114 protein-coding genes (2 of these 114 cut by a window edge) are annotated in these 111,989 nt (G+C 62.7%); 63 read left to right on the top strand and 51 right to left on the bottom strand.

The features are described from left to right. The 4 genes in view from G9U53_RS17370 to G9U53_RS17355 are tightly spaced (at most 58 nt apart) and all read left to right on the top strand, a layout consistent with a single transcriptional unit that may run on beyond the window. A protein-coding gene (locus G9U53_RS17370; RefSeq protein ID WP_162114553.1) for a (Fe-S)-binding protein crosses the window boundary here: on the top strand, positions 1-447 show its 3' portion. The gene continues 303 nt to the left of window position 1, outside the view; the window shows 447 of its 750 coding nt (coding positions 304-750); its start codon lies beyond the left edge, outside the window; it ends in the stop codon at positions 445-447. Further along, positions 444-1,964, top strand: coding sequence for a LutB/LldF family L-lactate oxidation iron-sulfur protein (locus tag G9U53_RS17365; RefSeq protein ID WP_047272064.1), 1,521 nt, complete (start codon positions 444-446; stop codon positions 1,962-1,964). Before G9U53_RS17370 ends, G9U53_RS17365 begins: the two co-directional genes overlap by 4 nt. Then, positions 1,961-2,587: an LUD domain-containing protein gene (locus G9U53_RS17360; RefSeq protein ID WP_075834469.1), complete on the top strand. Its 627-nt coding sequence runs from the start codon at positions 1,961-1,963 to the stop codon at positions 2,585-2,587. Before G9U53_RS17365 ends, G9U53_RS17360 begins: the two co-directional genes overlap by 4 nt. 58 nt (positions 2,588-2,645) lie before the next feature. Beyond that, positions 2,646-3,461 carry a mycofactocin-coupled SDR family oxidoreductase gene (locus tag G9U53_RS17355; RefSeq protein ID WP_165638955.1) on the top strand — a complete coding sequence of 272 codons (816 nt, stop codon included), beginning with the start codon at positions 2,646-2,648 and terminating at the stop codon, positions 3,459-3,461. A gap of 6 nt (positions 3,462-3,467) precedes the next feature. Here the strand turns inward: G9U53_RS17355 and G9U53_RS17350 are convergent, their stop codons facing one another. Then, positions 3,468-4,106: an LON peptidase substrate-binding domain-containing protein gene (locus tag G9U53_RS17350; RefSeq protein ID WP_003940076.1), complete on the bottom strand. Its 639-nt coding sequence runs from the start codon at positions 4,104-4,106 to the stop codon at positions 3,468-3,470. Continuing rightward, on the bottom strand, positions 4,106-4,582 hold the full coding sequence (locus tag G9U53_RS17345; RefSeq protein ID WP_003940372.1) for a DUF309 domain-containing protein: 477 nt from the start codon (positions 4,580-4,582) through the stop codon (positions 4,106-4,108). Before G9U53_RS17345 ends, G9U53_RS17350 begins: the two co-directional genes overlap by 1 nt. Positions 4,583-4,722: 140 nt before the next feature. On the opposite strand from G9U53_RS17345, the gene G9U53_RS17340 reads away from it, so the two are divergent. After that, the gene (locus G9U53_RS17340) at positions 4,723-5,067 is read left to right on the top strand and encodes a YciI family protein (RefSeq protein WP_007730031.1); all 345 of its coding nucleotides are present in this window, start codon (positions 4,723-4,725) and stop codon (positions 5,065-5,067) included. Positions 5,068-5,073: 6 nt separating this feature from the next. After that, positions 5,074-6,315: an RNA polymerase sigma factor gene (locus tag G9U53_RS17335; RefSeq protein WP_118606953.1), complete on the top strand. Its 1,242-nt coding sequence runs from the start codon at positions 5,074-5,076 to the stop codon at positions 6,313-6,315. Between the two features lie 7 nt (positions 6,316-6,322). On the opposite strand, the gene G9U53_RS17330 is transcribed toward G9U53_RS17335, so the two are convergent. Further along, positions 6,323-6,901, bottom strand: coding sequence for a hypothetical protein (locus G9U53_RS17330; protein ID WP_081558465.1), 579 nt, complete (start codon positions 6,899-6,901; stop codon positions 6,323-6,325). A 26-nt stretch (positions 6,902-6,927) separates the two neighbouring features. Beyond that, a complete protein-coding gene (locus G9U53_RS17325; protein ID WP_030536572.1) occupies positions 6,928-7,536 on the bottom strand; it encodes a TetR/AcrR family transcriptional regulator in 609 nt (202 codons plus the stop codon). A gap of 140 nt (positions 7,537-7,676) precedes the next feature. Here G9U53_RS17325 and G9U53_RS17320 point away from each other — a divergent pair, with 140 nt between their 5' ends. The 3 genes from G9U53_RS17320 to G9U53_RS17310 all read left to right on the top strand — a co-directional run bounded on the left by G9U53_RS17320 (position 7,677) and on the right by G9U53_RS17310 (position 10,402). Continuing rightward, positions 7,677-8,822, top strand: a complete 1,146-nt coding sequence (locus G9U53_RS17320; RefSeq protein WP_007730036.1) for an acyl-CoA dehydrogenase family protein — start codon at positions 7,677-7,679, stop codon at positions 8,820-8,822. Positions 8,823-8,895: 73 nt separating this feature from the next. Continuing rightward, positions 8,896-9,657 carry an SDR family oxidoreductase gene (locus G9U53_RS17315; RefSeq protein ID WP_003939707.1) on the top strand — a complete coding sequence of 254 codons (762 nt, stop codon included), beginning with the start codon at positions 8,896-8,898 and terminating at the stop codon, positions 9,655-9,657. 97 nt (positions 9,658-9,754) lie between these two features. After that, the gene (locus G9U53_RS17310; RefSeq protein WP_007730038.1) at positions 9,755-10,402 is read left to right on the top strand and encodes a TetR/AcrR family transcriptional regulator; all 648 of its coding nucleotides are present in this window, start codon (positions 9,755-9,757) and stop codon (positions 10,400-10,402) included. A 2-nt stretch (positions 10,403-10,404) separates the two neighbouring features. On the opposite strand, the gene G9U53_RS17305 is transcribed toward G9U53_RS17310, so the two are convergent. Continuing rightward, positions 10,405-10,866 carry an SRPBCC family protein gene (locus G9U53_RS17305; protein ID WP_003940411.1) on the bottom strand — a complete coding sequence of 154 codons (462 nt, stop codon included), beginning with the start codon at positions 10,864-10,866 and terminating at the stop codon, positions 10,405-10,407. An 89-nt stretch (positions 10,867-10,955) separates the two neighbouring features. Between G9U53_RS17305 and G9U53_RS17300 the strand changes: the two genes are divergently transcribed. Further along, complete coding sequence (locus G9U53_RS17300; RefSeq protein WP_030536574.1) at positions 10,956-11,582, top strand: TetR/AcrR family transcriptional regulator; 627 nt, start codon at positions 10,956-10,958, stop codon at positions 11,580-11,582. Positions 11,583-11,691: 109 nt separating this feature from the next. Here G9U53_RS17300 and G9U53_RS17295 read toward each other — a convergent pair whose 3' ends face one another. Further along, positions 11,692-12,270 (bottom strand): TetR/AcrR family transcriptional regulator, encoded by a 579-nt coding sequence (locus G9U53_RS17295; RefSeq protein WP_165638954.1) that lies wholly within the window; start codon positions 12,268-12,270, stop codon positions 11,692-11,694. A 34-nt stretch (positions 12,271-12,304) separates the two neighbouring features. Here G9U53_RS17295 and G9U53_RS17290 point away from each other — a divergent pair, with 34 nt between their 5' ends. Then, the gene (locus tag G9U53_RS17290) at positions 12,305-13,282 is read left to right on the top strand and encodes a DMT family transporter (RefSeq protein WP_207624346.1); all 978 of its coding nucleotides are present in this window, start codon (positions 12,305-12,307) and stop codon (positions 13,280-13,282) included. Here G9U53_RS17290 and G9U53_RS17285 read toward each other — a convergent pair. From G9U53_RS17285 to G9U53_RS17260, 6 genes are all read right to left on the bottom strand, one after another. After that, a complete protein-coding gene (locus G9U53_RS17285; protein ID WP_242692582.1) occupies positions 13,269-14,090 on the bottom strand; it encodes a tyrosine-protein phosphatase in 822 nt (273 codons plus the stop codon). The genes G9U53_RS17290 and G9U53_RS17285 overlap by 14 nt on opposite strands. A gap of 38 nt (positions 14,091-14,128) precedes the next feature. Beyond that, positions 14,129-14,542: a phage holin family protein gene (locus G9U53_RS17280; RefSeq protein ID WP_058037615.1), complete on the bottom strand. Its 414-nt coding sequence runs from the start codon at positions 14,540-14,542 to the stop codon at positions 14,129-14,131. Positions 14,543-14,569: 27 nt separating this feature from the next. Then, the gene (locus G9U53_RS17275; RefSeq protein WP_030537231.1) at positions 14,570-15,547 is read right to left on the bottom strand and encodes a DUF1214 domain-containing protein; all 978 of its coding nucleotides are present in this window, start codon (positions 15,545-15,547) and stop codon (positions 14,570-14,572) included. A 66-nt stretch (positions 15,548-15,613) separates the two neighbouring features. Continuing rightward, positions 15,614-15,922 (bottom strand): SHOCT domain-containing protein, encoded by a 309-nt coding sequence (locus tag G9U53_RS17270; protein WP_058037616.1) that lies wholly within the window; start codon positions 15,920-15,922, stop codon positions 15,614-15,616. A gap of 1 nt (position 15,923) precedes the next feature. Further along, positions 15,924-16,361, bottom strand: a complete 438-nt coding sequence (locus G9U53_RS17265; protein WP_058037617.1) for a DUF6325 family protein — start codon at positions 16,359-16,361, stop codon at positions 15,924-15,926. Next, positions 16,358-16,732: a PLDc N-terminal domain-containing protein gene (locus G9U53_RS17260; RefSeq protein ID WP_030537228.1), complete on the bottom strand. Its 375-nt coding sequence runs from the start codon at positions 16,730-16,732 to the stop codon at positions 16,358-16,360. Before G9U53_RS17260 ends, G9U53_RS17265 begins: the two co-directional genes overlap by 4 nt. A gap of 170 nt (positions 16,733-16,902) precedes the next feature. Between G9U53_RS17260 and G9U53_RS17255 the strand changes: the two genes are divergently transcribed. Further along, positions 16,903-18,438, top strand: a complete 1,536-nt coding sequence (locus G9U53_RS17255; RefSeq protein WP_042923949.1) for a LuxR family transcriptional regulator — start codon at positions 16,903-16,905, stop codon at positions 18,436-18,438. On the opposite strand, the gene G9U53_RS17250 is transcribed toward G9U53_RS17255, so the two are convergent. Then, positions 18,373-18,960 (bottom strand): TetR/AcrR family transcriptional regulator, encoded by a 588-nt coding sequence (locus tag G9U53_RS17250; protein ID WP_030537226.1) that lies wholly within the window; start codon positions 18,958-18,960, stop codon positions 18,373-18,375. The two genes, G9U53_RS17255 and G9U53_RS17250, sit on opposite strands and share 66 nt — an antisense overlap. A gap of 95 nt (positions 18,961-19,055) precedes the next feature. Here G9U53_RS17250 and G9U53_RS17245 point away from each other — a divergent pair, with 95 nt between their 5' ends. The 4 genes from G9U53_RS17245 (at position 19,056) to G9U53_RS17230 (ending at position 23,877) form a co-directional block, all read left to right on the top strand. Continuing rightward, a complete protein-coding gene (locus G9U53_RS17245) occupies positions 19,056-20,834 on the top strand; it encodes an ABC transporter ATP-binding protein (protein ID WP_007729612.1) in 1,779 nt (592 codons plus the stop codon). A gap of 75 nt (positions 20,835-20,909) precedes the next feature. Then, positions 20,910-22,121: an acyl-CoA dehydrogenase family protein gene (locus G9U53_RS17240; protein ID WP_003940162.1), complete on the top strand. Its 1,212-nt coding sequence runs from the start codon at positions 20,910-20,912 to the stop codon at positions 22,119-22,121. Beyond that, positions 22,118-23,143: a phosphotransferase family protein gene (locus tag G9U53_RS17235; protein ID WP_021345641.1), complete on the top strand. Its 1,026-nt coding sequence runs from the start codon at positions 22,118-22,120 to the stop codon at positions 23,141-23,143. The genes G9U53_RS17240 and G9U53_RS17235 overlap by 4 nt, the downstream gene beginning before the upstream one ends. Further along, a complete protein-coding gene (locus G9U53_RS17230; RefSeq protein ID WP_030537223.1) occupies positions 23,140-23,877 on the top strand; it encodes an SDR family oxidoreductase in 738 nt (245 codons plus the stop codon). Before G9U53_RS17235 ends, G9U53_RS17230 begins: the two co-directional genes overlap by 4 nt. A 4-nt stretch (positions 23,878-23,881) precedes the next feature. Here G9U53_RS17230 and G9U53_RS17225 read toward each other — a convergent pair whose 3' ends face one another. After that, positions 23,882-24,427 carry a hypothetical protein gene (locus tag G9U53_RS17225; protein ID WP_007729604.1) on the bottom strand — a complete coding sequence of 182 codons (546 nt, stop codon included), beginning with the start codon at positions 24,425-24,427 and terminating at the stop codon, positions 23,882-23,884. 144 nt (positions 24,428-24,571) lie between these two features. Between G9U53_RS17225 and G9U53_RS17220 the strand changes: the two genes are divergently transcribed. The 4 genes from G9U53_RS17220 to G9U53_RS17205 are packed head-to-tail and all read left to right on the top strand — an operon-like array spanning position 24,572 to position 27,051. Continuing rightward, on the top strand, positions 24,572-25,072 hold the full coding sequence (locus G9U53_RS17220; protein WP_003940613.1) for a methylated-DNA--[protein]-cysteine S-methyltransferase: 501 nt from the start codon (positions 24,572-24,574) through the stop codon (positions 25,070-25,072). Continuing rightward, the gene (locus tag G9U53_RS17215) at positions 25,059-25,613 is read left to right on the top strand and encodes a sigma-70 family RNA polymerase sigma factor (RefSeq protein ID WP_165638953.1); all 555 of its coding nucleotides are present in this window, start codon (positions 25,059-25,061) and stop codon (positions 25,611-25,613) included. Before G9U53_RS17220 ends, G9U53_RS17215 begins: the two co-directional genes overlap by 14 nt. Beyond that, positions 25,610-26,209, top strand: coding sequence for a methylated-DNA--[protein]-cysteine S-methyltransferase (locus G9U53_RS17210; RefSeq protein ID WP_003940313.1), 600 nt, complete (start codon positions 25,610-25,612; stop codon positions 26,207-26,209). The genes G9U53_RS17215 and G9U53_RS17210 overlap by 4 nt, the downstream gene beginning before the upstream one ends. Then, positions 26,206-27,051: a DNA-3-methyladenine glycosylase 2 gene (locus G9U53_RS17205; protein WP_165638952.1), complete on the top strand. Its 846-nt coding sequence runs from the start codon at positions 26,206-26,208 to the stop codon at positions 27,049-27,051. Before G9U53_RS17210 ends, G9U53_RS17205 begins: the two co-directional genes overlap by 4 nt. 4 nt (positions 27,052-27,055) lie before the next feature. Here the strand turns inward: G9U53_RS17205 and G9U53_RS17200 are convergent, their stop codons facing one another. From G9U53_RS17200 to G9U53_RS17180, 5 genes are all read right to left on the bottom strand, one after another. After that, complete coding sequence (locus G9U53_RS17200) at positions 27,056-29,281, bottom strand: MMPL family transporter (protein ID WP_165638951.1); 2,226 nt, start codon at positions 29,279-29,281, stop codon at positions 27,056-27,058. Between the two features lie 102 nt (positions 29,282-29,383). Beyond that, positions 29,384-30,934 (bottom strand): bifunctional 3'-5' exonuclease/DNA polymerase, encoded by a 1,551-nt coding sequence (locus G9U53_RS17195; RefSeq protein ID WP_030537218.1) that lies wholly within the window; start codon positions 30,932-30,934, stop codon positions 29,384-29,386. Positions 30,935-30,980: 46 nt separating this feature from the next. After that, positions 30,981-31,844: a biotin-dependent carboxyltransferase family protein gene (locus G9U53_RS17190; RefSeq protein ID WP_058037623.1), complete on the bottom strand. Its 864-nt coding sequence runs from the start codon at positions 31,842-31,844 to the stop codon at positions 30,981-30,983. Beyond that, positions 31,841-32,473, bottom strand: a complete 633-nt coding sequence (locus tag G9U53_RS17185; RefSeq protein ID WP_058037624.1) for an allophanate hydrolase subunit 1 — start codon at positions 32,471-32,473, stop codon at positions 31,841-31,843. The genes G9U53_RS17190 and G9U53_RS17185 overlap by 4 nt, the downstream gene beginning before the upstream one ends. Continuing rightward, entirely contained in the window at positions 32,470-32,949 is a 480-nt protein-coding gene (locus G9U53_RS17180; protein WP_054781681.1) for a MarR family transcriptional regulator, read from the bottom strand. The genes G9U53_RS17185 and G9U53_RS17180 overlap by 4 nt, the downstream gene beginning before the upstream one ends. A 74-nt stretch (positions 32,950-33,023) precedes the next feature. Between G9U53_RS17180 and G9U53_RS17175 the strand changes: the two genes are divergently transcribed. Further along, positions 33,024-33,857 carry an alpha/beta hydrolase gene (locus G9U53_RS17175; RefSeq protein ID WP_058037625.1) on the top strand — a complete coding sequence of 278 codons (834 nt, stop codon included), beginning with the start codon at positions 33,024-33,026 and terminating at the stop codon, positions 33,855-33,857. Between the two features lie 4 nt (positions 33,858-33,861). Here G9U53_RS17175 and G9U53_RS17170 read toward each other — a convergent pair whose 3' ends face one another. Then, positions 33,862-34,305, bottom strand: a complete 444-nt coding sequence (locus G9U53_RS17170) for a hypothetical protein (protein ID WP_030537213.1) — start codon at positions 34,303-34,305, stop codon at positions 33,862-33,864. A gap of 49 nt (positions 34,306-34,354) precedes the next feature. Between G9U53_RS17170 and G9U53_RS17165 the strand changes: the two genes are divergently transcribed. Then, positions 34,355-34,633, top strand: a complete 279-nt coding sequence (locus G9U53_RS17165; RefSeq protein WP_058037626.1) for a hypothetical protein — start codon at positions 34,355-34,357, stop codon at positions 34,631-34,633. Between the two features lie 134 nt (positions 34,634-34,767). On the opposite strand, the gene G9U53_RS17160 is transcribed toward G9U53_RS17165, so the two are convergent. Both G9U53_RS17160 and G9U53_RS17155 read right to left on the bottom strand, forming a co-directional pair. Next, positions 34,768-36,144, bottom strand: coding sequence for an NAD-dependent succinate-semialdehyde dehydrogenase (locus G9U53_RS17160; protein ID WP_039973099.1), 1,377 nt, complete (start codon positions 36,142-36,144; stop codon positions 34,768-34,770). 99 nt (positions 36,145-36,243) lie between these two features. Beyond that, a complete protein-coding gene (locus tag G9U53_RS17155; RefSeq protein ID WP_063315745.1) occupies positions 36,244-37,557 on the bottom strand; it encodes a DUF3533 domain-containing protein in 1,314 nt (437 codons plus the stop codon). Between the two features lie 171 nt (positions 37,558-37,728). Here G9U53_RS17155 and G9U53_RS17150 point away from each other — a divergent pair, with 171 nt between their 5' ends. The 9 genes from G9U53_RS17150 to G9U53_RS17110 all read left to right on the top strand — a co-directional run bounded on the left by G9U53_RS17150 (position 37,729) and on the right by G9U53_RS17110 (position 47,636). Continuing rightward, positions 37,729-38,361: a DUF4178 domain-containing protein gene (locus tag G9U53_RS17150; protein WP_050654601.1), complete on the top strand. Its 633-nt coding sequence runs from the start codon at positions 37,729-37,731 to the stop codon at positions 38,359-38,361. Beyond that, positions 38,358-38,858, top strand: coding sequence for a DUF2617 family protein (locus G9U53_RS17145; protein WP_063315746.1), 501 nt, complete (start codon positions 38,358-38,360; stop codon positions 38,856-38,858). The genes G9U53_RS17150 and G9U53_RS17145 overlap by 4 nt, the downstream gene beginning before the upstream one ends. A 26-nt stretch (positions 38,859-38,884) precedes the next feature. After that, positions 38,885-39,262, top strand: coding sequence for a DUF4247 domain-containing protein (locus G9U53_RS17140; RefSeq protein WP_050793959.1), 378 nt, complete (start codon positions 38,885-38,887; stop codon positions 39,260-39,262). A 29-nt stretch (positions 39,263-39,291) separates the two neighbouring features. Continuing rightward, positions 39,292-39,762, top strand: a complete 471-nt coding sequence (locus tag G9U53_RS17135; RefSeq protein ID WP_003939942.1) for a DUF350 domain-containing protein — start codon at positions 39,292-39,294, stop codon at positions 39,760-39,762. Further along, positions 39,762-41,336: a polyamine aminopropyltransferase gene (locus G9U53_RS17130; protein WP_064687753.1), complete on the top strand. Its 1,575-nt coding sequence runs from the start codon at positions 39,762-39,764 to the stop codon at positions 41,334-41,336. Before G9U53_RS17135 ends, G9U53_RS17130 begins: the two co-directional genes overlap by 1 nt. A 141-nt stretch (positions 41,337-41,477) precedes the next feature. Further along, positions 41,478-43,040, top strand: a complete 1,563-nt coding sequence (locus tag G9U53_RS17125) for an acetolactate synthase large subunit (RefSeq protein ID WP_082931261.1) — start codon at positions 41,478-41,480, stop codon at positions 43,038-43,040. 49 nt (positions 43,041-43,089) lie between these two features. Then, positions 43,090-43,767 (top strand): GAP family protein, encoded by a 678-nt coding sequence (locus G9U53_RS17120; protein ID WP_064443695.1) that lies wholly within the window; start codon positions 43,090-43,092, stop codon positions 43,765-43,767. An 18-nt stretch (positions 43,768-43,785) separates the two neighbouring features. After that, a complete protein-coding gene (locus G9U53_RS17115; RefSeq protein WP_165638950.1) occupies positions 43,786-45,678 on the top strand; it encodes an SEC-C domain-containing protein in 1,893 nt (630 codons plus the stop codon). Positions 45,679-45,713: 35 nt separating this feature from the next. After that, positions 45,714-47,636: an SEC-C metal-binding domain-containing protein gene (locus tag G9U53_RS17110; protein WP_256082579.1), complete on the top strand. Its 1,923-nt coding sequence runs from the start codon at positions 45,714-45,716 to the stop codon at positions 47,634-47,636. Positions 47,637-47,672: 36 nt separating this feature from the next. Here the strand turns inward: G9U53_RS17110 and G9U53_RS17105 are convergent, their stop codons facing one another. Then, complete coding sequence (locus tag G9U53_RS17105) at positions 47,673-49,103, bottom strand: coniferyl aldehyde dehydrogenase (RefSeq protein ID WP_165638949.1); 1,431 nt, start codon at positions 49,101-49,103, stop codon at positions 47,673-47,675. A 109-nt stretch (positions 49,104-49,212) separates the two neighbouring features. Between G9U53_RS17105 and G9U53_RS17100 the strand changes: the two genes are divergently transcribed. From G9U53_RS17100 to G9U53_RS17080, 5 genes are all read left to right on the top strand, one after another. After that, positions 49,213-50,010: an enoyl-CoA hydratase gene (locus G9U53_RS17100; RefSeq protein WP_165638948.1), complete on the top strand. Its 798-nt coding sequence runs from the start codon at positions 49,213-49,215 to the stop codon at positions 50,008-50,010. 45 nt (positions 50,011-50,055) lie between these two features. Then, entirely contained in the window at positions 50,056-51,576 is a 1,521-nt protein-coding gene (locus G9U53_RS17095) for an acyl-CoA synthetase (protein WP_003940405.1), read from the top strand. A 120-nt stretch (positions 51,577-51,696) separates the two neighbouring features. Further along, entirely contained in the window at positions 51,697-52,863 is a 1,167-nt protein-coding gene (locus G9U53_RS17090; RefSeq protein WP_007729538.1) for an acyl-CoA dehydrogenase family protein, read from the top strand. Positions 52,864-52,905: 42 nt separating this feature from the next. Then, positions 52,906-53,646 carry a 3-oxoacyl-ACP reductase FabG gene (fabG, locus tag G9U53_RS17085; protein ID WP_058226592.1) on the top strand — a complete coding sequence of 247 codons (741 nt, stop codon included), beginning with the start codon at positions 52,906-52,908 and terminating at the stop codon, positions 53,644-53,646. Between the two features lie 72 nt (positions 53,647-53,718). Beyond that, positions 53,719-54,915 carry a CaiB/BaiF CoA-transferase family protein gene (locus G9U53_RS17080; RefSeq protein WP_007729534.1) on the top strand — a complete coding sequence of 399 codons (1,197 nt, stop codon included), beginning with the start codon at positions 53,719-53,721 and terminating at the stop codon, positions 54,913-54,915. Between the two features lie 5 nt (positions 54,916-54,920). Here the strand turns inward: G9U53_RS17080 and G9U53_RS17075 are convergent, their stop codons facing one another. Continuing rightward, positions 54,921-56,141: an acetyl-CoA C-acetyltransferase gene (locus G9U53_RS17075; RefSeq protein ID WP_165638947.1), complete on the bottom strand. Its 1,221-nt coding sequence runs from the start codon at positions 56,139-56,141 to the stop codon at positions 54,921-54,923. Between the two features lie 310 nt (positions 56,142-56,451). On the opposite strand from G9U53_RS17075, the gene G9U53_RS17070 reads away from it, so the two are divergent. Next, positions 56,452-57,642, top strand: coding sequence for an acyl-CoA dehydrogenase family protein (locus tag G9U53_RS17070; protein ID WP_007729528.1), 1,191 nt, complete (start codon positions 56,452-56,454; stop codon positions 57,640-57,642). Between the two features lie 50 nt (positions 57,643-57,692). Here G9U53_RS17070 and G9U53_RS17065 read toward each other — a convergent pair whose 3' ends face one another. Next, complete coding sequence (locus G9U53_RS17065; protein ID WP_165638946.1) at positions 57,693-59,363, bottom strand: chitobiase/beta-hexosaminidase C-terminal domain-containing protein; 1,671 nt, start codon at positions 59,361-59,363, stop codon at positions 57,693-57,695. 182 nt (positions 59,364-59,545) lie between these two features. Here G9U53_RS17065 and G9U53_RS17060 point away from each other — a divergent pair, with 182 nt between their 5' ends. Further along, positions 59,546-60,436 carry a LysR family transcriptional regulator gene (locus tag G9U53_RS17060; protein ID WP_165638945.1) on the top strand — a complete coding sequence of 297 codons (891 nt, stop codon included), beginning with the start codon at positions 59,546-59,548 and terminating at the stop codon, positions 60,434-60,436. On the opposite strand, the gene G9U53_RS17055 is transcribed toward G9U53_RS17060, so the two are convergent. Further along, positions 60,370-61,299, bottom strand: coding sequence for a LysR family transcriptional regulator (locus G9U53_RS17055; protein WP_064114215.1), 930 nt, complete (start codon positions 61,297-61,299; stop codon positions 60,370-60,372). The two genes, G9U53_RS17060 and G9U53_RS17055, sit on opposite strands and share 67 nt — an antisense overlap. Before the next feature lie 202 nt (positions 61,300-61,501). On the opposite strand from G9U53_RS17055, the gene G9U53_RS17050 reads away from it, so the two are divergent. The 6 genes from G9U53_RS17050 to G9U53_RS17025 are packed head-to-tail and all read left to right on the top strand — an operon-like array spanning position 61,502 to position 67,545. Continuing rightward, entirely contained in the window at positions 61,502-63,061 is a 1,560-nt protein-coding gene (locus tag G9U53_RS17050) for a long-chain-fatty-acid--CoA ligase (RefSeq protein ID WP_165638944.1), read from the top strand. Continuing rightward, positions 63,058-64,104: an MBL fold metallo-hydrolase gene (locus G9U53_RS17045; protein WP_064114211.1), complete on the top strand. Its 1,047-nt coding sequence runs from the start codon at positions 63,058-63,060 to the stop codon at positions 64,102-64,104. The genes G9U53_RS17050 and G9U53_RS17045 overlap by 4 nt, the downstream gene beginning before the upstream one ends. Before the next feature lie 37 nt (positions 64,105-64,141). Next, positions 64,142-64,903 (top strand): crotonase/enoyl-CoA hydratase family protein, encoded by a 762-nt coding sequence (locus G9U53_RS17040; RefSeq protein WP_065351440.1) that lies wholly within the window; start codon positions 64,142-64,144, stop codon positions 64,901-64,903. Further along, positions 64,900-65,712 (top strand): enoyl-CoA hydratase-related protein, encoded by an 813-nt coding sequence (locus G9U53_RS17035; RefSeq protein WP_030537193.1) that lies wholly within the window; start codon positions 64,900-64,902, stop codon positions 65,710-65,712. The genes G9U53_RS17040 and G9U53_RS17035 overlap by 4 nt, the downstream gene beginning before the upstream one ends. 30 nt (positions 65,713-65,742) lie before the next feature. Continuing rightward, complete coding sequence (locus G9U53_RS17030; RefSeq protein WP_007729501.1) at positions 65,743-66,645, top strand: LysR family transcriptional regulator; 903 nt, start codon at positions 65,743-65,745, stop codon at positions 66,643-66,645. Between the two features lie 3 nt (positions 66,646-66,648). Beyond that, on the top strand, positions 66,649-67,545 hold the full coding sequence (locus tag G9U53_RS17025; RefSeq protein WP_003939949.1) for a LysR family transcriptional regulator: 897 nt from the start codon (positions 66,649-66,651) through the stop codon (positions 67,543-67,545). Here the strand turns inward: G9U53_RS17025 and G9U53_RS17020 are convergent. From G9U53_RS17020 to G9U53_RS17000, 5 genes are all read right to left on the bottom strand, one after another. Next, positions 67,542-68,504 (bottom strand): nitronate monooxygenase family protein, encoded by a 963-nt coding sequence (locus G9U53_RS17020; protein ID WP_042448540.1) that lies wholly within the window; start codon positions 68,502-68,504, stop codon positions 67,542-67,544. The two genes, G9U53_RS17025 and G9U53_RS17020, sit on opposite strands and share 4 nt — an antisense overlap. Continuing rightward, positions 68,501-70,156 carry an AMP-binding protein gene (locus tag G9U53_RS17015; RefSeq protein ID WP_165639020.1) on the bottom strand — a complete coding sequence of 552 codons (1,656 nt, stop codon included), beginning with the start codon at positions 70,154-70,156 and terminating at the stop codon, positions 68,501-68,503. The genes G9U53_RS17020 and G9U53_RS17015 overlap by 4 nt, the downstream gene beginning before the upstream one ends. A gap of 41 nt (positions 70,157-70,197) precedes the next feature. Further along, positions 70,198-70,962: an SDR family NAD(P)-dependent oxidoreductase gene (locus tag G9U53_RS17010; RefSeq protein WP_003939944.1), complete on the bottom strand. Its 765-nt coding sequence runs from the start codon at positions 70,960-70,962 to the stop codon at positions 70,198-70,200. Between the two features lie 54 nt (positions 70,963-71,016). Continuing rightward, complete coding sequence (locus G9U53_RS17005; protein ID WP_165638943.1) at positions 71,017-72,147, bottom strand: thiolase family protein; 1,131 nt, start codon at positions 72,145-72,147, stop codon at positions 71,017-71,019. A 134-nt stretch (positions 72,148-72,281) separates the two neighbouring features. After that, positions 72,282-73,745 (bottom strand): MFS transporter, encoded by a 1,464-nt coding sequence (locus tag G9U53_RS17000; RefSeq protein ID WP_172403434.1) that lies wholly within the window; start codon positions 73,743-73,745, stop codon positions 72,282-72,284. Between the two features lie 195 nt (positions 73,746-73,940). On the opposite strand from G9U53_RS17000, the gene G9U53_RS16995 reads away from it, so the two are divergent. Further along, positions 73,941-75,098 carry an acyl-CoA dehydrogenase family protein gene (locus tag G9U53_RS16995; protein ID WP_003940617.1) on the top strand — a complete coding sequence of 386 codons (1,158 nt, stop codon included), beginning with the start codon at positions 73,941-73,943 and terminating at the stop codon, positions 75,096-75,098. A gap of 66 nt (positions 75,099-75,164) precedes the next feature. Here the strand turns inward: G9U53_RS16995 and G9U53_RS16990 are convergent, their stop codons facing one another. Genes G9U53_RS16990 through G9U53_RS16980 form a run of 3 tightly spaced genes read right to left on the bottom strand, consistent with a single transcriptional unit; the run spans position 75,165 to position 78,287 of the window. Further along, positions 75,165-76,385 (bottom strand): CoA transferase, encoded by a 1,221-nt coding sequence (locus G9U53_RS16990; RefSeq protein WP_058037638.1) that lies wholly within the window; start codon positions 76,383-76,385, stop codon positions 75,165-75,167. A gap of 31 nt (positions 76,386-76,416) precedes the next feature. Beyond that, on the bottom strand, positions 76,417-77,415 hold the full coding sequence (locus tag G9U53_RS16985; RefSeq protein WP_030537188.1) for a MaoC family dehydratase: 999 nt from the start codon (positions 77,413-77,415) through the stop codon (positions 76,417-76,419). Further along, on the bottom strand, positions 77,412-78,287 hold the full coding sequence (locus G9U53_RS16980; protein WP_030537187.1) for a CoA ester lyase: 876 nt from the start codon (positions 78,285-78,287) through the stop codon (positions 77,412-77,414). Before G9U53_RS16980 ends, G9U53_RS16985 begins: the two co-directional genes overlap by 4 nt. Before the next feature lie 200 nt (positions 78,288-78,487). Between G9U53_RS16980 and G9U53_RS16975 the strand changes: the two genes are divergently transcribed. The 5 genes from G9U53_RS16975 (at position 78,488) to G9U53_RS16955 (ending at position 82,624) form a co-directional block, all read left to right on the top strand. After that, entirely contained in the window at positions 78,488-79,639 is a 1,152-nt protein-coding gene (locus tag G9U53_RS16975; protein WP_003940468.1) for an acyl-CoA dehydrogenase family protein, read from the top strand. A 31-nt stretch (positions 79,640-79,670) separates the two neighbouring features. After that, positions 79,671-80,417 carry a GntR family transcriptional regulator gene (locus G9U53_RS16970; protein ID WP_042448526.1) on the top strand — a complete coding sequence of 249 codons (747 nt, stop codon included), beginning with the start codon at positions 79,671-79,673 and terminating at the stop codon, positions 80,415-80,417. Between the two features lie 67 nt (positions 80,418-80,484). Beyond that, positions 80,485-80,937: a MaoC family dehydratase gene (locus tag G9U53_RS16965; protein WP_003940415.1), complete on the top strand. Its 453-nt coding sequence runs from the start codon at positions 80,485-80,487 to the stop codon at positions 80,935-80,937. A 40-nt stretch (positions 80,938-80,977) separates the two neighbouring features. Continuing rightward, a complete protein-coding gene (locus G9U53_RS16960) occupies positions 80,978-82,174 on the top strand; it encodes an acetyl-CoA C-acetyltransferase (protein WP_063315757.1) in 1,197 nt (398 codons plus the stop codon). Between the two features lie 60 nt (positions 82,175-82,234). After that, positions 82,235-82,624 carry a metalloregulator ArsR/SmtB family transcription factor gene (locus G9U53_RS16955; protein WP_165638942.1) on the top strand — a complete coding sequence of 130 codons (390 nt, stop codon included), beginning with the start codon at positions 82,235-82,237 and terminating at the stop codon, positions 82,622-82,624. Positions 82,625-82,631: 7 nt separating this feature from the next. Here the strand turns inward: G9U53_RS16955 and G9U53_RS16950 are convergent, their stop codons facing one another. From G9U53_RS16950 to G9U53_RS16940, 3 genes are all read right to left on the bottom strand, one after another. Next, positions 82,632-83,129, bottom strand: coding sequence for a hypothetical protein (locus G9U53_RS16950; protein ID WP_003940625.1), 498 nt, complete (start codon positions 83,127-83,129; stop codon positions 82,632-82,634). Between the two features lie 111 nt (positions 83,130-83,240). Then, entirely contained in the window at positions 83,241-83,891 is a 651-nt protein-coding gene (locus G9U53_RS16945; protein ID WP_063315758.1) for a pyridoxamine 5'-phosphate oxidase family protein, read from the bottom strand. Between the two features lie 17 nt (positions 83,892-83,908). Further along, complete coding sequence (locus tag G9U53_RS16940) at positions 83,909-84,862, bottom strand: DNA-3-methyladenine glycosylase (protein ID WP_064443706.1); 954 nt, start codon at positions 84,860-84,862, stop codon at positions 83,909-83,911. Between the two features lie 45 nt (positions 84,863-84,907). Between G9U53_RS16940 and G9U53_RS16935 the strand changes: the two genes are divergently transcribed. After that, positions 84,908-85,459, top strand: a complete 552-nt coding sequence (locus G9U53_RS16935; RefSeq protein WP_054188389.1) for a ribonuclease H — start codon at positions 84,908-84,910, stop codon at positions 85,457-85,459. A gap of 5 nt (positions 85,460-85,464) precedes the next feature. Here G9U53_RS16935 and G9U53_RS16930 read toward each other — a convergent pair whose 3' ends face one another. The 3 genes from G9U53_RS16930 to G9U53_RS16920 all read right to left on the bottom strand — a co-directional run bounded on the left by G9U53_RS16930 (position 85,465) and on the right by G9U53_RS16920 (position 88,209). Then, a complete protein-coding gene (locus tag G9U53_RS16930; protein ID WP_165638941.1) occupies positions 85,465-86,463 on the bottom strand; it encodes an MDR family oxidoreductase in 999 nt (332 codons plus the stop codon). A gap of 80 nt (positions 86,464-86,543) precedes the next feature. Next, positions 86,544-87,677, bottom strand: coding sequence for a 12-oxophytodienoate reductase (locus tag G9U53_RS16925; protein ID WP_050654615.1), 1,134 nt, complete (start codon positions 87,675-87,677; stop codon positions 86,544-86,546). A gap of 4 nt (positions 87,678-87,681) precedes the next feature. Then, complete coding sequence (locus G9U53_RS16920) at positions 87,682-88,209, bottom strand: nuclear transport factor 2 family protein (RefSeq protein WP_054188388.1); 528 nt, start codon at positions 88,207-88,209, stop codon at positions 87,682-87,684. A gap of 95 nt (positions 88,210-88,304) precedes the next feature. Here G9U53_RS16920 and G9U53_RS16915 point away from each other — a divergent pair, with 95 nt between their 5' ends. After that, positions 88,305-89,240 carry an amidohydrolase family protein gene (locus tag G9U53_RS16915; RefSeq protein WP_020970853.1) on the top strand — a complete coding sequence of 312 codons (936 nt, stop codon included), beginning with the start codon at positions 88,305-88,307 and terminating at the stop codon, positions 89,238-89,240. Positions 89,241-89,261: 21 nt separating this feature from the next. Here the strand turns inward: G9U53_RS16915 and G9U53_RS16910 are convergent, their stop codons facing one another. Both G9U53_RS16910 and G9U53_RS16905 read right to left on the bottom strand, forming a co-directional pair. Continuing rightward, positions 89,262-90,005: an SDR family oxidoreductase gene (locus G9U53_RS16910; RefSeq protein ID WP_007729453.1), complete on the bottom strand. Its 744-nt coding sequence runs from the start codon at positions 90,003-90,005 to the stop codon at positions 89,262-89,264. Between the two features lie 27 nt (positions 90,006-90,032). Beyond that, positions 90,033-90,971, bottom strand: a complete 939-nt coding sequence (locus tag G9U53_RS16905; protein ID WP_007729451.1) for a 3-oxoacyl-ACP reductase — start codon at positions 90,969-90,971, stop codon at positions 90,033-90,035. A 370-nt stretch (positions 90,972-91,341) separates the two neighbouring features. Here G9U53_RS16905 and G9U53_RS16900 point away from each other — a divergent pair, with 370 nt between their 5' ends. Further along, positions 91,342-92,937, top strand: a complete 1,596-nt coding sequence (locus tag G9U53_RS16900; protein ID WP_165638940.1) for an acyl-CoA synthetase — start codon at positions 91,342-91,344, stop codon at positions 92,935-92,937. 56 nt (positions 92,938-92,993) lie between these two features. Here G9U53_RS16900 and G9U53_RS16895 read toward each other — a convergent pair whose 3' ends face one another. From G9U53_RS16895 to G9U53_RS16885, 3 genes are all read right to left on the bottom strand, one after another. Next, positions 92,994-94,241, bottom strand: a complete 1,248-nt coding sequence (locus G9U53_RS16895; protein WP_007729446.1) for an Nramp family divalent metal transporter — start codon at positions 94,239-94,241, stop codon at positions 92,994-92,996. 129 nt (positions 94,242-94,370) lie between these two features. Beyond that, a complete protein-coding gene (locus tag G9U53_RS16890; protein ID WP_003939809.1) occupies positions 94,371-94,862 on the bottom strand; it encodes a nuclear transport factor 2 family protein in 492 nt (163 codons plus the stop codon). A 32-nt stretch (positions 94,863-94,894) separates the two neighbouring features. After that, entirely contained in the window at positions 94,895-95,770 is an 876-nt protein-coding gene (locus G9U53_RS16885) for a TIGR03619 family F420-dependent LLM class oxidoreductase (RefSeq protein WP_003940045.1), read from the bottom strand. A gap of 138 nt (positions 95,771-95,908) precedes the next feature. On the opposite strand from G9U53_RS16885, the gene G9U53_RS16880 reads away from it, so the two are divergent. The 4 genes from G9U53_RS16880 to bphC all read left to right on the top strand — a co-directional run bounded on the left by G9U53_RS16880 (position 95,909) and on the right by bphC (position 100,069). Beyond that, a complete protein-coding gene (locus tag G9U53_RS16880; protein WP_003940451.1) occupies positions 95,909-96,817 on the top strand; it encodes an IclR family transcriptional regulator in 909 nt (302 codons plus the stop codon). A 76-nt stretch (positions 96,818-96,893) separates the two neighbouring features. Beyond that, positions 96,894-97,763, top strand: a complete 870-nt coding sequence (locus tag G9U53_RS16875) for an alpha/beta fold hydrolase (RefSeq protein WP_019745379.1) — start codon at positions 96,894-96,896, stop codon at positions 97,761-97,763. 171 nt (positions 97,764-97,934) lie between these two features. Then, positions 97,935-99,113, top strand: coding sequence for an acyl-CoA dehydrogenase family protein (locus G9U53_RS16870; protein WP_125052032.1), 1,179 nt, complete (start codon positions 97,935-97,937; stop codon positions 99,111-99,113). A 35-nt stretch (positions 99,114-99,148) separates the two neighbouring features. Then, complete coding sequence (bphC, locus tag G9U53_RS16865; RefSeq protein ID WP_042924009.1) at positions 99,149-100,069, top strand: biphenyl-2,3-diol 1,2-dioxygenase; 921 nt, start codon at positions 99,149-99,151, stop codon at positions 100,067-100,069. Between the two features lie 64 nt (positions 100,070-100,133). Here bphC and G9U53_RS16860 read toward each other — a convergent pair whose 3' ends face one another. From G9U53_RS16860 to G9U53_RS16850, 3 genes are all read right to left on the bottom strand, one after another. Then, a complete protein-coding gene (locus G9U53_RS16860; protein ID WP_003939848.1) occupies positions 100,134-101,447 on the bottom strand; it encodes a bifunctional o-acetylhomoserine/o-acetylserine sulfhydrylase in 1,314 nt (437 codons plus the stop codon). 37 nt (positions 101,448-101,484) lie between these two features. Beyond that, positions 101,485-102,000, bottom strand: a complete 516-nt coding sequence (locus tag G9U53_RS16855) for an OsmC family protein (protein ID WP_007732784.1) — start codon at positions 101,998-102,000, stop codon at positions 101,485-101,487. A 241-nt stretch (positions 102,001-102,241) separates the two neighbouring features. Continuing rightward, on the bottom strand, positions 102,242-103,003 hold the full coding sequence (locus G9U53_RS16850; RefSeq protein ID WP_030536952.1) for an enoyl-CoA hydratase-related protein: 762 nt from the start codon (positions 103,001-103,003) through the stop codon (positions 102,242-102,244). Positions 103,004-103,120: 117 nt separating this feature from the next. Between G9U53_RS16850 and G9U53_RS16845 the strand changes: the two genes are divergently transcribed. Further along, entirely contained in the window at positions 103,121-103,714 is a 594-nt protein-coding gene (locus tag G9U53_RS16845) for a TetR/AcrR family transcriptional regulator (protein WP_003940428.1), read from the top strand. On the opposite strand, the gene G9U53_RS16840 is transcribed toward G9U53_RS16845, so the two are convergent. After that, positions 103,715-104,317, bottom strand: a complete 603-nt coding sequence (locus G9U53_RS16840; RefSeq protein WP_042448650.1) for a TetR/AcrR family transcriptional regulator — start codon at positions 104,315-104,317, stop codon at positions 103,715-103,717. 343 nt (positions 104,318-104,660) lie between these two features. Here G9U53_RS16840 and G9U53_RS16835 point away from each other — a divergent pair, with 343 nt between their 5' ends. The 3 genes from G9U53_RS16835 to G9U53_RS16825 all read left to right on the top strand — a co-directional run bounded on the left by G9U53_RS16835 (position 104,661) and on the right by G9U53_RS16825 (position 108,235). Then, positions 104,661-105,464, top strand: coding sequence for an SDR family oxidoreductase (locus tag G9U53_RS16835; protein WP_007732778.1), 804 nt, complete (start codon positions 104,661-104,663; stop codon positions 105,462-105,464). Positions 105,465-105,519: 55 nt separating this feature from the next. Then, on the top strand, positions 105,520-106,641 hold the full coding sequence (locus G9U53_RS16830; protein ID WP_003940189.1) for a DUF5938 domain-containing protein: 1,122 nt from the start codon (positions 105,520-105,522) through the stop codon (positions 106,639-106,641). A gap of 73 nt (positions 106,642-106,714) precedes the next feature. Then, positions 106,715-108,235 (top strand): AMP-binding protein, encoded by a 1,521-nt coding sequence (locus G9U53_RS16825; protein ID WP_165638939.1) that lies wholly within the window; start codon positions 106,715-106,717, stop codon positions 108,233-108,235. Positions 108,236-108,237: 2 nt separating this feature from the next. On the opposite strand, the gene G9U53_RS16820 is transcribed toward G9U53_RS16825, so the two are convergent. Together G9U53_RS16820 and G9U53_RS16815 are read right to left on the bottom strand one after the other, a co-directional pair. Beyond that, positions 108,238-109,794, bottom strand: a complete 1,557-nt coding sequence (locus tag G9U53_RS16820) for an alpha/beta fold hydrolase (RefSeq protein ID WP_083057061.1) — start codon at positions 109,792-109,794, stop codon at positions 108,238-108,240. A 78-nt stretch (positions 109,795-109,872) separates the two neighbouring features. Continuing rightward, positions 109,873-110,640 (bottom strand): MerR family transcriptional regulator, encoded by a 768-nt coding sequence (locus G9U53_RS16815; protein ID WP_064074269.1) that lies wholly within the window; start codon positions 110,638-110,640, stop codon positions 109,873-109,875. A 175-nt stretch (positions 110,641-110,815) separates the two neighbouring features. Between G9U53_RS16815 and G9U53_RS16810 the strand changes: the two genes are divergently transcribed. Beyond that, positions 110,816-111,766, top strand: a complete 951-nt coding sequence (locus G9U53_RS16810) for a TauD/TfdA family dioxygenase (RefSeq protein WP_165638938.1) — start codon at positions 110,816-110,818, stop codon at positions 111,764-111,766. 142 nt (positions 111,767-111,908) lie between these two features. Further along, positions 111,909-111,989 carry the start of an ABC transporter permease gene (locus G9U53_RS16805; protein WP_064074323.1) on the top strand. It continues 1,050 nt past the right edge of the window, so only the first 81 of its 1,131 coding nucleotides appear in the window; the start codon lies at positions 111,909-111,911; its stop codon lies off the right edge, out of view.

The following is a 111,989-nucleotide window of genomic DNA, read 5'->3' as shown; positions in this document are numbered from 1 at the left end:
TGTGGACAGGTGCAGACCGTGAAGGCAAAGACGTACGAGCTTTCCGAATTCCTCGTGGACGTTCTCGGGGTCACCGATGTGGGCGCGTACTTCCCGCACCGAGTCACCTATCACCCGACCTGTCACTCACTGCGCATGTTGAGGGTGGGGGACAAGCCACTTCAGTTGCTGCGCAACGTCCGCGACATCGATCTGGTCGAACTCCCCGAAGCAGATTCCTGCTGTGGATTCGGCGGCACCTTCGCCATCAAGAATGCGGAGACTTCGACGGCCATGCTGGCGGACAAGATTCGCCACGTTGCGGACACCGGCGCCGAATTCTGCAGCGCCGGAGACTCGTCCTGCCTCATGCACATCGGCGGCGGTATGTCGCGACTGCAGATGGGCGCCAAGACCATTCACCTCGCGGAGATTCTGGCGTCGGTGGAAAGCCGGGTGCACGCATGAGCGCTGTGACGCTGGGTCTGCCCAGCTTCCCGCCGAGGTCGCCCGAGGGTGCAGGGTTCCTGCGAGGTACTGAGAAATTCCCCGTCGCAGCACATCACGAGCTGGCCAACGCGCAACTGCGACGCAATATCGGCAAGGCGACGCACACCATCCGTGCCAAGCGCATCAACGTGACTGGAGAGCTGCCCGATTGGGAAGAGCTGCGTGACGCGGGTTCGGCGATCAAGGCCGACGTCATGGCGCGGTTGCCGGAACTGCTCGAACAGTTCGAGGCTGCAGTCATCGCGCGCGGTGGGCATGTGCATTGGGCGGCGGATGCCAACGAGGCCAACGCCATTGTGACCGAACTTGTCAAAGCCACCGGCTCCGACGAGGTCATCAAGGTCAAGTCGATGGCCACGCAGGAGATCGGTCTCAACGAGCATCTCGAAGCCCACGGAATCACCGCCTACGAGACCGATCTCGCGGAATTGATCGTCCAACTCGGCCACGACAAACCGTCGCACATCCTGGTTCCCGCGATCCATCGCAACAGGTCCGAGATTCGGGAGATATTCCTTCGTGAGATGCCAGATGTCGACCCCAACCTCGGGGAGAACCCGGCCGAACTTGCCGCTGCTGCACGAAAGTTTCTGCGCCACAAGTTCATGACGACGCCGGTCGCCGTCTCCGGCGCCAATTTCGGCATCGCGGACACGGGCACTCTGACCGTCGTGGAGTCGGAGGGCAACGGGCGAATGTGCCTGACGCTGCCGAAAACACTGATCACCGTGATGGGCATCGAGAAGATTCTGCCGACGTATCAGGATCTGGAGGTCTTCCTGCAACTGCTGCCGCGGTCCTCGACGGGGGAGCGGATGAACCCGTACACCTCCATGTGGACCGGCGTCACGCCCGACGACGGTCCACAGGAGTTCCACCTGGTCCTCCTCGACAACGGTCGGACTGCCGCGCTTGCCGACAAGATCGGGAGGGAAGCCCTGAGCTGCATACGGTGCTCGGCGTGTCTGAACGTGTGCCCGGTCTACGAGCGCACCGGCGGTCACGCCTACGGATCGACCTATCCGGGACCGATCGGCGCGGTGCTGACTCCGCAGCTCGCGGGCATGCATGGCAAAGACGATCCCAACTCGACGCTTCCCTTTGCCTCGAGTCTGTGCGGTGCGTGCTTCGACGCCTGCCCGGTCAAGATCGACATACCCTCGCTGCTCGTCGAATTGCGGCACCAGAAGGTCGAGCAATCCGGTGTCACGGCAGAGTCTTTGGCGATGAAAGCCGCCTCTCTGGCGATGTCGACCGAGGGCCGGTGGACGTTGGCTCAGAAAGCTGCCGGGCTCGGACGCGTCGTGGCCGGCAGGAAAGGGAAGATCTCTACGTTGCCACCTCCATTGAACGGTTGGACAGCTGCCAGAGACATTCCCGCACCGCCCAAGCAGACCTTCCGATCCTGGTGGGACTCCGACGAAGGCCGCGCGGCATTGGACGAGGCTCGTCGTGACGGGAAGGCGGACAGATGAATTCACGTGAAGTGGTGCTCGGACGCATTCGTGATGCCATCACCTTGGCGCCCGCCCGCGAAGGCGAGATACCGCGAAACTACCGGACTGGCAGAACCATGTCCGACGAGGAACTCATCGATTTGTTCGTCGACCGTCTGGTGGACTACAAGGCGCACGTTCACCATTGCGCTGCAACAGAAATCGCCGAGGCCGTCGCCGGAATACTGAAAGGGCGCGGACTACACACTCTGGGGATCCCCGCCGGCCTCGACCGATCATGGGTGGCCGGATTCGACGGAACGCTGGTGGTGGACAGCCCGGACGTACCGGCTCCTGAACTCGAGAACCTCGACGCCGTTGTCACCGGCTCGAAGGTAGCGTGCGCCGAAACCGGCACCATCTTCCTCGACGCCGGTCCATCACAGGGACGCCGTGCGTTGACACTGGTACCGGACACACACATCTGCGTCGTGTATCGCAGCAGTGTGGAAGTGGGAGTGCCGGAGGCGATTGCGAAGCTGACACCGGAGCGCCCCACCACCATGATCAGCGGCCCGTCGGCGACCTCCGACATCGAACTCGAGCGCGTCGAAGGTGTCCATGGTCCGAGGAATCTTCACGTCGTCATCGTCGACGGTTGATTCCCGTCGAGCGGGAACTCGGAGGCAGCGGGCCACATCAGCGTCTAACGTCCCGGCCATGACACAACTGTTGGCAGGCAAGGTCGTTTTCATCACCGGTGCAGCGCGGGGTCAGGGACGCAATCACGCGATTCGACTCGCGCAGGAAGGTGCAGACGTCATCGCTGTCGACGTGTGCGCGTCGGTGTCCGAAGACGTGGGTTACGCGGCCGCGACTGAAGCCGACCTCGACGAAACGGCTCGTTTCGTGCGAGCGGAGGGGCGCGAGATCGTCACCGCTGTAGCGGACGTCCGTGACCTCGAGGCGCTGCGGGCGGCGGTGGCGTCGGGCGTCGACAAGTTCGGTCGCCTCGACGTCGTGATTGCCAATGCGGGCATCGCTACGTGGAACCGTTTCTGGGAGATGCCTGAAGAACAGTGGTCGACGCTGGTGGACATCAATCTCAATGGTGTCTGGCGCACGATGACAGCTGCGGTTCCTGCAATGATCGAAGCCGGCAACGGTGGTTCCATCGTGATTGTGAGCAGTGCTGCCGGCGTCGCCGAAGCGCCCGGCTGCGCGCACTACTCGGCGGCCAAGCACGGCCTCGTGGGTTTGGCTCGTACTGCTGCAACGGAATTGGGAAGCTTCGACATTCGAGTCAACAGCATCCACCCTGGCGCGGTGGAGACCGAGATGGGCAACGATCCCAACGTCGGTAAGGTACTCACTACTCATCCGGAGTACATGAACTCGTACAAGTGGCCGCTCACGTCCGTCCCGCGCACCACCGTCGAGGACATCTCCAACGCCGTCGTCTACCTCGCGACGGACCTCTCCCGCGCGGTCACCGGGACGAAGATCGTCATCGACATGGGTCAGACGATGGCGTAGTTGCGCTCAGAGGAGATTGAACTGCGCGACCTCGATGGTGTTCTCGACTGCCTCCGAGAGTGTGCGAATACGTTCGTCGGCGCCTGGCGCGGTCAAAATCGCCAGGCGATCGGCGTCACCCATTGGAATGCTCCTGGCGAGGGCATACAGCCGAGAACCCAGCGGATCCAAGGGATCCGGTGGGACGGGCATTCGCGGAGTCTGTTCGCCGGCCCGAAGTGCGAGCTTTCCCAGCATTCCGTACATGAACTCGATGCGCTCGAGGAGCGAGTCGTATTCGTAAGCAGTGACTGGTGTTCCGTTGTTCTCGTCCGGCCACAATTCGACCTCGGCAAGTGGGTAGGGATCGTCTGGCAGCCATCGATTGACCCGGATGCGGTCTTCGGTCCGGCAATACAACTGATACCGCCCGGCACCCATGGCGACATGAGACTCGATCCGAGCCAGAGTGCCGACGTCGTGACGTGATTCGCCGCCACCGACCTCGTGGCCACGAGCGATGAGCACTACTCCGAACAGTGGGCCGTCGGCAGCTTCGAGAACGTTCTCGACCAGTGCGCGATACCGAGGTTCGAAGATGTTCAGGGGCAACACCTCACCCGGTAGCAAAGCGGAGCCGAGCGGAAACATGGGGAAGATGGGCATCAGGGGATTCTCAACCTCGGAATCGGAGGGGCGGGGAAATCGCCGGGGCGATCGATTTCGGCGAGCAGGTGCTCGGACCACGTCAGTAGACCGGGGATATCGAGGCCGTGCGGACTCTCGACCTCGTAGTGCCTGATGCGGTCGTGACCCTGGCCGAGGAGTGAGACGGCGCCGGTGTTGTTGCCCCGAAGCAGATGGGTGAGCCCGACCGCCAACTGAGCCAGTCCCTGCCACAGGTCACGTTCCTCGGGCGGCGCGCTTTTCCACGTTCCTTCGAGAATCTCGTGTGCGTGGAAAGGCATGCCGTGGTCGAGGAGGCGCTGCGCCTCGGTGATCGACTCGTCTGGTGGCAGGCGTACATCGTCCGGAATGCGCGGGACACCGCCCGCTGCGTCGCGTGGCAGTGGACGTCCGAGTCCGTCACGGGGCCGCGAATTGAGGGGTTTCCCAGCGGCGTCCCGGTCGCGTTCGGTCATACACTCAGCCTAACGGCAGCGCCTCGGCCGAACTCGCCAAAAGTTTTTTCGAGTCGCCTGTCGATTCCGGGGAGAACCGTTCGTCGTCATGTTGTAGGGCAGGAAAGCCGCAAGAAAAACAACAGACCAAGGAGTCAGTCATGAAGTACATGTTGCTCATCTACACCGCACCCGGCGGAGACACCGAACCCCAGTGCACGTTCGAGGACTGGCAGCAATACGACAAGGAAATGAAGGATGCCGGCATCTGGGTGTCCGGCGATGCCCTCGCCGATCTGACGACTACGACGACGGTTCGGGTCTCGCAGTCCGGAGAAAAGACCGTCACTGACGGACCCTTCGCTGAAACCCGTGAGATCCTCGGCGGCTACGACGTCATCGACGTCCCTGATCTGGATGCGGCGCTGGCCTGGGCCGCGCGGTGCCCCGGCGCGCGCGACGGCGGCAGCGTCGAGGTGCGTCCACTGGCCGGGTTCGGGGACTGATTCGCCGTGGACGAGCAGGCCGAGAACTCCATCGAGTCAGTGTTCCGGGAGGAACGCGGACGACTCTTGGCCTCGCTCGTCCGCCGCTTCGGTGATCTGGATCTTGCCGAGGAAGTCACCTCCGAAGCCGTCGAGTCCGCGTTGGTGCACTGGCCCGTGGACGGTGTGCCCGCCAAACCCGGTGCCTGGCTGCTGACCACGGCGCGTCGCAAAGCTGTCGACAGGCTTCGTCGTGATCAGGCCTATGCGGCGCGCTTGGCGGTGATGCAGGTGGACGCCGATCGTGCCGACCCGGCGCCGCCCACGGTCGACGGAGAACTTCCCGACGAGCGGTTGCAGCTGTTCTTCACCTGCTCGCACCCAGCGCTGGCCGAGGACGACCGAATCGCACTCACCTTGCGTTGCCTCGGCGGGTTGACGACGCCCGAAGTCGCTCGGGCCTTCCTCGTTCCTTCGGCGACGATGGCGCAGCGGATCGTGCGCGCGAAGAAGAAAATCCGTCAGGCTCGGATTCCCTTCCGCACTCCCAGCGCCGAAGAACTCCCGGAACGTTTGCCCGGTGTTCTGCAGGTGATCTACTCGGTGTTCACCGAGGGGTACGCAGCGAGTTCGGGTCCGGATCTGCAACGCGTCGACCTGGCGGTGGAGGCGATCAGGCTGGCGAGGATCTTGCGCGCATTGCTTCCCGATGAGCGCGAGATCGCCGGGTTGCTTGCATTGATGCTTCTCGTCCACGCGCGTCGGGATGCCCGTACCGACGCCGCCGGCGGGATCGTGCTCCTCGAAGACCAGGATCGCGGGTGTTGGGACCAGCCGATGATCGAGGAAGGCAGCGACCTCGTCGTAGTCGCGTTGACCGGGGGAGCGCCGGGGCCGTACGGGGTGCAGGCCGCCATCGCCGCATTGCACGACGAGGCCGCAGATGTGGAGAGCACCGACTGGCCGCAGATCTGCGCGCTCTACGGAGTGCTTCTCACGTTGACGCCTTCGCCCGTCGTCGCAGTCAACAGGGCAGTGGCGCTGGCGATGCGCGACGGCGAGGAGGTTGGGCTGGCAGCTTTGGAAGAACTGGCAGCGGAGCCCAAACTTACCGACTACCACCCGTATCACCTTGCACGCGCCGAACTGCTCGCGCGGTTGGGGCGCACCGACGCAGCGGCATCCGCGTACCGACAAGCTCTGAAACTCGTTGGTACGGAACCGGAGCGGGCCTACCTGGAGCGTCGGTTGGGTGAGATCTCGGACTGATCGGCTCCTATCGCGGGACGTCGAGATCGAAGTACAGGGTCTCGGACCAGTAACCGAGGCCGAGCTCGCGTAGCGGTTCCTCGACGCTCTCCTGAGTCGGCGTGAACAGTCGCTCCCAGAAGCTTGGCTTGACGGGTGCGAGCGTGGCCAGCGCCGCCTCCATCTCGGCGTCGATGTCCGCCAGACCGGTAATCAGGGCCGTGCCCTGTTCGGCGAACGGTTCGTCGTCCATGTCGAAGATCTCGCCGCACTCGAGGACGAAGTAGTGGTCGGGTTCGGTGTGGCTGTGCAGGAAACGCAGCGCATCGCCGGCCATCGTGCCGAGTTCGGGGTGATCGATGCGGCCGAGGAAGTCTTCGAGCCGGGCGATACCAGGACCACAGGGCGCGGTGACCGCGATCAGGTCGGGGGTGTCGTCCCAGATGATCGACTGGCGGGGGAGCGGATTCACGGACACAAGGATCCGGGGGACCAGCGGTATCGCGTACGACCACTCCGAGATTCCTTTGAGTCCACGGGTGCGAGCGGCAGCCGGATTCTCATGCGGGGCAACAGGGGTCGAGTAGAGATAGGTGCGGTTGGCCACTGGCCGAGTCCTTTCTGCGGTCGGCGTCACCTGATTCGGGCGGCGCCCACCATCCTCAATGCCAGGTCTCCGTACAGTTTTCCGATGTCTTCCGGATTCGTGTAGTTGCCGGCCGGGAACCAGCGGCACACGTCGACGCACAGGGACATCAAGGCGAGGGTGACGCCTTCGGCATCAGGGATCGTGAAATCGCCCGACTGCACGCCGGCATCGACAACCTCCCGGACCACCCGCGTCGTGCTGCGGCGAAGCGCGACGACGGTTCGGTAGTGCTCTGGTGTGAGGGCAGTGAGTTCGTACTGGACAACGCGAGCGAGTGAATGGTGCCCGGCCTGCCAACTGGCGAAGGTGCTGATCAGTTCCTGCAAACGAACGGACGGTTCTTCACCAGGTCGGTCGGCGCCCTCGACCACCTTCAACGCTTCGGTGTGGCCTTCGAAGCTGATCGCGAAAAGCAGCTCTTCTTTCGAGCGGTAGTGCGGGTACATGGCGGCGGGACTCATGTCGAGTCGCGCGGCGATGTCACGGGTGGTGGTGCCGCCGTAGCCGGCAGAGGCAAAAGCGTCCACGGCTGCCGCGCGGATACGGGCCGCAGCTTTGGAGGGGCTGATCACCACGTCAGGTGAATCGCTCACGGTTTCCTCCAGGTGTGACGGATTTCGATGTTGACAATATCCCGCTCTCGATTCACTATAAGCAGGTGCTTAGATTCTAAGCGAATGCTTAGGAACATCGTTACGTGTGGCATTGCCACGCCGAAAGGAAGCAACTCGTCATGCGTCGCACTCTGTACGGACCCGATCACGAGGCATTTCGCGAATCTGCTCGCGAATTCGTCAACCGGAACATCCTTCCGGTCGCAGAGAAGCTGATCGACCAGCGCTTCATCGATCGTGAAATCTGGCTCGAAGCGGGACGCAACGGCTTCCTCGGACTCGAGGTTCCGGAGGCGTACGGCGGAAGCGAAGCCGGCGACTACCGCTTCAACGCGGTTCTGGCCGAAGAGCTCTCGCGCGCCAGTGCAGCTGTTGCCTCGAGCTTCGGCATTCACGCCGACGTCGTTGCTCCCTACCTCGTTCAGCTCACCACCGAAGAGCAGAAGCAGCGTTGGCTGCCCAAGTTCTGCACCGGTGAGATGCTGACGGCCATCGGCATGACCGAGCCTTCCGGTGGATCCGACCTCGCCTCGCTCAAGACCACTGCGGTCAAGGACGGCGACGACTGGATCATCAACGGCTCCAAGACCTTCATCACCAACGGCTACAACGCCGACCTCGTGATCGTGGCGGCTCGGACCAGTCCCGAGAAGAAGTCCAAGGGCATCACCCTCTTTGCCGTCGAGACCGGCATGGAAGGCTTCGAGCGCGGACGCAAGCTCGACAAGGTCGGCCAGCACGAGTCCGATACCGCCGAACTGTTCTTCGAGAACGTTCGCGTGCCGTCCACCAACATCATCGGTGAGATCGACCGCGGCTTCATCCACATGATGGAAATGCTGCCGCAGGAGCGCGTCGGCGCTGCGGTGTCCAACATCGCGCACGCCGCTCCGATCCTCGAAGAGACGCTGCAATATGCCAAGGACCGCAAGGCTTTCGGTCAGCCGATCGGCTCGCTGCAGTGGAACAAATTCCTTCTCGCGGATCTCGTCACCCGCATCGAGGTCACCCAGGCCTACGTCGACAACTGCGTCGCGGCACACGCTGCCGGCGAGCTGACCGCCATCGACGCCGCCAAGGCTAAGTGGTGGACCGCGCAGGTGCAGAACGAGGTCCTCGATCACTGCGTTCAGTTGCACGGTGGCTACGGCTTCATGACCGAGTACCGCGCCGCTCGCGCGTGGATGGACGCCCGCGTCACCAAGATCTGGGCCGGATCCAACGAGATCATGAAGGAACTCATCGGCCGCGATCTCGGCCTGTAATTTCGCAACTGCAGTCGATACGTCACTGCAACCGCCACTTCCCGAACCCGACGACACAGGAGCATCACCGCGCATGTCTGTTCTCGACAAGTTCTCTCTGACCGATCGAGTGGTCATCGTGACCGGTGCGTCGTCGGGCCTCGGGGTGGCGTTCGCGAAAGCCGCAGCAGAGGCCGGCGCGGACGTCGTCCTCGCTGCTCGCCGCGTCGACAAGCTCGAAGACACGGCCAAGCTCGTGCGTGACGCAGGCCGCGAAGCATTGTGCGTGGCCACCGACATCGTCGATCCGGCTCAGGCTCAGAACATGGTCGACGCCGCGATGGAGAAGTTCGGCCGCGTGGACGTGCTGGTCAACAATGCCGGCGTCGGAACTGCCGTTCCGGCGACCCGCGAGACCCCGGACCAGTTCCGCGCCGTCATCGACATCAACCTCAATGGGTCCTACTGGGCAGCGCAGGCCTGCGGCCGCGTGATGCTCCCGGGCAGCTCCATCGTCAACATCTCGAGCATTCTCGGATTGACGACCGCCGGACTCCCGCAGGCCGCCTATGCGGCGAGCAAGGCAGGCGTCGTCGGATTGACCCGCGACCTCGCACAGCAGTGGGGAACGCGCAAGGGCATTCGCGTCAACGCGATCGCGCCCGGCTTCTTCAAGTCGGAAATGACAGACCAATACAACGACGGTTACTTGGACGCGATGGCTCCGCGCCTGATCCTCGGCCGCATGGGCGATCCGGAAGAGCTCGCGGCCACCATGGTGTGGCTCGCGTCCGAGGCCGGCGGATACGTCACCGGTCAGACCATCGCCGTCGACGGAGGAATCACCATCACCTGACGCCGATGCCGAGATGTCGCCGGCTTTGCCGTATAAGTAGCTGGTGACCTCTCGCGCCGAACCTCAGGAGAACTGGGAAGACCGTCCGCCACCATCCATGGCTGCGACGGAGCTTCTGCGTGACCTGCCGGTGACTGCCCGCGGCGTCCGGACCAGGGCTTCTCTGGTCGCAGCGGCTCGAACGGTGTTCGAGCGCGCAGGGTATCTCGACGCCCGTCTCACGGACATCACCAAGGAAGCGAACTGCTCCACCGGCACGTTCTACACCTACTTCGACAACAAAGAGCAGATCTTCGCCGCAGTTCTCGACGTCGCGCAGGAAGACATGCTGCACCCAGGCATGGGACGGGTCCGCGACGTCGACAATCCGTATGCGGTCCTCGAATCGAGCAACCGTGCCTACCTGACGGCTTTTCGCCGCAACGCCAAACTGATGGGTCTGCTCGAGCAGGTATCGCACATCGATCCGGCCTTCGCGAAACTGCGTCGGGACAGAGCCGAGACCTTCATTTCTCGTAATGCCCGAGCCATCGAACGCTTGCAAGCAGCTGGCAAGGCAGACGCCTCGTTGGACCCGCTGTTGGCTTCCCGAGCACTGTCGGCGATGGTGAGCCGTCTTGCCTACAGTTCATTCGTCTCCGAGGAACCTGGCGCCGACGGCAACCCCGTCCCGTTCGAGGACGTCGTCAAGACGGCTACTCAGGTGTGGGCCAACGCGCTGGGACTCGAAGGCGACCGCGGGTAGTTTCAGCCTTCGCCGCGGGCCGCGAACTGCTCCTCGAGGCTGTGGCGCAGTGTTTCCTCGCTGTTCTTGACAGCGTTTTCGACGAACGGTCCGATCAATCGGCCGAGTGCCTTGCCGGCAATGCCGCCGGGCAGTTTGTAGGCGAAGTCGACGGAAAGCTCGGTCTTGGAATCGTCGATCGCAGCGAACTCCCACGTGGACGAGTTGGATACACCGCCGAGCGAGGACAGCTTGATGATCCGATTCTTCTCCCACTCGGTGACCTCGAGTTTGGAGCGCAACGTGCTCGGCCCGATCTGCATGGCCGCGTCGAACGTGGCGCCGAGTCCCTGATCGAACTCTCCGAACGGGGTGAACTCGGAAACACCGAACATCCACGTCGGGACATTGCGGTAGTTGTCGATGTAGTCGAAGGCGACATCAACCGGCACGGCAGCAACCGCGGTGTGGCGAACATGGATCATGACTGGTCCCTGTCTTTCGGTGAACACCGACTCTAACCAATGGCTCCGACGTGTTCGGCGGCGGCGCAAGAGCGATCTACGGTATCGGTATGACGAACGAGCTTCCGGTACGCGGGTCCTGGCGCGATTACGAAGACCTGGGACTACCGAAACCGCTCGCTGCGGCGTTGGAGGCGTTCGTCGAGCAGGGCTATCACGGGACTTCGATCCGTGACGTCGCGTCGCGGTCCGGGCTGTCGGTGCCGGGGCTCTACCACCACTACCCGTCCAAGCAGGCTCTGCTGATCGGTCTGGCGACCGTTGTGATGACGGAGTTGTTGGAGCGAAGCCGCGCCGCCGAACTCGATGCCGGGGACGATCCCTCCGATCGCTTCGACGCGGTGATCGAATCTCTGTTGCGGTTCCACATGTTTCGGCGCGAGCAGTCGTTCGTCGCCTCCTCCGAGATCCGCAGCATGGAGCCCGACAGCCGGGCTGGTTACATCGCCCAGCGCGACGAACAGCAGAAGCAGGTGGACCGGATCGTCCTCGACGGCGTCGCCTCGGGCGTGTTCGAAGCCGACCATCCCGAGGACGCCAGCAGAGCCGTGGTGACGATGTGCGTTGCCGTCGCGGTCTGGTACCGACCGGACGGTGAGTTGTCTCCGGACGAGTTGGTGGAGAGGTATTTGGAGATAGCGAGGCGCATGGTGGGGGCGAAGCGGGTGGGGGAGTGACTGTGGGGGCGAAGCGGGTGGGGGAGTGACTGTGGGGGCGAAGCGGGTGGGGGAGTGACTGTGGGGGCGAAACGGGTGGGGGAGTGATCTGTTGACGCAACGGCGCGAATCAGTCTGAATTTTTGAGCAATTCGAGCGCTGCGTTCCGGCCGGCACCGAAGGGGTCGGTGCCGATACCGATCCCGTCTGCGACGAGGGCACCTTCGTGAAGCAGCATGATTGCCTCGACGAGACGTTCGTCGGCTTGCCCGTCCGTCGCCAGAATGCGCCGAAAGACGTCCAACATTTCCTGCTTCTGTTCGGCGATGACAGCGAACACCGGGTGTGACCGATCGCTGAACTCGGCGTGAGCGTTGATCATGCTGCACCCCTTGCCTCCGCTCGCCTTGGACCAGGAGGCGGAAGCGTCGAATACCGCACTCAACTGTTCGGCGCGGCTAGCTCCGGCTGATGCGAGCTTCTCGTCGCGAAAGATTCGCCACCGCCGATCTCGAGCCCTCAGGTATTCCACGACGAGACCGTCTTTCGAGCCGAACCGTTCGTACAAAGTCTTCTTCGTGACCCCGGCGTCCAGTGCGACGGTATCCACGCCTACGGCATGAATCCCCTTTTCGTAGAACAGCTTCGACGCAGACTCCAGAATGCGACGCGCTTTCGGAGTCAATTCGGGTGTGGATTCCTCTGCCATGGACAAAAGTATACCGATCTGTATAGTCGGGCTCATGAGTAAACAGATCGGTATACCTCGGATCGTGACCTCGAGATCTGCCGTGACGGCTACCTTGTCGGTCCTGTTCGTCGCGTGCTGGAGTTCGGGATTCATCGGAGCCAAACTCGGCGCCGGCAGTGCCGAGGTCCCCACACTGCTGATGTGGCGATTTCTCCCGCTCGCGGTGGTACTGCTCCCGATTGTCTGGCTCTCCGCCCGGCGCCGGAACACGATGCCCGCACCGCGGGCTCTCGGCAGGCAGGTGGTGATCGGGATGCTCTCCCAGAGTGGCTACCTGTTGTCGGTGTACTGGGCAGTCGATCTCGGCGTGAACACCGGAACCACAGCGCTGATCGACGGTATTCAGCCGCTGGTGGCTGCCGCACTGCTCGGTCCGGTCCTCGGTGTCGCAGTCCCGCGTATGCAGTGGATCGGGTTGGCCATCGGAATGGGCGGCGTCGTGATGGTCACGGCAGCCGATGCCGGGGCCGGCACATCGGCGCAGTGGTGGGCGTACGCGATTCCGTTCCTGGGGATGCTCAGCCTGGTTGCATCCACCTTCGTCCAGCAACGCGCTCCCACGTCCACACCGCCACTGCAGGCTTTGGTCATCCACTGCTCAACCAGCGCAATAGTTTTCACAACTCTGGCGATCGTCTCGGATGCTGCCGTACCGCCGAGTGTCAGCACATTCTGGATCGCGTTGCTCTGGTTGATCGTGTTGTCCACCTTCGGTGGTTACGGGCTGTACTGGCTGTTGCTCCGCCGCATCGGCATTACGTCCGTCAACACCCTGATGTTCTTGATCGCCCCCGTCACCGCGGTCTGGGGTGCACTGATGTTCGGAGAATCCTTCACTCCGTTCACCGCGCTCGGCTTGGCGGTGGACATCGTCGCCGTCGTCGTGGTCACCCGGGTGGGCAATCGCCCGAAGAAGCAGGACGAGGGCACGGATTCCTGCCCGCCGAGAGCTTCGATCACGTCGCGCTGATGAAGGCCGATCGGGATGTGAACCGCTCGCGGAGCGCGGTGAGTTGCTCTGCGGTGAGCTTCAGTCCGTTGATTGCGTAGTCCTCGACGGTGCCGAAGTGCGTGCGCATTTCGTCGAGAGCTGCGTCGAAATAGCTGTCACGGACTCCGAGGAGGGGTCGTAGCACTTCTGCGTCAACGCCTTTGCTCGCGGCGAAGTCGAGGATCGGTTCTGTCATGGGGGCCAGATCGGTGTTCGTCTCCAGGTAGTCGGCGCGTACATCGGCTTCGTCGGCCCCGAGGAGGAGTAGGAAAGAGGTCGCGGCCCACCCGGTTCGATCCTTGCCGGTGGTGCAGTGGAAAAGTGCTGCCCCGGTGCGTTTTTCGTCGATGAGGTCGAGGTAGAACGTGCGATAGGCGTCGAGAGCGGACGGCAGGCTGACGAAGTTGCGGTTGGCTTCCTCCATCTGTGCGATCCCACGTCCATCGCTGATGGTCTCGGCGTATGCGACCGGGTCCGTCATGAGTAGTCCAGTGGCCGCGGCGTTTTGGGCATTGTCGGCAAGTACGTCGAGCCAGACTGTGCGCGTCGAGTCAGGGAGATTGTCGAGTGCGCCGTCGCGCTCGGCGGCGGTCCTCAGGTCGTATACCGTCCGGACGTCCAAGTCGGCGACCGCGGCAAGGTCGTCGCCGTCGAGTTTCGCCAGAGTCGCCGAACGATAGAGCGCGCCCGCGCGGACGGTGCCGGCCGCAACAGGAATGCCACCGAGGTCCCGGAAGTTCGGAGCGGTCTTCAGGAGAACGCGGCGATCGAGCGGGTGAGTTGGCATGGCTGACTCCTTGTGGGTTCCGTTTCCGAACTGATCATTCATGCCTTCTGCACACTGCGCACGAGCTTTTCGGCATTGCGTCTCTTGATCCACTTGTCGATGACGAGAGCCATGAAGATCCACCCGCCCAATGCCGTGATCACCCACACGATGATCGGGGCGAGGATCCAGGACCCGACGCCGCTGATCTCGATACCGTCGGGGACCAGGGTCGCAACCCAGAGCGCGAGCAGTGTGGCGACCAAGCCGACACCACCCGCGAGCGGAGCCGCGTAGTGCAGTGCCACGCTGAGCACGAATGGGCCGAGGATCATGTGTGCGAGGGTTAATACACCGATAGCGGCCAAGAAGCCGTTCACGCTCAGGCTGACCCCGGGAAGAGCAAAATGCACGACGATCAGCGCGATCGCGCCGAGAACACATTGCGAAACGAGCTGAAATAACAGACGCATGGCTTGTACCTCCGTGATCAGGTCGAGTCACCCGAGAGTGGTGTGTGCGTGGGGAACGCTTTGCTGCAGGGCTTCGGGACGAGGCGCCGTCCAGGTGCCGTCGAGCACGGAGGGACGGGGGCGGTACAGGCGCAGTACGTAGTTCCACCCGGGCATGATGGGCAGTGCGTTCGCGACGCCGTCGAGATGGACCCCGAAGCGAATGGTGGTGCTGCCGTCGGAGTCTGGGGTGGCCGTGAGGCTGTTGATGCTGTTGACGCCCAGAGCGTTCTCTTCGAAGTATCCGGCCGCGTTGTACAGCGAGACCGACCAGAACGCATCCACGGGAACATCGTTCAGGCGGAGACGGTATTCCCCGACCGGGAGACGTTCGTCGAAGTTGACGTAGGTGGCCTCGTACTCGGGAAGGCCACCCCAGCCGGATGCGGTACCGAGCAGGTGCCTGATCGGATCGACTTCCGCAGCGGTACCGAATGAATGGTCGTACGTGGTGATGCCACGCGCGAGTGCGAGGAGTGCGTCGCGGGTCTCGGTCTGCGATTGCTCGTCGTAGTCGGGCAACGGGAACTCTCCCGTTCCGCCGCCGTCGATGTTGAGGGCGTCTTGCAACCGGTTCACCTCGGCGACGTCTTCGGGGCTGTTCGGATCGACGAGGATGCGCACGATCAGTGCGGCGTAGTCGGTCCCGACCAATTCACGCGTGAGCAGGTGCTCTCCCGGGTCGCGCAGGATGACGGGACCGTAATGATCTTGACTGACCACCCACACGGAGATGTAGCGCTTGCCGGTATCGGGCACCGTGATCGTGACGTTCTCGCGCACGTCGATGATCGCGCTGCTGTACAGAGTGTCGCGGTTCTGGCGGATGATCGGCTGGTTGTCGAGTGACCCGAGATCACGAGTGTGGTTCCACGTGCCCAGGCCGACGCCCGCGGCCAGGCGAGCGAACATGAGATCGGATTCTGCCCGATTGAAGTTCAGGACGTTGACGGCGATCGTGGACATAGCGGGTTCCATTCGGTGTCGGGTACGGAAGCGGGCGCGGGAATCCCTCGCCACTGTCGGGGTGAATCAGCCGAGCAGTCGCGCTTTGGCGGCTTGGAACTCGGCCTCACTCAGCAGGCCTTGTGATTTGAGGTCGCCGAGTTTCTGCAACTCGGCGACGAGATCGACCGGGGCCGCGGGTGCGGGTGTGGGCATCGGGAGTGCGGCATGCTGCTGGGCGAATTCGTACTGCGCCTGCTCGTAGTCGGTCTGAGCTCTCCTTTGCCGGCGGGTGGCCATACCGTCGCTGACGGCGGTCGCAGTACCGGTGACGACCGCGGTGCGGGCGGCGAGGCCCAGTAGTCCGGGGCGGCCTCGTCTCGGGATGTACGGCATGTCAGACCTCCAATTTCGGGATGATCGTGTCCATGAGGGCATTGACGACGGGTGCGGGTATCCGCTCGTAACCCAGTAGCACCGCGCCTGACGCAGCGGTGCGGGCGGCGAGTTCGCGCTGATAGACCAGCTCGAGCGCGACCAGCAGCGCTGTGGCACCGGTGGGAATGGCTGCCGCGAGTTCGGTGATGTCCTCATGCCCGAGCAGACCGGACGCGCCGAGCATCTCGACGTTGATCTCGAAGCCGTTCGGCAACTCCTCGACCTCGACGAGGACGAGTTCACCGTCCTCGGACTTGGAGATGACGATCAGGTCGAGTAGTCGTACCAGGCCGGTGTCGGTGAGGTCGGTCAGCGCGGAGAGTGCGGCCGGGTCGAGGCTCTGTCCAGGCAGGCCGAGAAGGTAGAAGTCGACGGGGCCGAAACGCGCGGCACTCACGAGAGGACCTTCAGCTTGAGTGCGGCGAACTCGTCCTCGCTGATCGCTCCGGCTTCGAGCAGTGCTGCGGCTGCGGCGATCTCCTCGCTGGGGCTCTTCCCCGCGACCTCGCGGATATACGATTCGGCGGCCTTCTCGGCGTCGCGTGCGGCCTTGTTGCTGCGTTCCGTCATCCCTTCGCCGCGGGCGACGAGATAGACGAGCGCGGTGAGGATGGGCAGGAAGAGTAGGAAGAACACCCAGACGGCCTTCAACCAACCGCTGAGCTTGTGGTCGCGGAACAGGTCGGCGATGATCGCGAACAGCGCGAAGAGATATCCGATGAAGACGGTTGCCCACAGCATCCAGCCGAGGCTTTCCCAGAAGCTCATGTGTCTTATCCGTTTCGTGTCAGGCCTGCGCACCGGGATTCCGCCGACTAGCGCATTTCGGTTGATTCCGGCAATTCTCACTGGTTTCCGCAGGCTTCGATCGCGGTCTCATCCGAAGCGGATGAGACCGGATTTCCACGGACATCGAACGTCTCGAGTATCTTCGACACATGATCGAAGCCGTGCGTGACGCACTCGCCTCTGGTGAGGCGGAGCAGGCTCGACGAGTCCTGCGGAAAAACTGGCTTCGTTTGATTCTCGAATCTCACACCAGGGAACTCGAGCAGCTCTGCCTTGCTCATCCCGATCCCCACGATCCGCACATCCTGCTGATACGGGCGTGCTGCCGCGATCTCAGCGGTGATCCGTACGGCGCTGAGTTTCTCCGCGGGCAGGGTCTGCGGGTGGCGTCCGACGATTTTGTCGTCTGCTTCACCGACCTGCTGCTCGCTCCGGACACCTCGACCAAGGCCGTCATCGCCGATCGCGCTCGCCACGCGCTCGCCCAGTGTGAGCCCGAGGATGATTACCCGTCCGCGCTCTTCCTCCTCGGGTGGACCGAGATCAGGCTTCGTCGTGACCTTCCTCGTGCCATCGCGCTACTTCGCTCGGCCGGCGACGAGGCGCAGTTGCAGTCGCGTACGGAGACGTTGCGTCTCGCACAATCCAATTTGGCTTTCGCGCTCACCCACGCAGGGATATTCACCGAAGCCGAACAGATCCTCGACGGCCTTCCTGCTCGAGAGGTGGCGTCCGACTGGGAACGCTTCGAAGGCGGTCTCCCACAGTCGAATCGAGGGTGCATCGCCTACTGGCGTGGTGACTTCGAGGAGGCGATCGCTCAGTTCGACTCGATCATCGAGGAGGGCAGTCCCGGAACCAACTTCGAGGCGCTCGCCCGTCTGTACCTGGTAATGAGCCTGATCGCTCTGAACCGGGAAGACCGGTACCACAACGCCGCTCGTCTGCTGCGAGGCGTGAGCACTGCGGACAAGCACGGCATTCCTTGGGATACGCTGCGGCGCGTCACCACGGCCTGGCTCGCCCACGCTCAAGGACAGGACGAGCAAGCTCGCCGCATCGCAATGCCCACGCTGACCAGAACAGGTGCTGCGGTCGCTCACGCGCTTCTCGCGGAGCTCTACCGAGTCATGGGGGATCCGGAACCGTCGGCTCAAGCGCTTCGCTTGGCAACCTCGGCCGCGCTGCCGCGATATGCGCTGGTGAGCACCCTTGTCACGTCTGCCGCCCTGAGCTCCGTCGCCGGGCGTGGACCGCAGGCGCACGAGCAGTTGGATCGTGCGCTGGCGGAAGCAATCCCCGAGCGGATTCTCGCCCCATTTCTGAGCGGCGATCCGGTAATCGTCGATCTGTTGAACGCGCACGCAACACAGGGGTCGAGACACCAGGAGCTCCTACGCACGATTCTGGAAAAACGGGGCCAGCTCTCTGCCAAGCTCGCCGGAGTCCTGACGGAACGTGAGAAAGAGATCCTCACTTTTCTGCGAACTACGATGACTGCAGACGAGATCGCTGCGCACCTCGGCATCGCCTATCCCACTGTGAAGACTCACATTCGCTCGATCTACCGCAAACTAGGCGTGACCAAACGGCGTGCCGCTGTTCAAGCAGCCGACAACCTAGACCGCGGGATCGGGGGCGATTCCGCGGCGGAGGCTGCGAACCGTCAGATCCAAGGCTTGTAGTCGCGTCCCGGAACCGCGGTTCACGTAGTCCATCGACGTGTAGAGCAGCGACCACAGCAGGTTCTGCACCCAGTCCGAACCCATGTCGGGGTCGATGGAACCGTCGGAGTGTCCGCGCTCGATGGCATCGGTGACTGAGTCGTCGTTCGACGCGGACTCGGCAAACGAATCTTCTTGATACACACCGGGAGTGAAGAACAGGACCGTCAAGAGGTCGGCCAGTTCGAAGTATTCATGGCACAGGCGAACCAGTGCTTCGGCTCCGGTACCCTCGCCGAGTCGAGCTGCTGCTGCTGCCTCTCCGACGGCGCGGGTGGCCTCGGCCGCGACTGCGTCGACCAGGTCTGACCGTTCGGGAAAGTAGCGGTGCAAAGTGGTCCGGCCGACCTTTGCGGCCGAAGCGATCTCGCTGAGGGTCGCAGCAGGCTTGGATGCGAACACCGAAACGGCAGCATCGAGGATGGCCTTCCGTGTGCGCTCGCGGGTCGCGCTTTGTTCTGGTGCGCTGTGGATCGTTGTCACGAATCCGAAGCGTAGCCGTGTCCGGTTTCGGTATCCAGTGTTTCCGAATCGGAATTTCTCTTGCCCTTTATGGAACATTCGTGTTCCATAAATTCATGCTTGAATCCGACGCTTCTCAGCCCGCACCGAAATGGAGCAATCTCCGCGTCCTCTCGGAGTTCGCTCGACCGCATCTGCCGTCGCTCCTTCTCGGATTGGTACTGGCGCTGTGCGGCTCCGCGGCGACGCTGGCAACGCCCATGGTCACCAAGTGGGTTCTCGACACCCTCGATACCGGTGCGTCGCTGAAAGGACCTATCCTCACGCTCGTCGTCCTTCTGATCGTCGGTGCCGTGCTCGGTTGTGCTCAGTGGATCGTTCTCGGAACCGCCGCCGAGAAGGTTGTCTTCGACGCCAGGTCGTCGCTGGTGAAGCGATTCCTGGCGGCGACCGTACCTTCGCTGCAATCGCGATCCGTGGGTGAATTGGTCACCCGGGTCACGTCTGACACCTTGCTGCTGCGTGAGGCTGCGTCGTCGGCCGCGGTGAATATTCTGAACGCAGCCGCGTTGACCATCGGAACGATTGTTCTGATGGGCGTACTGGATCTGCCGTTGTTGGGCGTCACCATGGTGGCAATCGTGTTCGCCTCCATACTCTTTGCCGTTCTGATGCCTCGGATTTCCGCAGCCGAAGCGCGAACCCAGGAATCGCTCGGTCAGCTCGGCGGCGTACTCGAGGGTGGCCTGCGTGCGATCCGGACGGTCAAGGTTTCCCTCGCCGAGGATCGCGTCGGGGCTCTGGTGACGAACAATGCGTCCGATGCGAAAAAGCATGCGATCACGGCGGTGCGAGTGTCGGCAACCGCGTGGACTGTCGCGTGGACCGCCATTCAAGGATCGATCATTGCCATCCTGGGCTTCGGTGCCTGGCGAGTCGCCGACGGCGAAATGGCAGTCTCGACGCTCATCGCGTTTCTGCTCTACGCCTTCACCCTGATGGGGCCGGTGTCGGAGCTTGCGCAGAACGTGACCTCCGTTCAGTCGGGAATCGCGGCAGCTATCCGGATTCGCGAGATGCAGTCGTTGCCCACCGAGCAGTACGACGAGGTCGTGGACGTGGTCGCGAAAACCAACGCTGCCGCGCCGCTGATCGAGTTGCGCGACGTCACCGTGAGCTACCACGGATCGAACCAGCCGGCGTTGCGCGATGTCTCGCTGGTCATTCCGACGCGTGGGCACATGGCCATCGTCGGCCCGTCGGGTGCAGGAAAGACGACCTTGCTCTCGACCGTGCTGCGATTTGTCGAACCGCGATCGGGTGAGGTTCTCCTGCATGGAGTCGGTTACGACGCGCTCGATCACCGCGCTGTGCGCGAGAGTCTCGCATACGTGGAGCAGGAGACACCGGTGGTGCCCGGAACGATTCGGGAGAACGTCGTCTTCAGCCATCCCGATGCGACGGACGAAGAAGTCCAGGCCGTTCTGCGCTTGCTCCGGCTCGACGACGCGATCGAGGCCCTGCCCAACGGACTCGACACCGCTCTGACGGCCACTTCGCTGTCGGGCGGCCAACGTCAGCGGATCGCGATGGCGCGCGCAGTTCTGCGGCCGAGTGCTTTGCTTCTGCTCGACGAAGCCACTGCCCAGGTCGACACGCTCACCGAAGCCGCGATTGTCGACGCGATCAACGAACGTGCGCGCACCGGGGCCGTGGTGACTATCGCTCACCGGCTCTCGACGGTGCGTGACGCCGACTGGATCGTGGTCATGGAAGACGGTCGGATCCGCAACATCGGCAACCATGACGAGCTCATGGACAAGGACGATCTGTACCGCGACATGGTGGTTGCCGGCCGGCTCGATCAGGGCGAGGCAATGCTCGAGGATTGTTGACCCGACGCGTCGGCGTGTGCGAGAGTGCTGATACCGAGCGATCGCTCGGTCGGGATGTTCTTTCGGAGGTGGCTGGTGGCAATCGATCTGACGTACGCGCCCGAGGTGGTGGCGCTGATCGAGAAGACGCGCGACTTCACGCGCAACGTAGTGCTCCCCATCGAAGACGAACACGCCGGTGACATCGCTGTAGCGGGTGGCGATGCAATCCGCATCGAGATGCAGTCGGCAGCAAAAGAAGCCGGTGTCTTCGCCCCGCATGCGCCGATCGAGTACGGCGGACACGGACTCAACATGAGTGATCGCGCGCCGGTCTTCGAGGAAGCCGGCTACTCGCTATTCGGGCCGACGGCGCTCAACATCGCGGCGCCGGACGAGGGCAACGTTCACATGCTGGCCCACGTGGCGAACGAAGCACAGAAGCAGCAGTTCCTCGCGCCGCTCGCAAGCGGGGACATGCGGTCGGCATTCGCCATGACCGAACCCGCGCCCGGAGCGGGATCCGATCCCTCGGCTTTGAACACCCGCGCCGAAAAAGTCCCCGGTGGCTGGAAGATCAACGGTAAGAAATGGTTCATCACCGGCGCCGACGGCGCCGGGTTCTTCATCATCATGGCGCGCACGTCCGGCGAGCCCGGGCAGCGCGGCGGAGCGACCATGTTCCTGGCGCCGACGGACACTCCCGGCCTGGTAGTGGGTCGACACATCGACACCCTCGACAAGGCCATGATCGGTGGGCACTGCGAGGTCACGTTCGAGGATCTCTTCGTACCCGACGAGGCTGTTCTCGGTGAGGTCGATCAAGGTTTCGCCTACGCGCAGGTTCGCCTCGGTCCCGCCCGCATGACGCACGTGATGCGCTGGCTCGGTGCAGCGCGCCGCGGCCACGACGTCGCCGTGGCCAGAGTTGCCGAACGAGAAGGCTTCGGCTCGAAACTCGGTGATCTCGGAATGATCCAGAAGATGGTCGCCGACAACGAGATCGACATCGCAGCCAGCCGCGCACTTCTGGTGCAGGCCTGCTTCGAACTCGATCAGGGCGGGCACGCGAGCAACGCGACGTCCATCGCCAAGACCTACGCTGCCGAGGCAATCTTCCGGATCGTGGACCGCTCCATTCAGATGTGTGGCGGAATGGGCGTGTCCGGCGATCTGCCGCTGGCACGCTTGTCCCGCGAAGTGCGTCCCTTCCGCGTCTACGACGGCCCGTCCGAGGTTCATCGCTGGGCAATTGCGAAACGTGTTGTCGGAGCTGCGAAGCGCGCTGCTCGGGAGGAGTCGAAGTGACGGACTTTCCAGGACTCGATCTCGCGGCGCTCCACAAGTATCTGCAAGCCGCAGGCGTCGAGGTGAGCGGTGAGTTGCGAGCCGAACTGATTTCAGGCGGCAAATCCAATCTCACCTACGGAATCTTCGACGACAACTCGAAGTGGATTCTGCGTCGTCCACCCACGGCCGGCCTCACGCCGTCGGCGCATGACGTTGCGCGTGAGTTCCGAATCACCTCGGCGTTGCAGAACACTGCCGTGCCGGTCGCGCCGACCGTCGTGCTGTGCGAGGACGCCTCGGTGATGGGTGCGTCGTTCACGGTGGTCGAGTTCGTCACCGGTCAAGTGATCCGAACCAAAACCGAGTTGGAAGCTGTTCCGGCAGAGCTGGTCACGCAGTGCACCGACGAGTTGGTGCGTGTTCTCGCTGCCCTGCACGACGTCGACTACAACGCAGTGGGTCTCGGCGAACTCGGCCGACCCGACGGTTACGTAGCCCGCCAGGTGAAGTTGTGGGCCGGTCAATGGTCACGCGTCAAGACCGAGGACTCGGCCGATGTGGACAGGTTGGCGTCGAGCCTCGCGGAATTGATTCCGGCGGAATCGGCTTCGTCGATCGTGCACGGCGACTACCGGATCGACAACACGATTCTCGCGGCGAACGACGTCACCAAGGTTGCCGCAGTGGTGGACTGGGAACTGTCGACGCTGGGAGATCCGCTGGCGGACATCGCGATGATGTGCGTCTATCGGCATCCCGCGCTGGATCTGGTTCTGGGTGAGCCTGCTGCGTGGACGAGCCCGTCGCTACCGTCCGTTGTCGATCTGGCGCAACGGTATTCGTCCGTTTCGGGTCGTGAACTGGCGCATTGGAACTTCTACATGGCGCTCGGGTTCTTCAAACTCGCCGTCGTGGCGCAGGGCATCGATCACCGATTCCGGGCAGGAGCCACCGTCGGCGGGGGATTCGACAAGGCTGGATCTTCTGTGCCGGAACTGATCTCGGCCGGACTCAACGCACTGCAAGGGAAATTCGAATGACTCGATCAGCACTGGTCACCGGCGCCTCCAAGGGAATCGGGCTCGGCATCGCAACACGCTTGGCTTCGCAAGGGTACGGGCTGACCATCACGGCGCGTGATACCGAGCGGCTCGCCGTTGTCGCCGAAGAACTTACCCGCGCCGGATCGCCGGACGTCGTCGTCTCGGCCGGCGACATGGCGGACGAGAACTTCGCCGCAGCACTCGTCGCCACACACAATGAGCGATTCGGCTCCATGAGGGCTCTCGTCCTCAACGCCGGAGTGGGAACCAGTGGGCGAGTAGCGGATTACCCGATGCGACGTTTCGACAAGACCGTTGCCGTCAATCTCCGAACACCGTTTGCACTATTGCAAGCGTCGCTGCCGCTCCTGCGTACAGCGGCGGACGCGGACCTTGCCGGCGGAGCGAAGGTGATCGCTCTCGCCTCGATGGCCGGTGTGTATGCCGAGAGCGGCCTGGCCGTCTACGGAGCCACCAAAGCTGCGCTGATTTCGATGGTCGAGGCACTCAACGCCGAGGAATCCGGAAACGGCGTCAGTGCGACGGCCATCGCTCCCGGTTACGTCGACACCGACATGTCGGCATGGACACACGATCGGATCACACCGGACACCATGATCAAGGTCGACGACATCGTGGAGTTGGTGGACGGTCTGCTCAAGCTCTCGTCTCGAGCGGTCGTTCCGAAGGTCGTCATGGCGCGGGCCGGGACCAACGGCTACTCCGCCTGAAATTTCAATCCAGCTTGGCTTCGCCCCGCTTGCGAAAGAAGTGAAAGCCAGGCACCCCGACGATCGCCTGCCGCAGGTCCTTGACCACTCCGAGGAGTTCGTGGATCTCGGGCGAGACGGAGTCCAAGGTTCCGAGGATGGGCAACACCGCGGCCACCCGGTCGGTGAGCTCCGGTAGTTGGTCGATCAGCTTGATCGCGGCGCTGACCTCTGCCTCGGAAAGATCGTCGGCGAACCTGGCGGCCAGCGGCGCGAGCTGTAGGGCGATGGGCTCGTAGATCTCGAGGAGTTGTCCCGCGATGTCCGACGTCTGCTCGACGGCCTCGACCAGTGTCTCAGCGCGAACGGTCACGGCGGCAGCTCCGATGACGACGCGGTCGGCGTTGTCGGCGATCTGGTTGATGCGCGCCACCAACCTCTCGACCGAGAAGAGGAGCGCCTCGAGTCGAGTGGGCAGGGTGACCGCAAAAGCGACCGTGGACAGGGACCAGTGCACCACGTCGCCGACGGAGCGGACGACGGTGGAGCTGCCGGGCAAAACTAGAGCCATCCCTCGATACTGCCTGATGTGACGTCAAAGTACAGGTAAATCTCACATTCACGAGGCCCGCGGCGTCTTCGAGGTGTCGGTGCCGGCGCGGACAATCAATTCACCCGCTGCCTGCCGCACCGCGCAACCTGGAAGGATCGAGACATGACGGCTATCCGTACGCACACTGTGATCGACTCGCCGATCGGAGCGTTGACGCTGGTAGCAGCAGGTGACGACCTCTGCGGTCTGTACATGGCGGAGCATCGCCACAAGCCGGACGAGTCCACGTTCGGTGATCGTTCCTCGGCGGTCTTCGGTGAAGTCGAATCGCAGCTCACCGAGTACTTCGAGGGTGATCGCACGGAGTTCTCCGTGCCGCTGGCGCCCGTGGGTACCGAGTTCCAGAAGCGGGTGTGGGACACCTTGCGAACGATCCCGTACGGCGAAACCTGGACCTACATGGAGCTCGCGCAAACTTTGGGTAACCCGCTTGCGATCCGTGCTGCCGCCGCGGCAAACGGCAAGAATCCGATCAGCATCATCGTTCCCTGTCATCGCGTGGTCGGTAGCGACGGAAGTCTGACCGGTTTCGCCGGCGGCCTCGAACGTAAGCGGTTCCTGCTCGACCGCGAGCACGGCGGCGAATCGGATGTCCTCTTCTGATGCGCTCGGCTCACAATTCGGTGATCGGGAACGTCTACCGGTCGTGACACTCAAACCGTTCGAAGACGTCGTGACCGAATACGGTGCAGTGGTCCTCCGTGTCTGCCGCGCGGTGGTCGGGCCCGTCGACGCCGAGGACGCGTGGTCCGAGACGTTCATCGCGGCGATGCGGGCATACCCGGATCTGAACCCGGACGCGAACATCGAAGCCTGGCTGGTCACCATCGCGCACCGCAAGGCGATCGACATCACCCGAGTGCGTGCCCGCGTGGCGGTGCCGACAGACGACGTTCCGGAGTTGCCGACGCGAATCGGCGTGCCGGGCACGTGGGATCACGAACTCTGGGACTCACTCGAACAACTACCACTCAAACAACGTGCGGCGGTCGCCTATCACTTTCTGGGTGGGCTGCCGTACGCAGAGATCGCGGACATCCTCGGCAACACGCCGGCAGCCGCCAGACGCGCGGGTGCGGACGGTATCGCCACCCTACGAAGAACCTACTTGTCCGCTACCGCTGCGGAAGGGAGTCACTCATGAGTAACGATGTGTTCGAGGCACTTCCAGCCGTTGACGCCGACGCCATGATCCGCCTACGGGCGCGCCTGGCTGCGCAGGCGTCTGAAGCCGAATTGATCGACGTGGCATATCGAACCGTCGATTCGCCGGTCGGAAAGCTGCTGCTGGCGGCAACTGATGTCGGCCTGGTGCGGGTTGCCTTTGCAGTCGAAGGGCACGACCTCGTTCTGGAACGGTTGGCCGACACGGTAAGTCCCCGAGTGCTTCATTATCCGCGCAGGCTTGACGCTGTCGCTCGCGAGTTGGACGAGTACTTTGCCGGTGCGCGTCGAGAATTCGATCTGCGCTTGGACTTCCAACTCGCGAAGGGGTTCCGACGCGAAGTGTTGCGTCATCTTCCCGAGATCGAATACGGCCACACTGCAAGCTATTCGGTGGTCGCGGCAGCATCGGGAAGCCCACGTGCGGTGCGTGCCGTAGGGACCGCATGTGCAAAGAACCCGCTGCCGTTGGTGGTCCCGTGTCACCGGGTGGTGCGCAGCGACGGCAGCCTCGGGCAGTACGCGGGTGGCCCCGAACTGAAAGCGATTCTGCTGGATCTGGAAGCCGGCCGGTGAGCGCAGTGACGCTGCGCTTTCAGGCGCCCTATGCAGTCGAACCGCTCACCGGTGCCCTGCGGGCTCACTGCGTCGCAGGCCTCGAGCGTCACGACGACGGTGTTCACACCAGAGTCGTACCGTTGCCTTCCGGACCCGTTGTCGTGTCGGTGTCGTGGACCGACGACGGTGTCGTCGTGGATTCCGATGTGCCGGTAGCGGATTCCGCAGTGCTGGAGGTGATCGTGCGCCGTTGGCTCGACCTCGACGCCGATCACACTGCTGTCGAAGCAGCGTTCGGTAGTGATGAGTTGTTGGCCCCACTTGTTGCCGCCCGTCCAGGATTGCGTGTGCTCGGTTCGGTGGACGGGTTCGAGACCGCAGTGCTCACCGTTCTGGGACAACAGGTTTCGCTCGGCGCGGCGAGGACGTTCGGTGGTCGTTTTGTCAGCGCATTCGGAGCGCCGGTGCAAGGGGATTTTCTTGCCTTCCCTGATCCGGACATGGTTGCAGCGCAATCAACCGAGGGCATACAGAAAGCCGTCGGATTGACCACAGCGCGCGCAAGAACAGTGCACACGCTGGCAACTGCGGCAGCGAACGGCCTCGACCTCTCCTGGAATGCGGATCCTGTCCAATTTCGGCGAGAGCTGTTGGCGCTAAAGGGAATCGGACCGTGGACCGCTGACTATCTCACCGTCCGGATTCTCGGTGATCGCGACGCATTCGTACCCGATGATCTGGTGTTGAAACGTGCGCTGGGGGTCTCGACGGCCAAAGAAGCCGCAGCGTTGTCCGAGCGCTGGCGACCCTGGCGAGCCTACGCGCTCTTTCATCTGTGGACCAAGGAAGCGTTTCTGTAGTCGGTCAGTCTTTCGCGCGCGCCAGTTCGGACGGCCACCAAATACGTTTCCCGATGTCGTGAGAGAGTGCCGGCACCAGGACGCTGCGCACGATGATCGTATCGAGCAGCACGCCGAAGGCCACGGCAAATCCGATCTCGGCGAGGAAGACCAGTGGCAGGATGCCCAGTACGGCAAATGTTGCGGCCAAGACGATTCCGGCTGAGGTGATCACACCGCCCGTCACCGCAAGACCGCGCAGTACACCTGCACGGGTGCCGAATTCTCCGGTCTCCTCCCGGACTCTGGTCATCAGGAAGATGTTGTAGTCGATACCCAGTGCGACGAGGAAGACGAAGGCGAACAGCGGGAACGATTGATCCGCCCCGGCGAACCCGAATACGTGTGTGAAGAAGAATCCGCTCACACCGAGGGTCGCCGCGAAGGAAAGCACCACGGTGACAATGAGAATCACCGGGATCAGCAGAGCGCGGAGCAAAGCGGCCAGAACCAGGAAGATCACCACCAACACGATCGGGATGATCAGGTTTCTGTCGCGGACCGAGGCCGCCTGGACATCAAGGGTGGTGGCCGTGCTGCCCCCGACGAGCGCGTCGGCGCCGGGCACGTCGTGGACGGCAGTCCGCAGTCGCTTGACAGTTTCGAGTGCCTGCGGCGAATCGTAGGAGTCGGCGAGGGTTGCATTGATCATGGTTCGGCCGTCGATCGGTGCAACGGTGAAAGCCGCAGGGGCGCAACCCGCAGCGGCGGCTTGTGCGACGGCAGCGGGGTTGGTCTTGATCAAATCGCTGACCTTTGCGACGTCCACCTGGGTGCAGACGGCGCCGGGATCCTGCGAGATACCTTCGACGCCGCTGGCTGCTTTGATGACGGCGTCGGCCTGGTCGGCGTTTGCGGTGATCACGGCCGGTGCGCCGGCTCCGGGATCGAACTTCGAGTCGTAGAGTTCTTGTCCGACAACGGCGTCGGGACGATTGGTGAAGCTTTCGGTGGATGTCAGGCCATCGGTTTTGAGACTGCCGATCCCGGCCGCGAACAGGATGATCAACAACACTGTGGCGCCGATCCACAGTGGGCGGTCCTTGCTACCGACGGCCTCGGCGATCTTGCCCCACATCCCGTGCGTCGTAAGGTCTGCGGCGTGATCGACCTTGGGCTTGCGCGGCCAGAAGACCCACCGTCCGGTGGCGGCCAGAGCGACCGGCATGAACGTCATCATCACCAGATAGGTGCAGGCGATCCCGATGGCGGCGACGGGTCCGAGGCTCTTGTTGGAGTTGAGTTGAGAGAACGTCAGGCAAAGCAGACCGAGAATCACGGTGACAGCCGAAGCGGTGATGGCCGGCGCAGACTCGCGCCAGGCCTTGATCATCGCGTCGAAGCGGTTGGGATACGTGTGCAATTCTTCGCGATAGCGAGAGATCAAGAGTAGGGCGTAGTCGGTACCGGCACCGATCACCAACACGAAAAGGATGCCTTGAGACTGTCCGGTCAGAGTGAGTAATTCGGCTTTCGCGAGAAAATAGATCACCATCGACGACAAACCGATGGCGAGGAGCGCGGAGAACAGCGGGAAGAACCACAACACCGGCGATCGGTACACGACAAGCAGGATGAGGATCACGACCAGGAGTGCCGCGCCAAGGAGCGCTCCGTCCAGACCGGCAAAGGCGTCGATGAACGCAACGAGTAGCCCACCTGGCCCGGCTGGGAGTACCTCGACATCACCAGCTGCTTGTTTTGCTGCGTCGATGACGTTCTGCTCGGTGGTCGCCAGGACATCGCCTGCCACGGATGTGTCTCCGTCCTTGGCGACGAGTGGCACGAAGATCGACGCAGTTGTGCCGTCGGCGGAGTACTGAGTGGGCTGCATACCGTCGGCGTCTACCCCGGAGATGCCGGCAATGGCGCCGTAGGCCGAGTTGATTGCAGATTTGTCCGCCTCGGTGAGGGCCGAATCTCGATGGAACAGAACAAATCCAGGGATCGTCTCGACTGCGAGGAAGTTCGCGGATTGGTTGCTGACGATTGTCGATTCGGCGGAACTCGGGAGGTACGAGGCGTTGTCGTTCTTTTGAACCTCGGCGAGTTTGCCCTGGAAAGAACCGCCGAATCCGCCTGTGACGAAGGCGAAGATCGCAAGGGCGATCACGGTGAAGATCGGCACGCGAAGGCGCTTCACGGCTCCGCGCTCGTTCCGTTCTGCGTCAGTTGTGTCCAGCTTGGTCATGGTTCTCCTCGAACGCAGTCGACCAGCACCAACAAAGCAACATTTTCCAGTAGAACACGCAATACGGGCGCGGTGGAACCACTTGGCGTGGAATTGACGACGCTACGAAGTGCCTTTGCCGTATGTCTCGCGGGCTGCGACGTCCATGGGAAAACGGACGACTGTGTCGCCGAACAACAATCGAGTTGCCGAAGCAGCTGCGGCCAGCACGTGCGCGGTACCGGTTTCGGGGTTGCGGGTATGCACGACTACCTCGTCGTGCTGGAAGAAGACCAACTCGCCGTCCGGATCTTCGGCGAGGCGGCGCCTGAGGTCGGCCAGGAGGCACAGCGCCCACTCGGACGCAGTCGCCTGCACGACGAAGTTGCGCGTGAAACGACCGCGGGCGTGAGCGTCGCCGTGGGAGTAGAAGTCGGGAGACGGTGGGGGACAGGCCCGGCCGAGCAGTGACTTCACCACCTCGCCGCGCTCACCTGCCTTGGCAGCTTGCTCGACGTACTCGACGGCGACCGGGAATCGCTTCCGCAACAAGACGAGCAGTGCTTTGGCTTCACCCGCCGTCGCCCCGTACAGGACTCCGAGGATTGCGACCTTGGCTTTTGCGCGATCACCGCCGAAGGCTTCGGCACCGACAAGTGCGTACAGGTCGTCGTCCCCGGCGGCGGCCATCATGCGGCGGTCGCCGGACATGGCGGCCAGAATTCGGGGCTCGAGCTGACCGGCGTCGGCGACGACGAACACGTGGCCCGGATCGGCGACGACGCTCGAGCGCATTGTCTTCGGAATCTGGAGGGCCCCGCCGCCTCGACTCGCCCACCTGCCGGACACGACACCACCGGGAACGTAGATCGGACGGAATCGATCTCCCCGCACCCAACTGTCCATCCACTGCCAACCGTTGGTGCTGTACAGCTTGGCGAGTTCGCGATGACGAAGGAGTAGCGGCACAGCCGGATGATCGATCTCCTGCAGAAACCACTTGCGCGTCGACGGAAGTTCGATGCCCTGACGCCCGAACGCCTCGGTGATCTCCACCGAAGACGAAGGATTGACGGTGCGCCCGAAGACCTCACTGATCTGTGCGGCAAGTTCCTGCATACGAGCGGGGAGGTCGTATCCCGTCGGCCGCGGCCCCAGCCGTTCTTCGAGGAGTTCACGATGCTTCTGCGTCGAGAACGGAAGGCCCGTGTGCGTCATCTCGGCGGCGCTGAGAGCGCCGGCCGATTCTGCTGCGATCAACAAGTCCAGTCGAGCGTCCGCGCCGATGGTTGCGCGCTGCTCGGCGAATTCGGTGACGACGGCGAGGGGATCGAGAACGGGTGCAGTGTCGAAGAGTCCGAGTCGATCGTCGTCGAACTCCTCAGCGGGCGGTGACGGTTTGCCGGCGCGCATTCCGAGTATCGCGCGGGTCAGGGAGATGTCGTGGCACCGCTGAACCCGTACGCCTGCCCGCAGTAGAGGTGGGTACACGGTCGCCGTACTCGGCCACACCCACCGCGGGTGCTCGGCTTCCTCGATGGTGCGTACCGCTGCGATCAAGTCGGGGTATTCGACGGGATCGGCGAGCGGCGTTCCAGCGGGATCGGTCCGTAGGACAGTTGCCGTCACAGCTCCCGTGGACGTCGTACTACCGGGGACCAGGACAACTCGCACGACATCAGTGTGACGGCTGGGTCCGACACGCCATCGCTCGGCGTGCTCAGGCCCTGACGAACCGGATGTGCTGACCCGGGCGGGCTTGGCCGAGTCGGTCGATATCTGCGTCCGCGACCACTCCCACCACCGGATAGCCGCCGGTGATGGGGTGATCGGCGAGGAACACGACAGGTTGGCCGCTGGGTGGGACCTGGATCGATCCGAGTGCCACGCCTTCGGTGGGCAGTTCGGTGTCGTCTGTTCTTCGAAGTAGTTCGTCGGCGCCGACGCGATCGACGCGTGCGCCGATTCGGTCCGAGTCGGTCGAGATCGCCCATCGGCCATGGAGGAGTGTTTCGGGGTTGGTGAATCGATCTGCGCGAGGACCGAACACCACTCGAATGGCGAGAGTCTCGTTTGCCATCGGCGGCACCGGTGCGAGGTCGACGGCTGAGAACGTGGTCGGCGATGGCCCGATCGGGAGAAAAACACCAGGCTCGAGAGGCGCCGGACCGATCCCGGACATCGTGTCGGTGCTGCGCGATCCCAGGATCTCGGGAACCACAATGCCGCCTCGGACGGTCAGATACGTCCGCAGTCCACTCGGTGCGTAGTCCAGGCGGACGGTCTGCCCAGCCCGCAGATCGATCACGCTCGAATGCCCGACCGGAATGCCGTCGCGGTAGGCCTGTGCAGGCGCACCGGTGAACGCGATCGTTGTCGGTTGCTGCGCCCGAAGACTCAGCCCACCCAGGAGGACCTCGACACCGGCTGCGCCCTCGTTGTTGCCGACGAGCCGATTGCCAAGCCTGAGAGATCGCCTGTCCGCCGCACCGGAAACCCCGACACCCGAGCGGAGATGACCTATCCGTCCGAGGTCCTGGATCAGGCTCAGCGGCCCGGTGTCGAGTATCTCGAGGCCGTTCATCGTTGTTCCTCGTTCACGAAGCGCACGCGTCTGCCGGGCTGAACGGTGGCCGGTGGTGTGGCGTTCAGATCCCACATCACGGCATCGGTGCTCCCGATGATCTGCCAGCCACCCGGTGATGCACGCGGGTAGACCGCGCTGTATCCAGCGGCCAGGGCGACGGAACCGGCAGGCACAGCGGTTCGTGATTGCGTTCGACGCGGAACGTCGAGCCGAGTGTCGCCTGAAGTCAGGTAGGCGAAGCCGGGTGCGAATCCGATGAAGGCGCAACGCCACATTGCCCCGGTGTGGGCCGCAACCACCTCGGATCGGCTCATACCAAGTGACTGTGCGACGTCGTCGAGGTCGGGCCCGTCGTACCTGACGGCGATGGTGAGTGCATCCATCTCGAAATGCTCGTCTGTGGTCGCGGCAGAATCGGTCTGCTCGAGATCGTTCAAGCGCTTTCGGACGTACGTGAGATCTGCCGCCGGGGTGCACGTGACCAGGACCGTGCGAGCTGCGGGGAGGAAGTCTTCGACCCCGACCGGGGTGTTACGCGTCAGTGCTTCGGTGAACGCGAGAACGCCAGCTTCGGAATCGAAGTCCACGAGCAATGCGCGTTCTCCCGCGGGAAGTATGCGAGTCACAGGGAGGGCTCCCTATCGACTCGAGTCCGCTCCACGTCCGCTCGCATCGCGGCGATGAAACTCTCGATGGTGGCTCGCTCTGTGGCGGTGTAATTCCCGACGGTGCTCGCAGCGCGTGAAATGAGGGGGCCGAAGAAGCTCTCGCCCAGAGTGACCGCCGATGGTGTGACCTGCAAGAGCACCCGTCGACGGTCTGCTGAGTCCCGCTCCCGAGCTACGTGCCCCGCTTTGACCATCCGGTCGACCAGTGCAGTCACCGACGCCGAGTTGATCCCGAGCTGTGAGCCCAACCAACCTGGCGTCGCCGATGTGTTCGAGCGCTCGGCATCGAGAAGGCAGATCAACGCGCGCACGTCGGTGGAGTGCATTTTGTACTTGTTCGCAAAGCCGGAAACCGCCACGTTCAAGTCGACGGTCAGTGCGCGAAGCGAGTGGACGATCGCCATCGCTTCGTCTTCTGCATCGCCGACGCTCAAGGATGCCTCCAGCCCTGGTGTGTTGTCTCTCGATTGTCTACTATCTCGATAATCGAGAGAAATGGGGGTGGGGGATGGACTTCAATCGCGCATACGACGCTGTACTGACCAAATGGCCGCAGAAACCGCTGGGTGTGGATCTCGCGGGGCGGTTCGGTAACACGCATGTGAACGTCTGTGGGCATGCAGACTCGCGGCCGTTGATCCTTCTGTCCGGGGGAGGTGCCACTTCGACGGTGTGGTTCGACAATGTTGGGGCGCTGTCGAAATCCCGGCGTGTCTTTGCTGTCGACACCATGGGCGATGCCGGGCGGAGCGTTCCGAATGGTGATCCGATGAAGTCCGTCGACGATCTGATCGAGTGGATGGACTCGATAGTCGATTGCACCGGGGCCGGCACCGTTGATGTGATCGGACATTCCTATGGCGCAATGATTGCGTTGGCCTTTGCGCTGCATCGACCGAATCGTGTCGGGAAACTTGTTCTGCTCGATCCTAATTCGAGTTTCTCCGGCATGAAGGCGGGCTACCTTCTGCGTGCGCTTCCGCTGTTGCTCTCCCCGTCGCGAGCGCGCCGACGGCGACTGTTGGATTGGGAGACAGGTGAGTTGAGTATCGACTCCGACTGGCTGTCTCTTGTGGAAGTGGGCACTTCGGATCTACCGCGACCCGATCTCGTAGTGCCTCGACGTCCTTCGAAGGAGGCCTTGAGCGCACTGGATGTCGAGTTGCTGGTGGTCCTCGCACAAGACGGACGGGTGCATGATGCGGAAACCGTGTCGAAGTCAGTGCGGGAGAGGGTTCCCGCAGCGCGTGTCGAGGTGCTGAAAGCTTCTTCGCATCACAGCATTCCGATGGTTCCCGCCGATGAAATCAACCGGGTGCTCGTCGACTTCTTGGAGGGCTAGCGGATCAGGGTGCGACGACGCACCCCGGACCGATCGGTGTCGCCGGATTGACATCGACCGTTGTGACCGGCCCGCCCGCGGACGTCTGGTAGGCCATCAGAGAGTGTTCGCCCGGTGCAGTCGGAGTCCACAGCGTGACGGCGTGGCCGAGTACGACCGGCAAGGTGAAGTAGGGATTGACGGTGTCCCAGATCAGTTCCTGCGGGAACATGGTCGACGCTCGGTTCATGTCGACAATCGAGACGTTCGGCTCGTTCAACGCTGCTGTCCTGGCAACCACCAGATACGTGCAGCCCGCTCCGTACGACGTCGTCGGCCCGCTGCTGAGACCCGGAAGGATCGTGACGTCGACTACGTCCGCGGAAGCTGACGTCGCGGAACAGATGGCTGCACTCGCGCAGAGGGCAGCGGCGACTACGGTAGTTCGAGCGATTCGTGAAAGTGTCATACCAGCAGGTCGGTTTTATCTGGGTGGGTGTTACAGGCAGACTGACCGGATGCGCGCACTTCACGTTCTGCTGGCCGGCTTCGGCTTCCTGCTGGGGTTCCTGATTATTGTTGTCTCCGGCCTGATCGAGTGGGCGTCCTTCGCCTCCCGAACCGATTTCGCCTTCGTCGGTGACTCCGCCGTGTCGGTTGGTGTTTCCAACGAGGCGATCTACACCGCCGTCGCTGCTCCACTGGTGGGTGCACTGTTGGGCTGGGGGTCAGCTGTCATCGCGACGAGGTTCGGGTGGAGCCTCACTCGTGGGGGTGCCACGCCGGCAAGCGAGTGACCAGGCAGCGGACCCGCTTGCTGGTCCGTGGGTTATGAGGAAAGGCCCCGACCTCCATCGAGGTCAGGGCCTTTCTTTGCGCCGAGCTACTTCTGTGTCGAGCTACTTCTGTGTCGAACTACTTCTGTGTCGAACTACTTCTTCGAGACGCGGAGCAGCTTCTTGTTGACGAACTCGTCCATTCCCCACGGACCCAGCTCGCGGCCGACTCCGGAGCGCTTGACTCCGCCGAAGGGCAGACCGGGCAACGTCGTTCCGTGCTCGTTGACGAACGCCATTCCCACGTCGAGATCTGCAGCGACCGACCGGGCGGAATCGAGATCGCTGCTCCAGACGGATCCGCTCAGGCCGTAGACCGACGAATTGGCAAGTTCCACAGCCTCGCTGGCCGACTTGACCTTGTAGACGACTCCGGCAGGTCCGAACAGTTCTTCGCTGTAGGCCCGCATGTCCGGTGTCACGTCTGCGAGCAATGTCGGTTGAACGTAGGCGCCCGGGCCGTCGATCTTCTTTCCACCGGTCAGCAGCGTGGCACCCTTGGACACAGCGTCGTCGATCTGCTCGATCAGAGTATCTGCCGCGCTCTGCGAAGAGAGTGGACCCAACACTGTGGATTCGTCCAACGGGTCACCGGCAGTGACGGATTCGAAGGACGTCGCCAACTTGTTGGTGAAGTCGTCGTAGAAATCTTCGGTGACGATGAAACGCTTGGCCGCGTTGCAGGCCTGGCCGGCATTGGACAGACGTGCCTTGGTTGCGGACTTGACGGTGGCATCCATGTCGTCGGAATCGAGGACGATGAACACGTCTGATCCGCCGAGTTCGAGGACGACCTTCTTGAGATTGCGTCCGGCAGTTTCGGCGACGCTGGTTCCGGCGCGTTCGCTGCCGGTCAGTGACACACCTTGAACTCGGGGATCGGCGATCATGTCCGCGATCTGCTCGTTGGTCGCGAAGACGTTGACGTAGGCGTCGTCCGGCAATCCGGCTTGTCGCAGAATCTCTTCCATCAGCAGCGCCGACTGCGGACAGTTCGATGCGTGCTTGAGAATGATCGTGTTACCGAGCATCAGATTCGGTGCCGCGAAGCGGGCGACTTGGTAGTACGGGAAGTTCCACGGCATGACGCCGATGAGAGCGCCGATCGGTCGCCGGTACACAACCGACTCCTCGGCCCCGGGAACGTCGAGTCGTTCTTCCTCGAGCAGTGCCGGACCGTGGTCTGCATACCACTGATAGATCGCGGCCGAGAGTTGTACTTCGCCCTTGGCCTCGCGGACCGGCTTACCCATCTCCAAGGAGATCATTCGGGCCAGTTCGTCTGCGCGCTCTGTGTACAGTTCGGCGGTCTTGCTCAGGACTGCCGCACGCTGCTGTGGCGCACTGTTGCGCCAGGTCAAGTAGCCGCGATGCGTGTTCGCAAGTGCGGCTTCAACTCCGGCGTCATCCAAAGTATCGAATTCCCTGACGGTTTCACCTGTCGCGGGATTGACTGTTTTGTAATTAGCCATAGTTGTACAACGTGCGGAAGGGGCTCGAAGATTCCCGAAACGCGCAATCACATTGAATCGGCTCAACAGGTTTCGATCAAATCCCGGCTGGGTACCATGTCACGCCACCTTGGGACGATGGGTGCGCTCGTAGCCCTTGCGGTCGTAGAAACGGGTGGTCACGATGCCGAGTACGACGCCGATCAGTAGCCCCACCAACGTCATCCAGACGGCATGCAGCAGGCCTGCCTCACCGCGTGCGCCGAAGAACAGGATCGATCGCGTGCCCATGTAGATCTGGTGCATCGGCTCGAATTGCGCCAGCCAGGCATACAACCTGGGGCTGGCTTCGAGGGGGATGGTGCCACCGGACGAGGGCAGCGCGAGAATGACGAACACGAACAGGTTGATCAACATGCCCAACGAGCCGAACGCGGCCATCACCGACATCGCCGTGATGCCCACCGCTGTGATGACCAGCGCGCCGTACTCCCACAATGCAAGCCCGTGAGTGACCGGCATTCCGAGGGCGCGACTGATCCACTGGAACAACGCGGAGACTATGCCGGACAACACGATCATGAATGCCCATTTGACGAGCAGCGTTCGAAACCTGTTGATACCCACAACGTCGTTCTGAACGAAGAGTGGACCGAATTCGGTAGGCGCGTATCCGAGCATGCCGTCCACCAAGGAATTGACCACGGTTGCTCCGGTGAATCCCGCAAGGACCAACAGCAGCGCGAAATAGAATGCCACCAAACCGAATCCGGTTCCGTCGGGAAGTGGATCGTGGGCAACCGTGAGTACGTTCACCGGGTTTTCGAGCAGCAGGCGGCTCGCTCCGGAGATCTGGGCTCCGGTGCCTCCCGCTTCCAACTGCGCGGTGACAAGGGCGGTGAGTTGCTCGCCCATGTTCTTGTTGACCGAGGCGAGGGCTGTGGTTCCGATCGACTGGACCAGCGATGCCGAGACGGAACCGGCGCGAGGATTGGTGTAGATCGTGATGATCGGTTGCTCTACGTCACCGGCGACGACGCTGGCCTCCGCCAGGATGATCGTCCTCTTCGTGAAATCACTGGGAATCACGATCGCGCCGTACAGCGTGCCGGAGCTCAACCGCGATTGGGCTTCGGCGATACCGATCTGCTGCAGGTCGATCTTCTGGTGGTCGATTCCGCTTTCGAGGCCGGCGACGATGTCGTTTCCGAAGTTCTTGCGGTCGGCGGGGTCGCCACCGGGGAGGGTGTCGCCTTCGTCCTGGTTGACCAGGGCGATCGGGAACTGGTCCAGGTGTTTCTTGGGGTCGAGTATTCCGCCCATGTACAACGCTGCCAGCGCAGACATCAAGAGGGTGACCACTATCAATGGTGTCAACCAGAATCGTGGTGTGTGCATGACGGTGCGGGCAGACGGCTCCGTGTTCTTGCTCATCGTCAGTCGACCGGCTTTCGTTCGCGCGGAGTTCCTCGGGCTGAGCGTAAACGCAAAGGTGCGCCGGGGCAGTCTTTCGATCTGCCCGCGGCGCTGGAGACCTGTCCGGTCGGCGACAGGCCGGATTGCCGGCAGTCTCATCCGAAAAGGCTGAGAACGGATCGGTAGGGTATGGCCCGCGGCAACCCTGCCGAGACGATTTCGGAGAAACCGTTGACCAACGTGCTGATAGTTGTCCTGATACTCGTAGTGATCGCTGCCGTCGTGTTTGTGGTCCTGCGTGGACGCCAGGGCAAGCCGAATGCTCGCGTCGACCCGCTCGCCGACTATCCCGAGGTGTACGACCCCCACAAGATCGGGGTCGGCGACATCATCACGTACGCGGGTATCGACCATGTTGTTCGAGGGACCATCACGCTCGACGAAGAGGGGTACATCTGGCGTGAGCACCTTCTCGACGGTTCGACCGGTCGTCGTTGGTTGACGGTCGAGGACGACGAGGGCGAATTGGAGATGACTCTCTGGATGCGTCGAGAAGGAACCAACCTGGTCCCGAACGGCGACGTCATTCTCGACGACAAGGTTCACCGCAAGATCGAAAGTGGAACGGCGAAGTTCACGGCCGAGGGTACGACGGGTACGGCCCCTTCCGGCTCGATGGAATACGCGGACTATGCGACCGCCGACAAGACCGGCCTGATTGCATTCGAGAAGTGGGCGCGCGGACAGTCGTGGGAGGTTTCCACGGGACGGGCGGTCACTCGCAGCGAACTCACTGTCATCCACTCGGGCCCCCCGGAATGAGCCTGTATCTACTCGACGTGGAGCCGACCGACGTGGATGCCTCGGCACTGGGGTTGGTACTGGGAGCTCCTGCGCCACCGACCCTCGCCGAGTTGGTGATCGGAACTTCCGACGCGACGCTGACCCTCGGAGTGCTGGGGGCTTCGCACGTGGTGACGGCCTGGGCGTCGGGAAAGAAACTGACCGAACAGGTTTCGTGCGATGCTCTTGCAGTCGGCGGTGAACTACTGCCCGCAGTGGAGTCCACGCAAAACTACCGGTTCGAGTCTTCCTCACTGGTGATGGACCGGGTCGAATTCGACTCGGAAGCTGCGTCGTTGAAAGAGTCCGCCGGCCACGACGGTTGGATCTGCGGATCCTTTCCCGGTGACGACACGGCTTTGACCGCTTTGTATGGCGTGCGAGACCGCCAGGGGTGGAGTTGGCAGAGTTGGCATTTGTACCCGGGGGAGGGGACAGGAGTGATCGTGAAGACACGCAGCAGGTGGCAGCCGTGAGGGGGCGGACGTGGTTGGCTCCGGTGATGCTGGCGGCCGCAATTGTCTTGTCGGCGTGCGGTGGTGGAGCCAAAGACTTCATCGCGGACAACTATTCCAAGACGTCCCAGGATGGCGACGTCGTGTTGTACTCGTCGAAAGATCCAGTGGGCACGACCGTCTCACGGATTGTCGACGCGGACGAACCAGCGGCGCGAAGTGCTGACGGCGGCAACGAATACCTGCGCTACGACGACGACATCGTCACTGTCAGTTCGGCTTCGGGCGGTGGCAGCACCATCAAGGTAGAGGACATCGACGGCACGTATCGCAGCGGCGGATACGCGTACCTGGGACCGGGCTTCAACCCGGGATCCCCGGCGGGTGGAAGCAGTGGCAGCGGCGGCTCGGGTAGTGCCAAATGACGGTAATGCTCAATGAGAAGGAGAACGGCGTGACGAACATCTTTGCATCCACTTCCGTCGAGATCGGGACGGTGGATCCGGCATTGCTCGTCGGGGGCGTTCTCGGCACCCTCGCCTACTTCGTCGTCGGTGCAGCGGTTCTGGCGACGGGATTCCTGGTCCTCGACCTCATGACACCCGGAAATCTCCGCCACCAGGTTTACGTCGACAAGAACCCGAACGCTGCGATTCTGTTGGCCTCCAATCATCTTGCGCTGGCGATCATCGTGGTGACGGCAATCCTGACCAGTTCGGACGGCTTTGCTCAGGGACTCGCCGACTCCGCGGTGTACGGACTGTTCGCGATCGTGTTGCAAGCGATCGCGCTGCGATTGATGAACGCATTCCTTCCCGGCAAGTTGGTTGCGCTGGTGCAGGATCCGAAGATGTGTGGCGCCGCGTGGGCTGTGGGTGTGAGCTTGCTGTCCATCGGTTTGGTGAACGCCGCAGCGCTCACCTGATGGTTGCCGCTGATCCCGATGTGACAGTTGACGAGCGTTCGACGATGCTCGGCCCGCGTGCACGCGTCCTTCTCCTTGCGGCTGTTGCGGCGTGCGCTGCGTGTGGCCTGATCTACGAGCTGGCCCTGTTGACACTCAGCGTGAGTCTGACCGGCGGCGGCATCACCCAGACGTCGTTGATCGTCGCGGGATTTGTTGCGGCTCTGGGTATCGGAGCGCTGGCCGCCAAACCTCTGCTGGGACACGCTGCCGTTTCGTTCGTGACGGTCGAGATACTGCTCGGGCTGATCGGCGGATTCAGTGCCGTCACGCTGTACGTGACCTTCACGTTCTTCGGTTCCAGCGCAGCAATTCTGGTGGCGGCGACCGCGCTGATCGGCATCCTCGTCGGTGCCGAAGTGCCTCTGCTGATGACGCTCCTGCAGTCCGGTCGCAGCGACAACGACGCACAGAGCACCGGAAAGGTACTGGCCAACCTCAATGCCGCCGACTACCTCGGCGCATTGATCGGTGGTCTGCTGTGGCCGTTCGTACTGTTGCCGTGGGCGGGAATGATTCGCGGTGCCGCACTCACCGGCATGATCAATCTCGTGGCTGCGGCAGTGGTCGCGCTGATACTCCTTCGGTGGCAGCTCAGCCTGCGCGCACGATCGATCGCCGTCGTCGCAATGCTGTTGGCAGCAAGTTTGATCGGATGGTTGCTGATCGCAGCGTCGGACATCGAGACCACGTCGAGGCAGCGGCTCTACACCGATCCCGTGGTGGCCGCCGAGCGATCGGTGTACCAGGAAATCGTCGTCACCGAGCGGGGGAACGACGTGCGCCTGTTCCTCGACGGAGACCTGCAGTTCTCCAGTGTCGACGAGCATCGGTACACGGAGTCGCTGGTGTATCCGGCCCTGGTGAACGACCCCCGGCGCGTGCTGATTCTGGGCGGCGGTGACGGCCTCGCTGCACGGGAAGTGCTGCGAATGAACAGCGTCGAGCAGATCGTTCAAGTGGAACTCGATCCGGCAGTCATCGAGTTGGCCAACACGCGTCTTCGTGATCTGAACGAGGGAGCGCTCGAGGATCCACGGGTGGACGTCGTACTCGACGACGCGTTTCGGTGGCTGCGAGAGCGTCCGGAACCGGGTTTCGATGCGGTGATCGTCGACCTCCCAGATCCCGACACCCCCGCACTTGGCCGCTTGTATTCGATGGAGTTCTACGGACTTGCCGCTGCCGCGATGAATCCGGGCGGGCTGATGGTCGTCCAATCCGGCAGCCCGTACTCGACGCCGGATGCGTACTGGCGAACGGTGTCGACGGTATCGGCTGTCGGACTGAGTGTCTCGCCCTACCACGTTTTCGTGCCGAGCTTCGGTGACTGGGGATATGTGCTCGCGCAAGCGGGATCCACTCCACCCGACCTTCGTCTGCCCGCTGATGTGCCGGAACTACGGTTCCTCGACGAGCCGACGCTGGCGTCGGCCTCGGTGTTTCCTCGCGATCGCCCGAGGCGGGAGTTGGAGCCCTCGACGCTCGACCGGCCACGCATCGTCGACGATATGCGCAAGGGCTACGAACGCTGAACTCCCGACCGAGTAGCTTGAATCGAGACTCTCGGCCACGACGGAGGTACGGATGACTGTTCGGATCGAGGAGCACGCACCGGGAGTTCGGTTGCTCACGATGAAGCGCAGGAAGCATTCGCAGCTTTTCATGAAGAAGAGGTGATCGAAATGAACGGTGCACAGTCGCTTATCCAAAGCCTGGTCGACTCGGGCGTCGAGGTGTGCTTCGGCAATCCAGGAACGTCCGAGATGCATTTTGTCGCCGCACTCGATTCCGTTCCGCAGATGCGGGCGGTACTCGGCTTGTTCGAGGGCGCCGTGACCGGTGCCGCGGACGGCTACGCACGGATCGCCGGAAAGCCTGCCGCGACGCTGCTCCATCTGGGCCCCGGTATGGCGAACGGACTGGCGAACCTTCACAACGCGCGCCGCGCCCACACACCGATCGTGAACATCGTCGGGGACCACGCGACCTACCACCACGGTTTCGACGCTCCTCTCGAATCGAACATCGATGCGCTGACCGAATGGTTGGAGGGGTGGAGTCGACGTTCCGAATCCACCGCGACCGTCGGTAGCGACGCGGCCGACGCCGTTGCCGCCTCGTTGAATCCGCCCGGACGCATTGCCACACTTGTCCTCCCTGCCGACGTCTCGTGGGGCGAAGGTGGAGTTCTTGCGGGTCCTCGGGACATACCGGGGCGGGCGGAAGTTTCTGCAACACAGATCGACTCGGTGGTGGGCGCGCTCAATGCCGAGGGTCGCGCCACGCTACTGCTGGGCGGCGCAGCCTGTTCCGAAGCTGGGCTGCGCGCCGCTTCCCGAATTGCGGTCGCGACCGGTGCCCAGATTCTGATCGAGACTTTTCCAGCCAGGCTTCAACGAGGTGCGGGGCTACCGTCATTCGAGCGCTTGGGATACTTCGCCGAGCACGCCACCGAACAACTTCGCGGAACAACTCAGCTGGTTCTGGCCGGAGCGGTTTCGCCGGTCTCGTTCTTTGCGTATCCCGGAAAACCGAGCGATCTGGCACCGGAGGGTGCTGCGGTGACAACGCTGGCAAGCGTCGGCGACGATGTTGCCGGTGCACTGGAGGCAGTGGCCGAACTCGTGGCACCGGGAGTCGAACCTGTTTTGCAGGAAGCGAATCGGCCGGCGCTGCCGAGCGGGCCTCTGGACGTTCGAAATTGGGCCGACGTGATCGGCGCCCTGCTGCCAGGCGACGCCATCATCTCCGACGAGGCGGCGACTTCCGGTTGGGCGATCCCGATTGCCCTTGCCGGAGCGCCGCGCCACGACGTGCTCACGCTCACCGGAGGTGCCATCGGCCAGGGCATCCCGGTGGCGACGGGCGCCGCTGTGGCAGCGCCGGAGCGACCGGTGATCAATCTCGAAGCCGACGGAAGCGCGATGTACACCATCACGGCGTTGTGGACGCAGGCGCGAGAGATGTTGAACGTCACGACGATTCTGCTCAACAATCGCGCGTACGCCATCCTGCGTGGCGAACTGCAACGAGTCGGCGCAGAAGGTGGCGGCGTCGTCGCACAGTCGATGCTGGATCTGTCATCTCCGAACATGGACTACGTCAAGATATCCGAGGGGTTGGGAGTGCCCGCGTCGCGGGCGAACACAGCGGAGGAGTTGGCCCAACAGTTTGCCGCAGCGCTGGCGGAACCCGGCCCGCATCTCATCGAGGTCATGCTGCCTCCGACGTCGTGATTTCGACCTCGAATCGATCGTCGATCGTGCATTCAACTGGAGGTTTTCGGTGCTAGCTGCGATCGGTCTGTCTCTTCCGATTGCCCTCGGCCTGCTTTTCGTCTCGATGCCCATGGCGGTGATCGTGCTCGTCATGATCACCGCTGGAGCACATCGAGGGGCGGCATCTTTTCTACTCGGGTGGGTCCTCGGAATCTCGGCAGTCGTCGCGGTGACCATCGTGATCGCGGACTATTCGTTTGCGGAGTCGGAGTCGTCGCGGACTTCCGTGTGGTCGAGCGTCGTACGAATCGTGTTGGGTCTGGTCCTGTTCGGCTTGGCATACAAGCAGTGGCGCGCGCGTCCGCGAAACGGGAGTGAGCCGACAGTTCCGAAGTGGATGAAGAGCGTCGACGGGTTGACTCCGCGGAAGGCGTTCGGGTTGGCGTTCTTGTCCGCGGCGGTCAATCCCAAGAATGCAGCGCTGGCGGTATCCGGTGCGGCCACTATCGCGGTCGCCACGAATGTCGTTGCCCAACAGATTGTTGCCGCGGTGATCTTCACGGTCATCGCGAGCGTCGGCATCGCGTTGCCGATCCTGGTGAAGGTGCTCTCCGGCAAGCGTGCCGACGAGATCCTCGCGTCCGCGAAGGCATGGATGACCGCCAACAACGCGGTGATGATGACGGTCATCCTGACGATCCTCGGTGCGACCGTGCTGGGCGAGGGGCTCAGTGGGCTGCAATAGGTCGCCTACCATTGGCGGGTGACTGATTTCGACGACGACGCTGCCGGTTCCATTGCCTCCGCTGCTTTGGCTGTTCTGCGCGAGCAAGGCCCGCTGAGTCTCGAAGAGTGGGCGACCCATCTCGAGGAGTACGGAACTGCGACCGAGTTGGCCGATGTACTCGAGTACCTGTCCGAACCGATGCTCGGGTACCTGCCCAACGGAAAGTACGTCGCTCTCGACACGGTCCTCGAAGGGCTCGTGTTCACTCACCGGCTCAGCGAAGTCGAAATTGCGTCGGACATCCTTGACGCGAGCCCCGACCTGGAACCGATCTTGGCATTCGGCGACGACGACGGGGCGATCCGGGTGGCCCTGGCGGAAGAAGCAGCCTCCGAACGCGGAGCTGCTCCCTTCCGGAGTCGACGAGTTGTGGTACTTCCGGCCGGAACCCTCGGCGAGTGCGCCGACGGTGATCTCGTCGGCTTGGCTGTCGAAGACGGAACACTTGCGTTTCGTCTGGTCGAGATCGAGGACGAACCCGATCTTGCTCCGGCGCTCGGCGAACTCTTCGAGGAGGACGGAGTCGAGGCCCTGGATTCTGTGTGCTGGCAACTCCTGATCGAGGATCCGTCACTCTTCACGGTTCCTGTTGCGCCGCTGGGTGAGATCTTCGAGGTGGCAGGTTACGAGCACGAGCGTGAGCTACTGGCTCGGCGGGGATTCGACTTCGACGCCTACGACCTGCAGATTCGGACAGCCTTGGTGGCCGGTACCTACGACCTGACCCACGACGAGGCAGTCTCTGCCGTTGCGTTTGTCGATCTGGCGGACCGCGGATACACCGACGCGGTCATCGCCGACTTCGATATCGCGGACTGGGCCTACCGTCATGTGAGCGCTGCTCCGGACTCTTTTGTCTCACTGGCAGATCCGGGTGCTGCAGTGGCCGTGTTCGATCTCGGATTTCGGAATCAGGACCCGGTGACCGACGCAATCCTCGAAGCGCTTGCCTCCGAACTGGCCGAGCGAGGGCCACGGTCGGTCAGGGCGGCGGCTCATTGGCTCGCCGGTAAGGCCGTCGATCGGCTGGGGCGCGTCCTCGAAGCGGAGGCGCACTACGAGAAAGCGCTCCTTGCCGAATCCGGTTGGGGTCCGGCCTTGTTCGAGCTGGCTCAGTTCGCGTCGGACCGCGGCGATGCGACCCGGGCGCTGTCACTGCTCGGGCGGATCGACGGCGGAACCGAAGAGAATCTCTACGCCGTACTGCAGGACTTCGTCCCAGCCGATCACCCGGAACTCGGGCGAAACGACAAGTGTTGGTGCGGTTCCGGCCGCAAATACAAGGTCTGCCACCTCGGAAAGGCCGATGAATCCGTCAAGGCGAACGGTCGGTGGCTGTACAAGAAGGCATGCCTGTTTGCGTTTGCCTCCGAATTCGTCGACATCGTGACCGGGCTCGACGATCTCGAAAACGAAAATCTCTCCGAGGACGAACTGATCGCGGCCACGATCTTCGACGGATCGGCACTGGACGTCGCTCTGTTCGAGGGTGGAATCTTTGCCGAATTCTTGGCCAGACGCAGCGAACTACTTCCGGAGGCGGAAGTTGTGACAGCCGCACAGTGGCTCGGAATCCGGAGGTCGGTGTACGAGGTGATCGAAACGTCCGACACCGGCGTCGTGCTGCTCGATCGTGGGTCCAAGGAGACCGTCACGGTTGCTCACTCGGTCGAAGGCAAGCCAGGTGATGTGATCAGTGCTCGGGTCCTGACGGCCCCCACTGGCGCGTTTGCGGTGGGTGTTGTGGTCATGGCAACGGAATCGCAGGCTGCGAGGGTGCTCGAGGTTCTCGCTTCCGAAGATCTCGAGGCCGAAGAACTGGTGCGCGAGTTGCGTGGAGGCGCCGATCACTCGACCGATGACCGGTGACGATGTATCGAGTCGACCCCGTTAAAGTTGGATAGGTGAACGAACCGATGGATGCCAATGACTTGATCGCCGAAGCCGCGATGGAGTTGTTGCGTGAGCACGGCCCGCAGACAGCGGCGGACTGGGGCACTCTGTTGGCTGACGCCGGCCACGGCACAGCCGAGGACATGACCGAATTCGTCGAGTACGTCGAGGACCCGTTGCTCGGATACTTGAGTGAGGAACGGTACGCCGCCCTCGACACATTGTTCGAGCATCGAGTGTTGACCCATCGGCTCACCGAAGCGGAAATCAGGTCCGGCGTTCTCGACGCGAACCCCGATCTGATGATGCTGCGGGTGTTCCTCGATCGTGACGACGACGAGATTCATGGCATCAGCGTCGTGCACCGCGGGATAGACGACGACCTGTTGGCTGATCGTGGGATCGAAGATCCGGAGTTCCCACACGACGAAGGCTTTCTACTCGACACCGACACCCTTGCCGAGTGCTCGGCAGGTGACTTGATCGGATTGTTCGTCGCTGACCGTGAGCTGACGCTCTGCACCATCCCCGAGGTACTGGATCCCGCACCCGGATTCGGCGAGCACCTGGCGACGGTCCTTGCCGACATCGGTGCTGACACCCTCGATGCCATTGTCTGGCAGTTGATGCTCGACGAGCCGTCGCTGTTCCGTCAGCCGACCGCCCCGCTGGGCGAGATGCTCGAGGCGTCAGGTTACGTCCGCGACGGTGACTACGTTGCGGTCGACGGATTCGATTTCGAGGCATACCACCTGGCGAACCGGGCCCGCATGCTCGAGGTCCGCGAGAATCTGCACCCCGAAGAAGCCGCGTCGGTGATCGCCTTCGTCGATGTGGTCATGGCCGCGAAAGCCGAAGGCGTCGAGGATGTCTCGGACTGGGCGCGCAAGCAGATCAAGGAGGATCCGCAGGCCTTCGCAGGCCTCGCCGAGCCGCCCGCGGCTGCGGCAGCGTTGGAGCTGTTGTCCGAACTCGACGATCATGATTCCGTATTGCATTCTGTTGCAACTGCTCTCGCCGAGAAAGGGTCGCGTCGTGTCAAGCCGGCAGCGCACTGGCTGGCGGGCAAGGCTTCGGATCGTCTCGGCAAGATCCTGGCCGCTGAGGCGTCGTACGAATCAGCGCACGATCTCGATCCCGACTGGACTCCCGCGATCTTCGATCTGGCGCTACTGGCCGCCGATCGAAGCGATGTGACGCGCGCGCTGGCTTTGCTGGGCCGAATCGAGGGGGGCGAGTCCGAGGTTCTGCACGAGGTTCTTCAGCGCTACGCCCCGGCCGAGCACCCCGAACTCGGACGAAATGACAAGTGCTGGTGCGGTTCCGGTCGAAAGTTCAAGGTTTGCCATCTCGGTAAGTCCGAGGTGACGTTCGACGACCGGGCCAGCTGGCTCTACGTCAAGGCTCAGTTGTTCTCGCGCACGCCGGAGTACTTCGACGCCGTGTTCGATCTCGCGCTCATCCGTGCCGAGCAGTTCAACAGCGAAGAAGCACTGACGCTGGCCGTCGAAGGTGGTTTGGCCGTCGACGCTGCCTTGTTCGATGCGGGTATCTTCGCGGCTTTTGTCGAGCGCCGCGGAGAACTGCTGCCTGCCGACGAACGCGAACTGGCCGATCAGTGGTTGTCGATTCCGCGCTCGGTGTACAAGGTCGCCTCGACGGAGCCGGGACAGTTGGTGACCCTCAGCGACGTCCGTAACGGGCATCTGGTGAAGGTCACGGACGAGTGGGGCTCGCTGAACCTCGAGCCAGGCACCCTCGTGTGTGCTCGTGTTCTTCCGGCCGGGTCCACGATGCGCACGTTCGGTGGCATCGAACCGCTTGCGGTAGAAGACAAGAAGGAGTTGATCCAACTGATCGAGTCCGAGGACACCGAGCCGGGTCAGCTGGTGGAGTTCCTCAGCCGCGGCCTTGCCGGTGCGCCTTTCCGGTAGCGCGAACTACCAAAAAGGCGCACGGGGCCGGAGGCCCTAGGGCGTTACCTGAGCCAACATCATCTGCTCGAAACCCTCACCGTACGGCGGGAGCATTCCCCATTCACCGCGTGGGTCATGCTGCGCTGCTTCGAATACCGTTCGGGCGTGACTGAACTCGAGGAAACCCTCGCGGCCGTGGTAGTGCCCGATACCCGAAGCCCCGACGCCGCCGAAGGGTGCGTCGCTCAGCCCGGGGTGAGACATCGCGTCGTTGATGGTGACGCCGCCCGAGACGGTGCGTTCGAGTACGGATTCCTTCTCGTCCAGATCGGTTCCGAAGTAGTACAGCGCCAACGGTTTCGGTCGTGAATTGATGTCGGCGACGACGTTGTCGAGTTGGTCGTACGGCAAGACGACGACGGCCGGCCCGAAGATCTCCTCCTTCATGATCTGCGCGTCGGTCGGAGGGTCGACCACGATTCGCAGTGGGCGACGACGAGTGTCTGCGGAGAGTTCTTCGTCGGGAACGGTGATGATTCGTGCCCCACGTTCTTCGGCGTCCGCGATGTACCCCTCGATGCGTGCGAGGTGACGATCGCTGACTATCGAGACCATGTCTTTGTTGTCGGCGATCGTGGGAAACAGTCCCGTGAACTGGTCGGTGAACGCGTCGATGAATGCTTCCGTGTTCTCGCGCGGAACGTAGATCAGATCGGGAGAGACACAGAGTTGACCGGCGTTGGTGGACTTCGCGATAGCCAAACGCGAAGCAGCAGAGCTGATATCGGCACTGCGGCTCAAGACGCTCGGTGACTTGCCGCCGAGTTCGAGGGTGACCGGCACCAGGTTCTTCGCAGCATTGGCCATGACCAGCTTTCCGACGGTCGTGCTGCCGGTGAAGACGAGGTGGTCGAAAGGCAGCGACGTCAGCCGATCAGCGACTTCCGGGCCGCCGGTCACCACCGCGACCTCCACGGGGTCGAGAGTTCGACGCGCCGCCTCGGCCAGGACGGCCGCAGTATTGGGCACGATCTCCGACGGTTTGAGAACGGCGCGATTTCCTGCTCCGAGGGCGCAGGCGAGCGGGCTCAGGAGAGTGAACAGGGGAGCATTCCAGGTTCCGATGATGCCGATCGAACCCTTCGGCTGGTACGACACGTACGCCGTGGCACCCAACTGGTCCTGCGTCGCTCCGGTAGCTCTCGGTGAGCGAATCATCCACTCTTCGAGCGAATCACGAACGTGCTTGAGTGAAACCATCGACCCGAGAACGTCATTCATCACCGAGTAGGCCGGGATTCGGCCGCCGAAGTCTTCGTTGATCGCCTCGGTCAGATCCTTGTGGTTTGCCACCAGGAGATCGACGACGCGTTGAATGCGCTCGCGTCGTGTCTGCGCGGACGGAAGACCAGCGGCTCGAGTTGCTTCCTGCTGAGCGCGCAGAATCTCTTCGAGATCAGTGGTGACGGCGGCATCGGTGCTCATGGGCACTCCTCGTAGTGGCGAAGTATTGACCGGACCGTATCGACGCGGTGCGAGTGGACGCCCTTTTCGTCTCGTTGACCGGGACGGATTCGATTGGTAGAGAGAACACATGTCGCAGACACAGGTAGAAGACACTGCAGTGAAGATTTCCGTCGAGGAATCGGTGGGACTCGGTTTCCTGACGCTCGATCGGCCGGCGCGGCGCAATCCGCTCTCGGCGGAGACCATGCGTGAGGTGACGGCTGCCCTTGTCGAATTGTCTGTAGACGAGCGCGTGCGGGTCGTGATCGTGCGCGCCGAAGGCCCGGTGTTCTCCGCCGGACACGATCTGACGGAGATGATCGGGAGAACCCTCGAGGACGAGCGGGCGATCTTCGACGGCTGTACCGAGATGATGGAGACCGTACAGCGGATTCCGCAGCCGGTGATTGCCGCAGTACAGGGCCCGGCTATCGCGGCGGGCTGCCAACTGGCCGCGTCGTGTGATCTGGTTGTTGCTGCGTCGAATGCTGTCTTCGGCACGCCGGGCGTCAAGATCGGACTGTTCTGCTCGACGCCCATGGTGGCGCTGAGCAGGGCAGTAGGGCGCAAGCGCTCGATGCAGATGTTGCTCACCGGGCAGACGATCGACGCCGACACCGCTGCGGACTGGGGTCTGGTGAACTTCGTCGTCGCGCCCGAAGACCTGGACCGAGAGGTGCGCGAACTGGCCGCCAAGATCACGACGGCCAGCCCCTTGACGGTGAGGATCGGTAAGCAGGCGTTCTATCGCCAGATCGATCTGCCGCAAGCGCAGGCGTACGAGGCGATGGCGGAAACTATGGCAACCAACGCCGTGACCTGCGACGCTCAGGAAGGTATGCAGGCCTTTGTGGACAAGCGAAAGCCCGAATGGCGCAATAAGTAACGATCGCTCTTCCGATTTAGTTGGACGTCCTATAACCTGAGGCGCATGAGCCTGGATCCACGCACCAACACTGTCGACGGAGTGCTTCGGCGCTCGGCAGCCAAGTACCCCGACCGTGTAGCCGTCGTATTCGAAGATCGCACTCGCACCTACCGCGAACTCGACGACGCGGTGACGCGGGTCGCCGCCTACTTGCTCGGTCTGGGGCTCGAACACGGCGACCGCGTCGCGGCATACGGAACCAACTCCGACGCCTATGCAATCGGATTTCTTGCCTGTGCACGAGCAGGTTTGGTGCATGTTCCGGTCAATTACGCACTGAAGGGGGAGGAACTCCGGTACCTCGTGGCGCAGTCAGGCGCCCGCGCGGTGTTGGTGGATCCGGCATTGGCGCCGACGCTCGACTCGGTACGCTCCGACCTCGATCTCGATCACGTGATCGCACTGCGGGACGCGGAACTGTCCGTCGTCACGATCGGTGAGGCAGGCGAGGTGCCGGTCTTCGAACCGCGTGCGACGTCGACCGATCTGGCGCAACTCCTGTACACCTCGGGCACCACCTCGAAGCCCAAGGGCGCCATGATGTCTCACGGTGCACTGGTTCACGAGTACGTGTCCTCGGTGATCGCGCTCGGCCTCGACAAGAACGACAACCCGCTGATCTGCATGCCGATGTACCACTCCGCGGGCATGCACGTCTTCATGCTGCCGTACCTGTCCGTCGGCGCGACGGTCAGTCTGATGCAGGCGCCGGACATCCCGGAAATCCTGCGCCGCGTCGAAGCCGAAAAGATCGGATCGCTGTTCCTGGCGCCGACCGTGTGGGTACCGCTGGCCAACCATCCGGACCTCGAGACCCGCGATCTGTCTTCGCTGAAGAAGGCGCAGTACGGCGCCTCGATCATGCCGGTCACCGTGCTCAATCGTCTGCGCGAGCGCTACCCGGACATCGGTTTCTACAACTGCTTCGGTCAGTCCGAAATCGGCCCACTGGCAACAGTTCTCCAGCCCAGCGAGCATGCTGATCGCCCGTCTTCCTGTGGTCGCGCGGTGTTCTTCGTCGAAACCCGCGTCGTCGACGCCGACGGAAACGATGTCGCCGACGGTGAGTCCGGCGAGGTTCTCTACCGCTCACCGCAGCTGTGCAACGGCTACTGGGAGAATCCGGAAGCCACCGCCGAGGCCTTCCGTGACGGCTGGTTCCATTCGGGCGATCTGGTCGTGCGGGACGAAGAAGGTTTCATCACGGTCGTCGACCGGATCAAGGACGTCATCAACACCGGCGGCATCCTGGTGGCGTCACGCGAGGTCGAAGATGCGGTCTACACGCACCCCGCCGTGGCAGAAGTTGCCGTGATCGGTACGCCCGACGAGAAGTGGATCGAGGCCGTCACCGCGATCGTCGTGCTAAAGGACGGCAACGACGAGTTGACGCCCGAGGCGTTGATTGCCCACGTCAAGGAGCGAATCGCTCCGTTCAAGGTGCCCAAGCATGTCCGTTTCGTGGCCGAGCTTCCGCGCAACCAGAGTGGCAAGCTACTGAAGCGGGAACTGCGCACCGTCTGAAGCTTGCTATAGGTTCTGCCTTACCTTCGGTTCGTTTTCAGGTCTTTGACTCCGATTGCCTCACGGTATTGACTTCGGGGGACGGCATGGACTTCGGAAACAGCAAGGTGAGTGGTGGGAATGCAGGTCGACGCAGATGACTTCGCAGATATCTTGGCGACTGCGCGGGAGTTCATCCGTAAGGAAGTAGTTCCGCGTGAGCAGGAGATTGCCGACACCGACGCCATTCCTGAGGACATACGCAAGAAGGCCGCAGCTATCGGGCTCTTCGGTTACGCGATCCCTCAGGAATGGGGTGGGCTCGGACTCGACCTCACCCAAGACGTCGAACTGGCAATGGAATTCGGCTACACGTCTCTGGCGCTGCGTTCGATGTTCGGTACCAACAACGGAATTGCCGGGCAGGTGCTGGTCGGCTTCGGTACCGACGAGCAGAAGGCTCAGTGGCTCGAGCGCATCGCCTCCGGTGATGTCGTGGCTTCCTTTGCTCTCACCGAACCGGGCGCGGGCTCCAACCCGGCCGGCCTTCGGACCAAGGCAGTGCTGGACGGATCCGACTGGGTGATCGACGGCAACAAGCGGTTCATCACCAATGCTCCACTGGCGCAGCTGTTCGTGGTGTTCGCGCGCACTCGCCCGGCGGATTCCGATGGTCCGGGAATTGCAGTGTTCCTGGTTCCGGCTGACACGCCAGGTGTCACGGTCGGTCCCAAGGACAAGAAGATGGGTCAGGAAGGTGCTTGGACCTCCGAGGTCACCTTCGACAACGTCCGGGTTCCCGAGTCGGCCCTCGTCGGTGGCGACCAGGACACCGGATACCGCGCAGCGATGACGTCTCTCGCGCGCGGACGAGTCCATATCGCGGCGCTCTCGGTGGGAGCAGCACAGCGAGCGCTCGACGAATCTGTCGCGTTCTCCGTGGTCACGGAACAGGGCGGCACCGCGATCGGCGACTTCCAGCTGGTTCAAGCGATGTTGGCAGACCAGCAAGCCGGTGTGATGGCAGGGCGCGCGATGGTGCGCGAGGTGGCCGCGCGGTACGTCAGCGGTGAGGATCGCCGTCTCGGGCCTTCGGCGGCAAAGCTTTTCTGCACCGAGATGGTGGGCAAGGTCGCAGATCTCGCCGTGCAGATCCACGGGGGCAACGGGTACATGCGCGGTGTTCCGGTCGAACGCATCTACCGTGAAGTTCGCCTGTTGCGCCTGTACGAGGGAACCAGCGAGATCCAGCGTCTGATTCTCGGTGGTGGGCTCGTGGCGCAAGCGAAAAAGCAAAACCAGCGCTGACACATTTTCCAGACGAGCTTTAACCTCACGAACGGAGTGGACATGGGATTGTTGGACGGCAAGGTTGCGGTAGTGACCGGCGGAGCCCAGGGCATCGGGCTCGAAATTGCGCGCACCTTCATCAAGGAAGGCGCGACCGTCGTTCTCGGCGACATCAACGAAACCGTGGGAACGGCTGCGGTCGCCGAACTCGGTGGAGAGTCGGTCGCCCGTTTCGCTTCCTGCGACGTGCGTGACTCCGGACAGGTCGAGGCCATGCTCGATCTGGCCGAAAGCGCTTTCGGTCCAGTCGATGTCATGGTCAACAACGCCGGCATGACGCGCGACGCCACGATGCGGAAGATGACCGAGCAGGACTTCGACGACGTGATCGCCGTTCACCTCAAGGGCGCCTGGAACGGAACACGCGCTGCCGCCGCCCGCATGCGCGGGCGTGAGACGGGCGCGATCGTGAACATCTCGTCGATCTCCGGCAAGGTGGGCATGCTCGGGCAGACCAACTACTCGGCCGCGAAGGCCGGGATCGTCGGTCTGACGAAGGCCGCGGCAAAAGAGGTCGCGTTCAAGAACGTTCGCGTCAACGCCGTTCAGCCCGGACTGGTCCGCACGGCGATGACCGAGGCGATGCCCGAACGGATCTGGAACGAGAAGCTTGCCGAGATTCCGATGGGGCGCGCAGCCGAGCCTTCGGAAGTTGCTTCGGTTGTGCTGTTCCTCGCGAGCGACCTCTCGAGCTACATGACCGGCACGGTTCTCGAGATCACCGGCGGCCGCCACATCTGATCCGTCCTGTTCGAGTGCAAGAATTCAGAGTGTGAGAATTCTGGGTGTAAAACTTCTGGGGTGACTACTGACATGGGACAGCCGAACTCGGATCTTCCGCTCGACGGAATCACCGTAGTTGCACTCGAACAGGCGGTGGCGGCACCGCTCGCCACCAGACATCTCGCGGACATGGGTGCGCGGGTGATCAAGATAGAACGCGTCGGCGAGGGTGACTTCGCGCGTCACTACGACCAGGCGGTTCACGGTCAGGCATCACACTTCGTGTGGCTCAACCGTTCCAAGGAATCGATCGCCGTCGATGTGAAGTCGGAAGCCGGCCGGCAGATCCTTCTCGATCTGGTCGCGCGAGCCGATGTGTTCCTGCAGAACCTGGCTCCCGACGCAGCCGCGAGACTGGGGTTCGGCGCGGAGGAACTGCGCGATAAATACCCACGGCTCATCGTGATCGACATGTCCGGCTACGGCAGTGCCGGCCCGCGGCGTGAGCGCAAGGCCTACGACATGTTGGTCCAAGCCGAGACCGGAATGATCTCCGTGACAGGCACACCGGAGACGGCCACCAAGACCGGCATCCCGGTCTCCGACATCGCGGCAGGAATGTACGCGCTGACTTCGATTCTGAGCGCCCTGTTCCGTAGAGAGCGAACGGGCAAGGGAGCGCTCGTCGAGGTCTCGATGTTCGATTCCACCGTCGAGTGGCTGGGCCATCCGATGTACATGAAAATGTATGCGGACAAGCAGATTCCACGTGTCGGTCTCGGCCATGCCGCGATCGTTCCCTACGATTCGTATCCCACGGCCGACGGCGAAATCCTGATCGGCGTCCAGAACGATCGTGGATGGCGAGCGCTGATGGTGGACGTGTTCGAGCGAGAGGATCTGGTCGATCATCCGCGTTACCGCACCAACATCGTGCGCGTCGAAAACCGTGGCGAGGTAGACGAATTGGTGGGCTCTCTGACGCGTCTGTACTCGACGACAGATCTGGATCAGCGTCTGGCCGCCGCTGGTGTTCCGGCCGCGGCACTCAACGACATGGCCGGTCTGCTGGAACATCCGCAGCTGGAGAAGCGTGCCAGATGGCGGTCCGTGGGCACCGAGAACGGTCCGATCGATGCCGTGCTGCCTCCGATGACGTATTCGGATGTCGAAATGCGCATGGGTGACGTTCCGGCACTCGGCCAGCAGACGGATTCTCTGCTGGCCGAGTTGGGACTTACGGGCGACCGGATCGCGGAACTTCGCCGCGACGGATCGATTGGTTAACGCTTCTAGCGTAGAAGGTTCTCGAACACCGCGGCAATCCCTTGTCCGCCACCGATACACATGGTCTCGATCCCGTACCGTGCCTGGCGCCGGTCGAGTTCGCGCAGCAGATTGGCGAGGATCCGCCCACCGGTAGCGCCGACAGGATGTCCGAGCGAGATTCCGGAACCGTTGACGTTGAAGCGTTCTTCGATGTCCTGCGCGCTCAATCCCCAGGCTTTGGCGCACGCGAGAACCTGGGCGGCGAAGGCCTCGTTGACTTCGATGAGGTCGATGTCGTCCAGCGACAGATCGACACGGGAGAGAGCCTTCGCCACGGCAGGCACCGGTCCGATGCCCATCCGGTTCGGCTCCACACCGGCCACACCCCAGCTGACCAGTTTCGCGAACGGCCGCAGGCCCAGCCGTTCGGCGTTGGCCGCAGTGGTGACGATGGCCGCGGCTCCGGCGTCGTTCTGGCCGCAGGCGTTTCCGGCGGTGACTGTTGCTTCGGGGTCGACGCGACCTCGAATGGGGCGCAGTGCAGCAAGATCGGACAGTTGTATCCCTCGGCGCGGATGCTCGTCTTGGGTGACGACTGTCTGCTCACCACGGCGTCCGGGCACCGAAACGGGAATGGTCTCGTCGTCGAAATACCCGCTGTCCTGGGCGTGAACGGCCCGTTCGTGCGATCGCACCGCGTATCGGTCCTGCTCGTCGCGGGTGATCGAGTACTCCCGGCGCAAGTTCTCGGCGGTCTCGATCATGCCGCCTTCCACCGGAAAGTTGACTCCGCCGGAGTTCGTGCGCGGTTTGGCCAATCGGTCGTGGAACTCGACGGAAGGGCGCATTGTGCCCCAACGCATGTCGGTGGAGTAGAACTCGGTTCCGCTCATGCTTTCGACGCCGCCGGCGATGACCAGATCACTCATTCCGGTCTGTACCTGCATCGCGGCGTAGATGATCGCCTGCAATCCCGAACCGCAACGGCGATCGAGTTGTATTCCGGGAACGGACACGTCCAGACCGGCGTCGAGTGCCGCGATTCGCCCGATGGCCGCGGCCTCTCCGTTGGCGTAACCCTGACCGAAGATGACGTCGTCGACATCGGTGGACGCAATGCCGGTTCGTTCGACGAGGCCACGCACAACAGTGCCGGCGAGAGTGGTGACGGGAACGTCCTTGAAGACTCCGCCGAATCCGCCCACCGGGGTGCGAACGGGTTCACAGATGACTGCGTCGTGCATGGAATGCGCCTGTCTCGAGGAGAGGTGGGGAATGCGTCGCGTGAACGGGCCGATCGAAGGGCCCGTCGCGACCTGGCCACTCGAATATCCAGCACGCGTGGCGCGGTTGTCAACAGCAGGAACGACCTGTTCGGACATAGTTTCCGCCATACGGTTCGTATGCGAAATCGACTTTGACACATATACCCTTCGGGGATTGAATGGATACAGCGTCTCTGCCGCACACACGTCGCGGCGGGATGAAAGTTCCTGGAGTCGAATCAATTTCGTCGACCGGGAGGGCACGAAGTACCGACTGACAGGTGGAACAGTGACTCGTTTGGCGCAGACGGCGGGATTGACCGAAACTCAGACCGATATCGTCGGGGCGGTACGCGAGTTCGTCGATCGTGTGGTCATCCCCGCGGCGCAGGAACTCGAACACTCGGATACGTACCCGACCGACATCGTCAAGCAGATGAAGGACATGGGTCTGTTCGGACTGACCATCGACCCCGAGTACGGGGGTATCGGCGAATCATTGCTCACCTACGCGCTGTGCGTCGAAGAATTGGCCCGTGGATGGATGAGCGTGTCCGGTGTCATCAACACGCATTTCATCGTGGCTCACATGATTTCGGCGCACGGGACGCCGGAACAGAAGGCGAAGTACCTGCCGCGTTTGGCTTCCGGGGAACTCACCGGTGCATTTTCCATGTCGGAGCCTGCCCTCGGTTCCGATGTTGCTGCCATATCGACCAAGGCGAAGCGGACGGACTCCGGCGATTACGTGATCACCGGCCAGAAGATGTGGCTGACCAACGGGGGTTCCTCGACCTTGGTGGCAGTCCTGGTCAAGACGGACGAGGGCGCGGAGAAGCCGCACAACAATCTGACGACGATATTGATCGAGAAACCCGCAGGTTTCGGCGAGGTACTCCCGGGCCTGACCATTCCGGGCAAGCTCGAGAAGATGGGGTACAAGGGAATCGACACCACGGAGATGATCTTCGACGGTTTCGAGATCGGAGCCGAGGAGGTTCTCGGTGGCACCCCTGGCTCGGGATTTCGGCACATGATGGACGGCGTCGAGGTCGGCCGGGTCAACGTCGCCGCGCGTGCCTGCGGAATTGCCCAGCGCGCTTTCGAACTGGCTGTCACCTACGCCAAGCAACGCGAGACTTTCGGCAAGCCGATCGCCGAGCATCAGGCCATCGCGTTCCGGATCGCCGAGATGGGCACCAAAGTCGAAGCGGCACATCTGATGATGGTCAACGCTGCCAGGCTCAAGGACTCGGGTGAGCGCAACGATGTCGCCGCGGGTATGGCGAAGTATCTGGCGAGTGAATTCTGCTCGGAGGTCACCCAGGACAGCTTCCGTATCCACGGCGGATACGGCTATTCCAAGGAATACGAGATCGAGCGGTTGATGCGTGAGGCGCCGTTCCTTCTGATCGGTGAAGGCACCAGCGACATCCAGAAGCAGATCATCAGCAAGGGCCTGCTTCGCACGTACAACTGAGCCGAGAAGCGGCACCGCGAATATGCGCGGTGCCGCTTTGTCGTGTCGGGTCAGCGGGTGAAGGCCAGGGTTGTCACCGGTGACCGGTTGCCGTATGCGTCAACGGCTTCGACGCGGGCTTCGTATGCGGTGCCCGCTGCGGCATCGGGAATCGGAATGTCGAGGCTGTTCGGCCGCGGCATGAAGTAGAAGTCCGAGAGCACCTTCGACGAGACCACCTTCGCTCCGGTGGCTGTGTCCGTGACCTCGACGGCGTAGTGGTGCACCATCTGATCGTCCTTGGCCTGCGCGATCCTCAGTGCGGTCGCACCGTTTTCGCCGGTCGTCACCGAGAGCGGAGTGCTCGAGGTGAACTCCGGCGCGTGCGTGTTCCGTGCGCCCGAGGTGTAGCGGAAGTTGTCCTTGATCTGCTGGTTGGTCGACCCGTCGAGTTCGACCGTCCACCCCGAACCGCTCAGCGTGCCCGCGCTCGAGTACGGCGGCTGCCAGTTGGCTGACCACGCGCCACCGGCGTAGATGTCGTGCTTGTCTGCCGCCATGTTGATTCGGTTGATTTCCGTGCGGTCCTGGTAGACCTCGACGAAGAGCGCTTGGGCAGTGGGTGATTCGAAACGGTTCGCGAGACCGGACTCGGTCACCATCTGGTAGCCGTGATCGATTTCGATGTACGACATCGAGCCGTCGTTGACCGACGTGAAGTCACGCTGATGGATCGACCGGTCGTCGTTGTTGTTCAGATGTGAGTGCCCGGAGAAGAAGATTGCCTGAGGGAAGGCACTCAGGTCTTCGGTCAATCGAGGGTTCGACGCCTGCTGCCCGTCCATGGCTGTGTTGCTTGCCGGCCGGTGTCCCTGGACCAGGATCGGCTTGGTCAGGTTCCCGGACTCCGCGGTGATTTCGGTCAGGCGGGACTTCAGCCAATTGCGTTGCGCTGAATCATTGTTGTAGGTTTCGGTGTTGACCGTGAAGAGATGGACACCATTGACGTCGGATTCGTAGTATCCGCCACCGGAATCCGGGAACCACTCCGCCGGATATCCGGCTCTGATCGCCGCGAGACTTGCATCGTGATTGCCGTTGGAGATCAGGAGTTGTGTGTCGTTCATGCCCTTTCGGGCGAGGTTTGCCTGGAAGATTTCTGCGACGATCTTGTGGTCGGGCCCCTTGCCGTCTCCGTTGTCGTTGATCATGTCCCCGTTGGAGAGGATGGCGTCGGGTTTCGGGAAGATGGAACCGATTGTGTCGAAGAAGCTTTCGTACTTCTTGTCGTTGTTCGCGTGATCGCCGACGTGGACGTCGGACATCACGACGACCTGAGCCAGCGGCTTTTCCGAGGTCTTGATCAGGTAGCCGAACGAGACGGCCGCGCTCGCGTGATCGCCGCGGAAAGCTGCGACAGTGACGTTGGTGTCCTGTGCGATGTGCAGCGGACGTCCCGGCGTGGCAGCTTGGCTGTCGGTGGTGGGTGTCGTTCCGTCCACGGTGTAGCGGACGGTGGCGCCGCGCTCGGCGGTGAAGGTCAGGTCGACGGGGTGCTCGTACCGTCCGCCGGGGACGCTGACGCCGGGCTCTGCGGGCGGCGTGTTGTTCTCGCCCGAAGAGCTGCCCCATTCGAAGGACGAACTGCCCCAGCCGGGTTCGGCGTGGGATTCGGCGGGGGCGATGCCGGGAACGGCGAGAGCCGCGGTCACGGCTGCTATCGCGATGGTCGTACGTCTCACGAGGATTCCTTGTCTTCGACGCGGTGGTTCAGACCTATCCGTAATTGGTCTGGACCAATTACGGTAGGTGGCGCCGGGTAGAAGAAGGTGTGTCCTGAATGTCCGATTAATGAAGCGTGTGTGAACACCCTGCAGTGCTTGGTACCGGTATACCTGTCTGCGTTTATGGCAAAGTCGATGGAGTGGACCTACGTCAGATCGAGTACTTCCTTGCCGTTGCCGGTGGTGAGTCCTTGTCGACGGCTGCGCAGAATCTGTCGGTCACCAAGCCGTCGCTGTCGCAGGGTATTCGTGGCCTCGAGCGTGAACTCGGAGTCGAACTGTTTCACCGCGTCGGTCGCGGTTTGGTGCTGACGGCAGCAGGTCGGGCGTTGGTAGGGCCGGCGAGGCAGATGACTCGCAGCAGCGCGGCCGCGTTCGACGTCGCGATCGGTACGGCCGACGAGCCTCGTGGCCGGCTCGACATCTGCTCCGCGGCACATGGTCTCGAAGGTCCGATCGCACGCATCGTGGCAGACTTTCGTGAGCGGTGGCCTGCTGTGACCGTTCGGGTCGGTGAGTTGCCGCAGGGTGCAACGTCTGAGCAGGTGTTGGCAGACGGCGCGTGCGAGGTGGTCTTCAGTTACTGGCCACCCGACATGTCGGCGCTGTCCACGAAAGTGTTGGGGGTGAACGAGTACTGGCTGGCAGTGCCGTCGGGGGTTCATCCTGACGTCTGGCCGAAAGGTGTGAAACCCGCTGCGGGAGAGCCGGTGTCATTGACGGCATTGCCCGATCTCCCCGTGGTGGGTGTGCTCAAACACTCGCGGGCTCGCCTTGCCATCGAGTCGTCTCTGCAGGCCGCCGGGGCCCGGACTCGGATGTCGACGGAGTTGGCGCAGCGGGAGACCGTCGGCGCGTTCGTCTTTGCTGGTTTGGGCATGGCATTCATGGAGCGTTCGTTGGCCGAGAGATCGGTCGCGTCCGGCGCGGAGATATTTCCGGTGGAGCCGCCGATCTCACTGAATTACGGCGTCGAGTTCGATCCGGAGACGCTCTCGCCGTTGGGCAGGCTGTTCGTGGAGGGCTTGTGACGTGGGGAGATGTTCTCGATGTACGCAGACCCGGCCGGTGAGAGCGGGCCGTCGCGGTAGACCAAGATCGTCTGCCGGGTGATCGGTGGGAAAAGCGAGCGAACCTCAGATGCCGGTGAGTCTTGTTCGGCGATCGATCTGGGCAGCAGCGCGGCGCCTACACCTTGCCCGACCATTTCCCGGACAGCAAGGCGATCTGGCACTTCCACGACGACGTCGGTGAGTTCCAGATCGTCGTCGATCGAGTGCCCGCGCCGAACTGCGGATGCCTCGACCACCATCGGCAGGCGCGCGACCACGGTGCGCGGAACCGGATCGGGGAGGTCTGTGGCCAGGCGAATGGGGATCGACAAGACCGTTTCCTGGGTGCTCACGGCAATTTCTCGAAGCCCGTCGGAGACTTCGGTACCCGGGTGGGTCTCGAGAAACCCGAGTTCACACGTACCTGCTCTGACGAGCGCGCGCACGTCCTGTGCGTTGGCGGAGGCGTTCGTGGAGAACCGAATTCCGGGTGCCGTCAGATGGAGGCGTCCGGCGACCTCTGCAACAGGGTCGATGGCGAGATCGGACTGAACTGCTATGGCGAGTTCCCCGGCGCGCAAAGCGGTTACCGCAGCCACCGCGGCCTCGGCCCGAGCAACGTCGGCGAGCAACGTACGGGCAGAATCGGCAACTGCCAGTCCGACCGTGGTGGGAGCCAGACCGCGAGTGGTGCGCTCGAAGAGTGTGGCTCCGAGAGCTCGTTCGAGGTTGCGCACGGCCTGCGAGAGGGACGGTTGCGAGATACGCAGGACGTCCGCGGCGGCAGTGACGCTGCCGTGATCGACGACCGCGACGAGATACTGCGCGCTGCGTATGTCCATGCCGGGTGCCTGCATCTGACGAATTCTCCCAGATGACGGAGCCTTGGCGGCGGTGACTTGCTGCGACCTGCGGACATAGGTCTGAGCTATGGCTCTGTGCGCCTTCTCGTCTTTGTGGCGCAGGCCATAGCGATGGTCGACTGTTCCAGTACCACCGACCGCGGTTCGTGCTCGGTGAGTACCTGGAACACAGGAGCGTGATGTGAGCGAGCTTCACCTACCCAACCGGATACGCCACTCGGCGTCGACACGGCCGTCCGATCCGGCAATCACGTGCGGCGACCGAATGTTGACTTGGGCTGAGCTGGATGGCGAGACCAGCACCTTGGCGAGTGCGCTGGCAGAAGTGACCACAACGGGTGCTCGTGTCGGTGCGCTACTGCGGATGGGGCTCGAAGGTGCGGAAACCTTCATCGCATGTGCGAAGGCAGGCGCTGTGTTCATACCGTTGAACTGGCGGCTCAACCCACTCGAACTCGTCGACATCGCCGAGGACGCGGAGCTCGACGTCTTGATCGTCGATGACGAGTTCGCCGCGGGGGCGGCGGCGATGTCCGCAGCGTTGCCAGACATCGAGGTCATAACCGTGGGAGCTGCAGGGGGCCTGCCGGATTCGCGAACCTGGGCGGAGTTCGTGGCATCAGGGACCGGTGTCGACCCCGGACACGGGCACGATCCGGACGCAGCAGTTCTGCAGCTGTACACGTCCGGGACAACCGGCCGGCCCAAGGGCGTCGTGGCCACGCACCGGAATCTGTACAACGAGCCCGAGGGGTTCGATGTCTACGAATTCGGTTCGAATGCAGTCGCACTCGATGCACTTCCCCTCTTTCACATCGCCGGTGCCGGCTGGATGAGTACATGCTTGTCGGCCGGAGTGCCTTTGGTGCTGCTCGGAGACATGGCGCCTGCTCGGGTCGCTGATGCCATCGCGACCCACCGCGTCACCCACGCATTTCTGGTGCCTGCAGTCATTCAGACGCTGGTAGATCTGCCGACTCTCGACAGTTTCGATCTGACCAGCCTGGAGGTGGTCGCCTATGGGGCGTCACCGATCACTCCGGCGCTCCTCGCCCACGCGATGACTGTCTTGAACTGCAAATTCGTTCAGCGATACGGGATGACCGAGACGACGGGTTCGGTATCCGTCCTTCGTGCTTACGACCATCATGTGAGCGGGCCGCGTTCGGAGTTGCTTCGCTCTGCGGGCAAGCCGATGATCGGCGTCGAGATCTCGATTCGAGACGTCACCAATGGTGAGGAATTGCCGCCCAATAATTCCGGTGAGATCGTCGCGCGCAGTAGAAACAACACTCGCGGATACTGGCGACGTGACCGTGAGACCGCCGAATTGTTCACCCACGACGGTTTCCTCCGAACGGGGGACGCCGGCCATCTGGACGACGAGGGGTATCTGTTCGTCACCGATCGACTCAAGGACATGATCATCACCGGCGGAGAGAACGTCTATCCGATCGAGGTGGAATCCATTCTGGCCGAGCACCCCTCGGTCGCCGAGGTCGCGGTGGTCGGGGTTCCCGACAAGCGCTGGGGTGAATCCGTGACCGCAGTGGTCAAACTGGTCGACGGTGCCGACGTGCCGAGCGTCGACGAGTTGATCGCTTTCAGCACAGCGAAGTTGGCGTCGTACAAGAAACCTCGCCAGATCCATTTCGTGGACTCCCTACCTCGCAACGCGAGCGGAAAACTGCTCAAGTCGAGCCTGCGGACCATGCTGAACGCGAGCGGAGAAGCATCATGATCGTGACCGAAGACGTCGGTGTCGCACAACGTGAGGCATGGGCGAACAAAGTCCTTCCACCGGTCGAACAGGTGCGGGACGGATTGTGGTCGATCCCTGTTCCCATGCCGGACAACCCTTTGCGCTACGTACTCGTCTACGCACTCGCGCTCGACGACGGACTTGCCCTCATCGACGTCGGTTGGGATCACGAACAGTCCTGGCAGGCTCTCGTCGACGGCATAGCATCGATCGGATACCACGTTTCCGAAGTGCGCTATGCGGCAATCACGCACCTGCATCCCGATCACTTCGGCCTGGCGCCGCGTCTTCGGCAGGTCAGCGGCGCAACGCTTGCGATGCACGTGGCCGACGCGACGCTCCTCGGGTACCACGGGCCCGAACAGACCCGCGACGACATCAGTGGCTGGAACCTGCAGTTGTCCGAACTCGGCGCACCGGCCGAAGTGCTCGACGCGTCTCGGGTCGACCTGGTGCGGTTCGCCGAGCACGAAACCATCGACATTATTCTGGGAGAAGGGGATTCACTCGACCTACCCGGTTGGAATCTCCGCGCCCAATGGACACCGGGGCACACTCCCGGACATCTCTGTTTCGTGGAAGAGGACAGAGGCTTGTTGTTCAGCGGCGATCACATGCTGCCGAGGATCAGCCCGAACATCTCCACGATTCCCGGTGAACTCGAGAACCCACTTCATCGTTATCTTCTCTCGCTCGAGGCGACGACAACACTGGGCGAGTGCGAAGTGCTTCCGGCACATGAATATCGATTCCGTGGGATCGCCGATCGTGCACGTCAATTGATGGGGCACCACGAGGAGCGATTGGCGGAGATCGTGGCTGCGGTGCAGGATGAGCCTGAATCCACGGCCTGGGAACTCTCACGCACGATCTCCTGGTCTCGCCCGTTCGAACAGATGTCGCCGCGACTACTTCGCTTGGCAGTCCGCGAAACCCATGCTCATCTTGTTGTTTTGGCCAAGCGGGAGATCGTGACACCGTCCGGCGGCACACCCGTGCGCTGGAGCATTCGCGCGCAGTGACCTTTCAAGAATCTCATCACGGAAGTAGGAACCGAACATGAGCGTCGTGCTCACCGACTTCGCCGACGGCGTTGCCGTCATCACCCTCAATCGTCCCGAGGCCAAGAACGCGGTCAATCTCGAACTTGCCGAAGCCTTGGCTGCGGCCATCGACGAGTTCGAGGAACGGGCCGATCTCACCATCGGCATTCTGACCGGATCTGGTGGAACCTTCTGCGCCGGTATGGATCTGAAGGGATTTGCGCGCGGAGAGCGGCCATCGCTACCGGGTCGTGGTTTTGCCGGTCTGACCGAGGCACCGCCGTCGAAGCCGCTGATCGCAGCCGTCGAAGGTTGGGCACTCGCCGGCGGTTGCGAACTGGCCTTGGCGGCCGACTTGATCGTGGCGTCCACGGACGCGAAATTCGGCCTGCCCGAAGTGAAGCGGGGACTTGCCGCGGCCGCCGGCGGACTCCTACGTCTGCCGAAAATTCTTCCGTATCAGTTGGCCATGGAAATCGCGATCACGGGGGATCCACTCAGTGCCACCGTGGCGCATCATCACGGCTTGGTCAATCGGCTCGCCGAACCGGGACACGCGCTGACCGTCGCACGCGAGCTTGCGGCCCGAGTAGCGGCTAACGGTCCACTGGCTGTTCGCGCGACCAAGCAGGTACTGGCAATGTCCGCCAAGTACACCGATCCGGATGCCTTTGTCGCGCAACGCGAATTCATCGATCCGGTCTTCACCTCTCGTGATGCCAAGGAGGGCGCCACGGCATTTGCCGAGAAGCGCTCTCCCGTGTGGAGTGGTTCATGAGTGCCGAGACGATCGAGCGTGCGGCCGTAAGCATCGAACGAGACGGTGCTGTCGCGACGATTGTTCTCTGTCGGCCGCACCGCCGCAACGCTCTCGATCTCGACGCCTGGATCGCTCTACGTGAAGCAGTCCTCGAACTTCAAGAGGACGCGCAGATTCGCTCGGTGATCCTGACCGGCGCGGATGGGACCTTCTGCGCGGGCTCCGATCTGGACAAGCGTGGCTCGTCGCACCCGCTCGATCGCATGCGTGTCATCAACGCAACGGCAATCGCACTGAGTGAGTTTCCCAAACCTCTGGTGGCGAAGGTCGACGGGTTTGCCGTCGGAGCCGGATGGAACATGGCGTTGCTCTGCGACTTCGTCGTGGCGGCCAAGGGTGCGAAGTTCAGCCAGATCTTTGCCAAACGGGGGTTGTCTGTCGACTTCGGTGGTTCGTGGATCCTGCCGAGACTGGTCGGCCTCCAACAAGCCAAGCGACTGGTGATGCTTGCCGAGACGATCGACGCACAGGAAGCCTACGAGCTCGGGTTGGTGACTTATCTGGTCGAACCGGCCGAGCTGGACGAACACACGTCAACGCTGGCGCAGCGGCTCGCCGCCGGCCCGCCGGCCGCACTGAGTCAGTCTGCCGCCATGCTCGAACGTCACACCTCCCTCTCGTTGCGGGAGGCCTTGGACAACGAGGCGAGGGCGCAAGCGGTCAATTTTGCGACGGATGCCACCGACGCGGTTCGTGCCTTCGTGGAAAAGCGGGAGCCGATCTTCACCGGAGAGTGGGCCGTACCAGGGGCAACTCGGGTGGAGTGAGCGACGGATCGCTGGTCGTATGATGGATGAGTGGATCTGCACTTCGTCACCTACTTCGTCGCTGTTGTCGACCACGGTGGGATAACGAAGGCCGCTCAGGCTCTCTACATTTCGCAGCCCTCGCTGTCACAGGCAATTCGTACGCTCGAGCGTCGACTCGGCGCCACGCTGTTCGACCGGACGGGCAGGCGGTTGGTTCTTACCGACGCGGGCCGCACGTTCGATCTCGCGGCCAGGAGAATCCTTGCCGACGTCGAGCGCGCGAAGGCGAAAGTGACCGCCGTTCGCGAACTCGAGTTCGGTCGTGTCGACGTCGTCTCGTACTCGGCGTTCTCGATCGATCCGATGGTCGAGTTGGTCCGGCGATTCCGGGCCAACTTCCCGAAGATCGTCGTGCGTGTTCTCGACACGTACGGCCCGGCCGGGGTCGACAATGCGTTGCGGCGAGGGTCGGCCGAGGTCGGCGTCACCGATCTGAGTATCGGGTACGAAGGTTTGGTCACGGCTCCGATTGCCACTCAGGAGTTGGTGCTCGCCACCCATGCGTCGTTGTCCGGCCGACTTGCAACGCCGTTGGCGGATCCGGTTCCGCGAGCGCTCTTGCACAGTTTGCCGCTTGTGGTCGATCTCGGTGATCAATCGAATCAGTTCCGGGGCTTGCTCAGCGAAGGCGCCGAGAACGTAGTCGTGGACTGTGTCCACCCTGTGACCACGTGGGAACTCGTGCGTCGAGGAATCGGCGCCACTGTAGTGCCGAGAAGGGTTGCACAACAGCAGATGACAGACGTCTGCGCCTTCTCCTTCGATCCGCCGCTGACGCGCGACGTCGGTATCGTCTATCGCTCGGGCGAGCAATCCCCGGCGGCCGCTGCATTCATCGCGACGGCTGCGGAAATGGCCACCTCCGCCGTTCCGTCCACGGAAGAGGAGTGAACTGTGGAGTTCCGGCAGATGGAGTACTTCCTCGCAGTGGTCGAGAACAAGGGGATCAACGGCGCCGCAGCGGCTCTCGGCGTTGCTCAGCCGACCGTGTCACAAGCGTTGCGCGGGCTCGAACGTGAACTGGGAGTGAGGCTGTTCCACCGCATCGGGCGCGGCATGGTGCTCAGTGCTGCCGGTCGCAGTCTGGTCGGCCCGAGTCGACAGGTTTTGCGAGACGTAGCTGCGGCGGCTGAACAGTTGACGGCATCCGATGGCGCCATCGTCGGTCGCCTCGACATCATGGCTTTCCCTGCACTGACCTCGGGGACGATCGTCGATCTGATTGCGGAGTTCTGTCGACGGTATCCGCAAGCACGAGTCAGATTCTCGGAACTCGAGCGTGAGGACAATCTGGAAAGTCTCATCCGGGACGGCCACTGCGAATTCGCGGTGGCTCATCTGCCGCTCGAGGCGGGCGAAGGGCTCGAAATCGTCGAATTGGGGGAGCAGGAATACCGCCTGGTCTACCCGGCTGGAACGGAACTACCCGAGGGGCCGGTACGCCTTTCGGAAATGCCGGACATTCCCATGGTATTCGTTCCTCGCGGGGCAGCGATGGGTGACGCGATCGAAGATTCGATCCGAAAGGCCGGTACCAGAACGGAACTCGCGGTGGTGACCGAGCAACGGGAGTCGCGGCTCCCGATGGTCATCGCCGGACTCGGCGGTTCGTTGGTCGAGCGCTCGGTGGCGAAATCGATGCCTGGTCAGGTGGTGGAACGGGCCTGCGAGCCGAGATTCCTGCGTGCGTACGGTCTCGCCTTCGACCCCTCGACGTTGTCGCCGGTGGGACAGGTATTCGTGAACCTGATCCACGAGTACCTGTCCGACGAACGCCGGTCACAGCACTAGAGTCGGCAGATTCGTTCTCGCGCGGCAGAGTACTCGGCGGCGAGACGCTCTACTACTGCATGCGTCGGAAGGACTGCATCGATCGCTCCGATGCCCTGTCCGGCGCCCCAGATGTCACGCCAGGCCTTGGTATCGGTGTCGTTGGTCGCGAAACTCATTGCGGATGGATCGGATTCGGCCAGGTTGTCGGGGTCCAAGCCGGCGGCAACGATGCTGCCCCGCAGGTAGTTTCCGTGTACTCCGGTGAACAGGTTGGAATAGACGATGTCGGAGGCCCCTGAACCCACGATCATCTCCTTGTACGCAGGATCCGCGTTAGCCTCTTCGGTTGCGATGAAAGCTGATCCGACGTATGCCAAATCGGCCCCGGCCGCGAGCGCAGCGAGAATCGAATCACCATGAGCGATGGCACCTGACAACAGCAGTGGACCGGCGAACCACTCACGAATCTCCCGAATCAGGGCAAACGGCGACTGCCTACCGGCATGACCACCGGCCCCGGCAGCTACCGCGATCAGTCCGTCGGCGCCCTTCTCGATCGCCTTGCGTGCAAAGCGATTGTCGATGACGTCATGGAGAACGATTCCGCCGTATGCGTGGACTGCGTCGTTGATGTCGGTGCGAGCGCCGAGGGACGTGATGACGATCGGAACCTCGAACTCGGCGATGGTCGCCAGATCCTCTTCCAGGCGGTTGTTGGACCGGTGGACGATGAGGTTGACGGCAAATGGCGCCGACGGATTCTCCGGGTGCTCACGATCATGTTCCTCACGAGCCACGGTGATCAGTTTGAGCCAATCCCGAAGTGCCGACTGCGGACGAGCATTCAGTGCCGGGAAGGACCCGATGATGCCAGAGGTGCACTGCGCGATGACGAGGTCAGGAGTCGAGATGATGAACATCGGTGAAGCGAGAACCGGGACACGCAGTTGCGACGTCAGGTCTGCGAAGGTCGTCACCTGGAACCGCCTTTCTGATCGACGGATTCGAGAAGTCTCGAGCGGAGGTCGGTCTTGAGGACCTTACCGGCAGCCGATGTCGGAAGGAGTTCTACCTCGACGACTTCGCGAATCTTCTTGTACGGCAGCACCTGCTCGGCGACGAACGCCTTGATCTGCTCGGCGTCGAACTCGGCGCCCGGAATCATCACCACGAAGGCTACGGGCTCCTGGCCGTTGCTCCCCACTTCGCGGCCGACAACCGCAGCAGTCGAGATCGCCGGGTGCGAAACCAGAATCTCTTCGAGTTCCCGCGGATAGACGTTGTACCCCTTGTAGATGAGCATGTCCTTGGCCCGGTCACAGATGAAGAGGTATCCGTCCGAGTCCAGGTACGCGATGTCTCCCGTGTCCAACCAGCCGTCGACGAACTGTTCTGCGGTGGTTTCCGGGTGTCCGAGATAGCCGTCGGTGACCTGAGGCCCACGCACCCACAGTTCGCCGCGTTCGTTCTCGCCCAGAACGGTCTTCCGGTCGAGCTGATCGCGAATCTGGATTTCGGTGTCGAAGATCGGGAGGCCGACGCTGCTCTGCCGATATTCCGAGCCGTTGATCAGCGGAGCGGCCGTGACCACACAGGTGGCCTCGGTCAGCCCGTAGCCTTCGACGACGAGCGCTTTGGGAAATGCCCGGCGGAGTGCGGCGAGCGTGACACTGTCGATCGGGGCAGCACCCGAAGAGACGACGCACACGCTGTCGGTGTTGCGCACCGTGGCGTCGGGATGAACCGACAGTGCGTGCCACATGGCGGGAGACCCGGTGAGATAGGTGGCCTCGTGCTTTTCGATCAGCTCGAGCATCCGGCCGGGTTCGAACCGACCGGCAAACACCTGGGTGAGACCGGAAATCAACAGGAACGACGTGTTGAGCAACGAATGTGCGTGGAAGAGAGGGGAGACAACGATGGTCGCCCCGGTCCCGGGCGTCGGACCGAGCACGTCGAGGCCATCGATGCGTCGAGGAGTGACGAGACCTTCAGGACCTGCATCCAACTCGTGACCGGTTCTCCACCCACACATCTGTGTGATGTTGCCGACGACGTTGCGGTGAAGAACACGAACACCTTTGGAGACTCCGGTGGTTCCGCCGGTGAACGCGATGTGTGCGATGTCGTCGCTACGAACCGAGGCAGGGGTGAATTCGGTGGGTAGATCGGCGATGAAGGAGTCGAACGCGACGACCGACTCCGGTGTGTCGAGCGCGCCCTCGGTGTCCTGGACCATCACGATCGTACGCACGGAGGTTCCTGAAGCGGCCGCGAGCAGTACGTGCAGCTGCGAACTCTGAGTGACTGCAGCAACGGCGGACGTCTCCTCGATCTGCTTGCGCAGGCCGAGCTCTGGCTGCAGTGGGTTGACCAATGTGACTGTCGCCCCGGCCTGTAGGCATCCGTAGTAAGCCTGGAGGAACTCGACGCAGTTCCCGAGGTGCATCAACACCACGTCGCCGACGCCCACCCCGGCTTGCCGCAGTGCGCCGGCGAATTGCGCACTGCGCTGGCCGAGTTCGCGGAAGGTGCACGTACGCTCGCCGTCCACGACGGCGAGGCGGTCACCGTAGAGCGCCGCCATGCTGGGCGCCCAGTACGCCATGGTGGTATCCGGGTATTGCATGTTGTGCCGCAGTTGTGGATTGGCGATCACGCTGGTGCCCGTCACCGGGGAGCCATTCGGATAGCGCCGTCGAGTCTGATGGTCTCGCCGTTGAGGTAGCCGTTCTCGAGCATCGAGACGGCGAGCTGGCCGAACTCGTCCGGACGACCCAGTCGTGAGGGATTGGGAACAGAGGCTTCGAGGGCCGTGCGCACGTCTTCGCGTAGGCGCGCCAGGAGGGGAGTGTCCATGATGCCGGGAGCAATGGTGTTGACGCGGATTCCGCGGCTGGCGAGATCGCGGGCAGCGGTGACCGTCATACCGACGATGCCGGCTTTGGACGCTGTGTAGTTGATCTGACCGATCTGACCTTCGAATGCTGCGACCGACGCCGTCATGACGATGGCACCTCGCTCACCGTCCACGGCGTCGAGTTCCGCCATCCGCTCGGCGCCGAGACGGAGTGCGTTGAACGAACCGACAAGATTCAGCTTGACGACGAACTCGAAATCTTCGACCGATCCGGCTTTTCCGTCCTTGTCGAGAATGCGCATACGACGCCCGGCGCCCGCGCAGTGGACGACGCCGCGGAGGCCGCCGCGCTCGTGCGCCGCGTCGAGTGCTTCGGCGAATTGTTCGCTGTCGGTGACGTCGGCCGGGGCGAATTGTGCGGCAGCACCGAGATCGGCCGCCACCTGCTTACCGTCGGACGAAGGCAGATCGATCAACGTGACCTGCGCTCCGGCGTCGAGCAGCCGTCGAGCGGTTGCCAGGCCGAGGCCTGAAGCGCCGCCGGTGATCGCGGTGGAAAGTCCCTCGAGTTTCATGGATCAATTCTTCTTTCCTGCTGGATGACGTGTCGGCCCGAAAGCGTTGTCGGGTCAGATCAATTCGAGAATGGTCGCATTGGCCATGCCGCCGGCCTCGCACATCGACTGGAGACCGTAGCGAATTCCGTTGTCGCGCATGTGATGTGCCAGGCGAGTCATCAAGATCGCACCTGATCCGCCGAGTGGGTGGCCGACCGCGATAGCGCCGCCGAGCGGATTCACACGATCGATGGCTGCGCCGGTTTCAGACTGCCAGGCAAGCGGGACGGGGGCGAATGCCTCGTTGATCTCGAAGGCGCCGATGTCGTCGATGGACAATCCGGAGCGATCCAATGCCTTTGCGGTGGCGGCAATCGGACCGGTGAGCATGATGACCGGGTCGTCGGCTGCGACCACTGCGGTGTGAATACGAACGAGCGGCTTCCACCCACGTGCCCGGGCGTACTCGCTGGTCGTGACGAGTGTGGCGCCCGCCCCGTCGGAGATCTGAGAAGAGTTGCCGGCGTGGATGGCACCGTCGGCGTCGAAGGCCGGGGGCAACTTCGCGAGCGACTCCACACTTCCGCCTCGCCGAATGCCTTCGTCCTGGGACAAGCCCGCGATCGGAGTGATCTGCCCGGTGAATGCCCCTTCATCGGTGGCACGGGCCGCGAGTTCGTGTGAGCGGAGGGAGTATTCGTCCAGAGCTGTTCGTGTGAGTGCCCATTTCCGGGCCATCATCTCGGCGCCGGTCCCCTGGCTGAAACCGTCCACCCCGTAGCGTTCGAGTACCGAAGCCGGAAAATGCTCACCGTTCTTGCTGGCGGTACCCATCGGTACTCGTGACATCGATTCGACGCCTCCGGCTACGACCACGTCGTTCTGACCGGAGATGACGGTGGCCGCAGCAAAGGAAACTGCCTGCTGGCTCGATCCGCAGGCCCGGGTCAGTGTGACGCCGGGAACGCTGTCGGGCCAGCCGGCAGCGAGTGCCGCTGTGCGGGCGATGCTTCCGGCCTGCTCGCCGACCTGACTGACGCAACCCCAGATCACGTCGTCGACCGTCGCCGCGTCGAGTCCGGTCCGTTCAGCGAGCGCACGCAGTACATGGGCGGACAACTCGGCCGGATGGATCTCCGAGAGGGCGCGGCCGCGACGGCCGATCGGTGTACGTACTGCGTCGACGATGACGGCATCTCGCATGTATCTCTCCTGCTGTTCGTGCCCGGTTCTGCGACTGTGCGGTCGGGGCGTGTCTCGAGTCGATCACGAGCGGGTCGACCCGGCAATGTCTTTCGGTGAATGGCTTTGTTAGCGAATGGCTATACGTGGAGTACTCAGCCTCGGATGAGCTTGCGATCGCGCTCGGGATTGGCGAAGACGAGGACCAGAACCGCGGCGATCACTCCGATGACGCCGATTGCCTGGAAGGACTGGGCGTAGCCGTCGGCCGGGGTTGCAGCGTTGTCCACGATGACTCCGGTTGCGTAAGGAGCAATCAGGCCACCGATCGACATGATGGCGAGGAAGAATCCCATCGTTCCGGCAGTCTGCTGCGGCGGGCACAGCTCCGAGATCGCAGCGTTGATGAGCGGGAAGGTGATTGCCGAGAACCCGTAGCCGATCGAGACCATGGCGACAGCGACGATGGGAGTGGAGATCTGTGGCAGGAACAGGAGAATCGATCCGCAGATCAGAACGCCGACACAGGGAACGATGACGCGAACCGTACGAGAGGTGAAGCCGCGGCCGATCAACTTGTCCGTGACGGAACCGGAGGTGATCATGAGGACGAGACCGACGATCGAGGGCAGCGCGAACATCGAACCGGCCTGCATAGCACTGTATCCGAGGCCGACCTCGAAGTACGACGGCAACCAGGTGAGGACGACGGTGGTCAGCGCGTAGATGGTCGCGATGAGGAAGCAGCAGCTGACGAAGGTGCGGGAGAGCAGGATCTTGCGCCACGGAACGTTGGGCTCGGTGACCGCCTTCGTGGCTGTCCCGGCTGCCTCGGTTGCTTCTGTATCTGCAGTCTTGGTCGCCTTGACGGCCTTGCTCGTGTACGGGCCCTCGGACCAACCGGCCAGCCAGCAACCCATCCACACGAGACCGAGAACGGAGAGCGAGAGAACCGCTGCGCGCCAGCCGTAATGAACGGCGATGAAGGTCAGTACCGGCGCGAGGGCGATCTTTGCGACAGAGGCGGATCCGGCGAGCATTGCGCCGGGAAGGCCGCGCTTGGCCGGCGGGTGCCACGAGTACGCCGCGGTGTGCATCAGCGCCGAACTGGGGCCTTCGGCAAATCCGAGGAGCATGCGCGAGACGATCAACATCGCGAGGCTGGCGCCGAGAACGAGGGGGAGCATGACCACGGACCAGATTGCGGCCAGGATCAACAGCGCCCAACGCAGGGTCAGGTACTTGTTGAGCGGTCCGGCGAGGAATCCACCGATGCAGAACATCAGGAAGAAGAGCGAGCCGACCATGCCGATTTGCGAAGACTTCAGTCCGAGCTCACGAGCGAGGGGCTGAGCGATGATTCCGAGGACTGCCTTGTCCGCGTAGTTGACGATGTAGAGGAAAACGACGAGCCCGGTCATCGTCCACGCACGCTTGCGGGTACCGAAGACGGGAACTGCTGACGAATCTGGCGTTGCTGTTGCTTCGGGCTGGACGTCGTTACGCTGTGGCGCGATGGGGGTCACGTGGCGTCCCTTCGAGACTGGTGGGCGGATGCGATCGTGCTCGAAGCGCGGCCTCGAAGCGATCGATGGTGGTGTGTTTGCCGGCTGACCCATTCAACGTGTTCTGGATCACTTTGAGCAATGTCGCGTCGATGATCGGAACGATAGCGGTTGCCTATGTATCGCAGGTCAGGCCATATTGGTACGCCCTATCGGACGCATAGCCGATGAGTGTTGGATCGAATGCGGAACATTGAGGCAAGGTGAGATCAGGATCACCCTGTCCCCTTGACCGACTGGAGTTCAGACATGCAGCGCACCGTGTTCAACGAGGATCACGAGGCATTCCGGGCAACCGTTCGCGATTTCATCGCGAAGGAAGTAACCCCGGTCCACGAGAAGTGGGAAGAGGACGGTCACCCGCCCCGTGACTTCTACCGACGACTCGGAGAGCTGGGCGTACTCGGAATTCAGGTGCCGGAAGAATACGGCGGAGGCGGCGAGAAGTCGCTCAAGTTCAACGTCGTCGTCGCCGAGGAAGTTGCTGCCGCCGGGGCGTCGTTCGGCTCGCAGTCGGTGCATACGAACCTGATCCTGCCCTACCTGCTCGAGTACGCGAACGAAGAACAGAAGAGCCGCTGGTTGCCGGGCTTCGCTTCCGGAGATCTGATGTTCGCGATTGCGATGACCGAACCGGGAACAGGATCGGATCTGGCGAACATCGCGACCACGGCCAAGCTGTCGGAGGACGGTACGCACTACGTGGTCAATGGTTCCAAGACGTTCATCACCGGTGGAGTACTTGCCGACCGCGTCCTGGTGGTGTGCCGTACCGCGCCCAGCACAGCGGAGAACCGGCGCACGGGGTTGTCGATTCTGGTGATCGATACGTCGTCGCCCGGATACTCGGTGGGGCGCAAGATCAACAAGATCGGGCTCAAGACCTCCGACACTGCGGAGCTTTCGTTTGTCGACGTCAAGGTGCCCGTCGAGGACCGACTCGGAGAAGAGGGCGACGGCTTCAGCTATCTGACCCACAACCTGGCTCAGGAGCGGTTGACCATCGCGTTCGGAGCGGCCGCCACTGCCAGTGCAGCGCTTCGCTTTGCCATCGACTACGTCAAGGACCGCAAGGTGTTCGGCAAGCCGGTCGCGGCCTTCCAGAACACCAAATTCGTTCTGGCCGAATGCGCTACCGAGGTTGATGCCATCCAGCTGGTGTCCGACAACGCACTCGAATGTCATGACCGCGGCACTCTGACGATTCCCGACGCAGCGAAGGCGAAACTGTTCTGCACCGAGGCGGCAGGTCGAGTGATCGACAAGTGCCTCCAATTGCACGGCGGGTACGGCTACATCACCGAGTATCCCATCGCGCGTCTTTACGCAGACACGCGTGTCACACGAATCTACGGTGGCACAAGTGAAGTCATGAAGACCATCATCGCGAAGGATCTTGGTCTCTGACGCACTCTCGACATGTTCTCGGCCTCGGAACAAATGTCCCGAGGCCGAAAACATCTTCCGGGTAGGTCAGTTCGCCGGAACCCCGACGACGCCGTCCGCGATCAGCGTCGAGGCGTGATCGGCGTTGGTTCCGAGGATGTCGGCGAGCACCGCGATCGAATCGCCGCCGACCTCGGAGGCGGGTCCGGTACCCAGGTGTGCGCCGTCGAACGAGGCAGGATTGGCGGCAGCCAGGTAGCTTCCGATTCGAGGTTGATCGAGTGCGGAGAACATCGGGTTGTTCTCCAGTTCGCCAGATTTCACCACTTCCTCGAAACTGCGGTACCTCTCGAACAGAACCGACGATGTGTCCAGCGCTGCAGCGATCTCGGCGCCGCTGTGTTCCCGGAACCAATGTGAGAACAGAGCAGTGAGTACCTCTCGATGACGGTAGCGATCCGCTTCGGTGGAGAAGTCGGCTCCGAGTGCAGCTTCGACAGCGTCGACAGCCGCCGTGGTGCCGGTGACCGACGCAAGGTCGCGGAAATGACGGGTAGTGAGTGCAACGATCATGAACCGGTCGTTGTCGCTGGAGACGAAATCGATTCCGTACGTGCCGTAGACGGCGTTTCCGCCGGACTCGCGACTGCGACCGTTCACTTGTACTTCGGTGAGGTAACCGAGGGTTCCCGCGGTGGCCAATGCGACGTCTTCGAGTGGGAGCGTGATCCGAGATCCATGTCCGGTCGAGTCACGTTGGCGCACTGCGGCAGTGATCGACAGGGCGGCGTAGAGCCCGCATGCGACGTCCCAGGCGGGCAGTGCGTGGTTGACAACTCCGGCGTAGTCGGCGGGGCCGGTGATCTGTGGAAATCCCAAGGCGGCGTTGACCGTGTAGTCGACTCCGGGGCTGCCGTCGCGGCGTCCGAGGATCTCGAGGGTGATGACGTCGCTACGCAACTGGGCCAGGGAGTCGTGGCTCATCCACTTACGGCCGCCGGCGTTGGTGACCAGGATTCCGCCGCCAGGTCCCGGCGCCGTGACCAGTTGGCGTATCAGTTCTTGGCCGCGTTCGGCGCGCATGTCCACTGACAGTGACCGTTTGCCTTTGTTGAGTCCGGTCCAGTAGATGCTCTCGCCCTTGTCTGTGACGGGCCAGCGGTTGTAATCGGAGGCACCTCCGATCGGGTCGATCCGGATCACCTCGGCGCCGAGTTGGGAGAGCGTCAGTCCGCACAGCGGCGCGGCGACAAAGCTCGAGACCTCGACGATGCGAAGCCCGGACAGCGGGCCTGGGCTCTGAGTCATGTGTGGTCCTCCGTGATAGAAGAGTGTGTGCTCATGCCATCAACACGGTGAAACGCCAGTCGAGAACCGGAGTTTGTGTTGCAGAAGCATTGTGGGAGAACACGAGCGAACGCAGTTGCACTGCGGTTCCGTGTTCGAGGGGCGACGAGTTTTCGACGTGCAGTTCGCTCGTGAGGGTATCGCCCTCGTGAACGGGTCCGGTGTGATCGCACGAGTGCCACCCGAGAACCGTCACCACGTTGGGCAGAGCGCGAGTCGCCTGGGCGAGTGCGATCCCGATGGTGTGGCCGCCGTAGACGAGGCGACCGTGGGCGCCGACGCGATCGTCGTGGTGCGTCGCTGCGATGTTCAAGCTCAGCCGGGCAAGTTCGGGTGCGCTGGAGACGACGTCGCCGCTGCTGTGGAAGACGGAGCCCACCAAATCGGAATCGAAGTGCCTGCCGGGTACCCGCTCTCGATACGTGTCGAGGTCCCAACCGTCAGGTGATACGTACGGAGCCGGTTCGGACGGACCGATCGCCCCGAGGTCGTCGGCGTGGCGAGTTCTCGCCTCGATCGGGTCGGGGCTCAGGGGGAGCATGGCGCAGCGGTAGAAGTCGAGGACCGTGTTGCCGTTCTGATCAGCAGACGTCATCCGTAGCGCGGCAAGTCCGGTGGCGCCGCGTCCCGGCTTGGCCGAGTTCTCGCGTAGACCGACAACCTCGGTGCGCGTGTACAGGGTGTCGCCGAGTACCGGGAAACGGTGGAATCGCAGTCCACGGTAGAAGAGGTTCGCCTTGACGTGGTGTGTGACCACGGTTGACTGGCCGATGGCGATGTCGGTGACCAGTCCTGGATTTGCCACTGGTGCACCGGAACCCGTGACGCTCGACGACAAGTGTGCGTCGAGAGGCAAGCGCATGCGGTCACCGAGGATCGCCTGATGGGAGGCGGCGAGTCCACTGGTCAACGTCACCGCGGGGGCTTCGTCGAAGATCTGACCATGGGTGAGCTCGTCGAAGTACGGGCCTCCCACGTAGTGCTCGCTCATACGGTGACTCCTTCGGCTCGGGCAAGCGTACGACGCGCTGCCACGGCCACAGCTTCGTCGAGCATCTGGCCGTCGAGTTGGGCGGCACCCGAACCCAGGGTTTCGGCTTCTTCGAGTGCGGTCAGTACCCGTCGGGCGTCATTGACGGCGTCGTCCGAAGGAGTGAATGCGGTAGTGGCCGAGTCGATCTGCGCCGGGTGGATGACCCATTTGCCGTCGAACCCGAGAGCGCTGGTCCAGTGCGCGGCGCGGCGGAAAGCGTCGTCGTCGGTGATGCCGAGAAAGGGCCCGTCGATGGCTGCGACGCCGGCTGCGCGGCAGGCGATCAGGATTCTGTCCTGGACGGCAAGCCAGTGTTCAGGCAGTGCCGAGCGTGAACGGCCGAGCGCTGCACCGAGATCGGCGTATCCGATGATCGCGGCTTGGAGACGAGGAGTCGCGCGGGCGATGGAGTCGGCATTCTGGACGCCGAGCGGAGTTTCGATCAGGGCTTGCAGGGTGGTGTGGTGCCCACCGGCAGTGAAGAGGATGTGCTCGGCCTCGAGTAGTTCGTCGGCGGACTCGACCTTCGGGACGATCACGCTCGTCAGCGATTCTCCGAGGGCGCCGCAGGCGATCAGGTCGTCGCGGGCCCATGGTGTGGTCAGGCCGTTGATTCGGACCGAGATGGTGCGCGCCCTACCGAACTCGTGCACCAAGGTGCTCACGAGGGTTCGCGCCAGGTCCTTGTTCGCCGAAGTGACGGCATCTTCGAGGTCGAGAATCACCTCGTCTGCGTTCGAGAAGAGTGCTTTGCGTGCCTTGCGCTCGTCTGAACCCGGCGCGACCAGGGACGCGCGACGTCTGGTGGCGCGGTAGTGGTTCTCGTCCATAGTGTGTCGATTACCTCGATCTGGAAATCAAATGTACGGCCAGTTGTGAAGTGGATGAGCTGCCGTGAACGGCGTTGATGTGCACGGAACTGCCTCGATGCTGGCAGTTGCTGCGTATCGATGTCAAGGCGCGGTATTGACATTGCGCGAACAATATCGAAATATGGCCGTACAAACTTATTTCAAGTCGAGGCGGATTCATGCTCAAGCTCAACGACGAAGAGACATTCCTGATCGAAACCGTGCGCCGGTTCGTCGACCGAGAGGTCAAGCCCACGGTCCAGGAGGTGGAGCACGCGAACGAGTATCCCGAGAAGTGGATCGATCAGATGAAGCAGATCGGGATCTACGGGCTCGCGATTCCCGAGGAGTACGGCGGATCGCCGGTGTCCATGCCCTGTTATGCGCAGGTGACGCAAGAACTGTCGCGCGGATGGATGTCCCTGGCGGGAGCGATGGGCGGGCACACTGTGGTCGCCAAGCTCATCTCGCTGTTCGGTACCGAAGAACAGAAGGTGAAGTACCTGCCGCGAATGGCAACCGGCGAGATCCGGGCAACGATGGCCCTCACCGAGCCCGGCGGAGGTTCCGATCTGCAGGCCATGACAACCAACGCCAAGAGCGACGGCACAGATCTGGTCGTCAACGGCGCCAAGACATGGATCACCAATGCCCGCCGATCCGGCGTGATCGCCTTGCTGTGCAAGACCGATCCAAGCGCAAGCCCTCGTCATGCGGGCATCTCGATCGTTCTCGTCGAGCACGGCGAAGGGCTGACCGTCTCCCGCGACCTCCCGAAGCTCGGATACAAGGGCGTCGAGAGTTGTGAACTGTCCTTCGACAATTACCGCATCTCCGAGTCGGCCATTCTGGGCGGTACTCCCGGAAAGGGTTTCGGGCAGATGATGAAGGGGCTCGAGACCGGCCGTATACAGGTGGCTTGCCGCGCACTGGGCGTCGCCACGGCCGCACTCGAGGATTCACTTGCCTACGCGCAGCAGCGCGAGAGCTTCGGCCAGCCGATCTGGAAGCACCAGTCGATCGGCAATTACCTCGCCGACATGGCAACGAAGCTGACGGCCGCACGGCAGCTGACGTGGCACGCGGCGCAGATGTACGACAGCGGCGAGCGGTGCGACATGGAGGCAGGCATGGCCAAGCTGTACGCCTCCGAGGTGGCGATGGAAATCGCTTTGTCCGCCGTCCGCATCCACGGCGGTTACGGCTACTCGACGGAGTACGACGTCGAGCGGTATTTCCGTGATGCACCACTGATGATCGTCGGGGAGGGAACCAACGAAATTCAGCGCAACGTGATCGTTTCGCAGCTGGTTGCCCGCGGCGGTCTGTGACGGACCGGTGAGCAAGTAGGATCATGTCGCTATGAGCGGTAAGGAAAGAGAGACGGAGCCGGCGTACCAACGCCTCTCTCGTGAGCTTCGTCAGCAGATCTCTGCCGGTACCTACCGCGACGGCATTCAACTGCCCACCGAATCCGAACTGGCGCAGCATCACGGCGTGAGTCGGCAGACGGTCCGCCGAGCCTTTCACGATCTGGTTGCCGAGGGCATCGTGTACCGAGTACCCGGGCGCGGAACGTTCGTGACCGAGAACAGCGGCCGCTATCTCCGTCATCTCGGATCCATCGAAGATCTCATGAACCTTTCGCGGGACACGACGATGGAAGTGGTGTCACCGCTGCACCGGCGCGTGGACATCGAGGCGGCCAGTCGGCTTCGGCTCGACACCGACGTCGTGTACACCGTGGTCTTCCGGCGGATACACGAGGGAGTTCCGTTCGTGCAGACGACGGCGCATCTGCCGGAGGCGATCGCGCGGCAGATCATCGACCTGCCCGCCATGGCGGCCGGTGCGGTGAGCGCCAATACGGTGATCGGCTTGCTGGAACCGCTGATCGACAGTCCGATTGTCGAAGCAGCACAATCGATCACGGTGTCCCCGGCCACGGCGGACGTTGCCAGGGACGTCGATTGCGAAATCGGCCACGCCATGTTGCGGGTGGACCGTTTGTACTCCAACGCGCAGGGCGTTGCCAACGAGTTGTCGGTGAGCTATTTCTTGCCGGAGCAGTACACGTATCGGGTCACGCTGCGCCGCGGCGCACATTGACGCTGCGCCGCGGCGCACATTAGCGCTGCACTTTTCTTTGCTGTTCAACACCTTTCAGGAGAGAACTATGCGAATTTTCAACGGAATCGACGAAGTAGAGACGGCTGTCGGTGAGCACTTGGGCTACAGCGCGTGGTTCCCGGTCACACAGGATCGGATCGACAAGTTCGCCGACGCCACCGAGGATCACCAGTGGATTCACGTGGATCCCGAGCGCGCAGCGCAGGGTCCGTACGGCGGCACCATCGCCCACGGCTATCTGACTCTTTCGTTGTTGCCGGTGCTCGGCGCTCAGGTGATGCGTGTCGACGGAATCTCCATGACCGTGAACTACGGAAGCAACAAGGTGCGATTCCCCGAACCGGTCAAGGTCGGTTCTTCGGTGCGGGCAGGTGCGGAGATTCTTTCCTTCGAGCGCACCGCGAAGGGCGCGACGATAGTCGTGCGGTACACGATCGAAATCGAAGGAGCGGGTAAACCTGCGCTGGTAGCGGATACCGTGCGCCTGTTGGTCTCCTGAATCCTTTTCCATTCTTCCAGAACGAGATTCGAGGTCAGTTGTGAAACGAGCAGCATTGGTCGCGCCGGTCAGAACCGCGGTGGGCCGTTTCGGAGGGGCACTTCGTGACGTGCCTGCGGAAAGTCTGGCTGCCACCGTCGTCAAGGAGACCGTGCGTCGTAGCGGAATCGATCCGTCCCGCATCGACGACGTCGCGATGGGGCAGTCGTATGCCAATTCGGAGGCACCGTGCATCGGAAGGTGGGCGGCGCTCGAGGCCGGGTTGCCGATTTCGGTAGCCGGCTTCCAGACGGATCGCCGATGTGGAACGGGTCTGCAGGCCATCGTTTCCGCGGCCATGATGGTCCAGACGGGTGCGGCCGACGTGGTTCTCGCGGGTGGCGTCGAATCGATGAGCGGGATCGAGCACTACACCACCGGAGCGCGGTGGGGCACCAGATCCGGTGGGCTGCAACTGTTCGACCGCCTCGATCGTGGCCGCGAGCGCTCGCAACCCGAGTGGCGATTCGGTCGGATCAGCGGAATGATCGAAACGGCCGAGAACGTCGCGACACGCTGCGGGATCACGCGGGAAGAGTCGGACACCTTCGCCGTCGACAGCCACCGAAAGGCAACACTGGCAAGAGAATCCGGCCGCTTCGATGCCGAAATCGTCGCCGTCGAACTGACGGATCGAAAAGGGAACGTCACACAGTTTCGTGCTGACGAGGGGATTCGTCCGGATACCTCACTCGAAACCCTGGCACGGCTGCGTGCGGTGACCGAGGGAGGCGTCGTGACCGCCGGTAACGCCAGCCAGCAGAACGACGCTGCGGCAGCGATGTTGGTTGTCGCCGAGGATCGTCTGGACGAGCTGGGGCTGGAACCCATCGGGTTCCTCGACAGTTGGGCCGCGGCCGGTTGTGAACCGGCGCTGATGGGCCTCGGGCCGGTTGCCGCCGTCTCGAAACTGTTTGCTCGCACCGGGGCACGCTTTGCCGATTTCGATCTGGTCGAGCTGAACGAGGCGTTTGCGTGCCAGGTTCTCGGCGTCGTGAAGGAATGGGGATTCGAGGACCTCGATCGCCTGAACGTCAACGGTTCCGGCATCTCGCTCGGGCACCCCGTGGGAGCGACGGGTGCGCGTATGGCAACAACCGCGCTTCACGAACTCGGCCGACGCGGCGGCGGAAAAGCGCTGTTGACCATGTGTATCGGCGGTGGCCAGGGTATGGCGGCCGTGGTGGAGTCTGCCTGACGAGGTTCGCTTCTGGGTACACTTGCGGCGGGGGATCGGAAGTTCTACGGAGGCAGTCGGTTGACGAATGCAGGCGCAGCAGACACCAGTGGCGCGCTGAGCGTCGAGGATGTTCGTCGCGCCAGGGCCGCACTCGAGGGTTTGGACGTCACCAGTTGGTCCGGTCGCTTCGAGCTTCTCTCCGACACCAATCGTCTGCGTCTGTTGCTCTGCCTTCATCACGCACCGGGTATCTGCGTCACGGATTTGTCCGTGGCGCTGGGGATGAGCGGCACAGCCGTCTCACATGCGCTGCGGCTACTGCGTAGCCAGGGGTGGGTGAGCGCGACCCGCGACGGCCGATCGATGCGATACCAACTGGCGGACGACACCGTTCACCAGCTGCTGCATTCGATCGGCGCCAGACATTTTCACGACGAGACACCCACCCCCGGGCACACGCACAGCTGAGCGCTACTCAAGGAGTCGCGAAGAACTTCTCGACGGCCGGCGCAGCGTTCGGGTTTCCGTTGGTGATTCCTGCGCCGACTCCGGCAACCGTGCCGATGACTCCACCGACGATGCAGCCGGCGATGAAGTTCGGGAAGATCGACAGGCAGCCGATTCCGACGCCGAGGTTGGCTCCGATCAGGGTCGACTGCAGACCACCGTTGTTCCAGCCGATATTGACCTCGTTGGCCATCGTGTCGAACGCGGCCTGCTTCGGATCGTTACCGGGGAAGAGCATCAACGCCGCCTGGCTGTTCGACTCTGCGGTCGGTGTCAGTAGGGGTTGGGACGGATCGAAGCCCGCATTCGGGGGCGCTGCGACCGCGGTGCCGGCTCCGGCGCCGACTGCGGCGACGACGAGTACGGACATGGTGAGAGTTCGGGACAGTTTCATGGGGACGGCCAATCTGTCTGTGTGGAACCAGTCGTGAATGGTGGCGGTGCAGTTCGTTAACCAGAACTCCACCGTCTGGATCGATCGTGCGGACCTCCTCGGGCACAACGGGACCCGTCGTCTCCGCGCGACGGGCCGTGTTTGGTGGCTACCCGACTCCGAGTGCCCTGAAACCGCCTAGTCTCATTCGTTTTTCGACAACCGCGCACGCAATTCTTCGACCTCGGCACTAAGCCGATCTACCTCGGCTTGCAGGGGTTGGCGTGCCAGAGCGAGGGATTCGTCCATGCGCTCCTTGTCGAAGCGTGGCGTGATGTTTCGACTGCAGTTCCAGTCGAACGCTTCGACGTCGATGACGATGGAACGCTGGGCTTTTGCCGTCATGGTGCCGCCGGGGACTTGCAAGAGCTGTTGCAGTAGTGCAGGGTCCTCGTCCGCTTCGATCACCTGCGCACGCCCGTAGATCTTCAATCTCGTTCGCGTCGGGTAATCGATGACGAACAGCGAGATGCGATTGTTCTCTTCCAGATTGCCGAGCGTCACGAATTGCTGATTGCCGGGGAGATCGGCGAATCCGATTCGATTCGGGCCCAACACATGCAGGAATCCGCGCGGGCCGCCGCGATGTTGGACGTACGGCCAACCGTCGGGCGTCACCGTGGACATGAAGAAGGAATCCACGGATTTCACGAATCCCTGCGCGCGGAAATCGAATTCCATCGGGCCTTCGTCAGGCTGATCGAGTTTCGAACCGTACACGGTGAAACTTCCGGTCGACCGCTGACGCTCCACCGCAGCGGGGGAGAAGGCGATGTGTGCGTATCGGGTCGACATTTTCCAACTCCTGATGCTCAGTGCCAACGGTGGTCGGCAACGGCAGTTCGCGGACCGAACTTGGGTTTGACGGCTTGCCCGCTGACCTGCAGGAGCCTCACGGCGCGGTATCGATGCGGTTGAAGGGGAGCGAGGTACTGCACCATCTGGGCGTCGTCGATCGGTTCACCCAGCAGTGACCACCCGACGACGGCAGAAAGGTGGTAGTCGCCGACCGAGAGTGCATCGGAATCGCCGAATGCACGCTGAGCCACTTCGGCGGCAGTCCAGATCCCGACGCCGGGTACCGCTCGCAACCGTTTGGTCGCCTCGGTCCTGGGGAACGTGGATGCCTGCTCGAGGCGGTCGGCGACGCGAGCGCACTGAACGATCGTCTTGGACCTCGCTGGATCGACGTTCGCGCGATGGAATTCCCATGACGGCATTCGACGCCATTGGTCCGCGGTGAGTGGAACTCGCATTCCGTCGGGCGCGGGGCCGGGTGGGCGCTCCCCGAACTTGGTCAGCAGGCGGCGCCACGCGGCAAATGCGTCGATGCCGTGGACTCGTTGCTCGAGGATCGCGGGAACGAGAGCTTCCATGACGCGGCCGGTGCGGCCGATGCGCAGATGAGGGAAGCGTCGATGAGCTTCGGCGAGCTTGGGATGTTCGGGGGCAAAATCTTCGGCTTCGTCGTCGAGACCGAGCAGCGCTTCGGCGCCGTTCAGGAATTCCGTGGCGCCGGGACCCCAGGCCTGTACCCGGACCGTATGGCGATCCGACTGGGTGATGCGGTAGGTCACAGGACCCGAAAGTTGGCGGGAAACTCGCCAGATCGCTCCGTCGGCTGACCGTCGATGTGCGGGGTCGCCGGGTCCGCGCTGATGCGGGCTGAGCGTCAGCGCGGCATCGAGTGGTCGCTGAGAAGTCACCGTGACTTCGTCGACCGGAGATAGCGGCGTCATCGAGGTCAGCGTATCGCCACCGTCCATCCTCCGTTAAGGCGTGTGTCGGTGGCGCAACGTATTGTCCGATCCATGATCATCGTGAGCACCGACGGATCCTGTCTGCGAAACCCCGGTGGGGCTATCGGCTGGGCGTGGGTCAATCACGAGGGTCCGAGCATGTCCGGCGGAGAAGCGTCCGGCACCAACCAGATTGCAGAGTTGCGTGCTCTGTTCGAGGCCGTCGTCGCCCATCCCGGTGCTGATCCTCTACTCATCGAATCCGACTCGCAGTACGCCATCAAGTGCGCTTCCGAATGGTTGCCCAGTTGGAAGCGCAAGGGCTGGAAGACCGCGAGCGGCGGGGCGGTCAAGAACCTCGAACTGGTGCAGAGTATCGATCGAGCCATCACCGATCGAGTCGGTCCGGTGCGCTTTCGCTGGGTGCGCGGGCACGTCGGCAACCACTACAACGAAATGGCAGACAAGCTGGCCGGCGAAGCCGCACGCGCCATCGTCTCGGGGGACATCGCATCGGTCCCGCTTGCTGCCCCGGTGAAGAAGGAACCGACCGCCGTGAACTCTCCTTACAAGGAGAAGTCCACGACGGTCGAAGAACCGGCAGATCTGTTCACACTTTTCTGAGCGGTTCAGAATCCGTCGGCAACCTGAACCAGCGCCCGGCCGGTGTACTTGCCTTCGCGTACCTGATCGATCACCGAGACGACGTCGCGGACGGCAACGAGGTTCGTGATCTCCTTCAGATGACGTGGGGCCAAGTCGGAGCCCAGCCGGGTCCACAGCGCGCGACGGGGTTCGATCGGCATCAATACCGAGTCCATGCCCAGCAGTGAGACTCCGCGGAGAATGAACGGCAGCACGGTCGTAGGCAGCGCGGCGCCGCCGGTCAATCCGCTGGCAGCGACAACACCGCCGTAGTTGATCGTGCTCAGAACGTGAGCGAGGGTCATTCCACCGACGCAGTCGACGGCCGCCGCCCACTGAGATTTTCCGAGCGGGCGAGGCTTGGCGTCGGGATCCTCGGGGAGCCGGCCGATCACCGAAGACGCACCGAGTGACGTCAGAAGGTCTGCCGCGCCGGGCTTACCGCTGGAGGCGACCACGTCGAAGCCTGCGCTTGCCAGAAGGTCGACGCTGACGGTGCCGACTCCGCCGCTCGCGCCAGTCACCAGGACGGGACTGTCGGCGGGCTTCACTCCGCTGGCCAGAATGGCTTGGACACTCATGGCCGCGGTGAATCCTGCCGTGCCGATCGCGGCAGCGTCGGCGGTGGAAATGCCGTCGAGCTTCACGACCCACTCGGCAGGCAAACGGGCGATCTCGGCGTAGCCGCCGTTGCGGGCGGTCCCGATCTCGTAGCCATGTGCGACGACCTTGTCTCCCGGGGCGAATGCGTCGGACTCGGAGGCAATGACCTCGCCGGCGACGTCGATGCCGGGGACGATCGGGTACTCGCGAACCACCCCGCCTTTCGGCGTGACCGCGAGCGCGTCCTTGTAGTTGACGCTCGAATACTCGACGCGAATGGTGACCTCACCTGCCGGGAGGAAGGATTCGTCGACGGTTTCGGGGGCGAAGTCGATGGTGCCGTCGCTGTCGCGGGCGACCCAGGCGTTGAAAGTAGTCATGGGTCGAACATAAAGGCCTTCGGCCCTGTGCGCCTTTTTGGTAGTGCGAACTACCGGAAAGGCGCACAGGGGCGGAGCCCCTAGATCAAGCTGCCCTCATGCACCGCTCGATCGAACGCCGGTAGCGGGCCACCGGCGCGCAGGGTAGTTGCCAATGCAGGATCGGCGAGATGGAGACGGCCGATCGCGATCAGATCGAACTCTCCGCTGCCGATGCGCTCCTCGAGCTGTGGGATGTTGTCGACTACAGGTGCGACGCCTTCGATGCGGCTGTCCCGCAGCGACTTTCCGATGCCGACGCTGCCGACGGCCATCGTGACGGCGCCGGTCAGCTTCTTCGCCCAACCCGCCAACGAGAGATCGCTGCCTTCGAAGGCCGGCACGTCGAAACGCCTGATGCTGGCGTCGAGAACGTCGACTCCGGCGTCGACCAGCGCGCCCAGGATGACGCCCAACTCTTCGGGGGTTTCCGCGATCTTCGCGGTGAAATCCTGCTGCTTGTGCTGTGAGAAACGGTAGATGATCGGCAGATCCGGTCCGATGGCCGCGCGGATCGCGGCGACGACGGCGGCCGGGAACCTGGTACGACGCTCCAGGTCGCCTCCCCACGCGTCGTCGCGCTGGTTGGTGCCCTCCCAGAAGAAGGAATCGAGGAGGTAACCGTGACCGCCGTGGATCGCGATGCCGTCGAAGCCGAGTTCGACGGCGTGCTTCGCGCTACGGACGTACGCGTCGATGACGTCCTGGATGTCCTGCTCGGTCATCGCTTCGGTGCTCGCCTGTGCGCGTTCGACGTAGGCAGCGGAGTACGAGGTGACGCCGAGCGGGCCCCATTCGCCAGAGGGGCGCATCGGCTTGAGTGAGGGGTCCATCTGCGTCATCGCGCCCCACAGAGGTCCGACGTGCCAGAGTTGAGGCACGATCTTGCCGCCCGCAGCGTGCACATCGTCGACTACCTTCCGCCATCCGGCCTGAGCAGCGGGAGTGTGGAGGTTGGGGACGTTGGCGTGGTCGACAGCAGTCTCGTGATCGATCGCGACGCCTTCGGTGACGATCAGTCCGGTGCCGCCCTCAGCTCGTCGGCGGTAGTACTCGGCGACGTCCCGGCCAGGCACGCCCTCGATGGAGTACGTGCGCGTCATCGGCGACATGACTATGCGGTTGGACAGTTCGAGCGAACGGATGCGGAGCGGTTGGAACAGCGGGTTGGTCACTTCGTCACAGCGCTTTCATGAATCGGAAGAATCCGGGGTCCTGGTCGACACGGAGCCGGGTGAGGGTTCGGTAGCTGATCAGCCACTTGCCGTCTTCTTTGCGGTATTTCTCGTGGTAGTGGCCGTAGCCGTGTAGGTGCAGTTCTTTTTCGCCGTCGTTCCACCACAGCATGTCCTCCATCGCCCAGATGCCGGTTGCGGTGGAGGGCGAGGTCAGCACGATTTCGGGAGTGTGTGCGTGGTGCGCCGTGGTGAGGGGGATGTCGCCGTCGAGCATGTTCCGAATTGCCGCGGTGAGTTTGTCGATGCCCACTACCTGGTTCGAGGTGTCGCCGGTCTTGGGTTGCTTGTCTGTCGGGAGTCCGCCCCACGTCTCGCTGACGACGTCTGCGGTGTGCAGGGTTGGGTAGACGTGCCACTGCTTGGTGTCCATGCAGCGTAGGCGCGCGGCGAACACACGCTTGATTTCCTCGATTGCGAGCAGTTCCTCGACGGCACTGATCGACCCCACTTCGGACTCGGCCTGAGACATTCAACCTCCAACGGTGATCGGCAAGATGGGTTCACATTCGGGTGCTCCGGGCGGGCCGTCAACGACCTGTCCCGGTGAGCGCGACGGCACTCGGTATGGTCGAGCGAACGAAAGGGGTGTCAGACGTGTGTACCGAAGAGGTCCCATCGACTGGACCGGAGGAGATCGCCGAGGTTCGGGCTTTTTGGCGCGAGTTGGGTGTTCCTGGCGTGATCGACGTCCATACCCATTTCATGCCGAAGAGCGTCATGGACAAGGTGTGGGGCTACTTCGATTCGGCGGGACCGATGATCGGTCGACCTTGGCCGATCGCGTACCGACTTGCCGAGGAGGAGCGGGTACACCGTCTCCGCGAGTTCGGTGTCCGGGCTTTCACGTCGATGATCTACCCGCACAAGCACGCGATGGCCGAGTGGCTCAATCAGTGGGCCGTCGAATTTGCCGCGCAAACGCCCGATTGCCTGCACACGGCCACGTTCTATCCCGAGGAGTCGGCGGCGTCGTACGTCGGCAAGGCATTGGAGTCGGGCGCGCGAATCTTCAAGTCCCACATTCAGGTCGGAAACTACGATCCGAACGACCCTCTGCTCGACAAGGTCTGGGGGCAACTCGAGGACTCCGAGACGCCCATCGTGATCCACTGTGGTTCGGGACCGGCGCCGGGGGAGTACACGGGACCTGATCGCATTGCTTCGCTGCTCGCACGGTACCCGCGCCTGTCGTTGATCGTCGCCCACATGGGGATGCCCGAGTACAGCGAATTCCTCGATCTGGCAGAGGCTTACGGCAACGTCCGCCTGGATACGACCATGGCGTTCACCGATTTCACGGAAGAGCAGTGTGCCTTCCCGAAGGCGGACGTTTCACGGCTCGTCGACATGCAGGACCGGATTCTGTTCGGTAGCGACTTCCCGAACATTCCGTACCCGTATCTCACGGCTTTGCAAGCGGTTACGCGTTTCGATCTCGGAGACGAATGGTTGCGAGCCGTCGTGCACGACAACGCTGCGAAACTCTTCTCGGTGAGCTGAGCCCACCGAGAAGTATTTCGCTCAGCGCAATTTGATGCTGCCGCCGTCGGCCATCAACGTCTGTCCGGTCATGTACTTGGAATCCTCGCTCGCCAGGAATACCACGACGGGAGCGATGTCGGTTTCGGGATCACCGATGCGTCCGAGAGGTACCTTGGCAACCGATGCGGCTGCGCGCTCGGGGAAGGCTTCCTGCCACTTGACGACGCCTTCGGTGGCGGCGAACGGGCAGACCACGTTGACCCGAATGCCTTCCGGCGCCCACTCGTTGGCGACGACGCGCGTCAGGCCTCGCACAGCTTCCTTGGCCGCAGCGTAGGACGTCTGGGTGGGCATTCCGTCCAAACCTGAACCCGATGCGAAGTTGACGACCGAACCCTTGGTCTTCGCGAGTTCGTCGTGGCACGCCTGCATGAGGTGGACAACGGGGTAGAAACCGGTGTTGAAGGACAGGTCGAACATGTCCTGCGTGGTTTCGAGCAACGGAGCCTGACGGGACGCGTGAGCGTTGTTCACCAGGATGTCGAGCTTGCCGAAAGCCTCGAGTGCGGCGTCACGGATCTGCTCGGCCGAACCGGCGGCAGCAAGGTCGACGTTCAGGAACTTGCCGGAGCCGGCCAGTTCTTGTTCGAGGGCCTGGCCCTGCTCGTCGTTGATATCGACGAACAGGACCTTCGCGCCTTCACGGGCGAAGACTCGGGTGACAGCGCGACCGATTCCACCGGCGCCGCCGGTGACGATCGCTACCTTGCCGTTCAACCTCATGAAAACGCTCCTCTTCGTAAGTGCTGCTCAAACTGTTGCGGTCTCGTCGACTGCAAGTGCAATCTTTTCGAGGCCGGCGATGCTGTAGGCGGCGTAGGTCTCGTACGGCCCACGGCCGGAGAAGTAAGACGAGAGCTGGCCACCGAGCTCTTCGACGGTGAACGCGGATCCGGCTGCGTCGAAACGGTTCTCGACCTTGGGTGCTTCCATCAACGCCACCATCTTGCCGTAGACGACGAAGACCTGTCCGTTGATCTCGTCGGAATCGGGGGATGCGAGGTAGCTGACCAGGGTCGCGACGCGCTCGGGTGCAAGCGGATCGAGGCCGACGACGCCGGTGTTGTTCTCGCCGAAGGCTTCTGCCGTCATGGCGGTGCGGGCACGGGGGCAGATCGCGTTGGTGCGGACGCCGTAGCGGGAGAGACCTGCTGCGCTCGAGAGCGTCAGCGCGGTGATACCGGCCTTGGCTGCCGAGTAGTTGGGCTGCCCGGCGCTGCCGAAGAGGAAAGCCTCGGAAGAGGTGTTGATGATGCGGCCGTAGACCGGTGCGTCGGCTGCCTTGCTGGCTGCGCGCCAGTGGACTGCGGCTGCGTGCGAGGTGGCCGCGTGGCCCTTGAGGTGCACGCGGATGACGTCGTCCCAATCGGATTCGGTCAGGTTGAAGATCATCTTGTCGCGCAGGATGCCTGCATTGTTGACGAGGATGTCGAAGGATCCGAAGTTCTTGACAGCCTCTTCGATGATGCGCCCGCCGAGCGACCAGTCGGAGACGTCGCCGGTGATGGCGAGTGCCTGTCCACCTGCGGCCTTGATCTCGTCGACCACGTCGTTGGCCGCTGCACCCATGTCGTTGACGATGACGGCTGCACCGGCAGCCGCGAGTCCGAGTGCTTCGGCGCGACCCAGGCCGGCGCCGGCGCCGGTGACGGCGGCAACTTTGCCTTCCAAGCTCAGTGATTGCGTCATGTCGTGCTCCTTCGATCCGGGTGGTCGGGTACGTCTTGCAGAATTAGTATTCATTCTAATTTGAAGTCGAGAGTTCAGTAGTTCGTTCCGAAAAAATCATTCGAGCGAAATCAGAATTAGTTCTAGTTTTGAACAGAAGTTTGGCCGACTGAGGAGGAGTCTCACTCAGCGGGAGCGGTGATCTGGGTCACGAGCGCTGCATGCCACCTTGGGGCGACGCGGCGATCCCACCGCGTACGCGTTTGCGTCACCACCGATCCGCTCAGTTCTCGGCCGCATTCGTCGGCTCCAGGGTCGGATAGTTCTCACCGAAAACGCAGTACGGTCGGCCCCGAATTCACCGGGCCGGACATCAAGGAAGGCACCAGCAGTGTCACTGAATTTGGCAGATCTGTACGAGGGCATCTCGGATCTGATTCCGGACCGCACGGCGCTCGTGTGCGATGGTCGTCGTCGCACCTACGTCGAGCTGGACGAGGGCTCGAATCGCATCGCCCGCCACCTGGCGAGCGTCGGTGTCGGGCCCGGCGATCACGTTGCTCTGCACATGCGCAACAGCATCGAGTTCGTCGAGAGTTTGCTCGGCTGCCTCAAGATTCGTGCGGTCCCGATCAACGTCAACTATCGCTACGTCGACGCCGAACTGACCTATCTGTACAACGATTCGCAGTCGGTGGCACTGATCGTGGACGAGGAGTTCGTTTCCGTCGTGGAGACGGTTCTCCCGGCCGCGCCCGGCATCAAACACGTCGTTGTCGTCGGCAAGTCCGTGGTCCGCGATATCGAAGGTGTCGACGTCGTTGGATACGCCGACGCTGCCGCGGAGCAGCCCGCTACTCGTGACTTCGCGCCCCGCAGCAACGACGACCTCTTCGTCATCTACACCGGCGGCACGACGGGGATGCCCAAGGGCGTCATGTGGCGTCATGAAGACTTCTACTTCGCGGCGCTCACCGGCGGAAATCCGTTCGGTCCGCCGCACACGACCGCCGAGGCTCTGTTCGCCGCGGTGCCGAACGTCCCCGCGATGAACATGCTCAGTACCGCGCCTCTGATGCACGGTGCGGCGTCGTACTCGCTGTTCACCGGATTCTTCATGGGCGCCAACGCAATTCTCATGGCGCGGTTCGACGCGAAGGCGACGCTGCAGCTCGCCGGAAGTGAGAAGGCCGTCTCCATCACCGTCGTCGGAGACGCGATGGCACGTCCGCTCGCAGACGAATTGGCAGCAAACGCAGTAGATTACGACCTCAGCACGGTCGGAATGGTCTCGTCGGGTGGAGCCTTGTTCTCGCTCTCACTGCGGGAGCAGCTCAAGTCGATGCTTCCGAACCTGGTGATCCGCGACGGATTCGGCTCCTCGGAGTCGGGCGTCGACGGCAATCTGGAGATCGGCGAAGACGGCCTGATGCGCATCGCCGCTCGCGACGAGACCCGCGTCGTGGACGAAAGGATGCGGCCGCTGGAGCCGGGATCGCCCGAGACCGGCTACATCGCTCGCAGCGGTCACGTGCCGGTCGGCTACTTCAATGATCCGGTCAAGACCGCGGCTACGTTCCCGGTGATCGACGGGGTGCGGATGTCGGTGCTCGGCGACGTCGGACGCGTGGAAGCCGACGGCTCGATCGTCTTGCTGGGACGTGGTTCTCAGTGCATCAACACCGGCGGGGAGAAGGTGTATCCGGAAGAGGTCGAGCAGGCGCTCAAGAGTCACCCGGCGGTGCTCGACGCTTTGGTCGCGGGAATTCCGGATGCGAAGTTCGGTGAGCGCGTCGCTGCGGTCATCACGACCCGCGAAGGCTTCGACGTCCCGGACGCTGCCGAGATCGGTGAGCATTGCGCGTCGCAGGTCGCTCGGTACAAAGTGCCGCGCACCGTCATGAACGTTCCGTCGATCAGGCGTTCTCCCAGCGGAAAGGCCGACTATCGCTGGGCCAAGGCCACTCTCGCCGAGCAAGTCTCCTAGTCCGGCCGGAGCCGTCCAGCGCGTTTGTGAGGGACGCGTTGGGTGGCTCCGGTGCTCTAGCCTGTCACCGTCAGAACCAGCAGAGCGACGTTGAGTGCAACGATCAAGCCCGCCGCAATCCACGCCGCGACGGTCGTGAGCGGGGCATTGCGCGCGTCGCCCATGAGTTCGGGGTCCGAGGTCATTCGCACCAGCGGGATGATCGCGAAGGGGATGCACAGGCTCAAGACCACTTGGCTGAGCACGAGCGCCAGCGTCGGGTCGACGCCGAGTCCGAGCACGATCAGTGCCGGGACGAGCGTGACGATCCGGCGTGTGATCACCGGAATCCGAATGGCCAGAAGACCATGCATGATCTCGGCGCCGGCCGCGCATCCCACGGAGGTCGACGCGAGTCCGGAGGCGAGGAGGCCGATCGCGAACACCACGGCTACGCCCGGGCCGAGCGAATTCTCGATCGCGGCATGCGCGCCGTCGATGGTGTCGGTGCCGGGTACTCCGCGCAGCGCCGAAGCGGCCAGCAGCAGCATGCCGATGTTCACGCCACCGGCGATGATCAACGCGACAACGACATCCCAACGGGTGACTTTGAGTAATCGCTGCAACCGTGGGCCGGGTTTGATGTGGCCGTGGCGATCACGTGCCAATGCGGAGTGAAGGTAGATCGCGTGCGGCATGACCGTTGCTCCGAGCATGCTGGCGGCGAGCAGTACGGTCTCGGTTCCTTCGAAGCGGGGGACCAGTCCGGCGACCGCTTCGCTGCCGGAGACGTCGGTGAAGGCGAGCCCGGTCAGGAAGCCGATGGTGATGATGGCCAGCAATCCCATCACCACGAACTCGAAAGTGCGCTGTCCGCGCCGACTTTGGATCGTCAGGATCACCATCGACACGCATCCGGTGATCAACCCGCCGAGGAAGAGCGGGATGTTGAAGAGCAGGTTGAGTGCGATGGCGCCGCCGATGACTTCGGCGACGTCGGTCGCGATCGCCATCATCTCGGCCTGGAGCCAGAAGGCGCGGCGGTTGTTCTTACGCAGGCGCTGACCCAGCATTTCGGGCAGGGATCTGCCGGAGACGAGACCGAGTTTCGCGGACAGATACTGCACGAGGACGGCCATCGCGTTGGCGAGTACGAGTACCCAGATGAGGAGGTAGCCGTACTTGGCGCCGGCGGTGAGGTTGGCGGCGACGTTGCCCGGATCGACGTACGCGATTGCCGCGACGAACGCCGGACCGAGCAGGGCGATGGATCTCCCCGTGGGTCGTCGGCGCGGAGTCGTCGGCTCTTGCGTACTGGTGCTCATCGATCTCCTGGTCACACGTACTCGGACCTGTTGGTTCGAATAAGTGAACTATAGAGTTCGGGGAGCCGAACTTTCAACAGCTGTGCGCGGTCAGCGACCGCAGAGGGTCCCTAACCGCGCACAGGCCGGTTAGGCCGTCACGCCGGCAGCCAGGAGAGCGCGAGCCTCGGGTCGGCCGTCGAGGAGGGCGTTGGTACGCAGTTCGACCTTCCACTCGCCGTCCGTCTTGATCAGTTCCCAACGGTTTGCGGTGATGCGGAGGACCTTGAATCCCGTCGGGTTCTCGGGATCTTTGATGACCAACTGCGAATGGCAGGTCGCGACGGCCTTGTTGCCGTCGATGCGGATGTGGGCGGGTGTCATCATGTGAGCCGCGCCGTTCATGATCCAGTTCTGGTGTGAGGCGCTGTGAACCATCGCGCGCAGTTCGCCGCGGCCGTGCATCGCACCGGTATCGACGTCGTAGACGCCGTCCTCGAGCCACAGGTTCGCGACCTCGTCGGCTGATCCGCTGTCGACGGCAGGGCTGTATGTGGTCAGCAGTTCGGTGATCGCGAGCTTGTCCTCGAGCAATTCCACTCGGGCGAGCAGGGATTCGATCAGGGCGGTCGAGTCGGTCATCGGTACGTCCTTTGCATTGAATTGTCGGGGAATCAGGAAGTGGTGAAAGAAAAGCCCTCGGCGAGGGCGATTCGGTGAAGTTCTTCGAGTTGTTCGCAGTAGTGCTCGACGCTTCGAGCGCCGACCGAGCAGCTGGCGATGGTCGCCCCGGCGTCACGGACGCGAGTCAAGGCGCGAAGGGTGGATTCGCGATTGCCGAGAGGATCGAGCGGCGCACCGGCGGGAAGCACCACGTCGAATCCGTCGGGGAGCGTCGTGGCATCGAGCATTTCCTTCAGTTCGGAGAATCGCAGCCCGAACGGCACCCACCCGTCGCCGTGTGTGGTGGCCCGGCGCAGCGATCTCTTGGTCCGGCCGCCGATCCACAGCGGCACCCGTTTCTGGACGGCGTGGGGTTCGACGACAAATCCGGAGTAGTCGTAGAACTCGCCGTGATACTCCGGAGTCGGCGTCGACAGTGATGCCCGAAGTGCGGCCAAGGCATCGTCAGCGCGCGCTCCTCGGTCGGCAAATGGAGCATTTATGAGATCGAATTCTTGTTTCAGAGTCCCCACCCCGAGGCCGAGTATCAGGCGTCCATTGCTGACGCGATCAAGCGTTCCGTAACGCTTGGCGATCTCGAGGGGGTGGTGGTAGCCCAACACCAGCACCTGGGTCGCCAGCAGGATTCGTGATGTACGCGCGGCGAGAAAACCAAGGGTGGCGAGCGGATCCCAGTAGGTTCCGCCGCGCTCGGCGGCAATCTCCTCGGGGACCGCCACGTGTTCACTGCAGGTCAGATGATGGAAACCGAGTCGATCCGCCGTGGCGGCCACTGTGGCGATCTCGCCGATGTCAGCACTTGCCTCCCACTCCGAGCGCGTGCTCGGGTGCTGAATCAGGACCGGCGTGACGATTCCCAGGTGCATCGGGCGTTTATAGCGTCCCCACTCGCCCAGCGGCAGGTGAATTACCGCTGATCGGGATCGAAAAGATCGATTCACTTTCCAGAAACTGTGACCTGGGTTATAGTCGGTAGAATCAATTCCAGTTTTCGGGAGGCGTCCATGACCATTGTTGACATGAACGACACACTGTCCACCGTCCAGACTGCCGGTGGGCAACCCAAGAAGGATCTGCCGCCGTCGATGGTCGAGCGGATGACACTGATTCTCGACGCCTTCGACGGCCGCGCCGCGCGGCTGACGCTGGAAGAGGTCGCGTGCCGTACTCAGTTGCCGCGCTCCACGGTCCACCGCATTCTCGATCAGCTGGTCAAGCTGGACTGGGTCGATCACGCATCGTTCGGCTACTGCCTCGGGCGTCGCGCGCTCGGCCTCGGTGGTGGCGACGGCGGCCACAGCCAGATCCGCGAAGCCGCTGCACCGCTTCTGCACGAACTGCACCTGCAGACCGGCATGGTCGTTCACCTGTCGGTGCTCGACGGACGCGAGAGCGTCTATCTCGACAAGGTCGGCGGACGATTCGCCGCGGCGCTCCCGTCCCGCGTCGGCGGCAGAGTGCTCGCTCATTCGACGGCTGGTGGCAAGGCGATGCTGGCGTGGATCGACCCCGAGCGCGTCGACGCTCTGTTCGGGTCTTCTCTTCCCCGCTGTACCGAGAACACGATCACCGACGTCGCTGTGCTCCACCAGGAACTGAACCGCATCCGTCAGCGTCGGGGACTGGCCTTCGAACGCGGGGAGTCGGCGCGTGGAGTCGCTTGTGTGGCTTCGGCAATTCGCGGACACGAGGGTCCCGTCGGCAGCATCGCGTTGTGTGGTGACATGCGGACCGCTCAGCTCGAGCGAGTTGCTCCGCTGGTCGTCGACGCGGCTCGCGAGGTCTCACGGACGCTGTACCCCGAACTGGGTGCTCCTCGCCGCGGCCGCAAAACGCCTCCCGTTCCGACCAATACGTTCTCGGCGGAGACGATGGATCGCCTGCTGGCAGCGTCGTCCGACCACTGGATCTGACGTATTTTGATCGACTTGTCTCGCTGATCGGGACGAGTCATAGCAGCTCAGCGGTACTGATGGCACCGTTCGGACCATGACGACTGAACTGAGCTACGAGGGAACTCTGAAGGAACTGCAGACCGATCTCGGTGTGCTCCGGTACCACGAAGCCGGCGACGGCCCGCCGCTCCTGCTGCTGCACGGATCGGGCCCCGGCGTCACCGGTTGGCGTAACTACCGCGGCGTTCTCGCGGACTTCGCGGAGCACTTCCACTGCTACGTTCTCGAGTTTCCCGGATTCGGCGTCAGCGATCCCGGCCCCGACCATCCGATGATGATGGCGCAGGCGTCGGTCGGGATGTTCCTCGACGGCCTCGGCCTCGGCCCGGTCCACATGATCGGTAACTCCATGGGCGGCATCGTCGCCACCAAGGTCGCGATCGACGAGCCGCACCGGGTGAGCAAGCTTGTCACCATCGGCGGCATGGGAAAGAACACCTTCTCGCCGGGGCCCGGTGAAGGCATCAAACTCCTCATGGAGTTCACCGACAACCCCACCCGCGAAGCTCTGGTCCGCTGGTTGCATTCGATGGTCTTCGACCGCGCCGTCGTCACCGAGCAGCTCATCGAAGAGCGTTGGGCCCTGGCCACCGAGCCGACGACGCTCGAGATCGCCCGTCGTATGTACAGCAGCAAGGCCATGGCCGCCATGGGCGCGGCTGCCGCTGCGTCGACCGCCGTGCCGTACTGGGCACAGCTGAACAAGATCAAGGCGCCGACGCTGTTGACCTGGGGACGCGATGACCGCGTCAGCCCCGTGGACATGGCGATTCTGCCGATGCGCGACATCCCCAACGGCGAAGTTCACATCTTCCCCAACTGCGGACACTGGACGATGATCGAAGCTCGCGACGCCTGGGTCGCGTCCGTTCTGGCATTTCTGACGCGTCCAGAAGGCAAGTAAGGACGGTGCGCCTTTTTGGTAGCCCCCACTACCAAAAAGGCGCACAGGGGTGCTCCCACTCACCGGGAAGCGTTTCTGCACTTCGGTGGGCTACCTGCCACCGTTTCACCAACAGATTTTCATTCTGCCCAGGCACTCGCCGGGTAGCGAAACCAGAAAGCCGGAAAAATCATGGGTCAGGTTCTGGACAACATCTCACAGTTCGCCGACGAGATCCGCGCTGACGGAGTCGAGGGCGACAAGCTGATGCGCTTGACGGACGGCAGCGCGAAGCGCTTGCGCGACTCCGGCGTCATCCGGATGTTCCAGCCGAAGGAGTTCGGAGGCCTCGAGGCGCATCCGCGTGAATTCGCCGAGACGGCAATGGCTATCGGCGCGATGGACGGTGCCACGGGCTGGGTCAGCGGCATCGTCGGTGTGCATCCGTGGGAGCTTGCGTTCTTCGACCGCAAGGCTCAGGAAGAGGTGTGGGGAACCGATCCTGATACGTGGATGGCGTCGCCGTATGCGCCGATGGGTGTGGCGAGGCCGGTCGAGGGTGGGTACATCCTCAACGGTCGTTGGTCGTTCTCCTCGGGTACCGATCATTGTGACTGGATCATGATCGGCGCGATGGTCGGTGACGAGTCCGGTAAGCCGTTGATGCCGCCGAAGCACCTGCACGTGCTGTTGCCGCGTTCGGATTACGACATCGACCAGGACAGCTGGAATGTCGTGGGCCTGCGCGGAACCGGGTCGAAGGACCTGATCGTCAAGGACGCGTTCCTGCCCACCTACCGCACGATCGACGCCGGAAAGGTGTACGACGGGACGGCGTGGAAGGAAGCGGGTCGTACGGAGACGTTGTACAAGTTCCCGTTCTCGTGCATTTTCCCGTTGGGGATCACTTCGTCGTTGATCGGTATCGCCGAGGGTGCGTTGGCGTGCAACATGGCGGCGCAGCGTGAGCGTGTGACGGTCAGTGGTGTTCCGATCAAGGAAGATCCGTACGTGCTGTTCGCGATCGGTGAGGCGGCGGCCGAGATCGCTGCTTCTCGGGCTGCGATCTTGGAGACGGTGGATCGTTTCTGGGACATGACGGAGAAGGGGCAGGAAGTTTCGTTCGAGCTTCGTGCGATCGGTCGCCGTACGCAGACTGCTGCGGCGTGGCGGGCGGTGCGGGCGGTGGACGAGATCTTTGCTCGTTCCGGTGGTGGGGCTTTGCAGTTGAGCACGCCGATGCAGCGGTTCTGGCGTGACGCTCATGCCGGTTTGGCGCACGCGATCCATGTACCCGGTTCCATCTTCCATGCGTCGACGCTCTCGCAGCTCGGCGGCGAACCGCAGGGTATCCACCGCTCGATGATCTAGTCCCACAAATACTTTCGAAGCAAGGACGGTTAGGCATGACTGAAATTCGGGGCCTGGGGTATCTCAGGATCCAAACGCAGGACGTGGCTCGCTGGCGCGAGCTCGTGGTCGACGGACTCGGCCTCGCGGTCGGTAGTGGCCCGGAAGCCGACGGCCTCTACTTGCGCCTGGACGAGCGTCGTGCGCGACTGATCGTCCTGCCCGGTGAGACGGACAAGGCTCTCGCAGTGGGCTGGGAAGTGCGAGATCAGTTCGCGCTCCAGCGTGTTCGTGAAGCAGTGGAGAAGGCCGGAGTCGAGGTCGAGGTTCTTTCCGAGGTCGACGCCAGCTACCGCGATGCCGAGCAGGTCATCGCATTCGGCGATCCCAACGGCAACCGAGTCGAGGTCTTCTTCGGACCGGTACTCGACCACAGCCCGTTGGTCACCCCGCACGGCGGCCGTTTCGTCACCGGCGATCAGGGCCTCGGCCATGTGGTGCTTCCGGTTACGCGTTTCGACGAGGCATACACCTTCTACACCGAGGTGCTCGGATTCCTCCCGCGCGGTTCCATCCGTCTCGGCGGTATCGATGCGCCGCCGCCGGCTCGCCGCGTTCGCTTCATGGGTGTCAACCAGCGCCACCACAGCCTGGCGTTGTGCCCGGCGCCGCCGGTTGACGAGCCCGGTCTCGTGCACCTGATGATGGAAGCCGAGACTCTCGACGCCGTCGGTCAGGCTCTCGATCGTGTTGCCAAGCTCGGCTTCTCGATCTCCTCGACGTTGGGTCGCCACACGAACGACAAGATGGTGTCGTTCTACGTGCGCGCACCGGGTGGATGGGATCTGGAGTTCGGTTGCGAAGGCATGCTTGTCGACGAAGCCTTCTACACCGCTGAGGAAATCACGGCCGACAGCTACTGGGGCCATGACTGGTCCGAGAGTGAACCGCTGGCCGCGTTCACTCCCAAGAGCTAGCTCTTACGCAACGAAAAAGCTCGGTCCCAATGCATATCGGGGCCGAGCTTTTTCGTGCGATAGATCAGGAAGCTGCTGCGGCCAAACCGGTTTCGAGGTCGGCGAGAATGTCGTCGATCCCTTCGATGCCGACCGCGAGGCGGACGAGCCCCGGCGTGACGCCCGAAGCGAGCTGCTCCTCGGGGGTGAGCTGCGAGTGCGTCGTCGACGCGGGGTGGATGACGAGTGAGCGAACGTCACCGATGTTGGCGACGTGGCTGTGCAACGTCAGAGCGTTGACGAACTTCTTGCCTGCGTCGACTCCACCGGCGAGCTCGAACGCGACGATGGCGCCGGTTCCCTTGGGCGCCAGCTGCTTTCCGCGCTCGTGCCAGGGCGAGGATTCCAGTCCGGCGTACGCGACCGACGTGACCTCGGCGCGGCCCTCGAGGAATTCCGCGACCTTCTGGGCGTTGGACACGTGGCGCTCGATGCGCAGGCTCAGTGTCTCGATACCCTGCGAGATGAGGAAGGCGTTGAACGGTGCGATGGCCGAGCCGAGGTCGCGCAGAAGCTGAACGCGTGCCTTGAGGGCGTAGGCGGGTGCACCGAGATCGGCAAAGGTGACGCCGTGGTAGCTGGGGTCGGGGGTCGTGAAGTTGGTGTGGCGTCCCTGGGTCCAGTCGAAGGTGCCACCGTCGACGATGACGCCGGCGATCGCGGTGCCGTGTCCGCCAAGGTATTTGGTGGCGGAGTGGACGACGATGTCGGCGCCGTGCTTCAGCGGCTGAATGAGGTACGGAGTTGCGACCGTGTTGTCCACGATCAGCGGGATGCCGTGCTCATGGGCGACTGCGCTGATGCCGGGGATGTCGAACACGTCGTTCTTGGGGTTGGAGATGGTTTCGCCGTAGAACGCCTTGGTGTTCGGACGGATTGCCTCACGCCAGTGATCGAGGTTGTCCGGGTCCTCGACGAAGTCGACGGTGATACCGAGCTTGGGCAGCGTGTAGTGGAAGAGGTTGTACGTGCCGCCGTACAGGCGAGGGCTTGAGACGATGTGGTCCCCGGCCTCGGCGAGGTTGAGGATCGCGAAGGATTCGGCGGCCTGACCGGACGCAACCAGCAGAGCCGCGACTCCGCCTTCGAGGGCGGCGATGCGCTGCTCGACGGCGTCCTGCGTCGGGTTCATGATGCGGGTGTAGATGTTGCCCGGCTCGGCGAGGCCGAAGAGCGCCGCCGCATGGTCGGTGTTGTCGAAGACGTAGCTGGTGGTCTGGTAGATCGGAAGCGCCCGAGCGTTGGTGGCGCTGTCCGGGCCCTGTCCGGCGTGGACCTGCTTGGTTTCGAACGACCAATCGGCGGTCGGATCGGTATCGACGGGGGTGTTCTCGCTCATGAATTCATACTCCGTGGTGAAGGTGGGTTGGTGCGGGTCAGGCGGTTTCGACGACTGTATGCACTGGGACGGGATTGCGGGTGAGATCGAGTACGGGGCAGTGTGCGTCGACCGTTTCCTGCAGTTCCAGGTAGCGCTCGCGGGTTTCGGGGCCGGTCAGGGTGACGACCACGCGGACCTCGGAGAATCCCGGACGGACGGCGTCGTCGAAGCCGAAGAATCCACGAACGTCGAGGTCACCTTCGGCTCTGGCCGAGATGTCGTCGAGAGCGATACCGAGTTTGTCCGCCCAGACGCGGTAGGTGACCACCTGGCAGGAGAGCAGGGAAGCAAGGTAGTACTCGACAGGATTGGCTGCGGTGTTCTCGCCGCCGAGGGCCGGCGGCTCGTCGACCTCGACGCTGTACTTACCGAGAGAAATGGTGCTGGCAACGGCGTCGTGCGCCTGGGCGGAAGCCTTGAATACGACGTGCGCTTTGCTGGCGTCTTTGTCGATGGCGTCGGCGTTGGCTGCTACGACCGAACTCAGGTGTGAGATGGAGGCGGTGGTCATGACAGAAATGTCCCCTGATCTGGGTGTACATACGAGTATCGACGTGAGCGGCGCTCACGTCGTAGGTCCGATCAGTAGATCGGACACCCGGATGTACAGACATGCGCAAAGTCGACATGGCGCCGCCGCGTCAGCAGCGTGCCCGTCTCGTATGCGCCGATTCCCGTCACAGGAGAGACTGTAACCGGTTCATACCCTTTCCGACCAGACGTATAGGAAATCTGTCTCGGATTGTGGTCTGTCATGCGGGCGGCAGTCCGCTCCACCGGGGTGTCCGACGATTGGCGAAAGCGTCGAGTCCTTCGGCGATGTCCGGAGAGCGCAACACTGCGTCCTTGGCGTCGTCGGTGACCTTCCATCCGTCGGCGTCGGCGTCGGCGTAGAGAGCCTCGATGGCCTTCAGACTCAGACTCACGGAGGTGGGGGAGGACTCGCAGATCTCCGCTGCCATCACCAGTGCCTCGTCGAGTGCCTTACCAGGGGCAGTGACTGCATTGACGACGCCGAGGTCCTTTGCCCGTTCGGGATCGAGTGTGCGGCCGGTGATCAAGAGTTCACGGGCGACGTTGATCGGAAGCGCGCGAGGAGCCCGAAAGAGTGCGCCGGACGTCGCAACCAGACCGCGTTTGGTTTCGGGAAGGCCGAATTGCGCTGTGGCAGAGGCGACGATCAGATCGCAGGCCAGTGCAATTTCGAAACCGCCACCAAGCGCATAGCCCTCGACTGCAGCGATCAGGGGCTTGTTCCGCCGGCGCCGAATGACGCCGTACTCACCGCCGCGAGGCATGCGAAGGTCGGCCCGCTCTCGGATATCGGTTCCGGCGCAAAAGATGTTGGGGGTTCCGGTGATGATGCCGACCCACAGATCAGGGTCGTCGTCGAGAAGATTCAGCGCGGCTTCGATTCCCTCGGCAGTCTCACGGTTGATCGCGTTACGGCGTTCTTCGCGTTCGATCCTGACGATGAGAACGCGGTCATGGCGTTCGGTGGAAACAGTCGACATAATTGGACTGTAGTCCACCTATCGGAGGCGGAGGTGCGTCACCTGACGGGACGGACATTGGACACATTCCGGACTGTGGCGAAGACTGTGTTCTGAGGCGGAGAAGGGCAGGTCGACGTGATTTCCAAACGAGAACAGAACAAGCGCGACACCAACGACAGGTTGCTCTCGGCTGCTCGAATTCTGTTCTCGGCGCAGGGTTTCGCCAGCACGACCGTCGACGACATCGCCGAGCGAGCCGAGGTGTCGCGAGCCACCTTCTTCAATTACTTCCAGGGCAAGGACTCGGTTCTCGAGGCGTTGCACAGTGATCATCTCGATCAGCTTGCGGCACTGGTGGATCAGCTCATGGAATCGCCGATGCCGACTTCTGATCGGATCTCCCGGATTTTTCAGGACTTTGCGCAGCAAGCGATCATGCACCCGCGCTATCTGCGCATGGTGACTGCAGAACTCGAGCGCGACTTCGCCTCCTCCGGAGCGGGGGCGGCCCACGATCATCGGTTCCACGTGGAACTTCTGCGGATCGTCACTGCCGGTATCGAAGCCGGCGAAGTGAGATCGGACTACCCGCCGCTCTTTCTCGCACAGATGATCGGTGGTACGTACGGAGCGTTGGTCCGCTTCTGGCGGCAAGACGCCGATTACGACGTGGTCGGAGAATTCGATCGCGGAGCCAGGTACGTCGCGGAAGGCATCGCTGCTCGCTGATCAGGGAGTGGGCACTACCAGAGGCAGCATCTGCTGGACGCTCTCCGAAAGATAGTTTGCGGCAGTCTGATCGCCGGACAGATGGCGCAGCAGGCTCTGCTGGAACAGGCCGTCGAAGATTGCGTACATCGCCGCCGAGGTGACCGATGCCTCTACGTCGAGAAGCTCGGCGTAGCGAGAAACAATGCGCCAGATCATGTTTTCGAGACTCTCGTCGATCGCGGCGACGTCGGCTCGGAACGACTCCTCGAACATCGACTGCGCGCGCAGGTCGTACCAGAGGCGGTGCATCGTGGGTTCTTCGATCATGGTCTCGGCGAGCAGTGCGCCGAAACCGGTTTTCAGTTCCTCCGGTGTCTTCGCGGTGGCGACGATGCCGTCGTAGCGGGTGACGCAGCGTGCCTTGTAGTGGCGCACGCAGTGGGTGATGAGATCGACCTTGTCGCTGAAGTAGTAGTGCAGGACGCCGTGGGAGAACTCCGAATTCTGGGCGATTTCGCGCAGGCTCGTGCGTGCGTAGCCCAATTCGGCCAGGGTTTGCAGTGCGGCCTCGGCGAGTTGATCACGTCGCTCGGAGAATTTGTCGACCTGGCGACGCGACACCTTGTCTGCGTTGGACCGCTTGGCGGAGTCGGACCGCTTCGCGGAGTCGGACTGCTGGCCCGGTGAGCTAGGTGCAGCCTTTTTCCCTGCCTCACTAGGCTTCTCGACTGTCGTGGTCACGATGGCACGTCCTGTTCCCTGCGGTTTCCACAGCGGCACGATCACCGCGTCCGAATCAGTGTAACCCCTGGTCTTTGACGAGCGTGTAACAAAATCTTGACAGTCGTCAAGATTTCTCTTGACACTCGTCCAAAGTTGAATACTCTGTGACTCACACCACTTGGCAGCGTCGCTGTGAACGGTGGCATCGCGAGAGTCGTTTCAGTCATGGAGGCAGTCGAAAATGAGCGTGTTTGATCTCGAGGGACGAAAAGCACTGGTCACAGGTGGTGCCAAGGGGCTCGGAGCCGGAATGGCTGAGGCGTTGGCGAAGGCGGGGGCGTCAGTGATGATCGGCGACGTTCTCGAAGACGAGGGTCGTGCCACCGCAGAGGCTGTTGGTTCGGGCGGAGTCAAAACCGGCTTCGTAAAGCTGGACGTCACCGACGACGCCAACTGGGAAGAGGCAGTCGCCGCCACCGCGGAGACTCTCGGCGGCTTCGACATCCTCGTCAACAACGCAGGCATCGAGATTTCCTCGCTGGTGGTCGACCTCGATCCGAACGACATCCGCCGTATGTGTGAGGTCAACATCCTCGGAACAGCGCTCGGAACCAAACACGGACTGCGCAGCATGCGTCCGGGTGGCGTAGCCGGAACCGGCGGTTCCGTCATCAACATCTCTTCAGTGGCCGCAACCATTCCGTTTCCCGGGATCAGTGGATACTCCGCGACCAAGTCCGCGGTCGATCGCTTCACCAGAGTTGCCGCCGCCGAGTCGGGCAAGCTCGGCTACGGAGTCCGCGTCAACTGCATCTACCCGGGTCTTGTCGCCACGGAGATGGGTCTCGGACTCGCGGCGGACATGGAGAAGCTCGGTCTCTGGCCCAGCGCCGAAGCAGCAGTCGGAGACGTCATCGGCCTCACCCCGCTCGGCCGCCTCGGTGAAGTGAACGACATGGCTGACGCCGTTGTGTTCTTGTCCTCCGACGCCGCGCGATTCATCACCGGAATCGGCCTACCGGTCGACGGTGGCATGGGCATGTAACTCGCCCTTCATTCGTACGTACACCCTTCTCACGTCTTCGAAAGGTTCCACGAACATGTCCGAAAAGAAGCCCGTCATCGTTTACGGCGTCTCCGGGTACACCGGCCGTCTGGTGTGTGAATACCTGCGCGAGTTCAACATCCCGTTCATCGCAGCCGGCCGCGACGCCGCTCGCATCCAAGAGGTCCTCGACAAGATCCCCGGTTTGGACACCGTCGATCACGAAGTCGTCGAGGTCGAGCACACGGTCGAGGCTCTCACCGAATTGTTCACCGGTGCACAGGTTGTCAGCAACATGGTCGGGCCGTTCATCAAGCTCGGCGGGACCGTCGTCGAGGCCGCGTTGAATGCCGGTTGCCACTACATGGACACAACCGGTGAGCAGGACTGGGTACTCGACGTCCAGGAGAAGTTCAGCGACAAGTACCAGGAGAAGGGCCTGCTCCTCTCGCCCGGTATCGCGCAGATGTACACCACCGGTGAGATCGCGGCCAATATCGCACTGGAAACACCGGGCCTCGATACGCTCGACATCCTCGTGCTGTGGAAGGGATTTCCCACCTACGCGTCCACTCAGACGATCTTCACCATCCTCAAGGCAAACTGGTACTACCTCGAGCAGAACAAGTACGTGCAGTGGGCGCCCGGCCAGACTTTCGACGTCGTCGTTCCGGGCCAGCACGAAACTGCGCTTGCATTGCCGTGGGGCGGAACATGCCACCCGGTGTGGTTCAAGAACGATCCGCGAGTTTCCAACGTCAAGGCTGCGGGCGGAGTGTTCGACCGCACCGTGATGGAAGGCGTTGTCGCGACGCAGAAGATCGTGGAGGAGCAGATCAAGACCCTGCCCGCCGACGAGCAGGAAGCCGCCTTGGCCGAGATCGCCGGATCGGTTCAGGCCGGTATGCCCCCTCGTGAAAATCCGCGCATCAACACCTCACTCGACTCCGTATACGCGTCGGGCCCGCTGGGTCGCTCGCACGTCGTGATCCACGGAAACTGTAACTACAAGCAGACGGGCCTCCTGCACGCCTATGCAGCGCATTCTCTGCTCCAGCAGGCGCCGAAGCGGACCGGGCTTGCCTCGGCTTGCCAGGCGTTCGGCCATCGCGAACTGCTCGGCGCGCTACGTAGTTTCGGGCTGGCTCTGGAGCCGGAAGTAACCATTAACGCCTAACTCGTCGCCCTCGTCATCATGTTCACGGCTCCCGGCGTGTAGCGCGCCGGGAGCCCCGCCCTGGAGGCTCCCCATGCGTTTGACCGACTATCTCGACAAGGGAGCCTCTCTTGGTTCCACCGCACCGTGTTTGACGATGGGGGAGCGCACTCTCTCCTACGGCGAGGTGCAACAGTTCAGCCGACGCTTCGCAGCTTCGCTCGCGGCTTCGGGCATCGCGCCGGGCGAAAAGGTCGCGATTCTGTCCGGCAACGACCCGATCTCGTTCTCCTGCGTATTCGGTATCAGTAGGGCTGGTGCAGTCTGGTGCCCGATCAACCCTCGCAACGAAGCTGCGGAAAACCGAGACCTGTTGGATTTGTTCGATTGTCGCGCTCTGTTCTTCCAGAAGTCCTATGCGCCGCTAGTCGACCAGATCAAGGATGCGCTTCCCCAGTTGGTGACGCTCGTCTGCATCGACGGCGAATCGGAATCGGCACAATCTCTCGAAAGCTGGCTCGGGGAAGACGAACTCGACGTCGCGGCGCCCGACGACGTCACCATGCTGGTCGGCACCGGTGGTACAACTGGACGGCCAAAGGGAGTGATGTTGACCGGGCACAACATCGAGACGATGACCGCAATCACTTTGATGAGTTATCCGTTCGAGGGGTGCCCGGTGTATCTGGCGCTGGCACCGTTGACTCACGCCGCCGGTGTTCTGTGCTTCCCGATCATGGCCCTCGGCGGCGAAGTGGTGATCATGCCGAAGCCCGATCTCGGGTACTTCCTCGCGAACGTTCAGAAGCACAAGGTGACTCACACCTTCCTGCCGCCGACGCTCATCTACATGCTGCTCGAGCACGAGGCCCTGTCGGCCACGGATCTCAGCTCGCTGCAATGCTTCTGGTACGGAGCGGCGCCGATCTCCCCGACCAGACTCGCGGAGGCGATCGACAAGATCGGCCCGGTCATGGCTCAGCTGTTCGGGCAGAGTGAAGCCCCCATGATGATCTCGACGATGTCACCGAAGGAGCACTTCGGCTCGGACGGCACTGTCGCAACGTCACGACTTTCGTCGGCGGGTCGACCGTCGCCGTTGGTGACAGTGGGGATCATGGACGACAAAGGCGCGCTGCTCGGACATGGCGAGCGTGGTGAGGTGGTGATTCGCAGTTCGTTGGTGATGGCGGGTTATTACAAGAACCCCGACGCAACCGCGGAAGCGTCAGCCCACGGCTGGCATCACACCGGCGATATCGGGTACCTGGACGAGGACAATTTCCTGTTCATCGTCGACCGTGCGAAGGACATGATCATCACCGGCGGTTTCAACGTCTATTCGGTCGAGGTGGAGCAGGCACTCATGGCGTATCCGGGGATTCAGGACTGCGGAGTGATCGGGTTGCCGGACGACAAGTGGGGCGAACGCGTTGTGGCAGTGGTGCAACCGCACCTCGGCGCCGACATCGACGGCGCCGAGGTGATGGCTTTCGTGAAGGCTCGCATCGGAAGTGTGAAGACTCCGAAGCAAGTCATCGTCTGGGACGATCTACCTCGCTCCAAGGTCGGCAAAGTTCTCAAGAACGAGATCAAGAGCGAGCTGACGGGCTGAGGTCACGACTCGCACACCACGTCTTCGGCCGGCAGTGAGCCGTCGAGCAGGTACGAGTTGACGGCGGCGTTCGCGCAAGTATTCGCGTAGCCCGGGAACACCGCATGAGTGCGGCCTGGAACTGTCACGAGCCGTGAGCCTTTCATCGCTTCATGCATGCCGAGGCCTTCGTCGTACGTCGTGCGGGTGTCACCGGTTGCCTGGATCTGCAATGCCGGAACGTTGTTGTCGATGTCGATCCGCGTAGGGGCCTCACTGCGCCAGAACGCGCACGGCATGATCGTGTTGTGTGTGCCGGCAAAGATCGGCTGATCATCACGGTGCTCCTCCAACTTGTTGCGGTACCACTGGGGATCGCTCGGCATCGATACGTCTCCGCAGACGATGGCGATTGTCCCGGCATAGTCAGGACCGGTTCCCAGTTCGGTCTGGAACCATGCCTGCATCAATCTCGTCAGCTGGGGATGGATGTTCTCGACGGTCTTGCCTGCGGCGAGATCGCGCAACTGAACCAATACCTGTGCGAATGCCTCACTTTCCTTCTCGGTGTCGCCGGTTCCGTTGACGTACATCAGGAATGGAAGGACGTGATCGTCGACGGCATGATCACCGATCTGTATCGGAGTGGTGGCCGCGTCCGAGATCAGCTTCTCGATGAGGGCGCGAACTTCGGCGGGCGTCGATCCGAGTGCATAGGTGGAGTTGTGTTCTGCTGCCCACTGCGAGAATCCGTCGATCGCTTTCTCGTTGGCCGGGCCCATGTCCTGGAACATCTCGTATCCGTATTTCTTCGGATCCGGTGCACTGTCGAGAACCACACGGTCGATCCTGTCCGGGAACATTTGAGCATAGGTTGCACCGAGGTATGTGCCGTACGACCACCCGAAGTACGACGCCTTCTCCTGGTCGAGGGCGCCACGAATCACGTCGAGGTCGCGGGCGATGTTTTGAGTATTGATGTGCGGCAGATAGTCCGGGTACTTGTCCCAGCATGTGTCAGCGGCCTCGCGTGCGAGCGCAACACTCTCGTTCCATCCCTCGTCCGTGGTGCCCGGCGACCGCATCCATGTCATCTGTTCGACGCCGCAGTCGATCGGTGTGCTCTTGCCGAGTCCTCGGGTGTCCGTGCCGATGACGTCGTATGCCGCTGCGACTTCCGGTGTCATGCCCGCATTCAGAATCTCGGGCAATCCCAGTCCTCGGCCGCCCGGGCCGCCGGGGTTGGTGAGCAGGATCCCGCGTCGCTGTGCGGGGTCGGTGGATGCGACCCGCGAGATCGCCACTTCGATCGTCTTGCCGTCGGGGGCGGAATAGTCCAAAGGTACTGTGACCATGGCGCATTCACTTGCGGTCGACGTTCCGGTGTCTGTGGCGCATGGCCCCCACTCGAGATCCTGTTCGTAGAACGCGCTGAGATTCGATTGTGGATCTTCCTGCGGAGTAGCAGGATCCGAGCACGCCGCCAATGCAGGTACGGCGAGTGCGGCAGCGGCGATTGTGGTAGCCAGCCACCTTCGTGATCGAGGCATGCGTGATCTGGGCATGGTGAATCCAGTCATTGTCGTGTCCTTGCGTTGAGCCCATTTTCGGGCAGTGTTGGTCACCCCACTTCGAATGTGGGGGCTAATCAGGGTTTTTCAGAGGCGGGATTGACGGGCGGCGAACTCCGCGGCCACAGCCTTCGCGAATCTTTCCTGGGTGACGGTTCGTCGATCCGCTTGGTGTTCGCGCAGTACCGCTACCAGCCGGGTGGGGGAAGCGTCCTCCGGTGCAGCCTGTTCGGGTAGCACGCGCTCGGTGAAGTCGCAGAACTGAATGGCAAGGGCCGCAATCGTGTCCGCGTCAGCCGGTGCGTCGGCGAGGGCATACATACGAGTTATCAATTCGATGGCCTGCTCGCGGTTCGGCTCGGCCAATACCCGGCGATGGGCGGACAGGAGTGAATCGCAGACCTCGGGATCGCCCCCGGAGACCGTGAGTGCGAGGATCAGAAGTTCACGCTCGTTGTCGATCCACGCTGTCGGCGCACCGGCAACGACGTACTGTGCGAGCACTTCCGAAAACGCGTCGGGTAGTTCAGGATCGGCATTGCGGCGTAGCGACTCGATGTGCGCACGCTGAACAGCGATCTGTTCGGCCTTCGTCGCCAATTCCTTGTCGAGGGCATCGAGTGCGGACCGAGTGTCGTGAGCGTCGCCGTCGAGTAGTTCGGCGATCTTGGCAACAGGAATCCCCAGATCGCGCAGGCGGCGGATGCGACTCAGTCGTGCCAGGTCCACCGCCCGGTACATGCGGTAGCCGTTGGGTTGGCGTTGTGGTTCTTCGAGAAGGCCGTTCGAGTGGTAGTAGCGCACGGATCTGACGGTGGTGCCGGCCAATTTGGCCAGCTCGCCGATGGTCATCATCGCCCTGCCCTCCCGTGATCGAATCGGATTCCGTCTGTGAAAACCATTCTCCAACCTTGACGCGGCGTCAGGGTCAAGATTCGCGCCGGAGAACGTGACCGTTGACACTTTAAGGCGGTGAACTTAATCTGACTTTTGTCCTTTACGACATCGTCGATTTCGAGGAAGTGCCCTGATGGCTACCCTTTTTCCTGCGGCAACAATCTTTCCGATCCCCACCGACCCGCTTGCTGCGTACGGTCCACTCGTTGCTCACCGGAATCCCGAGTCGGTAGTTCCGGCACCGTACGAACACTTTGCGGTCAAGGCGGTCGCGCCGACGATCGGAGCGGAAATCTCCGGTATTCGACTCGGTGGGGGTCTGTCTGATGCCGTGATTGCGGAACTCCGCCGAGCTCTCCTCGAATGGAAAGTCCTCTTCTTCCGCGATCAGGACCTCGACCGAGCGGAACATCGAGCTTTTGCCGAGCGTTGGGGCGATCTCGAACAGCATCCGTTCTTCAAGTACACGCAGCCCGGGCAGACGGACGTCGATGTCACGACACTGGCGAAGGATGCGATGGTCGGCGGAGTCGAGAACAACTGGCACAACGACGTTACGTGGCACGAGTTTCCTTCGTTCGCAGCAGTTCTTCGTGCGGTCGAGGTGCCGGAGGTGGGTGGTGACACTTTGTGGGCCGATACTGCAGCTGGCTACGATCTGCTTCCTGAAGACATCAAGAAGCGTATCGACCCGCTTGTTGCAGAACACGATTGGATCAACTCGTTCGGCAGGTCGATGCCGGTGGATGCGGTCGAGATGTTGCGTCCGAAGTTCCCCGCTGTGCAGCATCCGGTGGTTCGGATCATTCCGGAAAGTGGCAGGCGGGTGTTGTTCGTCAACATGACCTTCACGCAACGGATCTTGGGTGTGTCAGAAGAAGAATCGAACGAACTTCTCACGATGCTGTATCGCCACGTCAATCGTCCGGAATTTCAGGACCGTTTGAAGTGGGAGCCGAATACTGTTGCCTTCTGGGACAATCGGACCTGCCAGCACTACGCGGCCAGTGACTACTTCCCGGCTCGTCGTGTGATGGATCGAATCTCGATTGTCGGGGATCGACCGGTGGGCGTCGGGGGCTGATACGACGCTCAGCGCCTCGAGTGTCTACTACGGGAAGTAGTAACGCACCTCACATGGTTTTTCGACGCCTTGTCGATATGATTTCGACAAGGCGTCGATAAAAGTCGGCGTGACTCGTATCGACGACTTTGGAGCTTCCCGAATGTTCCTCGCCCTGCGTGAACTGTGGTTTGCGCGAAATCGATTCCTCTTGATGGGTGCCGTGGTTGCCCTCATCTCGATC

Source organism: Rhodococcus sp. D-46 (genome assembly GCF_011290655.1).
GTDB classification, from domain to species: domain Bacteria; phylum Actinomycetota; class Actinomycetes; order Mycobacteriales; family Mycobacteriaceae; genus Rhodococcus_F; species Rhodococcus_F qingshengii.
The sequence above is the reverse complement of the archived record's forward strand: the minus strand, read 5'-3'. Positions and strand labels throughout refer to the sequence as shown.

Excerpts from the sequence above, each read along its gene's own strand:
- G9U53_RS17165 (WP_058037626.1), top strand. The coding sequence starts at position 34,355 with ATGCGCGCACTTCACGTTCTGCTGGCCGGCTTCGGCTTCCTGCTGGGG.
- G9U53_RS17095 (WP_003940405.1), top strand. The coding sequence starts at position 50,056 with ATGAGCCTGGATCCACGCACCAACACTGTCGACGGAGTGCTTCGGCGC.
- G9U53_RS17010 (WP_003939944.1), bottom strand. The coding sequence starts at position 70,962 with ATGAAACTCGAGGGACTTTCCACCGCGATCACCGGCGGCGCTTCAGGC.
- G9U53_RS16835 (WP_007732778.1), top strand. The coding sequence starts at position 104,661 with ATGAGCGTGTTTGATCTCGAGGGACGAAAAGCACTGGTCACAGGTGGT.
- G9U53_RS17295 (WP_165638954.1), bottom strand. The coding sequence starts at position 12,270 with ATGGCAGAGGAATCCACACCCGAATTGACTCCGAAAGCGCGTCGCATT.
- G9U53_RS17040 (WP_065351440.1), top strand. The coding sequence starts at position 64,142 with ATGAGCGTCGTGCTCACCGACTTCGCCGACGGCGTTGCCGTCATCACC.
- G9U53_RS17055 (WP_064114215.1), bottom strand. The coding sequence starts at position 61,299 with ATGGACATACGCAGCGCGCAGTATCTCGTCGCGGTCGTCGATCACGGC.
- G9U53_RS17360 (WP_075834469.1), top strand. The coding sequence starts at position 1,961 with ATGAATTCACGTGAAGTGGTGCTCGGACGCATTCGTGATGCCATCACC.
- G9U53_RS17320 (WP_007730036.1), top strand. The coding sequence starts at position 7,677 with ATGCGTCGCACTCTGTACGGACCCGATCACGAGGCATTTCGCGAATCT.
- G9U53_RS16855 (WP_007732784.1), bottom strand. The coding sequence starts at position 102,000 with ATGACCACCGCCTCCATCTCACACCTGAGTTCGGTCGTAGCAGCCAAC.
- G9U53_RS17345 (WP_003940372.1), bottom strand. The coding sequence starts at position 4,582 with ATGACCGAACGCGACCGGGACGCCGCTGGGAAACCCCTCAATTCGCGG.
- G9U53_RS17200 (WP_165638951.1), bottom strand. The coding sequence starts at position 29,281 with ATGACCAAGCTGGACACAACTGACGCAGAACGGAACGAGCGCGGAGCC.
- G9U53_RS16915 (WP_020970853.1), top strand. The coding sequence starts at position 88,305 with ATGGTCGAGCGAACGAAAGGGGTGTCAGACGTGTGTACCGAAGAGGTC.
- G9U53_RS16965 (WP_003940415.1), top strand. The coding sequence starts at position 80,485 with ATGCGAATTTTCAACGGAATCGACGAAGTAGAGACGGCTGTCGGTGAG.
- G9U53_RS17270 (WP_058037616.1), bottom strand. The coding sequence starts at position 15,922 with ATGCCGTACATCCCGAGACGAGGCCGCCCCGGACTACTGGGCCTCGCC.
- G9U53_RS17100 (WP_165638948.1), top strand. The coding sequence starts at position 49,213 with ATGTCGCAGACACAGGTAGAAGACACTGCAGTGAAGATTTCCGTCGAG.
- G9U53_RS16860 (WP_003939848.1), bottom strand. The coding sequence starts at position 101,447 with ATGAGCGAGAACACCCCCGTCGATACCGATCCGACCGCCGATTGGTCG.
- G9U53_RS16905 (WP_007729451.1), bottom strand. The coding sequence starts at position 90,971 with ATGACGCAATCACTGAGCTTGGAAGGCAAAGTTGCCGCCGTCACCGGC.
- G9U53_RS16875 (WP_019745379.1), top strand. The coding sequence starts at position 96,894 with ATGACGACTGAACTGAGCTACGAGGGAACTCTGAAGGAACTGCAGACC.
- G9U53_RS16820 (WP_083057061.1), bottom strand. The coding sequence starts at position 109,794 with ATGACTGGATTCACCATGCCCAGATCACGCATGCCTCGATCACGAAGG.
- G9U53_RS16815 (WP_064074269.1), bottom strand. The coding sequence starts at position 110,640 with ATGATGACCATCGGCGAGCTGGCCAAATTGGCCGGCACCACCGTCAGA.
- G9U53_RS16995 (WP_003940617.1), top strand. The coding sequence starts at position 73,941 with ATGCAGCGCACCGTGTTCAACGAGGATCACGAGGCATTCCGGGCAACC.
- G9U53_RS17285 (WP_242692582.1), bottom strand. The coding sequence starts at position 14,090 with ATGCCAACTCACCCGCTCGATCGCCGCGTTCTCCTGAAGACCGCTCCG.
- G9U53_RS17315 (WP_003939707.1), top strand. The coding sequence starts at position 8,896 with ATGTCTGTTCTCGACAAGTTCTCTCTGACCGATCGAGTGGTCATCGTG.
- G9U53_RS17000 (WP_172403434.1), bottom strand. The coding sequence starts at position 73,745 with ATGGGTCAGCCGGCAAACACACCACCATCGATCGCTTCGAGGCCGCGC.
- G9U53_RS17075 (WP_165638947.1), bottom strand. The coding sequence starts at position 56,141 with ATGCACGACGCAGTCATCTGTGAACCCGTTCGCACCCCGGTGGGCGGA.
- G9U53_RS17035 (WP_030537193.1), top strand. The coding sequence starts at position 64,900 with ATGAGTGCCGAGACGATCGAGCGTGCGGCCGTAAGCATCGAACGAGAC.
- G9U53_RS16985 (WP_030537188.1), bottom strand. The coding sequence starts at position 77,415 with ATGAGCGAGCACTACGTGGGAGGCCCGTACTTCGACGAGCTCACCCAT.
- G9U53_RS17245 (WP_007729612.1), top strand. The coding sequence starts at position 19,056 with ATGCTTGAATCCGACGCTTCTCAGCCCGCACCGAAATGGAGCAATCTC.
- G9U53_RS17340 (WP_007730031.1), top strand. The coding sequence starts at position 4,723 with ATGAAGTACATGTTGCTCATCTACACCGCACCCGGCGGAGACACCGAA.
- G9U53_RS17350 (WP_003940076.1), bottom strand. The coding sequence starts at position 4,106 with ATGCCCATCTTCCCCATGTTTCCGCTCGGCTCCGCTTTGCTACCGGGT.
- G9U53_RS17355 (WP_165638955.1), top strand. The coding sequence starts at position 2,646 with ATGACACAACTGTTGGCAGGCAAGGTCGTTTTCATCACCGGTGCAGCG.
- G9U53_RS16920 (WP_054188388.1), bottom strand. The coding sequence starts at position 88,209 with ATGTCTCAGGCCGAGTCCGAAGTGGGGTCGATCAGTGCCGTCGAGGAA.
- G9U53_RS16885 (WP_003940045.1), bottom strand. The coding sequence starts at position 95,770 with ATGCACCTGGGAATCGTCACGCCGGTCCTGATTCAGCACCCGAGCACG.
- G9U53_RS16825 (WP_165638939.1), top strand. The coding sequence starts at position 106,715 with ATGCGTTTGACCGACTATCTCGACAAGGGAGCCTCTCTTGGTTCCACC.
- G9U53_RS17365 (WP_047272064.1), top strand. The coding sequence starts at position 444 with ATGAGCGCTGTGACGCTGGGTCTGCCCAGCTTCCCGCCGAGGTCGCCC.
- G9U53_RS17275 (WP_030537231.1), bottom strand. The coding sequence starts at position 15,547 with ATGTCCACGATCGCCGTCAACGTCCTGAACTTCAATCGGGCAGAATCC.
- G9U53_RS17160 (WP_039973099.1), bottom strand. The coding sequence starts at position 36,144 with ATGGCTAATTACAAAACAGTCAATCCCGCGACAGGTGAAACCGTCAGG.
- G9U53_RS16910 (WP_007729453.1), bottom strand. The coding sequence starts at position 90,005 with ATGAGGTTGAACGGCAAGGTAGCGATCGTCACCGGCGGCGCCGGTGGA.
- G9U53_RS17300 (WP_030536574.1), top strand. The coding sequence starts at position 10,956 with ATGACGAACGAGCTTCCGGTACGCGGGTCCTGGCGCGATTACGAAGAC.
- G9U53_RS16940 (WP_064443706.1), bottom strand. The coding sequence starts at position 84,862 with ATGGACGGTGGCGATACGCTGACCTCGATGACGCCGCTATCTCCGGTC.
- G9U53_RS16895 (WP_007729446.1), bottom strand. The coding sequence starts at position 94,241 with ATGAGCACCAGTACGCAAGAGCCGACGACTCCGCGCCGACGACCCACG.
- G9U53_RS17140 (WP_050793959.1), top strand. The coding sequence starts at position 38,885 with ATGCTGGCGGCCGCAATTGTCTTGTCGGCGTGCGGTGGTGGAGCCAAA.
- G9U53_RS17280 (WP_058037615.1), bottom strand. The coding sequence starts at position 14,542 with ATGCGTCTGTTATTTCAGCTCGTTTCGCAATGTGTTCTCGGCGCGATC.
- G9U53_RS17215 (WP_165638953.1), top strand. The coding sequence starts at position 25,059 with ATGTCCTCTTCTGATGCGCTCGGCTCACAATTCGGTGATCGGGAACGT.
- G9U53_RS17210 (WP_003940313.1), top strand. The coding sequence starts at position 25,610 with ATGAGTAACGATGTGTTCGAGGCACTTCCAGCCGTTGACGCCGACGCC.
- G9U53_RS16935 (WP_054188389.1), top strand. The coding sequence starts at position 84,908 with ATGATCATCGTGAGCACCGACGGATCCTGTCTGCGAAACCCCGGTGGG.
- G9U53_RS16830 (WP_003940189.1), top strand. The coding sequence starts at position 105,520 with ATGTCCGAAAAGAAGCCCGTCATCGTTTACGGCGTCTCCGGGTACACC.
- G9U53_RS17305 (WP_003940411.1), bottom strand. The coding sequence starts at position 10,866 with ATGATCCATGTTCGCCACACCGCGGTTGCTGCCGTGCCGGTTGATGTC.
- G9U53_RS17175 (WP_058037625.1), top strand. The coding sequence starts at position 33,024 with ATGGACTTCAATCGCGCATACGACGCTGTACTGACCAAATGGCCGCAG.
- G9U53_RS17045 (WP_064114211.1), top strand. The coding sequence starts at position 63,058 with ATGATCGTGACCGAAGACGTCGGTGTCGCACAACGTGAGGCATGGGCG.
- G9U53_RS17015 (WP_165639020.1), bottom strand. The coding sequence starts at position 70,156 with ATGCAATACCCGGATACCACCATGGCGTACTGGGCGCCCAGCATGGCG.
- G9U53_RS16890 (WP_003939809.1), bottom strand. The coding sequence starts at position 94,862 with ATGACCGACTCGACCGCCCTGATCGAATCCCTGCTCGCCCGAGTGGAA.
- G9U53_RS16930 (WP_165638941.1), bottom strand. The coding sequence starts at position 86,463 with ATGACTACTTTCAACGCCTGGGTCGCCCGCGACAGCGACGGCACCATC.
- G9U53_RS16970 (WP_042448526.1), top strand. The coding sequence starts at position 79,671 with ATGAGCGGTAAGGAAAGAGAGACGGAGCCGGCGTACCAACGCCTCTCT.
- G9U53_RS17155 (WP_063315745.1), bottom strand. The coding sequence starts at position 37,557 with ATGAGCAAGAACACGGAGCCGTCTGCCCGCACCGTCATGCACACACCA.
- bphC (WP_042924009.1), top strand. The coding sequence starts at position 99,149 with ATGACTGAAATTCGGGGCCTGGGGTATCTCAGGATCCAAACGCAGGAC.
- G9U53_RS16975 (WP_003940468.1), top strand. The coding sequence starts at position 78,488 with ATGCTCAAGCTCAACGACGAAGAGACATTCCTGATCGAAACCGTGCGC.
- G9U53_RS17310 (WP_007730038.1), top strand. The coding sequence starts at position 9,755 with ATGGCTGCGACGGAGCTTCTGCGTGACCTGCCGGTGACTGCCCGCGGC.
- G9U53_RS16850 (WP_030536952.1), bottom strand. The coding sequence starts at position 103,003 with ATGTCGACTGTTTCCACCGAACGCCATGACCGCGTTCTCATCGTCAGG.
- G9U53_RS17260 (WP_030537228.1), bottom strand. The coding sequence starts at position 16,732 with ATGAGCTTCTGGGAAAGCCTCGGCTGGATGCTGTGGGCAACCGTCTTC.
- G9U53_RS17150 (WP_050654601.1), top strand. The coding sequence starts at position 37,729 with ATGGCCCGCGGCAACCCTGCCGAGACGATTTCGGAGAAACCGTTGACC.
- G9U53_RS17105 (WP_165638949.1), bottom strand. The coding sequence starts at position 49,103 with ATGAGCACCGATGCCGCCGTCACCACTGATCTCGAAGAGATTCTGCGC.
- G9U53_RS17170 (WP_030537213.1), bottom strand. The coding sequence starts at position 34,305 with ATGACACTTTCACGAATCGCTCGAACTACCGTAGTCGCCGCTGCCCTC.
- G9U53_RS16990 (WP_058037638.1), bottom strand. The coding sequence starts at position 76,385 with ATGACTCAGAGCCCAGGCCCGCTGTCCGGGCTTCGCATCGTCGAGGTC.
- G9U53_RS17190 (WP_058037623.1), bottom strand. The coding sequence starts at position 31,844 with ATGAACGGCCTCGAGATACTCGACACCGGGCCGCTGAGCCTGATCCAG.
- G9U53_RS17005 (WP_165638943.1), bottom strand. The coding sequence starts at position 72,147 with ATGCGAGATGCCGTCATCGTCGACGCAGTACGTACACCGATCGGCCGT.
- G9U53_RS16880 (WP_003940451.1), top strand. The coding sequence starts at position 95,909 with ATGACCATTGTTGACATGAACGACACACTGTCCACCGTCCAGACTGCC.
- G9U53_RS17130 (WP_064687753.1), top strand. The coding sequence starts at position 39,762 with ATGGTTGCCGCTGATCCCGATGTGACAGTTGACGAGCGTTCGACGATG.
- G9U53_RS17230 (WP_030537223.1), top strand. The coding sequence starts at position 23,140 with ATGACTCGATCAGCACTGGTCACCGGCGCCTCCAAGGGAATCGGGCTC.
- fabG (WP_058226592.1), top strand. The coding sequence starts at position 52,906 with ATGGGATTGTTGGACGGCAAGGTTGCGGTAGTGACCGGCGGAGCCCAG.
- G9U53_RS17145 (WP_063315746.1), top strand. The coding sequence starts at position 38,358 with ATGAGCCTGTATCTACTCGACGTGGAGCCGACCGACGTGGATGCCTCG.
- G9U53_RS17255 (WP_042923949.1), top strand. The coding sequence starts at position 16,903 with ATGATCGAAGCCGTGCGTGACGCACTCGCCTCTGGTGAGGCGGAGCAG.
- G9U53_RS17225 (WP_007729604.1), bottom strand. The coding sequence starts at position 24,427 with ATGGCTCTAGTTTTGCCCGGCAGCTCCACCGTCGTCCGCTCCGTCGGC.
- G9U53_RS16945 (WP_063315758.1), bottom strand. The coding sequence starts at position 83,891 with ATGTCGACCCGATACGCACACATCGCCTTCTCCCCCGCTGCGGTGGAG.
- G9U53_RS17220 (WP_003940613.1), top strand. The coding sequence starts at position 24,572 with ATGACGGCTATCCGTACGCACACTGTGATCGACTCGCCGATCGGAGCG.
- G9U53_RS17290 (WP_207624346.1), top strand. The coding sequence starts at position 12,305 with ATGAGTAAACAGATCGGTATACCTCGGATCGTGACCTCGAGATCTGCC.
- G9U53_RS17080 (WP_007729534.1), top strand. The coding sequence starts at position 53,719 with ATGGGACAGCCGAACTCGGATCTTCCGCTCGACGGAATCACCGTAGTT.
- G9U53_RS16810 (WP_165638938.1), top strand. The coding sequence starts at position 110,816 with ATGGCTACCCTTTTTCCTGCGGCAACAATCTTTCCGATCCCCACCGAC.
- G9U53_RS17090 (WP_007729538.1), top strand. The coding sequence starts at position 51,697 with ATGCAGGTCGACGCAGATGACTTCGCAGATATCTTGGCGACTGCGCGG.
- G9U53_RS16870 (WP_125052032.1), top strand. The coding sequence starts at position 97,935 with ATGGGTCAGGTTCTGGACAACATCTCACAGTTCGCCGACGAGATCCGC.
- G9U53_RS16980 (WP_030537187.1), bottom strand. The coding sequence starts at position 78,287 with ATGGACGAGAACCACTACCGCGCCACCAGACGTCGCGCGTCCCTGGTC.